Raw genomic sequence first — 113,022 nt, 5'->3', positions numbered from 1 at the left:
CGCGGTATGGTTCTGACCAAGAAAGCGGCTGCGCTGGCAAACGGCGAACTGGGTACCATCCGTCCTGAAATTGCTGACAAGATCGTAGAAGCCTGCGACCTGATGCTGAACACCGGCAAATGCTTCGACCAGTTCCCGGTCGACGTTTACCAGGGTGGTGCCGGCACCTCCGTCAACATGAACACCAACGAAGTACTGGCCAACATCGCCCTGGAAATCATGGGTCTGGAGAAAGGCCGTTACGACGTCATCAACCCGAACGACCACGTCAACAAGTGCCAGTCCACCAACGATGCCTACCCGACCGGTTTCCGCGTAGCGGTAGTCAACAGCACCGACGTGACCCTGCACGCGCTGGAGCACCTGATCGCGGCATTCGATGCCAAGGCTGAAGAGTTCAAAAACATCCTGAAGATGGGCCGTACCCAGCTGCAAGATGCGGTTCCGATGACCCTGGGTCAGGAGTTCCACGCGTTCGCCGTCACCCTGCGTGAAGAGATCAAGTCCATCAAGCGTTGCCAGGAGCTGCTGCTGGAAGTGAACCTGGGAGCTACCGCTATCGGTACCGGTCTGAACACTCCGCCCGAGTACTCCGAGCTGGCCATCAAGCGTCTGGCCGAGATCACCGGTCGTGCCTATGTGCCGGCAGAAGACCTGATCGAAGCGACCTCCGACTGTGGCGCCTACGTCATGCTGCACGGCGCCATCAAGCGTCTGGCCATGAAAATGTCCAAGATCTGTAATGACCTGCGTCTGCTCTCCTCCGGCCCGCGCACTGCACTGAAAGAGATCAACCTGCCGGAAATGCAGGCGGGTTCCTCCATCATGCCAGCCAAGGTCAACCCGGTTATCCCGGAAGTGGTCAACCAGTCCTGCTTCAAGGTATTCGGTAACGACATCACCATCACCTTCGCCGCCGAAGCCGGTCAGCTGCAGCTGAACGTCATGGAGCCGGTGATTGGTCAGGCGATGTTCGAATCCCTGAGCCTGATGGAAAAAGCCTGTATCTCCCTGCGCGAGAAGTGCGTGGAAGGTATCACTGCCAACCCGGAAATCTGCATGAACCACGTGCTGAACTCCATCGGTATCGTGACCTACCTGAACCCCTTCATCGGCCACCACGAAGGTGACATCGTCGGCAAGATCTGTGCCCAGACCGGCAAGAACGTCCGCGAAGTCGTTCTGGAGCGCGGCCTGCTGAGCGCCGAGCAACTGGACGAAATTCTCTCCATCGAGAACCTGATGAACCCGCAATACAAAGCCAAGCGTTTCACCCGCGAAGCTGCCGTATAAGCGTGTGTGGGCCGGGATCTTCCCGGCCCATAAAGTCAGTTCCCGATTGGTCTTTATCCCCAGCCCGATCGGGAATTGGCTTTTTGCCAAATAAAAACCAAAAAACTAAAAAATGGAGTTATCGCTATGATTGGAATCGAGTTACTTGTCGTGCTCGCCGCTATCTATCTGGGGGCCCGGATAGGCAGCATCGGCATCGGCTTTGCCGGTGGTCTGGGGGTACTGGTACTGACGTGGGGTCTGGGCATGCCCATCCCGAGCGACCAACTGGTCACTTACATCCCCTGGGATGTAATCATGATCATCGCGTCCGTCATCTGCGCCATCGCCTGTATGCAACTGGCTGGCGGGATGGACTACCTGGTCTCACTGGCAGAGAAAGCGCTGCGCAAGAACCCCAAATACATCACCTTCGCCGCCCCGGTCGTCACCTATCTGATGACCATGCTGGCCGGTACCGGTCATACCGCCTTCTCCACCCTGCCGGTGATCGCTGAAGTGGCCAAAGAGCAAGGGATCCGCCCATCCCGTCCGCTCTCCATCGCGGTGGTCGCCTCCCAGATCGCCATCACAGCCTCCCCGATCTCTGCCGCTGTGGTTGCCTTCTCCGGCATGCTCGAGCCGTTCGGTGTTGACTACCTGACCCTGCTGGCCATCTGCATCCCCTCTACCTTCCTGGCCTGTATCCTGGGCGCCTTCATTGCCAACATGATGGGCAAACCGCTGGATCAGGACGAAGTCTATCTGGAGCGTAAAGCTAAGGGGCTGATCAAATTGCGTGGTACTACCAAGCTCGAGCTCAAACCGTACGCCAAGCTGTCGGTCTGGATCTTCATCGCAGCCATCGTGGCTGTCATGGCTTATGCCACTGCCATCTCCGGTAAAGTAGGCCTGATCACCAACCCGCCAATCCCCCGTGACGGCGCCATCATGGGCATCATGCTGGCCGCTGCCACCATCATGACTCTGGTGTGCAAGCTGGATGCAACTCAAGTCACCAACATGCCGACCTTCAAGTCAGGTATGTCCGCCTGTATCTGCGTGCTGGGTGTCGCCTGGCTGGGTAACGTCTTCGTAAAAGGCAACATGGACACCATCCAGCTGATCGCTGGCGACCTGCTGAACCAGTACTCCTGGCTGCTGGCCGTGGTGCTGTTCTTCGCTGCCATGCTGCTCTATTCACAAGGCGCCACCACCAAAGCCCTGATGCCTGCCGCACTGGCACTGGGTGTCAGCCCGCTGACTGCGATTGCCTCCTTCGCAGCCGTAAGCGCCCTGTTCGTACTGCCGACCTACCCGACCCTGCTGGCCGCGGTCGAGATGGACGACACCGGCTCCACCCGTATCGGTAAAGCGGTGTTCAACCACCCCTTCTTCGTACCGGGCACCGCCACCATCGCCATCGCCGTGGCGCTGGGCTTCTTCTTCGGCGGCATCCTGCTGTAATCGCATCGCCTGCCGATAGCCAAACAAAAATCCCCGCCAGTTGGCGGGGATTTTTTTATCTCTTTTTTTATCTCTTTACTGTGTGCTTTGCTGTCTGCCAGCAACAGACCCGACACCTTATCCGGATGGCTCAACCACGGTAGCAGCAGCCAGCGCAACAGCGTGCCAGCGGCGCTATAACCGCCGCTGCCGAATTGCAGGAGCAGTAGGCCACCCTGATACTCACCACCACGCCAGAAAGCGGGATCCTGCGGATCAGACCGGATCCAGGGTATCCAGCGGCCAGCGCGGCACGGCCTTGACCGCCAGCGGCTCGAACACGCCCGCTTTCAGGCGCTGCATACCGGCATAAGCGATCATGGCGCCGTTATCGGTGCAATATTCGGTGCGCGGATAGAACACCTCACCCTTGAGGCTCTCCATCAGCTCGGCCAGCTGGGCACGCAGATGACGGTTGGCACTGACGCCACCGGCGACCACCAGACGCGTGAGACTAGTCTCTTTCAGCGCACGGCGGCACTTGATGGCCAGGGTATCGACCACCGCATCTTCAAACGCCCGGGCGATATCGGCACGGGTCTGCTCATCATCACCGTTGGCGGCAATGGTGTTGGCGGCAAAGGTCTTGAGGCCGGAAAAGCTCATGTCAAGCCCCGGTCGGTCGGTCATCGGACGGGGGAAGTGGAAACGTCCGGTGGTGCCCTTCTCGGCCAGACGGGAGAGCAGCGGGCCGCCCGGGTAGTCCAGCCCCATCAGCTTGGCGGTCTTGTCGAACGCCTCGCCAGCGGCATCGTCGATGGATTCCCCCAGCAACTGATAACTGCCGATGCCGTCAACCCGCACCAGCATGGAGTGACCACCGGAGACCAGCAGCGCCACGAAGGGGAACTCGGGGGCCTTCTCCTCCAGCATGGGGGCCAGCAAGTGGCCTTCCATATGATGGACGGCGATGGCCGGCTTGTTCCACGCCATCGCCAGCGAGCGGCCAATGGTCGCCCCCACCAGAATGGCGCCAACCAGACCCGGGCCCGCGGTATACGCGATGCCGTCGATGTCATCTTTGCCCAGTCCCGCCTCTTGCAATGCGGCCTGGATCAACGGGATCGTCTTGCGAACATGATCCCGGCTGGCGAGCTCGGGGACGACGCCACCGTAGTCCGCATGCAGCTTGACCTGGCTGTATAACTGATGGGAAAGGATCCCTTTTTGATCGTCGAAGATCGCGATCCCGGTTTCGTCACAGGATGTCTCTATGCCCAATACACGCATTGCTAAAAAATTTCACTGCTAAAATGAGACGGCTATGGTAACCTTCGCGGGTTTTTTAAACCAGAGCGATCTCTGCGGGTTTACTTTCATTCCCTGTCCAGAGTATAATTTCGCACCATTTTAAGACATGCTGATCGATTGAAGGTCAGCTAACAATTTATCACTGAGGTGAAAGGCACATGCCAGTAATCAAAGTCCGTGAAAATGAGCCGTTTGACGTTGCTCTGCGTCGTTTCAAGCGTTCTTGCGAAAAAGCCGGTATCCTGTCCGAAGTTCGTAGCCGTGAGTTCTACGAGAAGCCGACTACCATTCGTAAGCGCGCCAAAGCGTCTGCTGTTAAGCGTCACGCCAAGAAGCTGTCTCGCGAAAACGCACGTCGTATCCGCCTGTACTAATCGGGAGATATTGCCGTGTCTCTGAAGGATCAACTCAAGGATCAACAAAAACTCGCCATGCTTGCCAAAGATAAGGCACGTCTGGGAGCGATCCGCCTGTTGATGGCAGAAATCAAGCAACGTGAAGTCGATACCCGTATCGAGCTGAATGATGAGGATATCCTCGCTGTCGTGACCAAAATGGTCAAACAGCGCCGCGATTCCATCAGCCAATTTGAAGCTGCCGGTCGCCAGGATCTCGCCGACAAAGAGTCCGCCGAGATCGTTGTGTTGCAGGAATTCCTGCCGCAACAGCTGACCGCAGATGAAATTGCCGCTCTGATCGAGCAAGCCATCACTGAAAGTGGTGCTGCCGTCATGGCTGATATGGGCAAGGTCATGGCTGTCTTGAAGCCGAAAATTCAGGGGCGTGCCGATGTCGGCACCGTCAGTGCTCAGGTGAAAACCCGCTTGGCGTAACAGGCAACTCTCTTGTTTGGTCGAAGAAGCCGTGCTTCCCTTGGAATGCGCGGCTTTTTTATTTTCTCCGCAATGAAACAGGACGGTTATGGCAGGCAGGATCCCCCAATCCTTTATCGACGATCTGCTCGTACGCACAGACATAGTCGAGCTGATCGACTCGCGAGTGCGGCTGAAAAAAGCCGGTAAGAACTACCAGGCTTGCTGCCCTTTTCATAACGAAAAAAGCCCCTCTTTTACCGTCAGCCAGGAGAAACAGTTCTACCACTGTTTCGGTTGTGGCGCCCACGGCAACGCCATCGGCTTTGTCATGGAGTACGACGGTCTCGAATTTCCCGATGCCATCGAGGAGCTCGCCAGCATGCAGGGCATGCAGGTGCCTCGCGAACAGAGCATTGGCGGCTCGGCCAATAGCCAGCCCGCCGTCAGCAGGGATCTGTTCGAGCTGATGAACCAGATTGCCCGCTTCTACGAGAGCAATCTCAAGAATGCTCCCCATGCGGTGGAGTACCTCAAAGGGCGCGGTCTGACCGGTGAAGTGGTCAAACGATTCAACATTGGTTATGCCCCCAGCGATTGGGATCAGGTGCGCCGCCGCTTTGGTGCCAGCCGGGATCACGAGCAGCTGCTTATCTCGGGCGGCATGCTGATCACCCGTGACAATGGCCCGGGCAGCTATGATCGTTTCCGTGATCGCATCATGTTCCCGATCCGCGACAAGCGTGGCCGGGTCATCGGTTTCGGTGGCCGGGTGCTCGGTGATGGTACCCCCAAGTATCTGAACTCGCCGGAGACCCCCATCTTCCATAAAGGGCGAGAGCTGTTCGGTCTCTACGAAGTGAAGCAGGCACACAAGGATCCGCGCCGGATCCTTGTGGTGGAAGGCTACATGGATGTGGTGGCACTCGGTCAGTACGACATCGACTACGCGGTGGCGGCGCTGGGTACTGCAACAACCAGCGACCATATCCACACCCTGTTTCGCACCACCGCCGAGGTGGTCTGCTGCTACGACGGTGACAACGCTGGTCGTGAAGCCGCCTGGCGGGCGCTGGATAATGCCCTCTCCCATCTGCAGGATGGCCGCGAGCTGAAGTTCGTGTTCCTGCCAGATGGCGAGGATCCCGACTCGCTGGTACGCCAGATCGGCAAGGAGGGCTTCGAAGCCCTGCTCGATGAAGCCCAACCGTTCGCCGACTTCATGTTCGAGCGTCTCGGTCGCGATGCGGCACTCTCCGGTGAGGCAGGCAAGTTCGAAGTGGCCAACAAGGCGGCCGAGCTTATTCGCCGCGTACCGGAAGGGTTTACCCGCGAAGGATTGATCACCCGTCTCTCCAGCATGATGCGCTGGGGCGAGAACAAGCAGCGCATCGCCGAACTGTTTGCCCGCAACAGTCAGCCTAAGGCTGAGGTCAACAAACCCAAGGCAGCCAAGCTGACGCCACTACGGCGTGCGCTGGCACTGATGGTGCAATATCCGGCGGTAACGGCCGAACTTCCCCCTATGCCGGAATTGGCCGGACTGCGCGTACAGGGCATCAAGTTCCTGCTGCAGCTGCACCAGCAGATCCTGGCCCAGCCCGGTATCACCACCGGTATCCTGCTGGAACACTGGCGTGGAACCAAGGAGGGAGAGATCCTCGCTCAGCTGGCGATGCACGACCTCTTTGAAGAGGTCAGGCTCGACCAGGAACCGGATATTCTGGGAGAATTGCAGGACACCTTCGTCGGCTTCATCAACCAATTTCTGAAACAGCGGATCGAAGAATTACAGGCAAAAGTGGCTCAGGAAGGACTAAGCTCCGAAGAAACCCAAGAGCTGATGATGCTGATAAGAGAGGTGCAAATTGAGAAAAGAAATGAGAGTGGGGCTTGATATTTGAGTGATTAGTCCCAATATGGATAGCGTTGCCCGAATCGACGGGATGAAAAGCAAAATTTTTATAACCGCCTGGCCCCGACAATACTGCGGGCAGGGGTTTCTCATGACCGACGCCGCAACCAGACATAGCATGTCTGGCGGTTTTCTATTAGAATTGGCTATTTGCGCAGCAGCGCACTGTACGCGCAACCTAGCAACACCAACCGGATGAGTTCTATGGAGCAAACCCCGCAGTCTCAGCTTAAACTCCTCGTTGCCAAAGGTAAAGAACAGGGCTACCTGACCTATGCCGAGGTGAACGATCACCTCCCGCAAGACATTGTCGATTCAGACCAGATCGAAGACATCATTCAGATGATCAACGATATGGGCATTCAAGTGGTTGAAAACGCTCCGGATGCCGATGACCTTATCATGGCTGAAGGTGGTACCGCCGATGAGGACGCTGCCGAAGCAGCGGCCCAGGCTCTGGCATCTGTTGAATCTGAGATTGGTCGCACGACCGATCCCGTCCGCATGTACATGCGGGAAATGGGTACCGTCGAACTGCTGACCCGTGAAGGCGAAATCGACATCGCCAAGCGGATCGAAGACGGTATCAACCAGGTACAAAGCTCCGTAGCCGAGTACCCTGAAGCAATTACTTACCTGCTCGAACAGTACGACAAGTACGAAGCCGAGCAGCTGCGTCTCTCTGACATCATCTCTGGCTTTATTGACCCGAACGAAACCGAAGACATGGCACCGACTGCCACGCACATCGGTTCCGAACTCGGCGAAGACGATCTGGCCGACGAAGATGAAGAAGACGAAGAAGACGAAGATGAAGATGGCGACAGCTCTGACGACGACGGTGACGGTGGTCCGGATCCGGAAGTCGCTCGCGAGAAGTTTGGTGAGCTGCGTGCCCAGTATGAAGTGACCCGCCTCTCCATTCAGAAGAATGGTCGCGCGCACGAAGATACCCAGGCCGCCATCGCCCAGCTGGCCGATGTATTCCGTCAATTCCGCCTGATGCCCAAGCAGTTCGATCGCCTGGTCAACAACATGCGCGAGATGATGGAACGCGTCCGCGTGCAGGAACGCATCATCATGAAGCTCTGCGTTGAGCAGGCCAAGATGCCGAAGAAAACCTTCGTCGCGGCCTTCACCAACAACGAGTGTGAAACTGCCTGGTTTGAATACCAGAAGCAGGCTGGCAAAGCCTGGTCTCCCCGTCTGGTTGAAATGGACGAGGATATTCAGCGCGCTATCGGCAAGCTGCAGCAGATTGAAGAAGAGACCGGTCTGTCGATTGCCCAGATCAAGGATATCAACCGTCGCATGAGCATCGGTGAGGCCAAGGCCCGCCGTGCAAAGAAAGAGATGGTCGAGGCCAACTTGCGTCTGGTTATCTCTATCGCCAAGAAGTACACCAACCGTGGTCTGCAGTTCCTGGATCTGATCCAGGAGGGCAACATCGGTCTGATGAAGGCGGTAGACAAGTTTGAATACCGTCGTGGCTACAAGTTCTCGACCTATGCTACCTGGTGGATCCGTCAGGCTATTACCCGCTCCATCGCGGATCAGGCCCGTACCATCCGTATCCCGGTACACATGATCGAGACTATCAACAAGCTCAACCGTATCTCCCGTCAAATGCTGCAGGAGATGGGTCGTGAACCGAACCCGGAAGAGCTGGCCATGCGCATGGGCATGCCGGAAGACAAGATCCGCAAGGTACTGAAAATCGCCAAAGAGCCTATCTCCATGGAAACGCCCATCGGTGATGATGAAGATTCCCACTTGGGCGACTTCATCGAAGATACCACCCTGGCTCTGCCAGCGGATGCGGCGACCAGCGAAAGCCTGCGCAACGCTACCCGCGAAGTGCTGGCTGGCCTGACCGCCCGCGAGGCCAAGGTGCTGCGGATGCGTTTCGGTATCGACATGAACACTGACCACACCCTCGAGGAAGTGGGCAAGCAGTTCGACGTTACCCGTGAGCGTATTCGTCAGATCGAAGCCAAGGCACTGCGCAAACTGCGCCACCCGAGCCGCTCGGAAGTGCTGCGCAGCTTCCTGGACGAATAGTCCTGACCCTGTGTCAAACTGCTCTGCCAAAGCCCCGCCATGCGGGGCTTTGTTTTGTCTGGCATTTACCCTTGCGACCCGCTTTGCGCCCTCTATCAAGCTGGACAATTAGTCGCCAAGTGGTTGATATGCCTATAGACTGCCCTTTCCTCTTCCCCTATAATCCACGCCGCTAAACGCACAATTTGGCCCCTTAGCTCAGTTGGTCAGAGCAGTCGACTCATAATCGATTGGTCGTGGGTTCAAGTCCCCCAGGGGCCACCAAATTGAAAAAGGCCGCTCATCATGAGCGGCCTTTTTGCATCTGCCGAACGGGCAATATCCAGTGATGAGCTCGATGAGGTCATAGAAAAGACCCGCCATGGGCGGGTCTGGGCAGGGTCCGGATCAGGTGCCTCACTCAGAGACAAGGAGCCTAATGCTGAGCCTCAGGTTTGCTCGTTGCTGCCGTTCTGGATAGATGAACGACGCCCGATGGCAGGCAGCATCCGGGTGACCAGATTGCTGCGCTGACGCCAGGAGGTGAAGACAATGGCCAGCAGATGCAGACCAACCAACCCCTGCAACGCCACCACGCACCACTCATGCCACTCGTCGGCGCCCAGTTCAAAACCCATCTCGGTATTTTGAAACCAGCCGCTGCCAGCGGTGGCCAGCACGACCAGCCAGAGTGCCCACACGGCCAGCTTGCCGCTGCCATGATGACCCGGTGCCGGAGGCTGCCGCTCACGCATCTCGCGCGCCTGCTGGCGAAAATCCTCACCGCTGGGGATGAGGGCGCCAAGGCGGGCGTAGCCACGGGCGAAGGTAAGCCCCCAGAGCAGACGCAAGGAAACCAGCCCAATGGCGCCGTAACCCAGCCACTCGTGCCACTCCTCGCCCGCTTCGTTAACCCAAAGGTTGCCGATACAGACCGCCGCCAAGCCCCAGTGGGTCAGGCGAACCAGCGGATCCCAGCGAAAGGGCTCACCCTTTTTGCTTGGCATATTTGTGGTACTCCTTCTTCAGGTCGTTGACCTTGGCCAGATGCTCGCGCGCCTTGGCCTCATCACCCGCCTTGAGTGCGGCCAGGCTGGCGTCCAACTCGGTCTGTACCTCGTTCATCCCTTCAAGGAATTTCTCTTTCTTGGCGGCCGGCATGTTCTTCTGCTTGGCCACATCCAGCTGGGCCTTCATCTCGTTGATGTGCTGCTCCATGGTGGCTGCATCATCAGCCTTGACGGCCTGCTTGTAGTTGAAGCCAATCTTCTTCATCGGCTGTTCCAGATCACCCGCCACGGCAGGCAGGGTCATCAGGCCAAACATCAGGGGCAGCAGCAGGGGGCGAACGGTTTTCAACATGGGATTTCCTTATATAACGACATGCTCGAATTGTTAGGGGTACTTATGAATCCTAAAAAGAATTCATCAGGGAATGATGCCATGACTCACGGTGAAATGTTTGTGAAAAATGCTGTTTTTTGTGGCAAATAGTGACAGGCATGCCGTGCTTGTTTGCACTTGGTAACTGATTAAGCACTGGTGACGCGCGGCAAGAGGATGGTTGAAAGCGGTAAGCAGGGACAAAAAACCCCGCCGCAGCGGGGTCTGGATCAGCGGGCCAATGGCTTGCGTCAGTTACTCCTGTTCGCGAGCAATGGCGCGCCAACCGATATCCTTGCGGTAGAAGACGCCATCCCACTTGATACGGCCAGCGAGCTGATAGGCACGCTGCTGGGCTTCTGCCACCGTGTGGCCGAGGGCGGTTGCGCACAGCACACGGCCACCCTGGGTCAGGCTGGTATCGCCTTCCAGACGGGTACCAGCATGGAACACCTTCTCGCCCGCCACCTCATCCACCGGCAAGCCGCTGATGGGGTGATTGGTGCTGTAATCGCCGGGATAGCCTCCCGCTGCCAGTACTACGCCGATGGCGGCGCGGGGATCATAGATGGCCTCTTTCTGATCCAGCTTGCCTGCGCAAGCGGCCAAGCAGAGCTCCACCAGATCGGACTGCATCCGCAGCATGATGGGCTGGGTCTCGGGATCGCCAAAGCGGCAGTTGAACTCAATCACCTTGGGATTGCCTGCCCCGTCGATCATCAGACCGGCGTAGAGGAAACCGGTGTAGACGTTGCCTTCGGCCGCCATGCCGCGCACGGTCGGCATGATCACCTGCTCCATCACCTTTTTATGCACGTCGGCAGTCACTACCGGTGCTGGCGAGTAAGCCCCCATGCCACCGGTGTTGAGGCCGGTATCACCGTCGCCCACCCGCTTGTGATCCTGACTGGTGGCCATCGGCAGCACGTGCTCGCCATCGACCATGACGATGAAGCTTGCCTCTTCACCCTCCAGAAACTCCTCAATCACCACCCGGGAGCCCGCTTCGCCAAAGGCATTGCCGGAGAGCATGTCGCGCACCACGTCTTCCGCCTCTTGCAAGGTCATGGCGACAATCACCCCCTTGCCCGCCGCCAGACCATCGGCCTTGATGACGATAGGGGCGCCCTTCTCGCGCAGATAGGCGAGTGCTGGCTCCACTTCGGTGAAGTTCTGGTACTCGGCAGTCGGGATGGCGTGACGGGCCAGGAAATCCTTGGTGAAGGCCTTGGAGCCTTCCAGCTGGGCAGCGGCAGCTGTCGGGCCGAAAATCGGCTGACCGGCGGCGCGGAAAGCATCCACCACCCCTTTCACCAGCGGCGCTTCCGGCCCGACGATGGTGAGGCCGACCTGCTTCTCTTTGGCAAAGGCCAGCAGCCCTTCGATATCGGTCGCCTCGATGGCGACGTTCTCGACACCCGGCTCAAGCTGGGTGCCCGCATTACCCGGCGCCACAAAAACGTGACGCACCAGTGGAGAGTGCTTGGCCTTCCAGGCCAGAGCGTGTTCGCGGCCACCGTTGCCAATGATCAGTACTTTCATCGTATCGCTCGCTTCTATTTGTGGTCACTGGGCGGCCATCAGGGCCGTCAGCCAGTGGAAATAGTCAGTTGAAAAGAGACAACAAAAGGGCCGCCATCGGCAGCCCCTGACCCATCAATGACGGAAATGGCGCATGTTGGTGAACACCATGCACATGCCGTGCTCGTCGGCGGCATCGATCACCTCCTGATCGCGCATCGAGCCACCCGGCTGGATCACGCAGGAGATACCGGCCTGCGCGGCAGCATCGATACCATCGCGGAACGGGAAGAAGGCATCGGAGGCCATGACGGAGCCCGCCACGGTCAGTCCTTCATCCGCCGCCTTGATACCGGCGATTTTGGCGGAGTAGACGCGGCTCATCTGGCCGGCACCGACGCCGATGGTCTGGCCATCTTTGGCGTAGACGATGGCGTTGGATTTGACGAACTTGGCCACTTTCCAGCAGAACAGCAGATCTTGCAGTTCGGCCTCGGTCGGCTGGCGCTTGCTGACCACGGTCAGGTCACCCAGCGTCACCATGCCGAGATCCCGCTCCTGTACCAGCAGGCCGCCGTTGACGCGCTTGAGGTCAAAGCCTTGCGCCGGAGCAGTCCACTGACCGCATTCGAGCAGACGCACGTTCTGCTTGGCAGCGACCGCGTCGCGGGCCTCCTGGCTGACGGTCGGGGCGATGATCACTTCGACAAACTGGCGGGCCACGATGGCTGCCGCAGTGGCACCATCCAGCTCGCGGTTGAAGGCGATGATGCCGCCGAAGGCCGAGGTGGGGTCGGTCTGGTAGGCACGATCGTAGGCACTCAGCAGGTCGCTACCGATGGCCACGCCGCAGGGGTTGGCATGCTTGACGATGACGCAGGCCGGTTCGCTGAACTCCTTCACACACTCCAGCGCGGCGTCAGTGTCGGCGATGTTGTTGTAGGAGAGCGCCTTGCCCTGCAGCTGGGTCGCACTGGAAACGGAACCCGGCGCGGCATGCTCTTCGGCGTAGAAGGCGGCAGCCTGATGGCTGTTTTCGCCGTAGCGCATGTCCTGCTTCTTGATGAACTGGCTGTTGAAGGTGCGCGGGAAGCGGGACTCCTCGTCACCCTCCTTGTTGTCGCCATAAGAGGGCACCATGGTACCGAAGTAGTTGGCGATCATGCCGTCGTAGGCAGCGGTGTGTTCGAAGGCGGCGATGGCCAGATCGAAACGGGTTGCCAGTTTCAGGCTGTTGCCGTTGGCATCCATTTCACGAATAACCCGATCATAGTCGGCAGTTTTGACGACAATTGCGACATCTTTGTGGTTTTTTGCGGCAGAGCGCACCATGGTCGGGCCGCCGATGTCGATGTTCTCGACCGCATCGGCCAGGGTGCAACCCGCTTTGGCTACGGTGGCAGCAAAGGGATAGAGGTTGACGACAACCATGTCGATGGGGGAGATAGCGTGCTGGGCCATGATGGCGTCATCCTGATCCCGACGGCCGAGGATGCCACCATGAACCTTGGGATGCAGGGTCTTGACCCGGCCATCCATCATTTCAGGGAAACCCGTGTAGTCGGAGACCTCGGTCACCGGCAGACCCGCCTCGCCAAGCAGCTTGGCGGTACCGCCCGTGGAGAGCAGAGCAACACCACGCTCGTTGAGTGCCTTGGCAAATTCCAGAATGCCAGTTTTGTCAGACACACTCAGCAGTGCACGGCGAATGGGTCGAGCTTGTTCCATCACACTATCGTCCTCAACATAACGGGGACCGTTCCATGGGAGGCGAGGCTCAACACAGAGAGTCCCCAAATAAATGGAAGTGGGGGATTTCACAAACTACTCTCGCCCCGAAAACCGGCAAAAGCGTTTTAGGAAATGCCCGCTTGACGCAGCGCTCTGTTATGGGCGCGTATTCTACACAAAAAATGTGACCTGTGGTGGATTTTTTGAAACAGCAAAGCCTTATTTGGCGCGGCGTTAAACGTTTTCCACTTGATTTTCTCGAAACGTTTTCACTTTCAGTGTTTTATGGAAAAAAGGGCCGCAAGGAGATGTTTATCTGCCCCTTTTATGCCCTTGGCTGGCAATCCATGGGCAAAGGGGCGATAGTGGATTCCGGTTTTTGTTGCGGCATACATTCAAGGGGAGAGAGAGCATGTACCGGATCGGTGAACTGGCCAAGGCGTGCGGGGTCAAGGCAGATACCCTGCGTTTTTACGAGAAGAACGGGCTTATCTCACCGGGGATCCGCAACGAATCCGGCTACCGCCTCTACAGCGAACAGGACAAGCGGCGGCTGGAGTTCATTATCCGCGCCAAGTCGGTGGGATTCTCGCTGGCCGACATCGGCGAGCTGCTCGACCTCGATACCAACAAGGCCAAAGTCACCTGTCAGGAGGTGAAAGCGGTAGCCGACACCAAGCTGGCCCAGGTTGAGCAGAAGATCATCGAACTGACCCGCTTTCGTGACAACCTGCGCGAGCTATCCAACATCTGCTGCGGCGGGCCGCGCTCGGCGGAGCACTGCGCCATCCTCGAGACGCTGGAATCTGGCGCCCCGGCCCATCACGAGCATCATAGCCACGACGAGCATGACCCGGTTCATGGCTGACATGATGTGGTTGGCTTAGCGTGACTGACTCGGCGCGCCCGACGCATTGCTCCGGCGGCGATTTGGTGACAAAATCGCCGCGTTTTTAACCGGTGCCAGTGCATCCGGTTGCCGGGCACTCACCTGAACAAGCGCCCGTCGCGAAAACCGCCATCCAGAAACAAGCGTTAACACAGCAAGAGCAACAAGAAGAGGAGCCATTATGGCCAAGATTCGGGTCGACCAACCCGCCCTCCCCCGTGAGAAAAATGCGCAAGGGGGCAACTATGCCCATCAGCGCGGCGAGATAAAGGATAACCATCTGCACGCCCTGCTCTCCGATCCCCTGTTTCGCAGCCGGGTCGAGCGCAACAAGAAGGGCAAGGGGAGTTACCAGCGCAAGGCCAAATTTGGCAAGCGGTGGGAGCCCGGCCAACAGCAGATGATCCGCGTCTGCTGCTGAGCGGGTTTCTACCGACCAAAAACAATCAGGGCGCCAATGGCGCCCTGATTGTTATCTCGAAACACTGTTCGCCAAAACAGGCTCACGACCTGTCGCGAGAAGCTGTCAGCAAGGTGAAGAGCCGCGCAGGAACCGGAGCGTATAGACATACGTGAGGATTCCGAGCAGTGCATGAACCTTGATCACGGCTTCGCAGCCAGATCGTGAACCCGTTTTCACTCATCCATAAACAGTTCGAGCAGCACGTTGAGATAGCGATGGCCGAGGGAGGTAAGCTGCCAGCTATCCCCCAAATCCTCGATCAGCTCCTTGCTTTGGGCAATGGTCAGTACCGTCTCAACCCGCTCCAACGGCAAGCCGGTATAGGCCTCGAACTCTGCCTTGGGAGCCGGTTCAAACAGCCGGAAGCGGTTCATAAAGTATTCGAGCGGCAGATCGTCTGCCGTCACCTGCCACTGCTCGTCCAGATAGGGGCGACTTGGATCCAGATACCCTTTCGGATGCTTCACCTTGGCGGTGCGCAGGATCTGGCCAGAGGCGAGATCAGTCATCTTGCCGTGGGCGCCGCAGCCAATCCCCAGATAGTCGCCGAAGCGCCAGTAGTTGAGATTGTGATGGCACTGGTAGCCCTCTTTGGCATAAGCCGAGATCTCGTACTGGCGATAACCGCTGGCGGTGAGCATGGCGTGGCCCTGCTCATAGATATCCCACAGGGTGTCATCTTCCGGCAATTTGGGCGGCTTGGAGGCAAACGCCGTATTCGGCTCTATGGTGAGCTGATACCAGGAGAGGTGCGGCGGGGCGCAGTCGATAGCCTGCTGCAGGTCATACAGCGCATCGTCCAGACTCTGATCCGGCAGACCGTGCATCAGATCCAGATTGAAGGTGGGCAACTTGATGTCGTGGGCCAGTGCAGCGGCTTTGCGGGCCTCTTCCGGGCCGTGGATACGCCCAAGCCGGGTCAGCTTCTCCTGCTGGAAGCTCTGCACGCCGATGGAGATGCGGTTGATGCCAGCGCGCTGGAAACCGGCGAACTTGTCCGCTTCCACCGTGCCCGGATTGGCCTCCATGGTGATCTCGCAATCCGCGGTGAGCGGAATACGGGCCCGCACCCCGTCCAGCAAGGCTTGCATCGCCTCCACCGTCAACAGGCTGGGGGTGCCGCCGCCGATAAAGATCGAGGAGAGCGGCCGCCCTTGCGCCCATTTCAGATCCTGATCCAGATCCTCCAGCAGGGCGGCCACATATTCGAGGTGAGGCAACTCCCCCTTCTGGGCATGGGAGTTGAAGTCACAGTAAGGGCACTTCTGGACGCACCAGGGCACATGAATATAGAGAGAGAGCGGCGGCAGTTGCAGCATGGGGCTTCCAATAAAACGGGGGCTCAAGGCCCCCATTGTAGATGACTATGTGTAATTGACCGTGTGTAACCGACAAGGTGGCGAAGTGACTCAGTGCGCCGCAGCCAGCGCCGCTTTGAGCTTGGCCAGCGCCTGGCCGCGATGGCTCAGCTGGTTTTTCAGCTCGGCTGGCATCTGGGCGGCGGTGCAGTCGTGATCCGGCACGAAGAAGACGGGGTCATAGCCGAACCCGTGCTGACCGCGAGGCTCGTCGATGATCATCCCTTCCCAGCTCGCCTGACAGATGATGGGGGTGGGATCGTCGGCGTGGCGCATATAGACCAGCACACACCAGAAGCGGGCGCTCTTCAGGTACTCGGGGGCACCTTGCAGCTCACCGAGCAGTTTCTCGATGTTGGCCTTGTCACCGGCACCCACACCGGCAAAACGGGCGGAGTAGACACCGGGGCGCCCTTGCAGCAGGTCGACTTCCAGACCGGAGTCATCAGCAACGGCGGGCAAACCGGTAATGCGGGCGGCGTGGCGGGCCTTGATGATGGCATTCTCGACGAAGGTGGTGCCGGTCTCATCGGCATCGGAGACCGCAAACTCGCTCTGTGGGATCACCTGGATCTTCATATCGGCCAGCATGGCGGCCAATTCCTTCACCTTTTTCTGGTTACCTGTTGCCAGGACAAGCTTGTTCATCGAGCACCTCCGCAAAAATAATCTGCGCATTCTATGCGGCGCAAGCGTTTAGTAAAAGCGCCAATTACGCCCGCAGCCGTGCGGTTACGGGGGAATCCATTGCAGGGAATAACCGGCTTTTTAATACATGTTTCCATAATGGAATAACCAAAGTGATTAAATACCATTTCTATTCATTACTGTGAGTCAGTAGACTCGCGCCCCAATTCATTAACCTGGCTGACTAAAGAGGTGACAGATGCCATTGATACTTTTGCTCGTACTACTGGTGCTGTTCAGTCCGCTGGCTATCGACATCTACCTGCCCGCCATCCCGCAGATGGCCGAGCAGCTGGGCGCCGAAGTGACACTGATGCAGGGCACCATCACCTGGTTCCTGTTCAGCATGGGGCTGGGGCAACTGCTTGTTGGCCCGCTGGCCGATCGCTACGGTCGCAAGCCCATCGCTCTGGGCGGCGTGCTGCTCTATGGCCTGAGCGCGCTGGGGGCCGGTTTTGCCGCCAGCCTCGGCGAATTGATGCTGGCCAGGGTGCTGCAGGGCTTCGGCGCCTGCGCCACTTCGGTCGCCGCCTTCTCGGTGGTGCGTGACAGCTATGGCCCGAAAAAGAGCGGCCAGATGATCTCCTATCTCAATGGCGCCATCTGCTTTATTCCTGCGCTGGCCCCCCTGCTCGGTGGCTGGCTCACCGCCAAGGCGGGCTGGTCTGCCAACTTCTGGTTTATGGCCGGTTATGCGCTCATCGTCGGCAGCTGGCTGATGTGGCGGATGCCGGAGACCCGCCCGGAGGAGACCCGCAGTGAAGGGGCCCTCATCAGCTGGTCCCGCTACAGCCCTGTGCTGCGCTCACCCAGCTTCCTGTTCAACGCGGCGCTGTGCATGCTGGCGATGGCGGTGATCCTCGCTTATGTCACTGCTGCACCGGTGCAGCTGATGGTGAAATTGGGGCTGGATATGAGTGGCTTTAGCTACTGGTTCACCGCCAACGCCGCGCTCAACATTCTGGCCTGCTTTATGGCGCCACGCTTTATCGCCAAGGTGGGGCCAAGACGCACCCTGCGCATCGGCCTGCTGGTGTTGATGCTCTCTGCCATCGCCCTGACCCTGGCGATGCACATCGAACATCCGCTGGCGATGATGGGGCCGGTATTCCTCTCCAGCATCGGCTTTGCCATGATCCTGGGCGCTGCCGCCGGGATGGCGCTGGCACCGTTCGGCCACTGTGCCGGTACCGCCGCCGCCCTGCTCGGCCTGTTCCAGATGAGTGGATCCGGCGCCCTGGTTGGCCTGACCGGCGCCCTGATGCATGACCCGCTGAGCCAACTGGCGCTGCATATGTGGCTGCTGCTGCCGCCCCTGGTGATGCTGATGACCCGGCGCGGACGCCGCTTGTGTTTGCAATAAATCCTGTGTTCTGATGAGCACACTCAGGGGGCCATCGGCCCCCTTCTCGTTTGTATCGACTTTACAGCGTATGGCCATCCGGCAGCCCGGCTGCGATGGCAACCCCACTCACTCGATGTCAGCGGAGAACTCCCGATGAGCCACACTCTCAACGCAGCCCTGGTGGGCTATGGCTTTGCAGGCAAGACCTTCCACGCCCCCTTCCTCTCCACCACCCCGGACTTGTCCCTGAGCTGGGTGGTGAGCCGTGATGCCGCCAAGGTGCAGGCCGACCTGCCCGGCTGCCGGGTCGGTTCGCTGGAACAGGTGCTGAGCGATGAGACCGTCGATCTGGTGGTGATCGCCACCCCCAACGACACCCATGCCCCCCTCGCCCGCCAGGCGCTGCTGGCAGGCAAGCATGTGGTGATCGACAAGCCGTTTGCACTGGATCTGGCCGAGGCGCAAGCACTGGTCGAGCTGGCCGAAAAACAGCAGCGGCTGCTCAGCATCTTCCACAACCGCCGTTGGGACGGGGATTTTCTCACCGTGCGCCGTTTGATTACCGAGGGGACTCTGGGGCAGATCGCCCAGTTCGAATCGCACTTCGATCGCTATCGCCCCGAGGTGCGCCAGCGCTGGCGCGAAGCGGGTGGCCCGGGTTCCGGCCTCTGGTTCGATCTCGGCCCCCATGTGCTGGATCAGGCGCTGCAGCTGTTCGGCCAGCCGGACTGGCTGCAGGCCGATCTGGCCGAGCAGCGCCCCGGCGCACTGGCGGACGACTACTTCCATGTGGTGCTGGGCTATGGTGAACGGTCTGGCGAGATGCGAGTGATCCTGCATGGCAGCTGTCTGGTCTCGGCCACCATGCCGCGCTTTGTCATTCACGGCAGCCAGGGCTCGTTCGTCAAATTCGGTATGGATGTGCAGGAAGATCAGCTCAAGCTGGGCAAACGGCCACCGGCAGCGGATTGGGGCGTGGATAGTGAACCCGGTCAGCTCAGCCGCATTGTCGATGGTCAGTTACAGCAGCAGAGCCTGGTGGGTGAAGCGGGAGATTATGGTGCCTACTATCGCGGTGTCTGCGCCGCCATCAAGGGCGAAGGAAGCAACCCGGTGCCCGCATGCGAGGCGCTGGCGGTAATGGCACTGCTGGATCTGGCCCGTCAGAGCCACCTTGAGGGGAAACGGCTGCCCTGTCAGAAGCTGTCTGACTAAGGCGCTGGCCATCGGCCTCTTTTACCCAGAGTAAATCTTGTTAAACTGCCAAAAAACAACACAAACCAGGTCACTTATTGTTCATATTTCGTCATTTTAGCGCATCTTGCATTGATAGTAGTCGTTTAAGTAGTGTTTTTCATCCACGGCACGAAAAAATGTTATTGTGATATCCGTTTTCATCGGTAGCTAATGGGGCTATATTGCGCCCGCCTGCTGCCTCCCGGCCTCTTGTTTCAATACCGGGCAACGGTGGGCGCTGTGATGGTTGCACAGACCATCTCTCCATCTTTTTTTGAGGGTATGCACATGAACAAAGTACTGGTAGCCGGTATCCTGGGTCTGATGTTGACCGCTTGCGGTCAGAAAGAAGAAAAAGCTGCCGCGCCTGCTGCTGCTCCGGCCGCCGAAGTTGCTGCAACTGTAGAAAAAGCCGCTAGCGAAGCCACCTCTACCGTAGAGAAGGCCACCTCCGAAGCGACTGCAACCGTTGAGAAAGCTGCTGACGAAGTGGCTACCAAGGTTGAAGCTGCAGTGAGCGATGCCAAGGCCAACTAAGCCTGCACCTCATTCGAAGACGGGTCCGAAGGCAACTTCGGGCCCGTTTTTTTTATCTGTCGCTCAGGGGGCTGAATTAATCAGCGAGGTGAGGATGTGATCCTCCCAGCGGCCATTGATCATCAGATACTCCCGTGCGAATCCCTCACGCTCGAAACCGAGCCGCTCCAGCAAGGCGCCACTGCGCTGATTGGCAGGCATGTAGCAAGCCATGATGCGATGCAGGTCGTGCTCCCGAAACAGGTAGTCGATGGCGGCTGACAACGCCTCTCGCATCACCCCCTGCCCCTGATGCTGCTGGTCGATGGCATAGCCCAGATGACACGCCTTGAAGACCCCCATCAGGATATTGCTGAAGTTGCAGGTGGCGATCACCCGCTCGCCAGCCGGATCCAGCGCCACCAGATTGACGCTGGTGCCGTTGAAGAACTGGCTGTAACTGTCCTGCAACCGGGCATGCCAGTAAGAAAGGGTGTAAAAGTGCTCGTCACGCAACGGCTCCCAGGGGGCGAGATGGGCGCGGTTGCGCCGGTAGAAGTCGAGCATCATGGGGGCCTGATCCGGCGACAATATGGTCAGATGGGTTCGGGCCGTCTTGATATGTGGCAGTGCCATCAGGACTCCCTCTGTCTTAGCCACTCGTCGCGCAGCAGGCTGTAGTGGGCATGGTCCACAATCCGGTTGCCCAGCCGCTCTGCGCGCCGGGTCACCCCCTCCTGCTGCATCCCGAGCCGTTCACAGACGGCTCTGCTGGGTTCGTTATCGGTGGCGGCGCTTATCTCCACCTTCTCCATCCCCATCTCCTCGAAGGCGTGATGGATCAGGGCCTGACAGGCCCGGGTGATAATGCCGTTGCCCTGCCAGCGCTCCGCCAGCCAGTAACCGATAACCACCTTGCCAAGGTCGTGATCGATGCTGTTGTAACCGATAATCCCCACCACCTCCCCCTGATACTCGATGGCGGTGGTGAGCCCCTCGCCGCGGGCGAACTTCTCGATGGCACTGCGAATGAAGAGGGCGCTGTCGACGGGGCGCTGGATCAGCGGCGGCCAGGGTAGCCACTGGGAGAGATACTCCCGGTTGTCATTGCAGAGGGCAAACAGTTCGCTCGCCATATCGGGCTGCAAGAAGAGCAGCGCAAGCTCGTCGTCCAACTGCCATGAAAACATGGAATTCTCCTTTCAAATCAGTGATCAAATAGCGAACCAGCCACCCAATGTAGCCAATCGCCACTGGCCGCGCCAACCCTTTTACACTGCAGCCCCCCTCTTCCCATTCACCCCTCATTCCGCCACCGTTTCGCCAGTGTGCGGGCGGTGGCCAACACGGTTTCCCGGGCCGGGTTGGGCCGCTTGCCACCGCGCCACGCCATCATCACATCCCAATGCTCTTGCGGCAGATTGCGCACATCAAGCCTGACCAGCCGCCCCACCTCCAGATCCCGCTTGATGGCCAGCTCCGGCATCAGGGTGATAAACCCGTGTTCCAGCGCCAGATCCCGCGCCGCACTGGCGGGCTGCACCGCATGCAGGGGGCTGGCGGCCCGCCGCAGCCGCCGCAACTGCTGGATAAAGACGTCACACCCCGGCCCCCACACCTGAGGCGCCAGCCGCTGGTCGGCGATATCCTGCAGGGTCAGGCCATGGCATCCCGCCAACGGATGCAGTGGCGAGGCGATGGCGATGATGGGGGAGCAGCAGAGCAGCTCCATCTGCAGGCCTGCCACCGGCGGACACTTGAGCACAAAGCCGATATCGGTCACCCCGGTCAGCAACTCCTGCATGATCACCCCGGAGTGATCCGTGGTGCAGCGGATCTCGAAGGGCTCGTCCACCAGCTCCATCAACAAGGAACCGAATACCACAGCTGTCAGAGAGGGCAGGCTAGCAAGACGGATGCAAGGCAGCGCTGGCGCCCCCTGCAGTGCCAGTCGTCCCTCACTCAGGGTGGCCAGTGCCGAACGGGCTGATGGCAGAAACTGCTCGCAGGCACGGGTCGGCGTCACCCCGCGCCGATGGCGCTGAAACAGCGGCGCACCGAGACTGAGTTCGAGCTGAGCTATGCGCTGGCTCACCAGCGGCTGCGACCAGCCACGAATGGCCGCCGCCTGACTGAAACTGCCCAGCTCGGCGACATCCAGCAGCAGTTGCAGATCGTCCAGATCCATAGACATAAATAATCCTGATATGAAATATAGGTAGTTGTCGTCTACCACTATATCTAAACCCTCTCCAGAATGAAGTTATCTGTGAATGAGAGGGTGTTATGGTCGATAGGGCGAGGTTTTGGGGACGCTGGTTTCTGGCGCTGGATACCACACTGGTGATCCTGGGTTTCTTTGTGGTGATGCCGATGATCAGCCTGCGCTTCGTCGATCAACTCGGCTGGGCGGCGGGTCTGGTGGGGCTGGCCCTCGGCCTGCGCCAGCTGACCCAGCAGGGGCTGGGGATCTTCGGCGGCTCGCTGGCCGACCGCTTTGGCGCCCGCCCGCTCATCGTCACCGGCATGTTGCTGCGGGCGGTGGGCTTCGCCACCCTGGCCTGGGCCGACAGCGGCGCCATGCTGATCTTCTCCTGCTTCTTGTCCGGTCTGGGCGGCTGCCTGTTTGACCCGCCACGGGCGGCGCTGGTGATCAAATTTACCCGTCCCCATGAGCGGGGCCGTTTTATCTCCCTGCTGATGATGCTGGAGAGTGCGGGGGCCGTCACCGGCGCCCTGCTCGGCAGCTGGCTGCTGCGTTTCGACTTCACCTACGTCTGCCTGCTGGGCGCCGGGCTCTTCACCCTGGCGGCGCTCTGCAACTGGACCCTGCTGCCCGCCTACCGCCTCTCGGTCAAACCGACGCCGATGCGGGAAGGGTTGGGGCAGGTGCTGGCGGATCGCGCCTTCTGTCGGCTGGTGCTGATCCTGAGCGGTTACTACATGCTGTGGGTGCAGGTGATGCTGATCTTCCCGATCCTGGTCAAGCAACTGGCTGGCACCACCACGGCAGTGGGCTGGATGTACAGTCTGGAAACGGCGCTGTCGCTGGCGCTGCTCTACCCTATCGCCCGTTTCAGCGAGCGGCGCTATCGGCTGGAGAGCCGACTGATGGCAGGTATCCTGCTGATGACGGTGGGGATTGGGCTGGTTGCGTTTGTCAGCACCCTCTCCGGCATCTTCGTGCTGCTGGCCTGCTTCTATCTGGGGATCATCATCTGCGAACCGGCCCGGGAGACCCTGATGACCAAGCTCGCCAACCCCAATGCCCGCGGCAGCTACATGGGCTTCAGCCGCCTCGGGCTGGCGCTGGGAGGCATGACCGGCTACGTGGGCGGCGGTTCTCTCTATGACTTCTCGCTGCAACAGGGGCAACCGGCCCTCCCCTGGCTGGTGCTGGGCACCATAGGCGTGGCCACCATGCTGCTGCTCGCCCGCTGCTTCTCCCGCCGCCCGGAACTGGCCATCAGAGCCGCCGCCTGACACCCCTCCTTGCCTGCGGCAGCCCCATCAACGGGGCTGCCGTTCGTCCTTTCCCGCCATAATCGCGGCCAGCACTGACAGATAGCGCCGCCTCGCCATGGAATACTCTTCCCGACACCTTGCCAAGGGGAGAGCACGCCATGTCACACCACCATGCTTATCACTGGATCGCACGCCTCTCCGGTACGCAGGCCACCGCTGCCCCGGATGGGAAAAACCGGATGTTTCTATTGCTCGACCAGCAGGACAGGGAGTGGTGGCTGGAGGTCGATCCCGATGAGAGCGTGCTGCTCATCACCACCCCGATGACAGGCCAGCTGGATGCCAATAGCCTGACCCCCGCCAACCTGCAGCACTGGCTGAGCCTCAATAGCGAGGTCAACCGGATGGGCGGTGCCTGGCTCGGACTGGAGGGGGATCTACCCACCCTCACCCTCTACGCCCAGATTTTTCTCGCCCACTGCGATGAACCCTTGCTCGACAACCTGATGGGTCAGCTTGCCGAACTGGCCCACGACCTCACGCCCCGACTCTACGCAGAGCAGTAGCAAGCAAGGAGCCCACCAGGAAAATCGAACCCACCGCCCCACTCGCGACTGTCGCAACGCCCTCCCGCCCCCGGAGCAATCCCGGCAGTCGCTTTGTGAACCCGTGTCGCAACCTGACCGTACCTACCACCGATCGCCCCGAACTGGCGCTGCCGACCCCGCCAGCGCTGGCCCCCGATAGCCAGCAGCAGTTGAATCGCGAACTGCGCAAGGGGCTCTCGGGCTATGTGCAACAACACCCCGAACAGCAAACCGCACTCGATGACTTGCTGAGTGCCGGACAGATGCGCAATGAACTCGGCAAGCCGACGCTGGCGGCCGCAGATCCCCTGACCCATCTGGTCACCCTGCTCAACCGGCTGAAAAAACTGCCAGATGGCAAGGCGCTCAGCAACGCGCTGGTCAAGGATCCTGCCGGTGAGATCGGACGCTATGTCGCCCTCAAGGGATCCTTTGGCAGCAAATCCTGCCAATTACGCAGTCAGCCCCTTGCGCCGAGAGCCTTGGGCGAACCCGAACTGCGGCAACTGGCGCTGGAGCTGAAACAGGTGTTGCAGCACTATCTGGATGCCAACCCGGCCAAGCGTGAGTGCCATACTGCGTATCTGCGAGACTACCTGCAACAACCCGAGATCGGCCGCTATCTTGGCTTGCTCGACACGCCCGACGGCGCACAGGTCAAGATCATCGCCCTTCCCTCCCGCAAGGAGGAGATGGCAAACGTGATGAACCGCCTGCTGGCCGGTCATGGCCGTGGCGCGCTCTATCACGCCTTCGCCCAAGAGAGCGGACGGGCAGGCATGCTGGGCCGCCACTTCAAACTCGAAGGCATGCTGGCGTTCAGCTTCACGGTGCGAGCCGAACCCCTGCCGCCAGCAACTATTGCCACCCCATCCACAGCCCAGCGCACTGACCCCCAAGCAAGAACGGCAGATCCGGCGCTGGCACAACAGCAGGCGGAACAACTACGCCGCCTCGAGGCGGAAGAACATCTCAATCTGGAAAAGGAGATCACCCGCCAGCTGGGCAACCGGCCTGCCTGCCAAATCCTGGCGAAGCTGACCAGATCGGCCGCCAATCTGCAGGCAGAACTGGATGGAAAGCACCTGCCACCAGCCGAATCCATTCCGGTAACCCATATCGATATGGCGACCCTGGCTGCACTCACCCTGCCGCAGATACGCGAGTTGGCTGCCCAGCTGACAGAGGAGAACAACCACTACCTGCGACGGGTCGAGGAGCATACCCTGCATCTGCCGACCCACGCCGATGCGGATCGGTTTTCCCCTCATACCCTCGACATGTTGGGCATAACGTTCACCCAGCCCTACCTCAAGGTGCTGGACGATGGCATCCAGGCACTGCGGCAACCGGCCACCAGCCGCACCGGCCGCTTGCTGGGCTGGTTACTGCCCGCTCAGGCCAGGGGGCGCCAGCTCAAACAGGAGCAGAGCATCGGCAAATTGCACGAGCTGCGGCAGGTCATCACCCTGTTGCAGTTACAGGGTGGCAGCTGGCAGGAGATTGACCGCGCTGGCTGGGCCAAACAGCTGCTGGCCCGCACGCTGGAGCAAGCCATGCCAACACCATGGCAACTCGGACCATTTCGAATCAATGAAGGGCGCCCCCAGTGGCAGGCCAGATTGAGCGAGTGGGGGATTTTGAACGAATGGGGCATTCCGGTAGCCAAAGGCTGATATCGGGTAATCACGGCAGCCAACCCTCAGCCGACTCCATGGCAAAGGGTTGGCCTGACCCGCCTCCCCCGGACCAACATGACGGAGAAAAAATGTTGCGAATTACAACTTTTACGCTATTTTAGTTGTCATGCACAACTAAAATAGGAAGCCACGATATGGACCCCCGTCCCCTGCGCGCCCTGTCGCGCGATCTGGTCCGCGAACTCGGCATGCTCTCCCAGCAGTGCGGCAATCTGGCCCTCACCCCCATCGAGGCTCACCTGCTGATCGAGCTGGAAAACGCCCCCGCCACCAACCAGCAACTGGCGGAAAAACTGCACATCGACAAATCCAACGCCAGCCGCCCGCTGGCTCGCCTCGCCGAACGGGAGCTGATCAGCTGGCACCCGCACCCCTCCGACGGGCGCAGCAAGGAGGCCCGTCTCACTGCCGAGGGTCAAACGATGTTGCTGGAGCTGCACCGGGAGATGGACGGGGCAATGGAGGAGATGCTGGCACAGTTGAGCCAGCCCGAGCGTGAGCAGTTGTGGAGCGGCCTGCTGCTCTACCGCAGCGCCCTCTCCCGCGCCCGCCGCCAGCAGGGTTACCGCATTCGCCCCATCACGGCGGCAGATGATCCCCGGATCGCCACGGTGATCCGCGCCGTATCGGCCGAATATGGCCTCACCGCCGACAAGGGTTATGGGGTCTCCGATCCCAATCTCGATACCCTATCCCGAAGCTATCAGGGGGAGAAGAGCCGCTACTGGGTGATCGAAGGGCCGGACGGTGCCATCCTCGGCGGTGGCGGTATAGCGCCGCTGGCGGGGGAAGAGGGGGTCTGCGAGCTGCAGAAGATGTACTTTATGCCCGCCCTGCGCGGGCTTGGCCTTGGCAAGCGGCTGGTGTTGCAAGCGCTGGATACCGCTCGAGACTTGGGCTATCAACGCTGCTATCTGGAGACGACCGAAGTGCTGCGCGAGGCCACCAGCCTCTATGAATCCCTCGGCTTTGAACACCTGCCCGGCCCCCTCGGCTGCACCGGTCACGGGGATTGCGAGATCTGCATGGTGCTGTCGCTGGAGTAAAGCCCCTCATCCCCACCCCTTCTCCCGCAAGGGGAGAAGTGAGCAAAAACACTTCCGCTATCTTTCGGACAGATATCGGATGGTTCCCTCCGGGAGATGACCAGAGCAAAGGTCGCTGGCGACCGGCCAGGAGCCATGCAATTGCCACCGGCATCTCTCCTTATCAGGCAAAGCGATACAAAAAAGAGACCCCGCCGAAGCGGGGTCTCTTTGATCATCTGCCAACAGGCAAACCAGCGGTGATCAGTGCTCGCGAGTCTGGCGGAAGTGAACGTCGGGGTGACGCTCCTGGGCCAGGCGCAGGTTGACCATGGTCGGCGCGATGTAGGTGAGGTTGTCACCGCCATCGAGGGCCAGGTTGACCTCGTTCTTGCGCTTGAACTCTTCGAACTTCTTGACGTCGGTCCCCTCCACCCAGCGGGCGGTGGAGACGTTGACCGCTTCGTACAGGGCTTCAACGTTGTATTCGCTCTTCAGGCGCGAAACCACCACGTCAAACTGCAGCACACCGACCGCACCAACGATGAGATCATTGCTGATCAGCGGACGGAACACCTGCACCGCGCCCTCTTCGGAGAGCTGCACCAGCCCCTTGAGCAGCTGCTTCTGCTTGAGCGGATCGCGCAGGCGGATGCGGCGGAACAGTTCCGGCGCGAAGTTCGGGATACCGGTGAACTTGAGATCCTCACCCTGGGTGAAGGTGTCACCGATCTGGATGGTGCCGTGGTTGTGCAAACCGATGATGTCACCGGCGAAGGCATCTTCCGCCTGCTCCCGGTCACCGGCCATGAAGGTAACGGCGTCGGAGATGTTCACATCCTTGCCGATGCGCACGTGGCGCATCTTCATGCCCTTGCTGTAGGTGCCTGACACGATACGCATAAAGGCGATACGGTCGCGGTGTTTCGGATCCATGTTCGCCTGGATCTTGAACACGAAGCCGGAGAACTTCTCCTCGGTCGCTTCGACTTCGCGGCTCTCGGCCTTACGCGGCATCGGAGACGGCGCCCAGTCGGTCAGACCGTCCAGCATGTGGTCGACACCGAAGTTACCGAGTGCAGTACCGAAGAACACCGGCGTCATCTCGCCCGCGATAAAGGCCTCGTGGTCGAACTCGGGAGAGGCACCCTGTACCAGCTCCAGCTCGCCGCGCAGTTGGGCAGCCAGATCCTCGCCGATGGCGGCATCGAGATCCGGGTTGTTCAGACCCTTGACCACCCGCTTCTCCTGGATGGTGTGGCCCTGACCGGTCTGATACAGATAGGTCTCATCCTTGTAGAGGTGGTAGACCCCCTTGAAGGATTTGCCACAGCCGATCGGCCAGGTGATGGGGGCGCACATGATCTTCAGCTCGCGCTCCACCTCGTCCATCACTTCCATCGGGTCGCGCACTTCGCGGTCCAGCTTGTTCATGAAGGTGAGGATGGAGGTATCACGCAGACGGGTGACTTCCATCAGCTTGCGGGTCCGGTCTTCAACACCCTTGGCGGCATCGATGACCATCAGGCAGCAGTCGACCGCGGTCAGGGTACGGTAGGTATCTTCAGAGAAGTCCTCGTGACCCGGGGTGTCGAGCAGGTTGACCAGACAGTCGGCATAGGGGAACTGCATCACCGAGGTAGTGATGGAGATACCACGCTGCTTCTCCATCTCCATCCAGTCGGATTTGGCGTGCTGGCCCGAGCCACGGCCCTTGACGGTACCGGCGCGCTGAATGGCCTGTCCGAACAGCAGGACTTTTTCAGTGATGGTGGTTTTACCCGCATCCGGGTGCGAAATGATCGCAAAAGTGCGTCTCTTGGAGACTTCACTCAGAAATTCAGCTGACATAATTCAACGTTCTTCTATTGAGCGGTGGCATCAGCCACCGTGGGAATAAATCCGGAATGCCGCTCACGGCACATGTATACGCAACGAAAGCCACGCCAGCTGGCGTGTTGCCAACCTGGTGGAGAGAGGGAGGAGGGTTGCGTTACATGGGTCTTCTCGCCTGAGTCAAAGCAAAATTGCGCGACATTATACCCGCGCGAGTGAAAAATACCCAGCCCGTCAGTCGTCTGTTTCCACCCGGTTGCGCCCAGCCTCCTTGGCGCGGTAGAGGGCCTCGTCTGCGCGCCGGGTCAGGGCAGCCAGATCCGGATCATCAGCCTGCTGGCAAGCGACGCCTATGCTGATAGTCACCGGATGGGAGAGACCGGGCAGCGTCAGGTTGGCTACCCTCTCGCGGATCCGCTCAGCCATCCGGCACGCCTCCTCGATACCGGTATCCGGCAGCAAGACCAGGAACTCCTCCCCCCCGATACGTCCCAACACATCATGCTGGCGTAACTGACTCGACACCGCTTGCGAGACCCATTGCAGCACCCGGTCTCCCTGATGATGGCCCAGGGTGTCGTTGATCCGCTTGAAGTGATCGATATCGAACACCAGCAGACAAAAGGGTGTGCCCTGCCTGCGAGCCAGCGCAAACATATTGCTGCCGTGCTGCAACACCCGGCGCCGGTTATTGATGCCGGTCAGCTCATCGGTAAAGGCCAGCCGATGCATCCGACGATTGCGCTCAAGCAGCCACCCCATGGTCAGCAAAGCCAGCCCCCCACAGAGCACCATCACCACCAACAGCCAGAAACGACGCTCCTTGACCCGCGCCAACTCCTGCTGCTGTAACTGTTGTTCAGCCCGCAACCGTCGGTTTTCAGCCTCCTGGCGGGCCAGTTCAAACTCGCCACGCACCCAGGCGGTGCTCTGCTCCCGTTGCAGTTGATCGAGACGCTGCTCCTGCACCAGATGATCCCGCAACGCCGCCAGCGCCGCCGGATAGTCCCCTTGCAACTCGAATGCTTCGCTACGCACGCCGTAGAGATCCATCAGGTAACGAATGTGCCCCTCTGCCTTCAGGATCTGTTCAATTGTCGCAAGCGCGCGCAGGGCCGCAACCGGCTCCCGCTTTTTTACCTGCAGCTTGGCCATCACCAACTCGAGATGGGCATGGAGAATGAGATCCACTTGCGGAGAGAGCACCTGTGCAGCCTGCCCCAACAAGCGCCCAGCCTCCTCCGTGCGCCCCTGACCGAGCAGAGCCTCCGACAGCATCACCTGACGATCGGCATGTTCAATCCGGTATTCCGGCTGGTGGAAAAAAGCGAGGCTCCGCTCAAGCTCCTGTTGCGCCTCCTGATAGCGCCCAGTATCCAGATAGACCAGTGCCAACTGCTCGCTCATCCTGGCCGCCCCGAAGCCGTTGTGGTTCTTGACAAAGTGTTTATCCAGCCGGTGCAGAGTGGTTAGCGCCTCGGTATAGAGCCCCATCCGGCGAAATGCTGCCGCGATCTCGAGCTGCGCCTGGTGATACCAGGTGACCAGCCCCAGTTCTTCATAGATGTCGTGCGCCTTGGTAAGATCCACCAGCCCCTGCCCGGACGCCCCCTGAAACGACAGCATGGCCCCCCGTCGGGACAGCGCCAGCGCCTCCAGCTTTGGCAAGGCCGCCACCCTCGCAAGGCGCAATCCCTCATCGAAGTCATGACGAGCCTGTGCCACCTCGCCAAGCAACTGATTGAACCAGCCACGGCAAATAGTCAGATCGGCCATGGCGGCGCCATCTTCCCGCTTTTTAGCGAGCGCCAGCTGGCTGTCGGCATATGCAATGGCACGACGGGACTCCTGCATGTCATCGGCCGATTGCGCCCAGCAAGCCAACCGCCGGATCCGCATCTGCTGTGGCTGCGAATAAGCATCGCCATCCTGCAACAGCCGGTCGATCCGTTCATGTAACAGTTCTATCGGCTGATAGACCCGTTCCATATCATCCAGTTCGCTCTCCAACTGGGCGGGTGACAAGGGTTGGGCCGCCAGCCCGAACACCGCCAGCAACAGCAGTAAAGCAAGGTGACGCATAAAGACTCCGGGTGAATGGGAGAGGTCATCGGGCAGTGGATGCCGGAAAATCACTATCTTTTCCCCTGCAACAAGGGTTGTAAAGAGCTGAGTCCCACGCTGCCGCCCGAATGGCTATCTGGTCACATTTTACAGCGACATCATTGAGTTGAACGCTCGCGGGACAATCACGGCGGCAAGAGGGCGCAACGTAACGCTGGGCCCTCCCGGTTACTAGTGATGCTGCCAGCGCCGCAGCAGCCGACCACGCAAGCCGCAATCGAGCAGCCAGCTGTTGTCGAAGACCCGCAGCAAGGCCGGTTTGGCGTGGCGGGACATGGCCACCGCATGGAAGCGGGTCTGGCGCTGGCGATAGCTGTTCATCTGATCGAGCAGGGCGTGGGGCAGGCTCTGGGCGATAAAGTCGGAGATGACCAGCACATCGGCCTTGGCAAAGGCAGGATCATCGAGCTTGGCCAGCGCCTTCTCAAGGCAGGGCACCAGATCGGTACCACCGTGAAAGCTCATGGAGAGGAAGCGCTCCGCCTTCTCCAGACCGGTATCTGCGGTGATCTCGAGGGTCGCCACCTCGGTGGAGAAGAGCATCAGGTAGCAGCCGCGCTTCTCATCCATCGCCACCTTGAGCAACGCCAGAAACAGCGCCTTGGCACACTCCTCGGGATAACCGCCCATGGAGCCGGAGGTATCGACACAGACGATAAAGGGGCCGCGCTGCTGCAGTTGCTTGCCGCCCTGCTCGGGGGTGCGCAGCATGATGCGCTGGCGCGGCAGGGTGCCGCGTGACTGGTAGCTGAGCAGGCGCCGCTCCAGATAGCGGCGATAGAACTCCAGCTCCAGCTCCGGCAGCCCCAGCATCACCGCCTCGCTTGGCAATAGCCGCATCAGATCGCTGGCCTGATGGATTCCCACCAGATCGTCCGGCACATCATCGCTGGGGGCGGGCTCCAGCTCCAGCACCTCGACCGGCGGCACCGGTTGCTCCTGCGCTCGCCGATCCCGCTCGCTGCGGCCGAGCAGACCGGCGATCTCCGCCAGCAAGGGCTCGCGCTGCAACATGCGGGCATATTGCTTGATCAGCACCAGACTGCGCTTGTGCCAGTGTCCCTGCGCCAGATCCCAAAGGCCGCCCGCAGAAATCTGGTTGGGATCGAGGGCATCAGCCAAGGTGCGGCTCGCCAGCAGCTGATCTTCAATCTCCTGACGCTGCTTCTCCCGCTCCGCCTCGGCGATCTGCTGCTGCAACTGCAACAGGCCCCCCACCAGACTGGCTCGCCACTTGTCGATAAAGAGCTGGCGCAGCCCCTCGGTGGGGTGAGCCATCAGCTGGCGTACCAAGGAGCGGGCCTCACCGGCGAAGGGGCTGTACTGATCCAGCGACTCCAGCAGGCCGGGCAGGCGACCAATCAACTCGGTCATCGGCAGTTGCCGGTGTGCCTGATAGAGCAGGTACTCCTGCTCCAGCGCCACCGGCACCGGCTTGTGGCGGATCTCCTCACCGAGCTGTTCGCCCCAGCTCTGCAGGCGCTTTTTCAGCAGCTTGCCTTGCAGCGGGGAGCGTTTGATAAATTCGGATATCTTGGGCGAGGCTGCCAGCAGGAGCGCCACCTCACCCGCCAGCTCCCCTTCGCCCATCAGGAGCCCCAGATCCAGCATGCCAATCTCAAGCATGTGCGCCCCTTACTCGTCCAGCCTTGGCAACCGCTCGCGCCACTGGGTCAGCTCGCTGCGCAGCAGTTCGAGATCCCGGTTCAGCACGAAGAAGCTGTCCTCCACCTGCTGTAGCCAGCGTGAGGCGATAAAGAGGTGTTGTTGATGACGCTCGAACAGGCTGCACTGCTGCTTGAGCTCCTGCATCACCTTGCCAACCTGGACCAGTTGCTCATCGAGCGCCTGCAACCAGGGCTCCAGCACCACTTCGGGAATGGCGTTGCGCTCCATCAGCACCAGCGGGATCTGCTGGCGCTGGATATCGAGCACCTGAAGCCGCAGCTCATCATCGAGCACCAGCTCGTAGTGCCCCTCTTTCGGGTTGCCGAACTGATAGCCGACCAGCGCCTCGCCGGTAGGGCGCCAGTGGGAGAGCAGGGTACGATCGAACACCAGCGTGCGGGTGAGGCGCTCGGGATCGCTGCCATCCAGCGGCGCCGGAGTGAGCAGATGAAAGTGTACCTGCTTGCCAAAGGGCCTGGCATTGGCGAGCGGGATCTCGATGCCCCGGGCACGGCGGCCAAACCACTGCTTGCGCTGGCGCGCTTTGGTGCAGAGCCGCTGGGCCACGCTCTGTTTCAGCTGTTTGAACTGATCGCGCAGCGCCAGCAGCTGGCGGGTCATCGCCAGTTGCTGATAACCATAGAGACGGGAGAACTCGGTAATCATCTCCATCAGGGTTGTGCGGGACTCCTCGTCATGCCAGAGGCAATCCTTGAACAGCAGCAGGTCGAGGGGGGCCACCTCGTCGCGGCCATTGAAGAAGGCACTCGCCTTGATGAGCCGTACCGCCTTCTTCCAGCGGCGATCCGACACATAACAGCGATGGGCAAGCTGGCTGTCGAGCTGTTGGCGCAGTTGATAGATCAGCTCGAAACAGGCATCCGGCAGGCGCACCTGCTCAATCTGGCTCTGCCACTGCTCGTACTCATCGCCCCGGATCTGCAAGGATTCCGGCAAGTTCTGGTGGGCATGGCCATCACTGGCCAGCATCGCCTGAAAGTTCGACTTCTCCTGCACCCGGTCCATCCAGATCCGCACCAGCATCCGGTCGTAGAGCGCTTCCAGCCCGCTATCCGGCGCCGGCAGCTCGTTGGAGGCGGTCACCAGCAAGCGCATCGGGATGGGGTGCTGACTGTCGCCATTACGGAACTGCCGCTCGTTGATGGCGGTGAGCAGGGTATTGAGGATGGCGGGGCCCGCCTTCCAAATCTCGTCGAGGAACACCACCTCGGCCTCCGGCAGATAACCGGCGGTGAGGCGCAGGTATTTGCCATCCTCCTTCAGCGCCTGAATGGAGAGGGGGCCAAACACCTCCTCCGGCGTACTGAAACGGGTCATCAGGTATTCGAAGTGGCGGGCATCGTGAAATGCCAGCTTGAGGCGGCGGGCAATCAGGCTCTTGGCGATGCCGGGCGGGCCCAGCAAGAAGAGGCTCTCGCCACTGAGGGCGGCCAGCAGACCGAGGCGCAGGGCATCCTGCCGTTCGTAGAGCCCCTCGCCAAGGGCCGCCAGCAGCCGGGGCAGCCGCTCCTGGATGGGAATAAGACGCGCGGGGTTCTGGGCTTGAGCTAAAGACGACATAGAGACTGTTCCGAAGCTGGGATGATGATAGCCCCAAGGTGCGATATCCATTTGTTCGACCTTGGATTTTGTCTTGTTATGATGTTTATTCTGGTATCTCTTGCCGCAGAATACTCGACTCTGGCAGGAAAAAACGCCAGGGCGGTGCGATACCGTTGCAGCGCCCATGCGTGGCCAGAGTGGTTATCAGCATCATGGCCAGCGTGTCATGCCCGCATACGCCAGATGATACGTTGCAAAGGGTGCAGCAAAACCGGTTCGAGTGTACCCTGCGCAACACGATTTTCCCCAATGCAGATCAAGAGTGAGTCGCCCCAGATGCAAGATCCCGTTCGTCAGAGCATGTTGGCCCGCATGGGCATTCAAAGCTGGCAGCTGCGTCGTCCGGCATTGCTGGGCGCAGAACCTGCTCCCGAACTTGAGCAACATGCCGCTCAGCCTGGCCAGACGCCCCCGGCCACCAGCGCCCCGTTGCCCAGCGGCAAACTCTGGCTGCTGGCACCTAGGCTGCCTGCCACCACGCTGCTGGCGGATATCTGCCAGCTGCTCGGCATGACGCCCGATGAGGTCTCCCTGCTCAGCGAGCTGCCGCCCGCCGACCTGCAAAGGGCGGACGCCTCCCCCCTGCTCTGGCTGACGGAGGCCAACCCCGAGCGGCCGGATGCGCTGATCTGCCCGCTCGCTCCCAGCGCCGCGCAAAAGCGCGCCCTGTGGCAACAACTGCGCCAACACCTTGCGGCCAGCGCGGCGTGATCCTGCATCATGCCGCCAAGCCCCACTGTGATGTCGCTCTTTTTACCTGATTTTACACACGCTGCCCCTGCTGCCGCCTCTGCCAACCCTGGTGCCCACAATGCTGCCATCCGGAGCCCCCATGCCTGAGTTTCGTCCCCTGCTCGAGAGCGATTTCGACCTTGTCTACCCCATCGAGCAAGCCGCTCACAAGGAGCCGTGGAGTCAGGCCAACCTGCTCTCCTGCTTCGGCCCTCGCTATCTCAACGGCTTGATGCTGGTAGATGGCCGCCCGGCGGGCTTCTATATCTCGGATCTGGTGGCCGGTGACAGCTCGCTGATGAACATCTGCGTGCATCCGGCGTTTCAGGGCAAGGGGTTGGGACGAGCGCTGTTGCAGGCCTATCTGGCGCGCAGCAAACAAGCTGGCGCAGAGGCCTGGTTTCTCGAGGTGCGGGCCGGTAACCAGACCGCCATCAACCTCTACGAGAGCGCCGGTTTTGCCGAATATTGCCGCCGCGCCGATTACTACGGCACCGGCAACGATCGGGAAGATGCGGTATTGATGTCGCGGCTATTCGATTTCGGCTGATCCAGCCAATTCGCCGTGCTCAGGCGTCTTGGCCCCCTCAATCGAGGGGGGCGTTATCCAGCGCGGGGTCCTGCAAGGAGAGGGTTGTGTGCACCACCGCCTCGAATCCGGCGGCAGAGAGCGGCATATAGAAGCCCCGCTGCCAGGTTTTTCCCGGCATCCAGATCTGGTCGATATCCACCACGACCTTGATGGGGCGGAGGGGCTGACCCGGCTGCTGGATATAGATACCGGGCGGTGTGGCGACCTTGGGAAAGCGGCGCAGGATCTGCTCGCTGCCATCCCCCTTGCCCGGGTTGAGCCGCACCTTCACCAACCGGGCGAGCGGGCCCGCCATCTCCTTGCTCTGCCAGAATTTCTTCTCCAGATCGCCGCAGCGGCGGCACTTGGGGGTCTCCAGCACATAGAGCAGCGGATAACCCAACGCCAGCGCCTGTTGCTGGGCCTGATGATACCCCTCGGCTCCCTGATACCAGGGATTGGCGGGCCCCTGTGCCCCCTTGCCAAAAAAGAACCAGGCTGCACCGCCACCCACAACCATGAGCCCGACTGCGGCCAACGCTCCTTTCACCCACAGATTCATATCGTTAACCCTCTTTGCACTCCCTTGCAGTATCGGCCAGCCTGCCCGAAGGCGTAGCTATTTGCACTCTTTGTGATCCAAGACAAACGGCGAACACTTGTAAGCTGTAATGTTGGAGTTTAAACTCTAGCCCGATTTTTAGTGCCCTCGCGGGCGTACAACTGTAATTAAAGGATGTTTGACTGATGCCGAAGCTTCATCTGGTTCGACTGATGCGTGAACGTATTGCCCAGCTTGGCAACAAGGCTGCCCTGCGGGTTCAGCAAGATGGCCAGTGGCGCGCCATCGGCTGGCGTACTCTGGGCCAGGCCATGGACTACTGCGCACAGGCGCTGATCCGTGCCGGCCACCAGCCAACCGAAATGGTCGGCATCTACGCCCGCAACATGCCGGAGTGGACCCAGGCCGATCTCGGCATCCTTGCCGCCCGCGGTGTCAGTGTCCCTATCTACCCCACTAGCACACTCGAACAGCTGCGCTATATCGTGCGCGATGCCAACATCGGCCTGCTGTTCGTCGGGGAACAGCCCCAGTTCGATCAGGCGCTCAACTTGTTAAAGGATGGCGAAATCCGCCAGATCGTCGCCCTCGATGGCAACGTCAATCTGCGCGGCTGCCCGCAAGCGAGCCACTTTCAGGAGTTTCTGGTCTCCGGCAACCATCAGCCCAGCGAACAGGTGCTGCACGAGCGCGAAAGCCAGTACCGGATGGACGACCTGCTGACCCTGATCTACACCTCCGGCACTACCGGCGAACCCAAGGGGGTGATGCTCGATTTTGCCAACGTTGCCGCCTGTTTCGAGATGCACAACAGCCGCCTCGACCTCAATCCGCAGGATGTGTCGCTCTGCATGCTGCCGCTCAGCCATGTGTTCGAGCGGGTCTGGAGTTTCTACGTGCTCTACTGCGGTGGCGAGAACGTCTATATCCGCGACCCGCAGAAAGTGATGGATGTGATTGGCGAAGTGCAGCCGACCGTGATGTGCGCCGTGCCGCGCCTCTACGAGAAGGCCTACGCCATGATCCAGGCCAAGGTGGCTCAGGCGCCGGCCCTGCGTCGCGCCCTGTTTGGCTGGGCGACCCGAGTCGGCAAGCAGATGGTTGCTACCCGTCAGGCGGGCAAAACCGCCTCACCGCAACTCTATGCCCAGCTCTGGCTGGCGGAGCGACTGGTGTTTCGCAAGCTGCGTGCCCGCTTTGGTGGCCGCACCCGCTTCCTGCCGGTAGCAGGCGCCCGTCTGGCTGACGATGTGAACCTCTTCTTCCAGGCGATGGGGCTCAATCTCAAGTACGGCTACGGCATGACCGAAACCACCGCCACCGTCTGCTGCTATGAAGACAGCCAGTTCAAACTCGGCTCCATCGGCACAGCACTGAACGGCATCGAAGTGAAGCTGGGTGAGAACAACGAGTTGTTGGTGCGCTCCCCCACCGTGATGCGCGGCTACTACAACAAGCCGGACGCCACCGCCGAGGTGATGACCGAAGATGGCTTCCTGCGTACCGGCGATGCCGGTGAGCTCGATAGCCAGGGCAATATCTACTTCACCGAGCGCCTCAAGGAGCTGATGAAGACCTCCAACGGCAAATATGTGGCCCCGCAACTGGTGGAAGGGACCATCGGCAAGGATCGCTTTATCGAGCAGATCGCCATCGTTGCCGATGCCCGCCACTTCGTCTCGGCACTGATCGTCCCCTGCTTCGAGTCGCTGGAAGAGTACGCCCGCTCCATCAACCTGCAGTACCAGTGCAAGAGCGAGCTGCTGCGCAACTCCCGGGTGAAGGAGTTCTTCGAAGCACGCATCGCCGACTTGCAAAAAGAGCTGGCCAAGTTCGAGCAGGTGAAGAAGTTCACCCTGCTGCCGAGCGCCTTCTCCATGGAGCTGGGTGAACTGACCCCCACCATGAAGCTGCGCCGCAAGATCATCGAGGCCAAGTACCAGAGCGAAATCGAGGCCATGTATAACCACGTCTGATATCGCTCAGGTTCCAAGCAATAAAAAAGCCGCTCAACTTAATTGAGCGGCTTTTTACTGCGACTTTATGTCAAGATATCACCATACACTCAGAAAAATTATAGATATACCAGAGTCGCGTTGTTAGTAACATAATGTGAATTGTCATCAACCAAATACACAGTACCTTTATATTCAGCTCTAGACACTTCTGTACCTTTTTCAAGATAATAGATTTCTGCAGCCTCGACTATACTTTTACACTTACTCTCTAACATAATTTCAAATATTCTTGATGATGCTTCTTCATCAAAACTCCAAACACCGCCATGGAAAACAAAGACTGGCGATGATACTCTTCGCACTTTACTGAACTCATCCGACACTGAGTTAGTACATTGTATTTCAAAGCAATCACCAATAGCTTTCCTCAAATAATAATCATCAAGAAAAGCACTTCTTGCAACTTTATTTACAGTTCCACGTATCAATTTGTAGTATTCTGTCTCATTAAAACCAAGTTCTTTAAAGAAGAGATAAGACAAAAGAATAAGAATTCTATTTTTTATAGTAAAGTTAACAATGTGATCTTTTGTATTATTTATCTCATCCACATCAGAATGCGCAACAGAATCCCTAACTTTTTTAATTTTTGAAAATTGCTGTTCGTTCAAACCGCACCATTTAATGAATCCACCTGATAGCTCGTCAACCATCTTCATATACCTAACTTTAAATGATGGTTGATTCATTACGATCCTTATATTACCTTGCTCCTTATCAAATTCCTTCTGTAATTCGGATGGCAATACATTTTTTAAATTATAAAGCGCAGCATTAAGCTTGCCTATCAACTTGGACTTTTTATTTCTAACTCCATATTTCTCTTCTAAATAAGAGTCTAACAGTGATACTACTCCTAAGATGTTATACTCCCAATAACCTTCGTACATAAGCATGCCACGGAAGCGTGACCATATAGAACTATTAAAATTCATCTTAAATAAATTCTTGAAGGCTAGTTCCCATTGCTCATTACTTAAAGATTTTAAGTCTAATAAGCAAGTCTCATTTTTAAATAATTTATTGTGCACAGAGAAGGGGATGTAAATTTCCGCATAAGAGTCTTTACCAACTAAATTTGCCTTTAGCCTACTGATATTTAAAGGATGCATTAACAATATGGAAAAGAAACCTAGCAACTGCATCAGATAATTCTTGGCATCTTCAATTGATATGGGGGTATTGTCAAAGGATAGTCTTATAAAATGGCTATCAACCGCCAAGTAGGCACGAGTAGACTCAGAGTTTCTTTTTAAGCTTGAAATCCAATCATCAGAAACCGTGATGTGTTCTAGTGAAACTAGAAAATTTGAACTCGGCCTAGTGATAACAAATTGCTTTTCATCTATTTCATTTTCCCGCAATGAATTATCCATAGCAACAGATAAACCATCTATATAGATATCTAATATAGATATCTCACTGGATGAGCTTATTTCTTTAGTTGATAAAAACTCAGCAAAAATCGAACCAAAATCAACTTCACATTGACATAAGAAAACAGAGTCACCATTGAGTTCACACTCAAGTACATCTACCTTTTCGCCTTGTTTTAAAAAATCACGAAGAGTCCACCAATCATCTTGCATATTAAATATAATTTGTTTTCCACCGCCATAACTAAGCGTTCCATGATACTTTTTCTCTTTAATTATTATTACCGCACTAGCAGTCACTTCATCCGCACAATAAATCAACATAATCTAATATCCAACCCACAAAAAAGGCCGCTTCATGCGGCCTTGGTTTTAATTTAATGTACCATTACTAGAGCCAAAATAATCGGCCAGGAAGTCATCGAACGACAGGCTGTCGCTGCGCTCGCGTTCGCGCTGCTTGGCCAGCGAATCTTTCGCCTCACCGGCAAAGTAGGCCTCATCCCAGTACTGCAGCTCCCCTGCCAGCAACTCCTCGCGATAGCGGGTCGCCAGCTTGTCGCCGTAGCAGCCGTTGTCCTTGCCACTCTCCAGCAGCTCCTTGAGCATGCGGGCGGAGTAGGTGAGCTCGGGGTTGAGCAGCTTCTCGCGATGCATCGCCAGCGTCTCGCGGTAGCGGTTGCGGCCACAGCAGCGATCCAGCAGCTCGGCCACCTGAGCCAGCTCGTCGAACAGCTTGAGGCCGTACTCTTTGAGGCCGATGGCATTGCCCTGCTCATCTTCAAGCGTCAGGCCGGGACGACGCCCTTCCAGCACCACCTTGTTCTGGTTGCGACGGTTGCGGGCAATCTCCTCGTCACTCAGCACCGCGGACGGGCGCAACAGGCACCAGACCAGGAACAGGTCGAAGAAGCGGATCTGGTCGGCATCGATACCGAGCGGCGTGAAGGGGTTGACGTCCACGGTGCGCAGCTCGATGTATTCGATGCCACGCTGATCCAGCGCATCCGAGGGCTTCTCGCCGCTGCGCGGGGTCCGCTTGGGGCGGATCGGGGCGTAGAGCTCGTTCTCCAGCTGCAGCACGTTGTCGTTGAGCTGACGGTACTCGCCATTCACCTTGACTCCGATCTTGGCGAACTCGGGGTCATGGGTATTGATGGCACGGCGCAGGCTACTGACATAGGCTGGCAGGCTGTCGTGGCTGATCTTGAGTCCCGCCTGGGAACTGTTGGTATAGCCGAGATCGGAGAGACGCAGCGCGGTGGCGTAAGGCAGGTAGAGGGTGCCCTTGCCGGTCTTCTCGAACGGCAGGTTGCTCTTGCGCCCTTTGAGGAAGGATTCGCAGATGGCCGGGGAGGCACCAAACAGATAGGGCACCAGCCAGCCGAAGCGGTAGACGTTGCGAATAAGCCCCATGTACTTGTCGGAGATAAAGCGCTGGCTGCAGCAACCGACGCACTCCAGATCCTGCCACTCGCACCAGAAGCTGTCCGGCATGGAGAAGTTGAAGTGCACCCCGGCGATCACCTGCATCAGGCTGCCGTAGCGGTTCTTCAAGCCCTGACGGTAGAGGGTCTTCATCTTGCCGATGTTGGAGCTGCCGTACTGGGCCAGCCGGATGCTCTCTTCCCCGCCGACGAAGCAGGGCATGGAGAGCGGCCAAATCCGCTCGTCACCCAGATGCTGAATCACATGGTGATGGATGTCGCCGAGCTGCTCCATCAGGCTGTCGATGGAGTCGGTAGCCGGGGTGATAAACTCCAGCAGGCTCTCCGAGTAGTCGGTGGTGATATTGGGATGGGTCAGGGCCGAGCCCAGCGCCCGGGGATGGTCACTCTGGGCGAGTCGGCCATCCGGCGTGATGCGCAGGCATTCACGTTCGATCCCGCGCCGGATCCCCTTGAGCGCGGTGCGGCGCTCCGGTGATCCCAACGCATTCAGCAACTCGGTGAGCGACAAGCTTGTTGTAGTCATATTCACGGCTCATGTGAGGCCGCCCCATCCGGGGCGGCTCTTGATTTTTATAAAGCGTCAGTTACGGCAACTGCAGCGGATAGATGGGAAGATGAAGCTCCTGCAGGGGTTTTTCAAGCTTTTGCTTGTCTCCCACCACCACGATCACCATGTCGGCCGGATTGAGCCAGCGGGCGGCACTGGCCTTCAGCGCCTCTGGCGACACTGTCTTGATCAGGTTGCTCTGGGCCTGCACATAGTCCGGTTTCAGGTCATACATCACCATCTGCAACAGGAAGCCCGCCTTCTGGCCGAGGGTCTCGTAGGAGAGGGCATCCTGCTGGGAGACCGCGCTGCGCATATAGGCCAGCTCCACCGGGGTCGGGCCGCTCTTGCGGTAGTTATCCATCTCCTTGAGGAACTGGCGAATGGCATCGACGGTCGCATCGGCCCGCACATTGGCGCCGGTGGCGAAGGTGCCCACCTCCCGGTTGGCGGAGAAACCGGAGCTGGCACCGTAGGTGTAGCCCTTCTCTTCCCGCAGGTTGAGGTTGATGCGGCTGTTGAAATTGCCACCCAGGTTGAAGTTCATCAGCCCGGCGGTGAAGTAATCCCCCGTGGTATCGAACGGCATGGCGCGACGGCCGATGCGGATCACCGACTGGGGCGCCCCCGGCTTGTCGACCAGATAGATGCCCGGCTTGGCCTGCTCACCCTTGAGCTTGAGATCCCCCAGGGTCGGCGTGGCCCCCTTCCACTCGGTCAGGAAGCCCAGTTGCTCCTCGATCTGCTTCTGGCCCACATCACCGACCACTACCACTTTGGCATTGGTGGGGTTGTAGTAGGCCTGATAGAAGTGCTTCACATCCGCCAGCGTCAGCTTGGCCACATCGGCTGGCACCCCGTCGGAGGGTTGACCGAGGCGGTTCTGCTTGCCGTAGACCAGCTCGCGGAACGCCTGCCCGGCCAGCCACTCGGGCTGTTGCTGGGCCTGTTGCATCCCTTGCAGCAACTGCGCCTTGACCCGCTCGAAGTCCGCCTCTCGCATACCCGGGCGCTCCAGCACCTCGCGCACCAGCGCCAGGGTCTGGGGCAACTTGTCCGCCAGCGAGCTGACGGTGATGAGGTTGTTGTACTGGGCACTGGAGACATCGATGGAAGATCCCAGCTTTTGCAGCTCGTCGCTCAGCTGAGCCTCGGTCAGGCGCACCGTGCCCTGCCCCATCATGGCGGCGGTCAGATTGGCCAGCCCCAGTTGCCCCTTATCTTCGGCACGAATGCCGCCCGGCAGGGCGATCATGATGGAGACGGCGGGGATCTCGTCACTCTTGGTGCCGATAATCTCGATGTTCTTGTCGAGCTTGCCGTGCCAGATGGCGGGCACCTTGACGCTCACCGCCTCGCTTGCCTTGGGCTGCACGCTGCGATCGAAATTGTCTTTCACCGGTCGTTCGGCCAGCGCCTCGTCATGCTTGCTGTAATCCGGCAGCTCACGCTTGGCGGGGGTAAAGTTCGGGGTAGCGACCTGCCACTCTGTCTTGCCCTTGGGCACCACGCTCAGCACTACCGCAGGCTTGCCGGCGATGAACTGGTCGTAGGCAGCCTTCACCTGCTCCGGTGTCACCTTGCCGATGGCATCGAGAGTCTTGAACACATAGTTGGGATCCTGGGCAAACACCTGCCCCATGGCGAGCTGGCTCACCTTGCCGGAGACGCTATCAAGACCCCAGATGGCGGAGGCACGGTACTTGGCGATCGCCTTCTCCAGATCTTCCGGCTTGAGGCCGCGCTGGGCGAACTCGCCGATCACCTTGTCCACCTCCCCCTTGAGGGTCTTGAGGCTGCCATCCTGCGACGGATTGGGATAGGCGTAGACGGTCAGGGTACAGGCCAGCTCTTCGCAGTAGTGGGACGCCCCCACATCGATCGCCTTGCCGGTTTTCACCAGCGACTGGTAGAGCATGGAGCTGGCAGAACCGCCCAGCACGTCGGCAAACATGTCGAGCGCAGGCTCCTGCGGATCGCCAAGGGAGACGGTCGGATAACTGATATAGAGCAGCGGCAGGTGCACCTTGTCCTGCAGGGTCACGTAACGGGTCTCGGGCAGGGTAACCGGCTTTGGCGTCGGCTCGGCCACGTCCGGGCCGCGCGGGATGGCACCGAAGTACTGCTCGATCCACGCGAGGGCCTGCTTGCTGTCAAAGTCGCCGCCCAGAGTCAGGGTGGCGTTGTTGGGGCCATACCAGCGCAGGAAGAACTGCTTGAGGTCGTTCACATCGACCCGGTCGAGATCTTCCACGTAACCGATAGGCTGCCAGGAGTAGGGGTGAGTGCGCGGATAGAGCGCCTCCCCCACCTTCTCGCTCACCAGCCCGTATGGCTGGTTATCGACCCGTTGGGCCCGCTCGTTCTTGACGGTGGCGCGCTGGATCTCGAACTTCTTCTGGCTTACCGCATCAAGCAGGAAACCCATCCGGTCCGCCTCCAGCCAGAGCACCTTCTCCAGCTGGTTGGCCGGCACGGTTTCGTAGTAGTTGGTGCGGTCCTTGTTGGTGGTGCCGTTCATGTCACCACCGGCCTCGTTGATGATCCGCATATGCTCCTGATCACCGACGTGTTTCGAGCCCTGGAACATCATGTGCTCGAAGAAGTGGGCGAAGCCGGACTTGCCGACCGTCTCGCGGGATGAACCGACGTGATAGGTCACATCGAGATGCACCAGCGGATCGGAGCGATCGGGGGCCAGGATCACGGTCAGGCCGTTGTCCAGCTTGTACATCTGGTAGGGGATGGCGAGCTTGCCCTCCTCCTTGCCCTGTTCGGCGATCAGGGTCGGTGCCGCCAGCACCGGCAGGGTGAAGCCCAGCAGAATCGTTAAAGGTATGACTTTGTTCACGGTAACCTCGTGAGTGACAAAAACAGGCTAGAAAATGTGACTGGCCAGCAGAAAAACCAGGGCATAACGGAACAATTTGCCGAGCCCGATCAGGATGAGAGAGCGCCAGAAGGAGAGGCGCAGCCAACCGGCCAACAGACAGAGACCATCACCGACCACCGGCGTCCAGGCAAGCAGCAGACACCAGTGACCATGTTGTTTGAGCCAGCCTAAGGCTTTTTGTTCCCCACGGCCTTGAAAATCTTCCGGTTTTTTCTTGAAGGTGGCGAGCCAGCCGAGCCACCAGGTAGTCATGGAGCCGAGGGTATTGCCCAGCGTCGCCCACAGCAACAGGCTCGTCATGCTCCACTCCCCCTTGGCCGCCATGGCCCCCAGCAGCACTTCGGAGCTGCCGGGCAGCAGGGTGGCGGAGGTGAATGCGCTTAAAAAGAGCCACCCCAGCCCCATCTCGGTAATGCCATTCATCCGGGCAGGCCGTCGGCCGCTGGCATCCGCAGCAGCAGCTTGCCGCGCACATGGCCCCCTTCGATGGCCTGGTGGGCCAGCGCCCCCTCAGCCAGAGCGAACTCACCGGCGAGGGTGACCTTCACCTCCCCCTGACGCAGCAGCATCAACATCTGACCCAGCTGCTTCTGATCAGGGTGAACCAGCATACCGACCACCTCAATACCCGCCGCAGCACCCGCATCCTTGATCAGCTGGGCGGTAATAGTGGGCACCGTCACCACACGGCCACCCGGCTTGACGCAGGCGAGCGCCGCCTTGCCGCTCTCGCCGCCCACCAGATCCAGCACCAGATCGACCTGACCGGCCTCTGCCACCACAGCTGCTGGCCAGTTCGCATCGTGGTAATCCACCATCCAGCGCGCCCCCAGAGCGTGCAGGAAGCCATGGTTGTCGGGGCTTGCGGTGGCCACCACCTCGGCGCCATAGGCGCTGGCAAACTGCACAGCCAGATGGCCGACGCCACCGGCACCGGCAAGGATCAACACCCGCTGGCCGCTCTGGAGGGCGCCGTGCTCAAACAGCCCTTGCCAGGCGGTGAGACCGGCCAGTGGCAGTGCCGCCCCCTGCTGGAGACTCACCCCGTCGAGCTTGACCAGCTCGCTCTCGCTTGCCACCACAGACTCCCCGTAGCCACCGGCAGCGAGGGGAAAACCGATCATGCCGCACACCAAATCCCCCTCGACCAGCGAGGTCACCCCGAGGCCCACCTTCTCCACCACGCCTGAGACGTCATAACCCGGCGTCCAGGGCAGCTTGTCCTTGTTCTGGGCCGCCGCCCAGCCAAGACCAGCGCGGGTTTTGGCATCGATGGGGTTGACCCCCGCAAAGCAGATGCGCACCCGCACTTCGCCATCGGCAGGCACCTTGTCGAGGGAAGGGTTGAGCTTGAGTACCGAGGGGTCACCGAATGCGGTAATCTGTAGTTGCGTCATTGCACAATCCATCCTGTTGATTGATCAAGGGTCAACAGAATAACAGCGAGGACACCATGGCTCGAATGTTTCTTATTCCTCTGTTGCTGGCACTGGGGTGGTGGGCGTTTCTGCTCTACTTCCGCATCCCGCTCAAACAGGGGGCCAAGGGGTTTTACTGGATCATCGGCATCGGTGGCGGACTAGCCGCCTTCCTCAGCCTGATGATGGTGCTGACTCACTGAGTGTCACAGCCACTCGATAACGACAAAGGCCACCGAGTTCCGGTGGCCTTCTCATTATCCGGGTTGCTACTCCAGCGCCGGATTGAGGTAGTAGTGGCGATTGCTCCCCTGCCCCAGTACCCCTTGCGACAGCAGATGGTGGAACACCCGATCCACCTCCTCCAGCGAGAGTGACAGCGCCTGCGCCACCGAGCGCTTGCTGCACTTGAGCTCCCCGCTCATCAGCGCACCGCGCACCTGCGCCAGCACTTCGGGGGCGGGCTCGGGGGGCATCATCGGCTCGTGCTGGGCCGCCATCGCCAGCGCTTCTTGTGCCTGAAGGCGGGCTTGCTCCTGCTGCCAGAGCCACATCCGGCGAAAGCGGTTCTCCTCGCCGATCAGGCTGACGAAGAAGGCGCCAAACACGTCGAGCAGCACCGAGAGGAAGCAGACCAGCAGGAACTGCACCTGACTGATGCTCATCCCCACCCCGTCCGCCAGACTGCTCATCAGCCCCAGCATGGAGGATTGTTCGTTGACCGGCTTGGCATCGCGCTGCTGGCGCAGCTCATCCTGCTGCAAGCGCAGCTTGGTGTTGGCGTGCTGCAGGGAGGATACGCCGCTGGAGATGCGCTCCAGCTCGATATATTTGCGGGCCGCCTCTTCGTTGAGCTGGATCTGCCGCTCGATGCTGGCGATCTGCTCGTCGAAGCGGGCAAGCTCCCGTTCGTGACGCGCCTGCTGGCTCAGTACCGTGTTGGTGGCGCTGTTGATGCCGCCGATACTGCCGCCGATGGAGATGGCCGCCAGCACGCTGTAGAACAGCAGAGACCAGAAAGCGCCGCCCAGATCCCGCCGCGCCTTGCGCTCACCGTACTCGTACCAGACGTAAAACTTGCCCAGTTCGAAGATGATGGCCAGCCCGCCAAACAGCCACTTCATCAGCGGGTTGTCATCGATGGAGAGGAACAGCAGCAGGGAGAAGATAATGGAGGCCAGAATGGCCAACCCGGTGAAACTGTATACCGTCGTCAGAGCAAACCACCCCTTGGGGTAGCGCAGCGCGGAGGAGTCCTGTGTGGTCATGATGAAGGGGTGTGCTGTGCAGGAAAAGTTGGCTGCCGATTATAGTCGTCGAGCCCGCGTAGAGAAGGGCAAATGACTGAATTCCTTCAGATTGACAACCAGCTGCCCAGAGTGCGACCAAAACGGACAAATCGGCAGCAGAAACGCGATACAATCCCCTCCTGACTTAATCGAATGGTGAGATGCACTACGGTTCCGCTCGGGTTCAGCCCCGATCAGTAGACTCATCCACCGTTGCAATTATCCGAGGCCATCATGAACAGTAAGACCACTTTGCTACTCTCCCTTCTTCTGATTAGCGGCAGCGCCGCGGCGACACAGCAATATCAAGAGAGCAGTGGCTCCGAATTCTCCGTCGATGAGCTTAAATTCAATCTGGACTGGGATGACAAGCAGTTCGGCTGGACCCAGAACGACTGCCTCGATCTGGGGATCGGCGAAACCGCTCCAGCCGACTGCAAGGCGGTCAAATTCAATCTGGAAGATGAAGAGAACCGCAATCAGCCGCCCAGCACCAACCAGCTCTCCGCCCCTCAGGGTAATAACCAGTAATGGTCAGGGGCCAACCGTGGCCCCGACTCCACGACTATTACCAGTAGTTCTCCGCACTGATATTACCCGGCGCCCGCCGCAGATTCTTGGCCAACCCCAGCGCCAGCAAGGTCTGCTGGGTCTCTTTCACCATCTCCGGGTTGCCACAGATCAGCACCTGACTCCGTTCGGCTGAAAAGTCCAGTCCCACCCGCGCCTGCAACTGGCCGCAGGCAATCGCCGCCGGGATCCGTCCTGCCATTGCATCCGGCCACGGCTCTCGGCTGACAAAGGGAACATAACGAAAGCGTTCGCCATATTGCCCGGCAAATCTGGCGATAAGTGGCTGATAACTTAGCTCTTCTCCTTTGCGCACCCCGTGCACCAGCACCAGATTCTCGAAACGGTTAAACACCTCGCCATCGGCCAGCATGGAGAGGAACGGACCGATGGCCGTACCGGTCGAGAGCAGCCAGAGATCGCGCCCGGCGGGCACCTCATCGAGCGTCAGGAAGCCGGTCGCCTGGGATTGCACCAGCAGGGTATCACCGGCTTGTAGCGAGCCGAGCGAGGGGGTCAGTTCACCACTGGGGATCTCGACCAGATAGAACTCGTGGTATGGCGCAGAGGGAGGATTGACGAAGGAGTAGGCGCGCTGAATGCGGCGATCGCCCTGCTCGAGGGCCAACTTGGTGAATTGACCTGCCTTGTAGGGGGCCAGATCGGCCGCTACGCGCAGGGAGAACAGGGTAGGTGTCCACTCGATGCGTTCAATGACGCGACCCTCGACCCAGGCTGCCATAAAGATCTCCTCCAACAGAACAGACCTTCACTCTACCCCCGGGCCCCAAAATAAAAAACCCGCGCAAGAGCGCGGGTTTTTTCTGCAAAAGCGAATCGCTATTACAGGGCAACAACCTGGATCTGTACGGTTGCTTTAACGTCAGCGTGCAGCTGAACGGCAACTTCGTACTCACCGGTGTTACGCAGAACGTTGCCCATACGGACTTCGCTCTTGGCAACAGCAACACCAGCAGCAGTGATGGCTTCAGCCACGTCACGGGTACCGATGGAACCGAACAGCTTGCCTTCGTCGCCAGATTTGGAGGCGATAACAACGGCAGCCAGTTCGGCCAGCTTGGCAGCGCGCTCTTCAGCGGCAGCTTTACCGGCAGCCAGTTTGGCTTCCAGTTCAGCACGGCGAGCATCGAAAGATTCGATGTTAGCCTTGGTAGCCATAACAGCTTTGCCTTGCGGGATCAGATAGTTACGGGCGTAGCCAGCTTTAACAGCGACTTGATCACCCAGACCGCCCAGTTTGGCGATTTTGTCGAGCAGGATAACTTGCATTACCTTTCCTCTAGAGAAGTTGAGTTAGGCTTAAGTGCCGGACCGATTCTTACTTGTTGTGCAGATCGGTGTACGGCAGCAGAGCCAGGTAACGAGCACGCTTGATGGCGCGTGCCAGCTGACGCTGATACTTGGCGCGGGTACCGGTGATACGGCTCGGTACGATCTTGCCAGATTCAGTGACGTAGTTTTTCAGAGTAACGATATCTTTGTAGTCGATCTCGGTAACGTTCTCGGCGGTGAAGCGGCAGAACTTACGACGACGGAAATAACGTGCCATGGCCTTTATCCTCTATTCAGTGATCCAGAATTACTCTTCGGAAGCAGCTTCAGTAGCTTCTTCACGGCGCTCGTCGTCACGACGGACAAAACGCTCTTCCTTGGCCTTGGCCATCGGAGAAACTTCAGTCACAGCGTGCTTGGTGCGCATGATCATGTTGCGGATAACGGCATCGTTGAAGCGGAAGTTGGTTTCCAGCTCATCGATAACGGCTTGCTCTGCTTCTACGTTCATCAGAACGTAGTGGGCTTTGTGCAGTTTGTCGATCGGGTAAGCCAGCTGACGACGGCCCCAATCTTCCAGGCGATGAATGGTGCCACCGGAGGTGGTGATAGCGCCGGTGTAACGCTCGATCATGCCGGGTACTTGCTCGCTCTGGTCCGGATGAACCATGAAGACGATTTCGTAATGACGCATTTTAGCTCCTTACGGATTAATTCAGCCTCCGCCCAGGTGCAGCCAGACCTCGGAGGCAAGGAACATAAAGGTGTTTAGTCGCTGCTTTTCTAGGGCGGCGTATTGTACAAAATCACATCCTTCACTGCAACTGACTGCCTCAAATGTTTTTCCCGATGGAAATGATACAAAAGAGCAATTGATAATAGTTATCATTTAGATCTATTCTCTCTCCATATCCTTATGGAGGGTGATGCCATGCAACCCGCACTGACAACAACGATCCCGGCCCGCAAATTCAAACTGACCCTGCTCGGGCCTGCCTTTATCGCCGCCATCGGTTACATCGATCCGGGCAACTTCGCCACCAATATCCAGGCGGGCTCTACCTTCGGCTACCAGCTGCTGTGGGTGGTGGTGTGGGCGAACCTGATGGCCATGGTGGTGCAGACCCTCTCGGCCAAGCTCGGCATCGTCACCGGCAAGAATCTGGCGGAGCACATTCGCGACCGACTGCCGAAACCGGCGGTGTGGGCCTACTGGGTACAGGCAGAGATCATCGCCATGGCCACCGATCTTGCCGAATTCATTGGCGCAGCGGTCGGCTTCAAGCTGCTGCTTGGCGTCACCCTGCTGGAGGGGGCCTGCATCACCGCCGTGGTGACCTGGGGGATCCTGATGTTGCAATCTCGCGGCCAGAAACCGCTGGAGTTCGTAGTCGGTGGCCTGCTGCTGTTCGTTGCGGCAGCCTACATCGTTGAGCTGATCTTCTCCCGCCCCCATCTGCCCAGCCTGCTGGAGGGCGCCCTCTTCCCCGGTCTGCCCAACAGCGATGCCGTCTATCTGGCCGCCGGTGTGCTCGGTGCCACCGTGATGCCCCACGTTATCTACCTGCACTCGGCGCTGACCCAGCACACGCAGGATCAGGGCTCGGTCAGCCAGCGGCTGCACACCACCCGGGTCGATGTGGCGATTGCCATGACCATCGCCGGCTTCGTCAATCTGGCGATGATGGCGATGGCGGCGGCCGCGTTCCACAGTTCGGGCCACCAGCAGGTGGCGGAGCTGGAGTCCGCCTACCAGACTCTCACCCCGCTGCTGGGTCAGGCTGCGGCGACGCTGTTTGGCCTCTCGCTAGTCGCCTCCGGCATCAGCTCCACCGTGGTGGGCACTCTGGCCGGGCAAGTGGTGATGCAAGGCTTCGTGCGCTTTACCATCCCGCTCTGGCTGCGTCGCGCCATCACCATGGCTCCCGCCTTCGTGGTGATCGCCATGGGGCTCAATACCACCGAAATTCTGGTGCTGAGTCAGGTGATCCTGAGTTTTGGCATCGCGCTGGCCCTGATCCCGCTGTTGATGCTGACCGGCGATCGGGCGCTGATGGGGGAACATCGCAACCACCCCGTCACCCAAGCGGTAGGCCGCCTTATCGTCGCACTGGTGATCGGGCTCAACGCCTACCTGCTGGTTGCCATGATCTAGCGAACCGTCAAGCAACAGAGGGGCTCATTAACGCTGGTTAATGAGCCCCTTCGCACTTTGGCGTATGCTGCCGCTTTCTCTTCTCATTTATCGTTGCGGGAGCCTTGCCATGGAACATACCCGAGCCAGCTTCGTGCTGGGCCATCATCAGGAGCAGGCCAGCGTGGTCTGCTGCCAACGCGGTGACACCACGCTGCTGGTCACCGACCTCACCCCCTTTCATCCCCAGAGCCATCTCTGGCCCGATCAGCCGGGGGATGTGGGCCATGTTCGCTGGGAAGGGGGCGAAGCCGCCATTGGCCCCTGCCGGATGGGAGCTATCAGCCCGGATGGCGAGCTGTTTGTCGATACTGCGATTCCGGTCAAGCGGAGCGCAGAGGGGTGGAGTTTCGTGGTGGTCCATCCGCTGACCGGTGACCATGAGCTGGCCGTTGGCAGCCAGGTCGAATTACAAGTAGATAGCGCTGCCCGCCACGCCCTGAGTCTGGGCCATAGCGGCTGCCATCTGGCCGCGATGGCCCTCAACCGGGTACTCATCCCCTACTGGCGCAAGGAGGTAAGCGAGCGCGATGCACTGGGCCAGCCCGACTTCGATCGTCTTGCTATTCAAAGCTCGCGGGTCGAGCCTTGCGGTTCGCGGGAGCAGTACCGAATCGGCAAGAGCCTGCGCAAGAAAGGGGTCAACAGCGAGGCGCTGCTGGCAGATCTGGCGCTGATTGAAGAGAAGGTCAACCAGCAACTGGCCGACTGGATCGCAGCCGGAGGCGAGATCCGCCGCAGCCGCGCTGGCGAGGCCATCATAGACTCGCGCTACTGGCACTGCACGCTGGAAGGTCAGGAGGTGACCATCCCCTGTGGCGGCACCCATGTCGCATCGCTCGCCGAGTTGGGAGAGGTCAAGGTACAGCTCACTCAGGTGGAAGAGGGCTTTGCCATGCTGACCCGGGTCACACCAACCGGCGCCTGAGTCGCAGACTTCACCACCCAGGGTGCACGACCAGAGTTGGCAATTAGAGTTAGCAATTAAAGAGGAGTGCCGCAAAGAAGGGCATCATCATGCCCCCTCAACACCAACCATGACAGGCCGGGGTGCTTCTCTTTTAACCACGCCCTGATTAGAATGCGCCTCCCACAGGAGGCACATCACATGAGTAGTACCCAACTGCGCACCACCCCGGATCGACTTCGCTATCTGGTTCTCTACGAAGGCATCGGGCTGGCGCTGGTCGCACCGCTGATCAGCCAGCTGTTCGGTCAGGGCGTCGCAGAGGTCGGTTCGCTGGCAATCTTCTTCTCCATCGTCGCCACCGCCTGGACCTACGGCTGGAACCTGTTGTTCGACAAGGGGTTGCTCAAACTTTGCGGGCGCACCAACAAGCGACCACTGGACCGCTTCCTGCACGCGTTTGGCTATGAGGCGAGCTTTATGCTGCTCTCCCTCCCCTGTGTCATGTTCTGGCTCGATCTGGGGCTGTGGGACGCCCTGATGCTGGATCTCGGCTTTGTCGCCTTCTACCTCGTCTACATCATGCTCTTTACCTGGGCCTATGAGCGGATCTGGCCGCTGCCATCCACCCTGCAGACGGCATGAATCCTCAGCCACAACAAGGCTGACAGAAGGAACTGGCACAGCAGGAAAAGTCAGGAAGAACTAATAGGAAGGATGGGAGAACCCCATAAAAACAATGCCAGTCAGCAAGCTGACTGGCATTGGACAAAACAGACTTTCGGACTTACTTGACGGCGTCTTTCAGAGCCTTGCCAGCCACGAATGAAGGCACGTTGGCAGCAGCAATCTGGATCTCGTTACCAGTTTGCGGGTTACGACCGGTGCGGCCTGCGCGGTGGGTGACCTTGAAGGTGCCAAAACCGACCAGTTGCACAGCATCGCCTTCTTTCAAGCTCTGGGTAATACCATTGATGATCTCTTCCAGAGCCACTTTGGCCTGAGCTTTGCTCAGATCTGCTTTGGCGGCAATCGCATCGACAAGTTGAGCTTTGTTCATAACATTTCCTTTATGATCGGGCATTTAGCGCTGGGTCACTCTATGCAAAAAAAAACGCACAGGCAAAGCCTTTATCGAGCCGAACGCGTCAAACGCTGGGGTTTTCATCAAGATCTGCGGAAATAGTCACATTCCACACCAGAAAAACCGCGGACCGGCCTGAAAGCTGCAGGCATGGGGAAACGATAGAGAGCCTATTTCTTCGTCACTTAACAATATCCCGGCATGGCTATTGACGCTTGGTCAGATTTTCCCTAGTTATAGGTAATGTCACTGCTCAAACGGCTCGGAAGCCCATCAAACGCCCAGCCTTTGCCCCACGGAGGGATTATGTTGACGAAACTGGAACAGACCAAACAGGCGCTGGCTGGCAAGCATAAGGCTATCGATGACTGGCTGGATGCAAGGCAAGCCTTATTGGTCGAGTATATGCGGCTGGCAGGCCTCACCCCGGCCCGAACCAAGCAGCGCAACCTGCCAAAAACGGAAGAGCTGCAGCACTTTTGCGAAAAGCTGGTCGACTATGTCAGCGCCGGTCATTTCGAGATCTACCACCATGTGGTCACCGCCTTCGAGCAAGCCAGCGGCGAAACGCTGGAGCTGGCCAAGCGCATCTATCCCCACATTCGTACCAGCACCGAATTCGCTCTCGAGTTCAACGACAAATACAGCGATGCCGACGAGGCCCAACTGCTGCTGCTGGATGACGATCTCAACGAGCTGGGTCCGGTACTGGAGGAGCGCTTCAAACAGGAAGATCGTCTGGTCAAGGCGCTCCATGTGGTGGAATCCTTGACTACCCAGCAAGCCTGAACGCCATTTTCGGAGCAAGTTCAAGATACTGGCAACCAAGGTGGATTACACTCAGAGCAATGACCCTAGCGTCCACACTTATTGCATACAGGAGATGAGCATGTCTGAGCGCCGCCGTTTTGCACGGATCCTCTACTTGACCATGGCAGAACTAACTCAGGGGGAACAGAAGTGGCAGACTCAGCTGGTCGATGTCTCCTTGCAGGGAGCCCTGTTGATCCGCCCCGACGACTGGGAGAGTCGTGACAACAAGGAGTACCAGCTCAGCTTTGTGCTAAGCGGTAGCGATATCGAGATCAAGATGCAGGTCGAGCTGACCCACGAGGCCAGCAAGAAGCTGGGCTTCTACTGCCACCACATCGATATCGACAGCGCCACCCACCTCAAGCGGATGATCGAGCTCAACGTCGGCGACGAAGAACTGCTCCACCGCGAGCTGGAGCAACTGCTGAGCGAGCATCTGGAACATAGCCAGCCCTGATGGCAGGTTCCAGCCTATAAAAAAGAGCGCCGAGGCGCTCTTTTTTGTTGTTCGGTTGTATCGATTGCAATGCGGGACGATTACAGCGCCTCGAGTGCCTCGGACAGCTTCTTGACCGGCACCACTTCCATCCCTTCGATGGGGTGCTTGGGGGCATTGGCGTGCGGCACGATGGCGCGACGGAAACCGTGCTTTGCCGCTTCCTGCAACCGCTCCTGACCGGACGGCACCGGGCGAATTTCACCGGAAAGGCCCACTTCGCCAAATACCACCAGATCCTTGGGCAGTGCCTGATCCCGGAAACTGGAGACCATCGCCAGCAGCAGCGCCAGATCCGCACTGGTCTCCTCGACCTTGACCCCGCCGACCACGTTGATGAAGACATCCTGATCCGCCATCTGCAGGCCGCCGTGACGGTGCAGCACCGCCAGCAGCATGGCAAGCCGGTTGTGATCCATCCCCACCGCCACCCGGCGCGGGTTGGAGAGCTGGGAGTAGTCCACCAGCGCCTGCAACTCCACCAGCAGCGGTCGGGTACCCTCCCAGATCACCATGACGATGGAGCCGGGCGCCTGCTCCTGCCCCCGACTGAGGAAGATGGCGGAGGGGTTGCTCACCTCGCGCATCCCCTGCTCGGTCATGGCAAAGACCCCCAGCTCGTTGACCGCGCCGAAGCGGTTCTTGTGGGAGCGCAGGGTGCGAAAACGGGAGTCATGGCCGCCATCAAGCAGCACCGAACAGTCGATGCAGTGCTCCAGTACCTTGGGGCCTGCCAGACTGCCATCCTTGGTCACGTGACCCACCATGAAGATAGCCACATGGTTCTGCTTGGCGTAGCGGGTCAGCAGCGCCGCCGCCTCACGCACCTGTGAGACCGAACCGGGGGACGATTGCACATCCGCCACATGCATCACCTGAATGGAGTCGATCACCATGATCTGCGGCTGCTCCTGCTGAGCAATCAGGCAAATCTGCTCGACGCTGGTCTCGGAGAGCATCCGCAGCTTGTCGGTGAGCAGCCCGAGGCGGTTGGCCCGCATCGCCACCTGCTGCAGCGACTCCTCACCGGTGACATAGAGGGTTTTCATCCGCTCGGCCAGACCACACATGGTCTGCAGCAGCAAGGTCGACTTGCCCGCCCCCGGGTTGCCGCCGATCAGAATGGCCGAACCGGGCACCACGCCGCCGCCAAGCACCCGATCCAGCTCCTTGAAACCGGAGGTAAAACGGGGGATTTCAGTGGTGGCGATCTCTGCCAGTGTTTGCACCTGACTGCCGACCGCGCCGGCATAACCGGTGTATCGGGCACTCTTGCCAGCAGGGCTTACCGACCCGAGACGCACCTCGGTGATGGTATTCCACTCCTTGCACTCGCTGCATTGACCTTGCCAGCGTGTGAAGTCGGCACCACATTCGGAACAAACATAAGCAGTTTTATTTTTGGCCATTGATAACTCGGGGACAGGATGAATTCCTGCTTGATATACTTGTTTGCGACCGACAGATCAAACCCAGAATCGGAAAAGTGACTTTCCGTGGCAGGAACACATGGATTCAGAACACCAGCAACATCTGATTGAACAACTCGTCCCCTTGCTGCGGGAGAAAGATTTCGACGAGATCTTCAACCGCATGACCCAGGAGGAAAACAGCAACAGCCGTTTTCTGATCAAGATGGAGCTCAAGCGCAAGTGCTCACCCTGCCGCAGGGTCATCGACATGCGCGATGAGCTGGGGGATGAGTGCCTGGTGCATGAATTCGACGGCATCACCCACTTCATGCCCGCCGAGGCGATCGGCCTGTTTCAGTCCCAATGCTATCTCTACCGCGATATCTATACTCTCGGCGTCTACGAGGCGCTGCAACAGTGGCAAAAACAGCACCACAACGCTCGTGTGGATGGCCAGCTCTCTCCCCCTGCCAGCCCCTTCCGGCAATATGACGTCAATACCATCGCTTTTGCCAGCTACTACGGCCGCCGTCAGGAGCGGATGCACTTCAGCTCGCCGGTACTGATCAAGTTTCAGGACGGTGAGAAGCTGTTCGCCAAGAGTTCTGACCTATCACTTGGAGGCATGCGGGTCTCAGTCCCCTATCTGCCCAACTACCACACCGGCGCCCAGGTGGAGGTCTTCTTTACCGGGCTGGAGCGGGACACCCCCAATCCGGTGCTGCACCAACCGGTCGGCTACCAGATACTCGGTGAAGAGAGCAAAGAGGGGAAATATTGGCTGAGACTGGTGCGCTCCGGCGAGCAGCCCGCCTTCGATGCCTTCCTCAGCGACTTTATCGAGGCCAACAAGATCCGCTATCGGGTCAGCGTTGACTACCTGCTCTCCGCCGCCATCATCAAGGGCTATGAGCAATTCTACCTGCCGCGGATGACCGGCATGCCGCTCTTCTTCGGCACCGGCGACAGCCCCAACCTCGAGATCGCCCTGCGTACCGAGAACAACCAGCACCTGCTGGAGTATTGGCGCGACGAAAAGAACCGCGATGCCCTCGCGGGCCTCTTCAACGCCGAACGGATGAAACGGCTCTGCCCGGCCCCCGGCACCACCACCGAGGCCATCATCTACTGCTTTACCCACACGGTGCGCAGCCATATCTACTTCTTCTCCGCGACCGCCGAGGAGCTGCGCCAGAGTGGCCTCACCGCCCTCTTCTTCCAGGTAGGCTCGCGCCGCCCCAGCTGGCGCGTCTACAAATTTTCGCTGGAGGCGTGCGATTTGGTCGAGGCAGATGTGGGCCAACTGCAGGGGCAGGACAACCCGCAGTTGCAAGATATCCTGCTGCTCGAGCGGCTCAAGCAGATCGGCTACTGCGGCCTGCTGCAGGAGATCGGCCAGGAGTCCCAGCGGGAAGAGTTCCATCAGGAAGGAGTCAGCAACAACGCCAACGAGCTGCAGCGCTTTGGCCACGAGCAGGGCGTCGCCCCGTTCGAGATCGAGACCCTGCACTATGTTCAGTTGCGCAAAGAGTCGCGCTACATCCACAAGACGGCGGTCGCCATCCACCACAATGGCAAATCCTGGATCGGCTGGACCCGCGACATCTCGACTCACGGCCTGCAAATCGAGCTGGAAGAGGCCTTCGTCGGCGAGAAGAATGATGTGGTGACCATCGCCCTGCCCCGCTTGCAGGAGCTCTCCAAGAGCATGGATCTGCAGCACCTCTCCTACCGGCTGGTCAGCCTCAACATGACCCGTACCGTGCTGCACCTCTGCATCGAAGGGGATTCGGATCGCCACACCGGCCGCCAGTTCTTCAGCCTGCTGATCGAGAGCAACCAGAACAAACTCAAGGCGGCCCAGGAGCAGCGCCGCTATCGTGGGCTGGCGCGGGCACTGCGCAACATCTACACCCATCACCTGTTCAACTCGCCGGTCTACGTCAACAAGCTGAAAGGGGCGCCCAAACCGGCTTCCATCGGCAAGTCGCTGCAACCGCGCAGTCTGCAGCGGCTGCTGCAAGCCTGTGCCGAGCTGCCGGAACAGGAGAACCTCTACCCGCTGTTTCAGGGGGAACTGCTCAAGGAGCTGCTGATGAACCCGCTGCGCGCCATCGAGCGGGAGGACAAACCGAGAGAAGACGAGGTCTACATCGCCAGCATCCAGACCAAGGCGGGCCTGCCCATCTTCAACAGCCGACTGGCCAGCAGCTTTGTCAGCAGTCAGGAGAAGCGCCAGTTCATCGAACTGGCACAACAACAGGGAGAGTTTTACTCGGTACTGGTCGGCATCTCCCGCACCGGGCGGCCCGACACCAACTTCATAGCCAACGAGCTGGACTACATCGCCAAGTTCGCGATCCACAAGGCCAAAAAGCTGGAAGAGGAGCTGTGGAGCGTGGTGGGGGTCGGCGAGCTGACCGATACCACCCGGGCCACCCTGTTCCGCTTTGGCATCACGCCGCCGCTGAACTGAACATCCCGAAACATCCCCAAATGACACAGGGCGCTCGATGCGCCCTGTTTCTTGTCATGCCGTCTGCGGATTGAGCAGCCAGTCAAGGATCTGGGGGAAGTGATCCTCCTGCGCCTGCGGGGCGGTCAGCATGTTGATGTGGTCATAATCGAGGCGGTTGCCATTATCCCGCCCCAGACGGGTGTGGCGGGTGGCCGAGCCCATCTCGGCGCTGAAACGGCGCACATCGGTCGGGTGACCCAGCACCTTGTCCGCTTTGGCCGAGATCATCCAGAGCGGCGGCCAGTTGACCCGCGCCGCCGCCTCGTCATAGGCAAAACCGTCGTGGGGATCCTGCCAGGGGCCGCACTTGACCCAGGGGATGGTCTCCTGCAGATAGCGCAGCGGCTCGTCGTCAGCACCAATCTTCAGATTGCGAGCCGCCAGAAAACCGTGGCGGCGGGCCAGCCAGGGGGCCAACCGGTTCCAGATCAGATCCACCTTCAGCCAGCGCTCGGGATTGTGCACCGACACTCCGCGCTTGGTGCCAAAGAACAGCAGGCTGGCCACCTGATCCGCCAACTCGGGGAAACGCACCAGAGTCGAGGCCATGATGACGCCACCCCAGGAGTGGGCCACCCAGTGTACCTTGAAACCGTGATGGCGCGCGGCAATCCAGCGGTGCAGGGTGGGCAGATCCTCGGTGATCAGTTCGTGCTGACCGTGCTCCGCCTGCTCGGCGATGGCCGGAGTGCTGAGCCCCCGCCCCCGCAAATCAGCCACATAGACCTGATAGCCGTGGCGGGCCAGAAAGCAGGCCAGCCCCTTGCCCGATTCGGTGTAGAAGATCCGGCCGTTCTCTATGGCGCCGTGCACCATCAGGATCGGCTCGCCATGCACGGCGACCCGGGGTTTGATGTGGCGAACATGCAGTTGATGGGCGCCACAGGGGATAAACAGAGACTGCTGCAACAATTCCATTTTTATGGGTTTCCTCCTTGAAACACGATCAGCGCTGGTCCCAACGCCGCTCGCTGCAGGCCCGTGCCGCCAACAGGCAGATCACCCCTTCCAGATCGTGATGATTGAGGGTGGCCGCCGCCTGCGCCCGCACCAGCGGTTTGGCGTGAATGGCAATGCCAAGCCCGGCTACCCCCATCATCTTGAGATCGTTGGCGCCATCGCCGATGGCCACAGTCTGGGCGGCAGCAATACCGTACTCCTGCGCCAACTGCTGCAACACTTCGGCCTTGACGGAGGCATCGACAATCCGCCCGCTCACCTCGCCGCTCAGTTGCTCCTCTTCCACCGCCAGCTCGTTGGCAAAGATGGCGTCGAGCCCCAGCGCCTGCTGCAGCTCACCGGCAAAACGGGTAAAACCACCAGAGGCGATGGCCACCTTCCAACCCGCCCCTTTGAGGGTATCGACCATCAACTGCAAGCCGGGCATCCACGGCATGTTGGCGGCCACCTCGTCGAGAATGGTGACTGGCGCCCCTGCCAGCAGGGCCACCCGGTTGCGCAGGCTGTCGGAGAACTCCAGCTTGCCCTGCATGGCCGCGGCCGTTACCGCCGCCACCTGATCCCCCACCCCGGCAAGGCGGGCAATCTCGTCGATACACTCGATGCGGATCGCGGTGGAGTCCATGTCCATCACCAGCAGGCCGGGTTTGCTCAGGGTCGGCAGGGCGGGCAAATGACAGAGATCGATCTCCCACTCACCGCTATTGAGCTCGGCCACCAGCGCGGGTGAGAAGCGATCGCAGCCAAGCAGCAGCAGCGGCACACCCGCCACCTCGCTGGGAGGATAGAGGGTGGCTGCCAGCCCCTGGGCGGCCAACAGTGGCGACAGACGCGCCAGATGGGATGCACCCAGCCCCTTGCCAAATAGCACCAGCCAGCCCCCCGCCTGCGGGGTCTCTGTCGGCTGCAACGCATCAACGTTGAGCTGCCAGCAGGGTGCGCCGGACAACAACGCGGGCCAATCGGATAACAGAGGGGGGAGCCGGGACAACAACATAAGGGATACGCCTTCCTTGGTGATCAGGGGGTTAACAATGCTGGTCCAGAGTAGCGTATTGCTTTTTGTACAGGCAAGCGCCAAGATCCCGCCACTCCTTGTCACCATGAGGCCTCACGCTTGCAGCGTCATCTTCCAATCAAACGTGTTCTCAGCCTGGCCGCCGGCATTTTGCTCGGCTGCTGGGTACTCGGCGTGCTCATCCATATGCAGGGTGAAAGCCAGGCGTCACTGCACAGCGAAGCGCGCAACCGGGCGCAGGCGCTGGTCGCCTATGCCGCCCGCGACATGAAGCGCTGGATCAAGGAAGACAAAAGCAGCGAGCTGGAGCGGCTGGCACGGGATCTGGCGGCCGAGCCGGAGATCCTCGATGTCACCCTCTATGACGGACGCGGCATTCCCCTCGCCCAGTCGGAGCAGGCGGTGCCGCTGGAGAGCCTGCTGCCCATCGGCAGCGACAACAAGTCGCTGCCGGATCAGGGCAAGGGGCGGATCCAGTTCGTGCAGGAGATCCTCGATGGCCCTCAGACCATCGGCTACCTGCGCATCACTCTGGAAGAGCAAAAGCTGCTGGCAGACAAGGATACCCGGCTCAAAGTAGTGCAGGAGAAGCAGCGACTGATGCTGCTGGTTGCCCTGCTGGCCGGGCTACTCATCTCCTACGGCGTGCGCCGCAACTACATGCGGGTGCGCAAACACAAGAAAAAGAGCAAACCTGCCGATCAGCCGTAGACCGGCGCCGATCCCCCTGCCACCTTGTATATATATCCTTGATGGCACAACCAGCAGGAGAGCTGCATGATTGCCCCCACTTTACCCGTGGATGAAGAGAGTCGGCTGGCACGACTGCGGATCCTCGGGCTGCTCGACCGCGAGCCCATCGCCCAGCTGGATCGCCTGACCCGCCTCATCAGCCGCCATTTTGATCTGCCCGTGGCACTGGTCTCCCTGACCGATGTGGATCGCCAGTGGTTTCTCTCCCGCACCGGCATCCCGCTGTGCGAAATCAGCCGGGAGCACTCCTTCTGTGGCCACGCCATTTTGCAACCCGGCATCATGCAGGTGCCGGATGCCCGTATCGACCCCCGCTTTGCCGACAATCCGCTGGTGCTCGGCCCACCCCATGTGGTGTTCTACGCCGGTCGCCCCCTGCGGGCGCTGGACGGGGTGGTGCTCGGCACCCTCTGTCTGGTAGACAGCAAGCCGCGTACCCTCGATGAGGCGCAGCGCCAGGATCTCGATGATTTCGGCCTGCTGGTCGAGAGCACCCTGCACGATCTCGAGCGGCGCCATCAGGTACGCAGCCTCAGCAACGTGCTGGAAGATCAGGAGCATCTCTTCACCCAAACTTTCAACCAGTCGGCGGTCGGCATGGCGCTCTCCTCTATGGAGGGGGTGTGGCTCAAAGCCAATCCGGGGCTGCAACAGCTGCTCGGTTATCGCGAACAGGAGATGCTGAATCAAACCTGGCAAGCCATGACCCATCCCGACGATCTGCCACGAGAGTTGCCGCTCTTCCAGGCGCTGATCGATGGCAAGCGTCAGCACTACCGGCTGGAGAAGCGGATGTTGCGTGCAGATGGCCGCCACTGTTGGGTACAACTGAGCGTAACCCTATGCAAGAGCCGCACCGTGGCCCCCCACCTGATCGCCGTGTTTGCCGATCTCACCGAGCGCAAGCTGGCCGAAGAGAAGCTGCTGCAGTTGCAGCTGGGGCTGGCGATGCAGGTGCGAGAACGCACCCGCGAGCAGTCGGCAACCGTCGAGCAACTGCACACCGCGATGGCCGAGGTGGAGCGCAACCGTGCCCGACTGCGCGCCATCACCGACGGCCTGCCGGTTACCATCAGCATGCTCTCGCCAGAGGGGCGCTACCTGTTTGCCAATCAGGCTTACTGCCGCTATTTCGGGCTCGATCCCGAACGCATGCTGGATATGAGCGCGCGGGAAGTGATCGGTGAAGCCGCCTATGCCAATGCCATGACCTATCTAGCCCGGGCACAGGCGGGGGAGCAGGTGAGCTTCGAATACCGCTTCGAGCTGCCCATCGGCCCGCGCGATCTCAAGATCACCATGATCCCGAGCCGGGGCGACGAGGCCGGGATCTATATCCTGGGTGCCGATATCACCCAGTTCAAGGCGCTGCAGAGCCAGCTTGAACATGATGCCAGCCACGACCCGCTCACCACCCTGCCCAACCGGCGCGCGTTCACCCTGCGCCTGACCCGCGAGCTGGAGCGGGTACACCATGACGGGGAGGCGCTCGGCCTGCTGTTTCTCGATCTGGATGGCTTCAAGGAGATCAACGACCGGCTGGGACACCATGTGGGGGATGCCCTGCTGCATCGCTTCGCCAGCGTGCTCTGTGCCGAAGTGCGTCCCGGCGACATGGTGGCCCGCCTCGCAGGCGACGAGTTCACCATCATACTGCCCGACTTGCGCCACCCGGAGCAGGAGCTGCCAGCCCTCTGCCAACGGCTGCTGACCTCCATGGCCGAACCCTGGGATGTGGCTGGCCACCGGCTACCGCTGGCGGGCAGCATTGGCGGTGCGATCTGTCGTCATGGTCAGCACTGCCACATCGACGAGCTGCTGCACCGGGCGGATGCCGCCATGTATCGGGCCAAGCTGGCAGGCAAGGGGCGCTTCGCCCTCGACCTATGACGCCAGCCTCAGAAATGCAAAACGGCGGCCCGAAGGCCGCCGTTTTCATTCCACTTGTCATGCCACTACGACAGATTACTTGTCGCCCAGCAGGACGGAGTCCAGCGCAATCTCGATCATGTCGTTGAAGGTCAGCTGACGCTCTTCGGCAGTGGTCTGCTCGCCGGTACGGATATGATCGGAGACGGTGCAGATGGTCAGTGCCTTGGCACCGTACTCTGCAGCCACGCCGTAGATACCGGCCGCTTCCATCTCGACACCCAGGATGCCGTATTTTTCCATGACGTCGAACATGGAGGGATCCGGGGTGTAGAACAGGTCGGCGGAGAAGATGTTACCAACGCGCACCGGAGTGCCCTTGTTCTTGGCAGCCTGAACAGCATTGGCAACCAGGTCAAAGTCAGCGATGGCAGCGAAGTCGTGATCCTTGAAACGCAGACGGTTTACTTTGGAATCGGTGCAGGCACCCATACCGATCACCACGTCACGCAGTTTCACATCTTCACGCACGGCACCGCAGGAGCCCACGCGGATCAGGGTCTTCACACCGTAATCGGTGATCAGCTCTTTTGCGTAGATGGAGCAGGACGGGATACCCATGCCGTGACCCATGACGGAGATACGACGGCCCTTGTAGGTACCGGTAAAGCCGAACATGTTGCGCACGTCGCAGATCTGCTCGACGTTCTCCAGGAAAGTTTCAGCGATGTACTTGGCGCGCAGGGGGTCGCCCGGCATCAGCACGGTATCAGCAAAGGCGCCATCTTTCGCATTGATATGAGGAGTTGCCATTCTCTTGATTCCTTCACACAGGTTGAGTTTTATTGTTTTATAAATTGCCCGCCGCCGAAGTGGCGGGCGGGTAAATTACAGGAAGCTGGTACCGTATGCCAGTTTCGGCAGACAGTGGTAAGCCGCGATGCTCTGGCCGATATCGGCAAAGGTCTCGCGACGACCGACGGAGCCAGCCTTGACCGGCTTGCCGAAGAACAGCACCGGAATGTATTCACGGGTGTGGTCGGTGCCACCCCAGGTCGGGTCGCAACCGTGGTCAGCGGTCAGCACCACCACGTCGCCATCCTGCATCTGCTCGAACAGCTCCGGCAGGCGGGAGTCGAAGTACTCCAGCGCATCGGCGTAACCCTTCACGTCACGACGGTGGCCGTAAGAGGAGTCGAAGTCCACAAAGTTGGTGAAGACGATGGTGTTGTCACCGGCTGCTTTCACCTCTTCCAGAGTACGATCCCATAGCTCAACCAGACCTGTACCTTTCACCTTCTTGGTGATGCCCTGCTCGGCATAGATGTCGGCGATCTTGCCGATGGAAACCACCTGGCCACCCGCATCTTTCATGTAGTCCAGCACGGTCGGCGCCGGCGGCAGCACGGAGTAGTCGTGACGGTTGCCGGTACGCTTGAAGTTGCCCTTGCCAGTGCCCACGAACGGACGCGCAATCACGCGGCCGATGTTGTAGGGCTCCAGCAGCTCGCGCACGATGTGGCACAGCTCATAGAGCTTCTCGAGGCCGTAGGTCTCTTCGTGGCAGGCAATCTGGAACACGGAGTCGGCAGAGGTGTAGAGGATCGGCTTGCCGGTCTTCATGTGCTCTTCGCCCAGATCATCCAGCACCTGGGTACCGGAGGCGTGGCAGTTGCCGAGATAACCCGGCAGGCCAGCCTTCTCGACGATGGCGTCCAGCAGCTCCTGCGGGAAACTGTTGTGGTGATCCTTGAAGTAGCCCCACTCGAACAGCACGGGCACACCGGCGATCTCCCAGTGACCTGACGGGGTATCCTTGCCGGAGGAGAGTTCCTGAGCAAAGCCGTAGGCACCGACCACCTCGATATCTTTCTTCAGCCCTTCCGGGAAGTAGCCGGAGGCCTGCTCGCAAGCGTGGCCCAGACCCAGCTTGTTGAGGTTGGGCAGATTGAGGGCACCGCGGCCTTCAATTTCACCTGCCGCACACGCCTTGGCGATATGGCCAAGGGTGTTGGCGCCCACATCTCCGAACTTCTCGGCGTCGGCAGCAGCGCCAATACCGAAAGAGTCCATCATCAGAATAAAGGTACGTTTCATGGGTCTTCCCCTTGTTACAAATCAGCCAGGGTGATACGGCGGTACACTTCAGGCAGAGCCTGTGGCCGCTCGCCACCAATCCGGACAGCCGCCTGCACCATGCTGGCAGCCTGAGCATATTGCTCTTCAGTCTGAGCGTGGATCATCGCGATCGGCTTGTCAGCATCGACGCTTTGACCCAGGCGGATAAAGTCGGTCAGACCGACCGCATAATCAAGTTTGTCACCGGCAGCGCGGCGACCACCGCCCATCGCCACCACGGCCAGACCCAGCTCGCGGGTATCCATGGCGGTCACGAAACCGCTGTTGGCCGCAAACACCGGACGCACGATGGCCGCTTTCGGCAGGTAAGCATCGTAACGCTCCATGAAATCGGCCGGACCACCCAAGCCAGTAACCATGCGACCGAAGATCTCGGCAGCCTTGCCGTTATCCAGCACCGCCTGCAGTTTGCGGCGGGCATCGCTGTCGTCGCTGGCCAGACCGGCGGAGATCAGCATCTCGGCGCACAGCGCCATGGTCACTTCGTGGATGCGCGGGTTGCGGTATTCACCGGTCAGGTAGCGCACCGCTTCGCGCACTTCCACCGCGTTACCGGCGCTGGAGGCCAGCACCTGGTTCATGTCGGTGAGCAGCGCAGAGGTGCGGCAACCGGCACCGTTGGCCACGGCCACGATGCTCTTGGCCAGCTCTTCGGACGCTTCGAAGGTCGGCATAAAGGCGCCGGAACCCACTTTCACATCCATTACCAGTGCTTCGAGCCCGGAGGCAAGCTTCTTGGAGAGGATGGAGCCGGTGATCATGGCGATGGATTCGACGGTGGCGGTGATGTCCCGTACTGCATAGATACGCTTGTCAGCCGGAGCGAGATCGCCGGTCTGGCCGATGATGGCGACACCCGCCTCTTTCACCACTTTCAGGAAACGATCATTGTCGACCGAGGTCTGGTAGCCGGGAATGGCATCCAGCTTGTCCAGTGTACCGCCGGTGTGGCCCAGGCCACGGCCGGAGATCATCGGCACGAAACCGCCGCAGGCAGCGACCATCGGGCCAAGCATCAGAGAGACCACATCACCCACACCGCCGGTGGAGTGTTTGTCGACAATCGGGCCACCCAGGTTCAGGTGATCCCAGGTCAGTACCATGCCGGAGTCACGCATGGCGCAAGTCAGGGCAACCCGCTCATCCATGGTCATGTCTTTGAAGTAGACCGCCATCGCCAGCGCAGCAATCTGCCCCTCGCCGATGGTGTTGTTGGTAATGCCCTGAATGAAGAATTGAATCTCTTGGGTACTGAGCGCTTCACCGTTGCGCTTCTTGCGAATAATTTCTTGAGGCAAAAACATCTTTCATTCCCTCCGCCATTGCTGGCGTCAAACAAGCCTGGATCCTTGCCCGCACACCGAGTGGTGGGGGCCTGACAGGGCGGGAGTCCCCCGCCCTCTCATCAACTTATTAGTAACCGCTGGTGTTGGCCGGCTTGTCGCCGTGCCCCAGGGTGGCCAGCAAGCTGGCCAGCAGGCTGGATGCGCCGAAGCGGAAGGTGCGGGCAGATACCCAGTCCTTGCCGAGGATCTCTTCAGCCATGGCCAGGTACTGACCGGCAACGGCTGCATCTTTCACGCCACCAGCAGGCTTGAAGCCGACTTTCGGATTCTTGGCCTTGATCACTTCCATCATGATGCGCGCCGCTTCCGGAGTCGCATTGACCGGCACCTTGCCGGTGGAGGTCTTGATGAAGTCTGCACCGGCATCGATACAGATCTCGGAAGCGCGACGGATCAGCGCCTCTTCTTTCAGCTCGCCAGTTTCGATGATCACTTTCAGCAGCACGTTGGCGCCACAGGCTTCTTTACAAGCTTTGACCAGATCAAAACCGATCTGTTCATTGCCGGCCATGAAGGCACGGTACGGGAATACCACGTCCACTTCGTCGGCACCGTAGGCGACAGCGGCACGGGTTTCGGCCACGGCGATCTCGATGTCGTCGTTGCCGTGAGGGAAGTTGGTCACGGTCGCAATGCGCACGTCGGCAGCGCCGATCTCACGCAGGGTCTTGCGAGCGATAGGGATAAAACGGGGATAGATGCAGACGGCGGCAGTCAGGCCAGCCGGTGACTTGGCCTTGCGGCACAGGTCGATCACCTTCTGATCGGTGTCGTCATCGTTCAGGGTGGTCAGGTCCATCAGGTTCAGGGCGCGCTGGGCGGCCACTTTCAGATCAGTCATTCTGTTCTCCAAAGTCTCGATTTAATCCAGATAACCGGGCACCACCAGACCATCCAGCGATGGATGCACAGGCAGTAATCCCCAGCTATACGGGAATGGAATTACAGTGCGAAGGCACCGCCACTATCCGGATGCCATTCAAAGCACCCTGCAGGCACTGCGACTGTAAATAAGGCAAGAGCCCTGTCACTTTCTTACAAAAGTGCGGACTTGGTTCCATGAAGACTTGAGAAAGGCCGACAACATCTGACCCGACTTCCCAATCAATTCCATTTGACCGCCAACACCCGATTTCATCGAGTATTAGTCATTGCCAGCACCCTGCTGGCAACGCCTATTTCAGCCGAGATACCCCCTGTTTGCAAGCCGGATTTGCCAATTTCAGAGGTACCTCACATCTGGCAAATCCAGGTCTAAAAAAGCCTTACGAAAAGAAGCGAGTCAGGATCCAGGAGTAGGCCAATCCCCCCAGATAGACCCCGACGATCCCCATTACCCCGGACAAAACGGGTGGTGCCGGGATCGGCAATTTGAGGAAAGAAAACAACAAACCGACTATAAAGCCAGCCACCATCGCCAGTAGCACTTCATTCATATAACCTCCGATTTGACTCATTTTATTATTAGTTTAGATAGGAAAACGGTTGTCACCGATCCATACGCGAACGCCACGGCAGATGCCGTGGCGTTCGTGTTTATACCCTGTCAATCAGGCCGCTATTACATGGCGGAGAGAGCCAGGAAGAAGCCTGCGATAGTGGCAGACATCAGGTTGGACAGAGAGCCAGCCAGTACGGCTTTCAGACCAAAGCGTGCAATGGTGCCGCGGCGGTTCGGTGCCATCGACCCCAGACCACCCAGCAGGATGGCAACGGAGGAGAGGTTGGCAAAACCACACAGGGCAAAGGAGATGATCGCCTTGGTGTGGGCAGACATGGCCACGCCGTTGATCAGCACTTCATCTTTCAGGTACGGAGCGAAGTTCAGGTAGGCAACAAACTCGTTCACCACCAGCTTCTGACCGATGAAGGAACCCGCCACGATGGCTTCATTCCAGGGCACACCGATCAGGAAGGCCAGCGGGGAGAAGATCCAGCCCAGCAGCAGTTCCAGGGAGAGCTGCGGATAACCAAACCAGCCACCCACACCGGAGAAGATGCCGTTGATCATAGCGATCAGACCGATGAAGGCCAGCAGCATGGCGCCGACGTTCAGGGCCAGTTGCATACCGGCAGAGGCGCCAGCAGCGGCAGCGTCAATGACGTTGGCAGGCTTGTCGTCCAGCTCGGCATCAGCAGAGCTTTCGTCGTAGTTCGGGGTCTCGGTCTCGGGAACCAGCAGCTTGGCAAACAGCAGACCACCCGGAGCAGCCATGAAGGAGGCAGCAATCAGGTACTCCATCTTGACGCCCATGGAGGCGTAACCGGCCAGTACTGAACCGGCAACGGAAGCCAGACCACCACACATGACGGCGAACAGCTCGGAGTCAGTCATCTTGGAGATGTAGGGACGAACCACCAGCGGCGCTTCAGTCTGGCCTACGAAGATGTTGGCAGTGGCTGACAGGGATTCGGTGCGGGAAGTGCCCAGCACTTTCTGCAGGCCACCGCCCAGCAACTTGATGACAACCTGCATGATGCCCAGGTAGTAGAGCACGGCAATCAGGGAAGAGAAGAAGATGATGACCGGCAGAACACGGAAGGCAAAGATAAAGCCGCCGCCACCGAACACTTCAAACATCTTGTTGCTGACCAGACCGCCGAACAGGAATTCGATCCCGTTCTGGCCGTAGCTGATCACGCTGGATACCGCGTCGGACACACCGACCAGGATATCGCGACCAACCGGCACATAGAGTACGAACGCACCCAGACCGGCTTGAATTACGAACGCACCGACAACGGTACGCACGTTGATTGCCTTGCGATTGCTGGAGAACAGCACCGCGATAAGGACGAGCGTCGCCATCCCTACCAGACCCATGAACAAATTCATTATTATCTTCCTCTAGTAGCACCTGGCTTGTTAGCGAGTTGTTATTAAACCCAACTAATCAAGGGGAGCGCATTATACTAATTAAAGTCCGATAAAATAGAATGCTGGTCACATTTTATCGTTATCAAAATGTCCAAGTGTCACAAAATTAGACAGCAAACGATTTTTACGCTCGTTTTTTTTCCTGATAACTTAATCATGTGTTGCGGGTTTGTTTCATGGCAATTGATCGTGATGGAAAATGTGTCGGGCAGTTTCAAATAACACCTTTGCAACATCCACCGATGATTCCCCCCGCAACGTCATCAATATTTCCGCTATTTTCGGCAGCGCTTCCGGGGTATTTCGGGTGCCTTGTTCACCTTGCAGCGGCATATCGGGCGAGTCGGTTTCCAGCACCAGGGCCTCAAGCGGCATGACCCGAAATACCTCTCGCGTCTTGTTCGCGCGCTCAAAACTGATCACTCCGCCCACTCCGAGTCGAAAGCCCAGTTGCCAGAATGCCTCCGCCTGCTGCAACGAACCGCTGAAGGCGTGGATCACCCCGCCACATGGCGGCTTGAAGCGGCGCAAGACCTTGACCACAGTGTCATTGGCGCGCACCGAGTGGATCATCAGGGGTAGCCCGGTATCGGCTGCCAGCCGGATCTGAGCCTCAAACAGCGCAAATTGCCCTTCCTGCGGCACCTGAGAGCGCAGATCCAGCCCACACTCGCCAATGGCCACCAGCCCGGCAGGTTGGCTCATCACCAGCGTTCGCAGCCGCTCCATCACACCCTCCCGCTGCTCACCGGCATACCAGGGATGTATGCCCAGGCCATAAAAGAGGCCGTCGTGCTGATCTGCCAGTGCCATCACACGAGTCCAGTTATCCTCTGCGATGGCAGGAATGATATACTCCGTCACCCCCAATGCCCGGCAACGGGCCAGCAGCGCCTCCCTGTCCTGGTCAAACACCGAAAAGTCGAGATGGCAATGGGTATCTATTAGCTGCATATCACTCACACCTGTTTGCGGTCTTTAATGGGTCATTGAACATGATGAACAACAGAAACAACGGCTTTACCCTGATTGAACTGGTGCTGGTGATCATAGTGCTGGGGATCCTGGCCATCACCGCCCTGCCCCGCTTTATCAATATCAAGGATGATGCCCTGAAAAGCACGGTCTCGGCGACCGCTGGCAGCTTTGCCAGTGCGGTACAGCTGGCCCATGCTGGCTGGGCGGTGAAAGTGCAGGGACAAGCGATCGCGCTCTACAACTTGAGCAGCTTTGGTAAAGGCGAAGTGGATATCAATCGATATGGTTGGCCGACGGGGACAAAAGAGGATTACTACAAACCGGTAGACACACCCTATCAGACCGGCTCCGGCAACCATATCTCGGTCAATAATCCTGAGGATTGCGAGTTGCTATTTACTAACCTGCTAGATGGCAGTCAGAACGTTGCTTCCACAGATCGGCCTGACGCTGTTCAAAAGCAGGCTGATTACCTCACCACCATGATTGGCCCGAGCCATCCGGATGAAGATGAAGGTAACGAGGCACACAATAACTGCAGCTATATTCTGCGCGATTCTGTCGGCCGCTTTCCAGATTACCCAAATGGCCTCGGCTTCGAGTACAACAGCGTTACCGGTGCCGTGACCCGCAATTTTGATTGAGCTCAGCCTCTTCTGCGCAAGCTCGCTCTTTGCTTGAATCATCATCATAACGAACCGGCGTGCAGCAGCGCCGGTTCTCCTGAGTGAGCCCCCACTCCTCGCACCACGCGTCATAACGGGCCAGCCAACGTAGCAATACCCCTTTCATCGTCACACCTCCGCCAACAGGTTCAGGTCAAAAACCATCCTAATCAGAGTCAGCAAGGGGAGCAAGTCGTCCCTGTTATTGCGATCGCGCGAGATAAAAAGAGCCGGTCAGCGTGGCTGACCGGCTCTTTTAACAGTCCCCGAAGAGATTATCCAATGAGCGACAGCTCATCAGCCTCACAGACTCTTCAGCTTCTCTTCCGGCAGGGCCAGCTCGTCGTTGTGGTTGACGCCGATACCGCGCTCCAGCACATGACGGGCGATGGCGTGCGCCTCTTCCAGCGAGTGCATGCTGTAAGTGCCGCACTGATACTCGTTCAGCTCGGGGATCTTGGCCTGATCCTGCACGGTCAGCACGTCGCTCATGGCGGCCTGCCAGGCGGCGCCAACACGGGCTTCGTCCGGCGCACCGATCAGGCTCATGTAGAAGCCGGTACGGCAACCCATGGGGGAGATATCGATGATCTCCACGCCGTTGCCGTTCAGATGATCACGCATGAAACCGGCGAACAGGTGCTCCAGCGTATGGATACCGCGCTCGGAGAGGATCTCCTGATTCGGTACGCAGAAACGCAGGTCGAACACGGTAATGGTGTCCTTGTTCGGGGTCTGCATGGTCTTGGCCACACGCACCGCTGGCGCTTCCATACGGGTGTGGTCAACGGTAAAACTGTCCAATAACGGCATTTCTGACTCCTGCTTTAGTTACCAGAACCAGCCCCCGCGGGAGAGCTGATCCTTGCATTGACGGTACTGGGCGCCGTAGCGCTGGGCGCGAGCTTCCACCTTGCGAGAGGTCTTCATCAACCACCCCTTGCTGCGATAGCTGCCACGCCGGTAGCCACCCCACCCTTCGTGATAGTTGAGGTACTGGCCATAGGCATCCCACTTGGAGGTGCCATTGAGCCGCTGGGCTTTGTTAGTGTACCAACCCATAAAATCGATGGCGTCGGCAAAGTCATCGCGGTCACTCCAGCTGTTGCCGGTTTCCCGCTGGTAATCCGCCCAGGTTTCATCTTTGACCTGAGCATAACCATAAGCCGAACTGGCCCGCCCGGTCGGGATGAAGAGGAAATACTGCATCGGCGGCTGGGCATCATGTACGTAAGAGGACTCCTGATACATCATGGCCATCACCACATGGATCGGCGTCCCCCACTTCTCGTTCATCTTGAGCGCGGCCTTGTGCCACTCCGGCTTCTCCCGAAAGATCTGGCACAGATTCTCCGGCTGAGCCGGTGGACGGGTACTGCAAGCAGTCAGGCCCGCCAACAGGCTGGCCACCACCACGAAGCGCATCCCCCCCATCAAATGAGGTCGCGCTTCGCGCCTCTGGTCAGGTAAAGAGATCGCCAAGGTCAAATCGCGTCTTCGTTCTCTTCGCCAGTACGGATACGAATGACACGCTCCACCTCGCAGACGAAGATCTTGCCATCACCAATCTTGCCGGTACGGGCGGTGTTCTGGATCGCTTCCAGACAGGCATCGAGATCCTCGTCCTGCACCACCAGCTCCACCTTCACTTTCGGCAGGAAGTCGACCATATACTCTGCACCGCGATAGAGCTCGGTATGGCCCTTCTGGCGGCCGAAGCCTTTGACTTCGGATACGGTCATGCCGTTGATGCCGATCTCGGCCAGGGCCTCGCGCACATCGTCCAGCTTGAACGGTTTGATGATGGCTTCAATCTTCTTCATGGTGACTCCTTACCAGTTCTGTTTACCGAACCCGGATGTAATGGGGTAACGGCGATCCTTACCAAAGTTGCGAGCCGTGATGCGGGGCCCGACCGCCGCCTGACGGCGCTTGTATTCGTTGAGATCCACCAGCCGGATCACCTTGCGCACCACCGCTTCCTCGAAGCCTTCTGCCACCATATCGGCGACCGAAGCATCCTCTTCCACATAACGCTTGAGGATCGCATCGAGGATGTCGTAGGGGGGCAGACTGTCCTGATCCACCTGATCCGGCGCCAGTTCCGCTGAAGGGGGGCGGTCGATAACCCGCTGCGGGATCACATAGTCGACCGAGTTGCGATATTCGCACAACTTGAAGACCAGCGTCTTGGGCACATCTTTCAGCACGTCGAAGCCACCGGCCATGTCACCGTACAGCGTGGCATAGCCAACAGCCATTTCACTCTTGTTGCCAGTGGTCAGCACGATACGACGACGCTTGTTGGAGAGCGCCATCAGCAGCACGCCGCGGCAGCGGGCCTGCAGGTTCTCTTCGGTCGTATCGCGAGCGGTACCTTCAAACAACGGCGCCAGCTGGGTCATAAATCCTTCGAACATCGGCTCGATGGAGATGATGTTGAACTCAACACCCATCCGCTCGGCCTGCTCCTTGGCATCTTCCACACTCATCTGGGCTGTGTAGCGGAACGGCATCATCACCGCCTGCACTTTGTCGGCGCCGATGGCATCGGCCGCGATGGCCAGGGTCAGTGCCGAGTCAATGCCGCCGGAGAGGCCCAGCACGGCGCCGTGGAAGCCGTTCTTGGTGACATAGTCGCGCACCGCCAGCACCAGCGCCTGATAGGTCTCGGCCAGCGGCTCCAGCGGCGCAGCAGGTTCACACTCTTTCACCGGCTGACCATCGACAAAACGCACCAGCGCCAGCTCTTCGGCAAACGGGGCCAGCTTGTGGGTCAGCTCGCCCTGGCTGTTGAACACCTTGGAGCAGCCGTCGAAAATCAGCTCATCCTGACCACATACCTGATTGAGGTAGACCAGCGGCAGATCGGTCTGATCGCAGCGCTCGGTCATCAGTTCGCGGCGGATCCAAGGTTTCTCTTGATCGTAGGGCGAGGCGTTGATGGTGAGCAGCAGCTCGGCCCCAGCCGCCTTGGCGGCCAGCGCCGGGCCAGGCTGCCACAGGTCTTCGCAGATGAGCAGCCCCAGTTGGTGACCTCGGAACGGTACCACGCAGGTCTCGGTCGCCGCGGTGAAGTAGCGCTTCTCGTCAAATACCCCGTAGTTGGGCAAGTCCTGCTTGAAGTAACGGGCAATCAGCTTGCCCTGCTCATACAGTGAAGCCGCGTTGTAGAGCGCCTCCCCTTCACGCCAGGGATGCCCGACCAAAATGGCACAGTTGCCCTGCCATTCGGCAACACGAGCCAACGCGGCTTCGACCCTGCTCATAAGGTCGGCACGCAGCAACAGATCTTCCGGTGGATAGCCGGTCAGAGCCAGCTCGGAGCAGACCAGCAGATCTGCGCCTTGCTGCTCGGCCTGAGCCGCCGCAGCGAGCACTTTGTCAGTGTTATCTTCGATAGCGCCTACCATCAGATTCAACTGGGCAAGCATCAGAGAGAGGGCTTTTGCCATGGCGATGCATCTTAAAATCAAAAATGATGGGGAATGATAAAGAAAAGGGGGGCAATCTGCCAGTTCAAGACGGGCGTAACCATGTGACAGCAATCAGCGGGAGAGATAAGCTGTATGTAGTCACGGAACGACAGGCCTTCGCAGATATGAAAAACGCCGGATTTACCCTTATGGAATTGATGATAGCCATTGCGCTGGGCGTCATTCTGCTGGGGATTGGTATTCCGTCCCTCTCTAACCTGCTTGGCAGCAATAATTTGGCGACCCAAGAAAAGAGCCTTCTCAACCACTTAAACTACGCCAGACAACAAGCCATCTCCAACCAGCAGACCGTCACTCTTTGCCTGACCACTCTCAACAATGCTACTGAGGAGTGCATACCAGCAGCTCAACATGGTGCGAATCGGCTACTCGCCTTTATCGATACTAATGGCGACCTGAAGCTTAATGGTAACGAAGCAACTATTGCTGCCAGTCCCGAATTTCCTGCAGAACTGACCATTTCCGCCGATGCACAGGCGCTGCGCTTCAACCCGGTCGGCACCATAACGGAAGTCCCGCCTGATGAAGCCAATATTGAAGTTATATTTTCGCTTTGTATTAGCGGTGAAAATAGTGTGACGATTGATGTAATGCATGCTGGACGTGCCCATAGCCAGGCAAGTGGTGCTGTATGTCCATGACCAGCGTTAACTACAGCGAAACACACACGATCACAAAAGGATCCATTTCAATCCAATAACTATGCTTAGAGTCTCTTTTGAACAAGGACTCATACGCTATGGCACGAAATGGATTTACCCTGCTTGAGTTTTTGATATCTGCAAGCCTGACAACCATCCTGCTGACCTTGGGACTGCCGTCATTGGCAAATCTGCTGACATCTACCGACAGCGACATCTACACAAGAAACCTGCAGGACCACCTGATCTTCGGCCAACGACAAGCCATCACACTGCAGCAACCAGTCACAGCATGTCTTGCCATGCCTGTCAGGAACTCCACAAAAGAAAGCTGCGTACTCGCAAATCATGCTGGCGCCCAGCGAATGCTTGTCTTTATCGACACCAATCAGGATCGCCAATTCGATATTGCAAATGGCGATGTCTTGTTATCAGCAACAGAACCCTTTCTTGAAAAACATACCGTCACTGCCAATCGACAATTTGTACGTTTTAGCCCGGATGGCACAGCGATTGGCACCAACATGACGCTCCGGTTTTGTAGCGACCAGGCACCCCGAATCGATATCATCATCTCGCCATCCGGTAGAAACAGAAGCGAAAAAAAGGGGCTGAGTTGTTCTTAGCCCCTATACCCTACTCTCCCAGCAGCATTATCTGGGTTGGATTTCATCTTGCTTTTTTGCATCAGCCAGCGAAAAGGTGGCGGCCAAAGGAACACACTCGATTACCTCTGTGACAAGATGCACCACTCCATCAATCTCATAACCTTTCTGTTTAAACACCCTGACCAGATTTGCCTTGCTGGTATCAGCGACCGGTTGCTGCAACACCATCTGCACGCCACCTTCCAGAGTGACATAACATTTTATGTCTTCAGTTTGAGCCTGAACCAACAAGGGCAAGCCCACACACCAGAGCAGCATGCGTTTCATCCCTGTTCTCCTTCATAGAGATAGATTTTCTTGGGAGACATATCCATTTTTGCCTCCTCCGCACCTTGAGAGCACTCACCTTCACCGGTACAACGTTCAGGCTCTCCCTGCCCCTCATCTTTAAGGATGACCTCCTTGCCCGGAGCACCACCTATAATTCTAATCCGGCCATCATCCCCACCATGAATAACCAGATCATCAGCAACTTTATTTTGCACCTCTACGTAACGCTGAATAACTTCCTGATTGTTGCTATCCAGCACATATTTGAACGAAGTACCGTAGTGCATATCAATCATATACTGGCGCATGGCACCGATTGATTGAATCGTACATTGCTGGAAATCCTGAACCTGAGGCAGGAAAGAGGTGAAATAGAGCTTGCCTTGCAACACCAAACCAGCCCCCATTGATTTTTCACCGCTTTCATTGAGCCAGAATTTCCATCCCAACTTGCTGGTCAAAACCTTGGTTGTATTTACGATCTGATCTTCATTCAAACCAATAAATGGATCGCTGGTCACATCATAAAGATCATCTAACGTAATGACAGAAGGATTTTCATTAGTATCTGGGTCTATGCCAAACAGGGTCGGATTGACATTGTAGTCACGTAGCATCACATACACATTTTGGGTTGTCGCTTCCGAGGAAGGACGATTTCTATCACCACTGCCTATCAATACAGCATCAAACGGGCGCTCACTGTAGAGATAATTGGTGCCATCATATTTCCAGCCCTTGTTGATGGTGCGCACCAATACGGGCTGAGTAAAGAAGCGACGGTCGTCTGCCAGCTTCTTATCATTCCCACTTAAATGGGCATTACCCAAACTGGCAAACTTGATGGCCGTCCATTTTGATTTATCTTCTCCTTTCATATCGATACGCCAGATCTGGCCGCCGGTATCACCCGCATAGATCCGATCTGTAATACCATCCCCATCACTGTCCAGCACGGAGACCGAGCCTGGCATGCTGTAAACCATGCCCGCGACTTGCTTATTCTTTGCACTGGTTTCATCCGGGGTAAAGCTGAATAACAGACCCCCTGTTTCAGCATCAACGATATAGACCCCCAGTCCCTCACTATCCTCATCCCCCTGCCCCAAATAGCTTTTGGCCTGATCGTACCCCCCCGAGAAAATCAAGACAGGCTTATAGGACTTTTTACCATTGACTACTATGGAATAGCCTGGAATAAATGCGACCTCGGGGATAGACCAGGTTTCACCTAGCTTGCCAAAGCCAGCGTTATTTTTATCCAGCCGCCACATTAGCGAGGGGGAATCCGGATTGGATATATTCAAAGCATAATATGCCTTGCCACCGCCCCGCAGCCCGGTAAATAACCATACTTTATCACCTTGTGACGACTTGATATGACCATCTTTGACTTGCTCATTGACCAGCACAGTGGGTGATGAATCTACACCATATAGATGTACCGATGATTCACGATTTTCCTGCAAGGCTTTCTGATTGGCGATAAATTGATATGGCATGATTGCCCAGCTCTCATCAACTGAGGTTATGCTGTCTTTGAACATATGCAAGAAACCCGTATTGGTCCCCATCACGATTCGCAGGTCAGGGTTACACGACGTTTGTCCGGTCAATACCGTGCAACCATAATTTATCACCAGCGGCCTTGAATGAAGAGGATCCCCAAGAATATCCTCACGAATTGTCGTTGTGCTATCACTATCCTCATTAAATGCATCCAGACCTTTCGCCCAACCAATAATGCTATCGATATTATCATTACTGCCCAGCCCCATCACTGTGCGAAGTTGCTCAACCCCACCAGCCATATTTTCAAGCGCTGACTTGCTAAATACACTTAATGTATTGGAGGAAGGGGGAATCACAGAAATATTGCGATTGGTTTTAGCTGCCAGCATCTCCTGTACTCCACCCTCGGCAACCTTGTTACCATCACGGGTTGAAGACCAATATGTTTTAGCTGCCTCAAGGATAGTTCCGTTACCAGAGATAGCAGGTAAGCCACGCTGATCCACCACATATCCATTTTTAGGGTCGAGCACCAATTTTTTAAGATTACCCTTCCATCGCGGGCCTGCCCCCGGTTCAAACATGGCGTAGTAAATATTATTAAGACTGCGAGTGCGATCAAAGTTATTGGTGGCAATGGCGGGTGAGACCAGCGAGGTATTCATCTTCAAGATAGCCAGCAATGATGATTTTAATGCTTCGTTAAGTTGGGTTGCATCAGTGGCAGGATAATATTTTCCACCGCCACGACGAGCGGTTTCTGCCAACAAAGCTCCCGCACCATTAATTGCTTCATCCCCAAAACCAACAGTAAATGTTGTGACTGTTTGAATACCATCTGCAGATGTATTGACATCACTTTTCTTCATATAAGCAGCCAACGCCGCCAGATAGCTTTTTTCCCCTGACGAACCATAACCAACTGCAGTTTTATCAGCAGCGGGCAAGCTATTAATCATATTTGAAATCAGGGTATCGGCAGCAGTGTCATAGGTTGGTTCACCATCTGTCATATAGATGATATAGCCATTGTTGGAGCATTTATCATACGGGGATTTATAGGTCCCGGCTGGTGACTCAGCATTGGAATCACGCTTGGGGTTACGGTTGGTATCATCATCGCCAAAATTGACACTCAAACCACCGAAATAACGATAGGCTTCATATAATGTCTCACACAAAGGTGTCCAGGTATCCGAACTCAGAGCATTCACTTTATCGATTAGATCTTGCGCACCTGTTTTTCCTGAGGACAATATTGCATCATTACCAATAATATCTCTAATTATCCTGCCGCCATTTTTACTATTTGATGCATTACCATCATTGTAATTAAATACCGCCAGACCGAAATCAACAGCAGGCGTTGCCAGTACCAGCTCTTTTACCGCATCCTGGGCAACTTTTAAACGGGTCTGCATAGATACCCCTGTAGCGCCATAGTACCAACGTACATAGTTTGCAGTAAAAATTGAAATCTGTGTGGTACTACCATTTAAGGGCTTGTTATCGGAATTGTCATAGCTTTTGGTGTAATACCAACTTCCTTTTGTCGATCTAGTTTTATTTACTGGTAATCCTTCTATAAAACCCTGCGTATTAATCAGAACCCCTTCATCAATATCCTGTTGGCAGTCAACAACTGATAGTTTGCCATCAGTGACATCATTCAGTGAAAGCCAACTACCTTTCCCATCACCAGGTGGGCTTCCTGATGTTACCTCGTACCCCCACACCCTTGACTGAAACCGACCAATGCTATTTAGAGTATTCTTAGATGTCGCACAAGCATTTAATGCCTCGCGGAATCTCTTGATACTGTTGATAGCAGGCACTTTTCCATCAGTAGAAAAATAAATGAAGCGACGACTGTTATTAACATCAGGATCATTAGGTAAGGATGGATAATTAAAAGATGGGTTATAAGGTTCTTTGGCTACTTCAGTCGTATTCTTCATACTCCCTGAGTTATCAAATATAAATAGAACCTTCGGTCTAAAATCACCCGCTTTAGCAAAGTCATAAATAAACAACTCGGTATCATCGGAATAACCAGTCCCTACCGCCATGGATGTGCTGGAGATACTGCTACATAACACCAGCAAGCTTGTTAGCAAACAGATCCTTATGTTCATAACTTGCTCCCTAATTGGCACTGAGCAGGGGTTGTTCTACCCCGGCGGTAAAGGCCATTTGGCTATTAACTTTGCCATAAGCACTGGATGTAGTGGCTTCAGCATAACGACAGGCTGGTGTTACATTCTGGCTACTGGCTTCAAATTTGCGTTTGCATACACTTTCGGTATTGATAGTCAGGGTGGTCGCAGGAGTGGTCGTACCGATTGCAGCTGAAGTGCCAATAGCCTGCGTTGCAATTTGTGTTGAGAGAGAAGTGTCACCCAATGCAGACTCCAGGGTGCCTTCAACTTCGTGTTCTGCTCGTTGCAAACTGGCGCTAGAACTGGCCATTTTCAGACTCATACCGCTGGACTGCATGACGACTACGGCAATCAGAGTCAAAGGAACCAGAATGACCAGTGCGACTATCAACGCAACTCCCTGATGTTTTTTAACCGATCTCATGTTCCACCTCGGGTAGCTATTTGTTGATTACGTAGTGCAATACTACTTTCCAATAACAGACGGCGATAACCATCACCTCCACCATTGACCGTAATATTACCGAGTTGATAGCTATTGTTATTCTTATAGCGGCTCGATTCCCGATCGGATCTAATTAGCAAGAAAAGTCGTGCGCCTAATACTCGCCCTTCATTCCACCGCTGCGTTGTCATCTGATCCGTTGACATATATCGGTCGATACGTCCGTCAGGGATCAAGGAATCATCAACACCATACATCAGCACCATATGTTCAACCCCTTCAGCCATGGCGCCACCAATCAAAGAAGAACCACCATTGACGGTCAAATAGCGCTTGCGTAAAACAGGAATGCCATTTTCTTGCGATAGATAATAAATATAGTGCTGGTATTCCCAGGCTTGGCTCTCATTATTAGCGCCAAATAGTGGTCGGGTTTCGCTCCCCTTGATGACTCTCGCCTCCTGACTATTGGCTGCCATATAAAAGCGGTTTGCATCCAATCCCTCTGATGCTGGTATAGGACGCCCCACCAATCGCTTGATGCTAATTACATCGCTATTTGCCACCCGATCAGCCGCGAGAATACAAGCGAACCCGGCCAGCCCTTTGCTGGCTGATACCCGACTGACCCATAGCCCCCTGATGGGACCAGCATTTGATGGCAAACTCCCCACAGAACGCTCATCCAGACAATCGCTACTGGCAGGAATAATGCTGCCAGCACTGAGGGTCAGAGAGGATCCAACTTGTGTCGACTGACCGGTATAAGCCCCAAAAAAGCCCGCCCATTTTATATCCTGGCTAATCAGCCGAATGGCTAATCGACCATTTTCCTGTAATTCGCTTTGATCAAATGCATCTTCAGAGCTTGAGCGAGACATAACAAAAACAGTGAATACCCCAGCCAAGAGGAATAAACCGAGCACCATGGCGACCAGCCACTCGACCAGAGTGAAACCGCGGGATTTCATAAGGTGGTCGTCAGAATAAACTGACGCCTCGAAAGATTATTTGCTGTCGAGAGTCGACACTCATTGATCAGCGTTACCGCGGCGGCAGCAGCCCCCCCATCAGATATCTCTTGTTTACCAGCCCAGAATATCCCGACCGCCAATACATTATTGGCCCGCCGCACCACGCAGCCTATAGGTGAATTTAAGGAAGATGCCGCCCCCGAAACACTGGCCCCAAGTAAGGCTTGTTGCCAGTAGTGAAGGTCGGCGTTACGTAGATCTGCAGCACTGCATGCGCTGATTGTGCCATCTGCTGATGCACATGTCGGGCGTGGCAAGTTGGCGGAAAGATTGACTGTCACGGCACCGGATGCGATCCAGCTATCGCGATTTATCCGCACCCGTTCAACCATATCGTTAGCCAACCAGCTGGCGATAGTACGCTGGCGAGCTTCATAACTGGCAAATTTGGAATGGGTTTGCAAAGCAACCAGAGCAAGCAGCCCCAGCGACAGGATCACAGCAGTAATCATCACTTCTAATAGGCTAAATCCGGCAGATGAAATAATCGATGATTTCATATTCACTCCCAACACCCAACAACTTGATTACCGGCCTTATCTTCGGCATCTTTTTCTTTTTTCTGATTTCCTTGATTAATCATTAATTTAAAACAGCGACTATCAGCCTCCTGAGCTCCCGAGGCTGTTGCTGTCAAAGTAAAGTTAGGGCTAGGGACTCCTGCGGAAATACTAATCTCTAAGCTATAACCGGCATCGGGCTCAAGCACGATGCCTAGGTCTGTAATCGACGAAGCATACTGATTGAAATCCATAAAATAGGTTTCTTGCCGATTAGCCGCATTCAAAAGCATGCTCTTGGCTTCGACACGATGGCTGGTCAGCACATATTGCTGATAAGAGGGGTAGGCGATGGTGCCGAGGATCGCCACGATGGCGACGACAATCATCAGCTCAATAAGAGAAAAGCCACGAGAGTATCCAATCATATCCCATCCTTGGTGACTGACTGCTTTATAAGTTTAACGCCGAGCCTGTCACTAGAACAAACCCGGCGTCATTATTAACACACTTTATTCTTAAGCCTTCCTGGCTGCACTCAAATTATTCTAAGTTCGGGAGGAACCTCAAAGACTACGTTCTCTTCACGGCCGGGATGCTCGGCAACCACCTTGCCACCCAGCTCGCGCAGGCGAGTGATGACGGATTGCACCAGCACCTCGGGTGCAGAAGCGCCGGCAGTCACGCCGATCGCCTTCACGCCTTCCAGCCAGCTTGCCTCAATCATCGAGGCATCGTCGATAAGATAGGCGCTGGCGCCCACCTTCTCGGCCAGCTCGCGCAGACGATTGGAGTTGGAGGAGTTGCGAGACCCCACCACCAGCATGGCATCCACCAGCCCCGCCATCTCCCGCACCGCATCCTGGCGGTTCTGGGTGGCGTAGCAGATGTCGTCCTTGCGTGGCCCCTGGATCTTGGGAAAGTGCTTGCGCAGGGCGTCGATCACATCCGAGGTCTCATCGACACTCAGGGTAGTCTGGGTGACGAAGCAGAGATCATCCGGATTCTTCACCTTGAGCCTGGCCACATCGTCCGGCGTTTCTACCAGATACATACCACCTTCACTGTTTTCGTATTGGCCCATGGTGCCGATCACCTCGGGGTGACCCGCGTGACCAATGAGCACGGCTTCGGAGCCCTTGCGACTGGCGCGATGCACTTCCATGTGCACCTTGGTCACCAGCGGACAGGTGGCATCGAATACCTTGAGGGCGCGGGACTTGGCCATCTCGCGCACCGTCTTGGCCACGCCGTGGGCAGAGAAGATGACGATGCTGTCATCCGGCACCTCATCCAGCTCCTCGACGAAGACCGCACCCGCCTCTTTCAGCTTGTTCACCACATAGCGGTTATGTACCACTTCGTGACGGACATAGATGGGGGCGCCAAACTTCTCCAGCGCACTCTCGACAATGCTGATGGCGCGATCGACACCGGCGCAAAAGCCACGGGGATTAGCCAGCAGTATATCCATCAGTACACCTCACTCATGCCTATGGCGCGATCGACATCAACACGACAGAAACCGCGAGGGTTAGCGAGCAGAATATCCATTAGTGCACCTTCTCCTCATCATCAACGCCCAGGATCTCCACCTCAAAGGTGACGGTATGACCGGCCAGCGGGTGATTGAAATCGACCGTGACCGACATCCCGGCTACCGCCCGGATGATGCCCGGCAACTCGCTGCCATTGGGCTGATCGAACAGGATGATGGTGCCGACTTTTGGCTCCACATCGGCACCAAACTTGGCACGGTCGAGATGGTAGATATTGTCGGGATTGGAGAGGCCAAACGCCTGCTCAGGCGCCAGCGTGAAGCTCTTGCTCTCCCCTTCGCACAGGCCCAGCAGGCACTGCTCGAAGGTGGGGGTCAGGCTGCCATCGCCCATCCGCAGCCGAGCCGGTTTGCCATGCAGCGCCGTGCTGTCGGCAACCGAACCATCTTCCAGCTTGATGGAGAAGTGGAACAGCACGCTGCTGTTAGTGGTGATCTGCTGGCTCATGCCTGCTCCTTTTTCTCACCACGGAATCCGTCCAACACAATCATGGCGGCCCCGATAAAGATAAAGCTGTCGGCCAGGTTGAATGCCGGCCAGTGGGCACGCTGCCAGTAGAAGTCGAGGAAATCGACCACATGGCCCAGCACCAGCCGGTCAAAGACGTTGCCAAGGGCGCCGCCGATGATGAGTGAATAGGCGATACCGCTCCAACGCTGGGTCACCGACTGCTTGCGCAGCCAGTGGATCAGCAATCCACAGATGGCAAACGCCAGCACCGCGAAGAACCAGCGCTGCCAACCGCCTTGATCAGCCAGAAAGCTAAATGCGGCGCCCTTGTTGTAGACGTGAACCAGATTGAAGAAGGGGGTGATCTCCACCCCCGGGTAACCAAATGGCAGCAACTTGACCACGGCGAGCTTGCTCGCCTGGTCCAGTACAAAGGCCAGCAGAGCCAGCCACAGCCAACGCAGGCCGCTTTTATGTTGAGTCATGTTCATCAGGCAAATTGACGCGTTTCGCCGTCACCCTCGACGTTGGTCACACAGCGACCACAGATCTCTTCGTGACCCGCGATGGTGCCCACGTCTTCCACATGGTGCCAGCAGCGGTCGCACTTGGCGGCGGCAGACTGGGCCACGCTCAGCCACAGGTCATCGCGCTCGGTCGCCACAGAGCCTTCCGGTGCAGTGTCAGCCACCACCACCTTGGCCTTGGAGGTGAGCAGCACGAAGCGCAGCTCATCGGCCAGGGCGTTCAGGCGCGCAGCCAGCTCCGGCTTGGCGAACAGGGTCAGTTCGGCCTGTAGGGAGCCGCCGATGCGCTTCTCGCCACGGGCCACTTCCAGCGCCTTGTTCACTTCACCACGCACGGTGAGGATCTCGGCCCAGAAGTCGTCGTTGAGGGTTTCACCCGCTTCCAGCCCGAACAGGCCATCGTACCACTCTTCAGTGAAGACGAACTCACCGCGCTCACCCGGCAGCAGTGCCCAGATTTCATCAGCGGTGAAGCTCATGATCGGCGCCATCCAGCGCACCATTGCCTCGGCGATGTGATAAAGGGCGGTCTGGCAAGAGCGACGGGCCAGGCTGTCGGCCTTGGCGGTGTACTGGCGGTCCTTGATGACATCCAGATAGAAGGAGCCCATCTCGATGGAGCAGAACTGCATCAGCTTCTGAGTCACGCCATGGAAGTTGTACTCATCGAACGCTGCCATGATCTCGGCCTGTACCGCTTTGGCACGACCGACAGCCCAGCGATCCACCACCACCATGTCGGCAGGCGCAACCATGTCGGTCGCCGGATTGAAGCCGTTCAGGTTGGCCAGCAGGAAGCGGGCGGTGTTGCGGATGCGACGATAAGCATCGGCGGAGCGCTTGAGGATCTCGTCGGAGACAGTCATCTCGCCGGTGTAGTCAGTGCTCGCTACCCACAGACGCAGGATGTCGGCACCCAGCTTGTTCATTACGTCCTGCGGGCTGACCACGTTACCGATGGACTTGGACATCTTGCGACCCTGACCATCCACGGTGAAGCCGTGAGTCAGCACCTGGTTGTACGGGGCCTTGTCTTTCATCGCCACGCCGATCATCAGAGAGGACATGAACCAGCCGCGGTGCTGGTCAGAGCCTTCCAGATACATGTCGGCCGGGTTGCCATTGAACTCGGGACGGGCATCAACCACGGAGGAGTGGGTTGAACCGGAGTCGAACCAGACGTCCAGGGTGTCAGGCACCTTGTCGTACATGTCGGCATCGCTGCCCAGCAGCTCGGCCTTGTCCAGATCCCACCATGCCTGGATGCCGGACTGCTCGACCCGCTTGGCCACTTCGTGCATCAGGCGCACGGATTCCGGGTGCAGCGCCTGAGTCTCTTTGTGGACGAACAGGGAGATAGGCACGCCCCAGGTGCGCTGACGGGAGATACACCAGTCAGGACGGTTCTCGACCATCGCCTGAATACGGTTTTTACCCCAGGCCGGTACCCAGCCGCTCTGGCCGTGCTGTTTGATACCATCCTTCTCGATACGCTCGATCTCTTCCAGCGCACGCTGGCGCAGACCCTTCTGTTCCATGCTGATGAACCACTGCGGGGTGGCACGGAAGATGATCGGGGTCTTGTGACGCCAGCAGTGCGGGTAGGAGTGGTTGAACACCTTGTGATGCAGCAGGGCGCCGCGCTCGGTCAGCACTTCGACCACAGAGGCGTTGGCCTTGAACACGTGCTGGCCGGCAAACAGTTCGGTATCCGGCAGATACACGCCGTTGCTGCCAACCGGGTTGGCCACTTCCAAACCGTACTTCTGACCGACCACAAAGTCTTCCTGACCGTGGCCAGGGGCGGTGTGGACGGCGCCGGTACCGGCATCCAGGGTGACGTGGTCACCCAGCACCACCGGCACGTCGAAGCTGTAGAAGGGGTGGTTGAAGCGCAGCAGCTCGAGTGCCGCGCCCTTGGCGTAACCCAGATTGTGGAACTGCTCGATACCGGCACGATCCATCACGTCCTTGACCAGCTCGGCAGCCATGATCAGGCGCTCGGGGTGCTCACCTTCAACCTGCACCAGCGCATAGTCGAGGTCGGCGTGCATGGCGATGCCACGGTTGGCTGGCAGAGTCCACGGGGTCGTGGTCCAGATCACCGCAGAGATCGGGCCCTTGCCGATGTGGCTTTCGGCGCAATCAAATTTGGCGGCAACGGTCGCCTCATCAACGGCCTTGAAACGCACATCGATGGAGGGGGAGTTCTTGTCGTAGTACTCCACTTCGGCTTCAGCCAGCGCGGAGCCACAATCGGTACACCAGTGCACCGGCTTGGAACCTTTGTGCAGGTGGCCGTTTTCAACGATCTTGGCCATGGAGCGGATGATGTTGGCTTCGGTGCCAAAATCCATGGTCAGATAGGGATGTTCCCAGTCACCCAGCACACCCAGACGGATGAAGTCGGTCTTCTGCGCTTCGATCTGGGTCTTGGCGTATTTGCGGCACTCGGCGCGGAATTCGGCAGCGGAAACCTTCTCGCCCGGCTTGCCAACCATGCCTTCCACTTTCAGCTCGATAGGCAGACCGTGGCAATCCCAACCCGGCACATAGGGGGAATCGAAACCGGAGAGGCCCTTGGACTTGATGATGATGTCTTTGAGGATCTTGTTGACCGAGTGACCGATGTGAATGTTGCCGTTCGCATAGGGGGGGCCATCATGCAGAATGAAAGAAGGCTTGCCCGCTTTGGCGCGGCGAATAGCGCCGTAGAGATCCTGATCGTACCAACGTTTCAGCATGTTGGGTTCGCGCTTGGCCAGATCGCCACGCATCGGAAACTCGGTTTCCGGAAGATTCAGGGTGTGTTTATAGTCGCTCATCAGTCCTGGGTTCCCTTCTTTTCTAAAAGAGTGCTGGGTAAATTGAATTGTGGCAGCCCGAACCAGGCTCGGGCCACCAGGGCATCTCGTTCGATCTGCTCTTTCAAGGCAATGAAAGAGGCAAACTTCTGCTCTTCGCGCAGCTTGTGGCGAAGCAGCACCTTGACCTGCTGACCATATAGATCACCAGAAAAATCAAATAGATGTACTTCCAATCTGGCTTGTGTACCGCTCAAGGTCGGCCGTACACCCACATTGGCTACACCGGGGAAGGTCTTGCCGGAACATATCACTTCCACCGCAAACACGCCACCGACCGGGATCACCTGGCGCTTGAGGGCCAGATTGGCGGTGGGAAAACCTATGGTGCGCCCCAGCTTGTCGCCGTGGGCCACCCGGCCGCTGATGGTATAGGGACGGCCAAGCATCAGCTCCACTTCCGCCATCCGGCCCGCCTTGAGGGCTTCACGCACCAGGGTGCTGCTGACCCTCTGCCGTTCGAGCTGGAAGCTCTGGGTACTGATCACCTCGAACCCGAAGCGATGACCCGCCTCTTCCAGCAAGTGGAAGTCCCCTTCCCGCCCCTTGCCGAAGCGAAAATCGTCGCCAACCACCAGATAGCGCACCCCGAGCTTCTCCACCAGCAACTGCTCGATGAAGGTCGAAGCCGCTTGCTCGGCAAAGCGATGGCTGAAGCGCACGCAGAGCATGCGGTCGATCTGCAGCCCCCGCAGTGCTTCATACTTTTCCCGCAACCGGCTCAGCCGGGCAGGCGCCGCCGTACCGGCAAACAGCTCCAGCGGCTGCGGTTCGAACAGCATGACGCAGGCGGGCAATCCCAGCTGGGCCGCTTTCTCCTTGAGACGTGCCAATACCGCATGGTGACCCTGATGAACCCCATCAAAGTTGCCAATGGTTAATACACATCCCCGGTGACGGGGCTTGAGATTGTGAATGCCGCGAATAAGCTCCATCAGTGCCTTGTGCGTTGCTGCCATGGAAATCGGCGGATTATATATCAGGCAGCAGGCAGGGTCAGCCCTCATAGCCTGATTTCAACTATCCGGGCCCAATCCCGCCCCCCGTGGCGCCATGAGGCACTCTCCCCATGGCGCCGCAGGATCACGGCTACTGTTGCCCCGATTTAAGATGACGCGGGCGAATACCCAGCAGCAGCAACACCACGGCGTAGACCGCAGCCCCCAGCGACAACAGCATGGTCAGCTGCAAACTGGCCTTGCCCATGCTCCATGCGCCCCACTGGGCCAGATCCGGCGACAGGTAGGCGAGCACGCCCCCCATAAGTACGCTGGCGACCAGCAGCTTGAGGCAGAACACCCCGGTATGGCGGGAGGGACGATAGACGCTCTGCTGGTACAACCCCTTGAACAGCAAGGCCGCATTCAGGGTGCCCGAGCAGGCGGTCGAGAGCGCCAGACCCACGTAACCGAGTGGATAGATGAAGAGGAGGTTGCAGACCATATTGGCCGCCATCGACATCATCCCGATCCGCACCGGCGTCTTGGTATCCTGACGGGCGTAATAACCGGGTGCCAGCACCTTGATCAGCATCAGAGAGAGCAGACCGGTGGTGGATGCCAGCAAGCTGGCGCTCGACATGGCCACTTCATGCAGGCCGAACTCGCCGCGCATAAACAACACCCGCAGAATCGGCTCGCGCATCACCGCAATGCCTATCATGGCCGGCAGGCCGAGCAGCATCACCATCCGCACCCCCCAATCCATGGTGCGGGAGAAGTCGGCCGGATCGGCATCCACATGCTTTTTCGCCAGCGCAGGCAGGATCACGGTACTGATGGCCACCGCAAACAGGCCGAGGGGGAACTCCAGCAGGCGATCCGAGTAGTAGAGGTAGCTGATGGCACCGGTCGCCAGGAAGGAGGCGAGCATGGTGTTGACCAGCAGGTTGATCTGGCTGACCGAGACCCCGAACAGGGCCGGGATCATCAGGGTGCGGATCTTCACCACTCCCGGGTGATGCCATCCCCACTTGGGCCACACCAGCATGTTGATTTGGCGCAAAAAGGGGTACTGGAACAAAAACTGCACCAAACCGCCCAAAAAGACACCAATCGCCAGCGAGATCTCCGGTTTGTCCATCAGCGGCGCAATCCACCAGGCCGCCGCAATCATGGTGATGTTGAGAAACACCGGCGTAAACGACGAGACTGCAAAGCGGCCGAAGGTGTTGAGGATGGCCCCCGCCATAGCGGTAAAGGTGATAAACCAGAGGTAGGGGAAGGTGATCTTGAGCATCAGACTGGCGAGCTCGAACTTCTCGGCCGCAGGCCCGCCGTGCAACCAGTCCCAGAACCAGCCCCAGCCAAACAGCGCGGTCAGCACTCCCGACCCCAGCACCCCGAGCAGGGTAACTACCGTCACTATGCCCCCCAGCGTACCCGCCACCGCGGCCAGCAATTCACGCACTTCCCCCTCGTCGCCATTTTTCTTGTACTCCGTCATTACGGGAACAAAGGCCTGGTTGAAGGCACCTTCGGCGAACAGACGACGCAGAAAGTTGGGAATGCGATTGGCAAAGAAGAAGACGTCTGCGGCCACCCCGGCACCGAGCAGATTGGCGATGACCACATCGCGAACCAAGCCCATTACGCGGGATGCCAGCGTCATTCCGGACACTATCATGCCGGATTTGATCAATTTCTTACTCAAGACGAGGCCTCTGGAACTGTCAGAATGAAAAGAATGCTGCTAGAATCGGCCGACAGTTTAACCGTCTCCCTACTGACACACCACCGGGAGGCGGTGTTTATTTGCACAAATCATTTGACATTATGTGGTTGGAAGGGCATATTTCCGGGCCTTTTCAATACACTCGCTAAGACAGTTTTAGGAGTTTTACCTTGGCTAACATCAAATCTGCTAAGAAGCGCGCTCTTCAGTCAGAAAAACGCCGTCAGCACAACGCCAGCCGTCGTTCCATGACCCGTACCTACCTGAAGAAAGTCATCGCTGCTATCGCCTCTGGCGACAAAGCTGCCGCGACTGCCGCTTTCGCTGTTGCTCAGCCGATCATGGATCGTATGGCGACCAAAGGCCTGATCCACAAGAACAAAGCTGCTCGTCACAAGAGCCGCCTGTCTGCCCAGATCAAAGCTATGGCTTAATCAGCTTCTGCTGATCAAAGCTAAAAAAACCGGCCTTAGTGCCGGTTTTTTATTTATCTGCGCTGCAATAAAGTCGATGCAGCAAACTGATCATTTCACGCACCTCATGGCTGCGCAGCGAATAGTAGACCGTCTGGGCCTCTTTGCGCGTCGTCACCAGCTCATCCCGCCGCAACAGCGCCAGATGCTGTGACAAGGCCGACTGACTCAATCCCAATCGCTCGTTGAGCTCCCCCACCGACAGCTCCCGCTCCAGCAACTGGCACAGAATAAACAGCCGCCGTTCGTTGGCCAGCGCCTTGAGCAAGGCCACCGCTTTACTCGCATTGGCTTCCATCTCTTCAAGTTGCATCACATCTCTCCTCTGCCACTCATCGCCGATGATACGTGGTGACGGGCCGTTTTAAAACGACAGGGTGGCCGGCTGGATGGCGGAGAAGTTCTCCTGCCCGGAAAAGAGAAAGGTAAAATCGCTCTCGCAGACCCGCTTCACCGCCGGATGCTGGATCATCCGCTCGGCGAAGATGACGTAATACTCCTCCATCAGATCCTGAGTTTCCCCGATCAGCATCACCCCCTCCCCCTCGAGGATCTCCTCCCGATAGATGGTGGGTGCCATGAAGATGCCCTGATTGAAGAAGCCAAACGCCTTCATCAAGGCGGCATCATCGAACTCGCCAAGAATGCTGGGAGAAACCCCCTGTTGCTCAAACCACTGGGTCAGCTGGCGCCCCATGGCGGTACGGCGACCGGGGATCAGCAGCTTGCGCTCCTCCAGACAGGCGGGAAAGGGCTTTTCGGGCAACGGCGCCTTGCAGAAGAAGCTGACGCCACAGCCGCCCAGCCGTTTGGAGAGCAGCCCCGCATGCTGGCTGGAGTCCACCGGACAGTCGGAGAGGATCATGTCGAGCTTGTGCTCGCTCAGCTGCTCCAGCAGCAGTTCGTGGGTCGATTCGAAACAACGCAGATGGATGGAACCATCATTGGGGATGACAGAGAGCAGCACGCGGCTGGCAAGGCGCTTGGAGAGGGCATCGGCGATGCCGACGTCGAACAGGATCTGGCTCTCCTTGCGGTAGTTGACGATATCGAGCATCTCGTAGGAGAGGCTGAACATCTTGTCGGCATAGCGAAACACCAGCTGGCCTAGCTCGGTCGCCTCGAGCGAGCGCCCTTTGCGTTTGAGCAGCTTGCCGCCGAGGCGCTGCTCCAGCAGCTTGATCTGGCCGGTGACCGTTTGCGGGGTCAAAAAAAGGGCTTCCGCTGCCTGGGTAACGGAGCCCTTCTTCTGAGTCATCCAAAAATAGTAAAGGTGGTTGTAGTTAAGGTGTGACATCCGATGGGGTTCCCGCGGTGCGCGGACTCCGGTAGCAGCTGAGTTCAACCGCCAGAATGTCATACATGTCGCTGACCGAGTCAACCTTGTTCGCGCCAAACTGCTCCATCAGGCTGGCCTTGAGGCGTGCCTTGTCGGGCATCCGATCAGCGCAATAACGCTTGTTGGAGTGTTTGACCCGCTCGCCAGCCCGGCTGCTCAGCGCCCGCTCGGAGAAGGTCTCGCCAAAGCGCGCCTTGGCCTGCTTGTCCCCCAGCAGCAGGGCGCTATCGACCACTCCGTTCAGATAGGCAGAGCAGTTCGCCGAGGCGGCGTCCTGCTTGCAATCCTCCAGCCCGCCGGCCCATGCCATTGGGCTCAGCAACAGCATCAACAACCCTGTATGTAGCTTCATAGTCCCTCCGTACTCTGTTCCCCTTCACCCTTGGGAAGGGCCATGCGCAAGGCCAGATAGCCGACCACCGCCGCCATGGTGGAACCCACCAGGATCCCGAGGCGAGAGTAGCTGCCGTAATCCAGCCCACCGTGCTCGAAGGCGAGCGACGCGATAAACATCGACATGGTAAAACCGATGCCACAGAGGATGCTGACCGCAAAGATCTGCTTGAAGTTGACCCCGGGCGGCAACTGGGCGATGCCCAGCTTGACCGACAGCCAGCTGATGGTGAACACCCCGAGCGGCTTGCCGATAAACAGCCCCAGCATGATCCCCATCGGTACCGGACTCAGCAGGGAGGAGAGACCAATCCCCTCCAGCGACACCCCGGCGTTGGCAAAGGCAAACAGCGGCAGGATCAGATAGGCACTCCAGGGGTGCAACTTGTGCTCCAGATACTTGAGCGGCGAGGCGTAACGCTTGCCATTCAGCGGAACCATAAAGCCCACCACCACACCCGCCAGGGTCGCATGGACGCCAGACTTGAGTACCGCCACCCAGAGCACCAGACCGACCAGCATGTAGAGGCTGATCCTGTCCTCACCACGACGATTCATCCAAAACAGGGTGAGGGTTGCCAGAATACCGATGGCCAGAGCCTCCAGCGACAGCTGCTGGGTATAGAAGAGCGCAATGATGATGATGACGCCGAGGTCATCCATGATGGCCAGCGCTAGCAGGAATACCTTGAGGCTCACCGGCACCCGCTTGCCGAGCAGCGCCATCACCCCGAGGGCAAAGGCGATATCGGTCGCAGCCGGAATCGCCCAGCCAGCGCGCGCCACGTCGTCCGAATAGTTGAAAAAGGCGTAGATCAAGGCCGGCGCCAGCATGCCACCCACCGCCGCAATCGCCGGGAAGGTCGCCTGAACCCGGGTCGAGAGCGCCCCTTCCAGCATTTCACGCTTCACTTCCAGACCAACCAGCAGGAAGAAGATCGCCATGAAGCCATCGTTGATCCAGAGCAGCAGCGGCTTGTTGATGTCGAGGGCCGCGATGCGCACCTGCACCGGCGTGTCGAGAAATGCCTGATACCCGCCAGCCAGCGCGGTATTGGCTAAAATCATTGCCAGCATGGCAGCCATGATCAGAATAATTCCGGAGGCGGCCTCCAGCTTCAGGAACTTTTTGATTACGTCACTCATGGTTAAATTTTCCACCGTATTGCTTTGATTTGAGTCTATATCCTGCAACAACCAATGGAAAATCGTTTCTTGCTGCTCAACACAACGAAAAAACCGAAGGCAAAATAGAACATACCTGCTATAAGCAGGTTTTGCCTCGTCTCAGGCTACCGTCTTATTAATCAATAAAATGAATTTTCAATTATTTAGCTGCATAAAAAAGGCGCCCTGAGGCGCCTTGCTATCAGATGGCGACGGGCGCCTTGATACCGGGATGGGGGTCATAACCCTCGATCTCGAAATCCTCGAACTTGTAGTCGAAGATGGAATCCGGCTTGCGCTTGATCACCAGAGTCGGCAAAGAACGTGGCTCACGGGAAAGCTGCAGCGCAGTCTGCTCCATGTGGTTGGAGTAGAGGTGCACATCACCACCGGTCCAGACGAAGTCACCCACTTCCAGATCGCACTGCTGGGCCATCATATGGGTCAGCAGGGCATAGCTGGCAATGTTGAACGGCAAGCCGAGGAACACGTCACAGCTGCGCTGGTAGAGCTGGCAGGAGAGCTTGCCGTCCGCCACATAGAACTGGAAGAAGGCGTGGCAAGGGGCCAGCGCCATCTTGTCCAGCTCACCCACGTTCCAGGCGGAGACAATGATGCGGCGCGAATCCGGGTTGTGCTTGATGTCATCCACCGCTTTCTGGATCTGGTCGATGACAGACCCGTCGGCCGCAGGCCAGGAACGCCACTGAGCACCGTATACTGGCCCCAGATCGCCATTCTCGTCTGCCCACTCATCCCAGATGCTGACGCCGTTTTCCTTCAGATAGGCGGTATTGGTATCGCCATTGAGGAACCAGAGCAGCTCGTGAATGATCGAGCGCAGGTGGCACTTCTTGGTGGTCACCAGCGGGAAACCTTCCGCCAGATTGAAGCGCATCTGATGGCCGAACAGGGAGACGGTACCGGTGCCGGTACGGTCAGACTTGACGGTGCCCTCATCGAGGATCTTCTGCATCAGGTCGAGATAAGCTCGCATTATTTCGCCTCCTTCACGGCATTACCGAACAACTGCGGGCGCTTGTAGGCGACCCAAATCATCAGGGCACCGGCGATAATCATCGGGGTGGAGAGGATCTGGCCCATGCTGATCTCCTGGAAGTAGAGACCAAGCTGGCTGTCCGGCTGGCGCACAAACTCCACCAGGAAGCGGAACAGGCCGTAGAACAGCAGGAACATGCCGGAGATGGCGCCGCGTGGCGGGTTCTTGCGCCAGAACAGGTTGAGAATGATGAACAGCACCACCCCTTCCAGTGCGAACTGGTAGAGCTGGGAGGGATGACGCGGCTCGGGGCCCGCTTCCGGGAAGATGATCGCCCAAGGCACATCGGTGATCCGCCCCCACAACTCGCCGTTGAGGAAGTTGCCGATCCGGCCAACGCCGAGGCCAAACGGAATGAGCGGCGCCACAAAGTCGGCCACGGTGAAGAAGTGGCGCTTGGTCTTGTGAGCAAACCAGATCATTGCGGTGATAACCCCGATCAGACCACCGTGGAACGACATGCCGCCGGTCCAGATCTTGAACAGATAGGTGGGATCCGCCAGGAAGAGATCGAAGTTGTAGAACAGCACGTAACCGACACGGCCACCGAGGATCACCCCGAGGAAACCGTAGAACAGCAGATCCGACACCTCGTTGCGGGTCCAGCCGCTGTTCGGTGCATCGGCGCGACGGCCGGCAAGCCACATGGCAAAAGCGAAACCAAACAGGTACATGAGACCATACCAGCGTACCGATAGTGGTCCCAAACTGAATGCTACGGGATCAATCTGCGAGAAAACCCAATATCCATCGTGCTGCATAAGCGGCCCCAGTCAAAATAAAAGCCGCATTTTCCGATCATTCGTCAGCAGGGACAAGGCATGATTATCAATCACTCTGTTTCGATTTATGACCGGCTCGCAGCAAACCGCCCAAACCATGCTCCTCCAGATAGCGGGCAAACAGGCCGCGCAGTATGTGGGGATTGTCATGCTTGAGACCATCGGCCATCAGTTCGGTCAACTCGCTCAGGGTGGATTGACGCAGTACGTACTTGATCCGGGCGATGTTGTGGGTGTTCATACTGAAGCGGCGATAGCCCATGGCAAGCAGCAGCAGTACACCGACCGGATCACCAGCCAGCTCGCCACAGACCGACACCGGCTTCTGGTAACGGTGGGAGGCATCAACCAGCTGTTGCAGCGCGCGGATCACTGCAGGATGGAAGGCATCGTAGATGTTGGCCACCCGGGAGTTGTTGCGGTCCACCGCCAGCAAGTACTGGGTCAAGTCATTGCTGCCCACCGACCAGAAGTCGATGAGTGGTGCCATCTCCGGCAAGATAAAGAGGGCTGAAGGCACCTCAATCATCACCCCGAGGCTGGGGTAGCGGATCACCGCATCGCGGCTCGCCGCCTCTTCCGACACCTCTCGCCACGCCTGATCCAGCAGACGACGGGAGGCTTTGATTTCGCTGACGCTGCTGATCATCGGCAGCATGATGGCCAGATTGTCCAGCCCTTCGCTGGCCCGCAGCATCGCCTTGAGCTGCACCAGAAACAGCTCCGGGTGATCCAGGGTGATCCGGATCCCCCGCCAGCCAAGGAAGGGGTTTTCCTCGACAATGGGGAAATAGGGTAACGGCTTGTCGCCGCCCACATCCAGCGTCCGCATGCAGACCGGCCGGTTGCGGTAGGTCTCGAGAATGCCGCGATAGCGGGCAGTCTGCTCCCACTCGGAGGGGAAGCTCTCCTGCAGCATAAAGGGGATCTCGGTGCGATAGAGCCCGACCCCGTCCGCCAGCTGGTTGAGCGAGATCTCGGTATCGGCACTGAGCCCCGCATTGAGCAGCAGGGAGACCTTGGTGCCATCGGCGGTCTCGGATGGCAGGTTGTCGACGCTGCGCACCAGGGTATCGAGTGCCCGCTCCTCATTGAGCAACTGACGATACTCGGTCAGGATCACCTGATTGGGTTCGATGAAGAGATCGCCGCTGTAGCCATCGACCACCAGCATGCGACCGCCGATGTCGCCAAGGGGCAGATCCACCCCCATGATGGCGGCCACGCCCATGGCGCGGGCCAGAATGGCCGCGTGGGAGTTGGTACCCCCCTTGAGCGAGACCACCCCGGTCAGATACTCGCGGGGCACTTCTGCCAGAATGGTGGCGGTCACCTCGTCGGCAACCAGCACCACCGGCTCGCCGATGGAGATATGTTCCGGTTCATTCTGCACCAGTCGGCTGATCAGCCGCTGGGCAATATCCTTCACGTCGGTGGAGCGCTCCTGCAGGTAGGGATCCTTCATCCCCTTGAACTGCTCGATCAAGCGATCGCTGATCAGCTTGACCGCCGAGACGGCCGTCCAATGCTCCTTGCTCACCTTATTGCGAATGGGCTTGATGTAGCCGGGATCGTTCAGCAGATGGAGATAGATGTCGAAGATCGCCACCGAATCCTGGCTGTAGCTCTCGCGAAAGCGCAGCGCCAGACTCTCCAGATCGTGGCGCACCTCCTCCACGGCCAGCTCCAGCCGCTCCAGCTGGCTGACATGGTCTTCATCCTTGCGCGGGGTGATGGACGAGAGCGCCTTGTGAGGCCGCCATACCCAGGCCTTGGCCATGGCGATGCCGCTGGCACCAGCAATACCGCGCAGCGGCTTGCTCCAGTCGGTCTTCTGCAACCACCCCTTGGCCTGCGCCTGGGCGATCCGCGCCGCCAGCTGGGCCGCCAAGGTGACCATAAAGGACTCCTCCCCTTCATCGAAGCGGCGGCTCTCCTTCTGCTGCACCACCAGAATGCCGACCACCTGACGCTGGTGCATGATGGGAGCGCCCAGGAAGGAGCGGAACGCCTCTTCGGCGACATCGGGCAGGAATTTGAAACTGGGGTGCGCGGGGGCATCAGCCAGGTTGATCAGCTCTTCCCGCTGACCCACCAGACCGACGATGCCCTGCTCGTAGGGCAGGGTCACCTTGCCAACCGCGGACGGGGCCAAGCCGTCGGTGGCAGCCAGGCGATAGCGGCGCACCTCGGGTTCCGAGACATAGACGGAGCAGCAGTCCACTGCCATGGCGTGCCGGGTCTGGCTCACCAATGCCTGCAAGGCCTGCTCGAGGGTATTGGCCTCGGCCATGCTCTCGACGATACGTCTCAGTTCCGTTAACAACTAATCTGTGCTCCTTAACGGGGGCGATTGCGCCGCCCATCCTTCTTGTTGACCTGCACTGCCGGCACCGGCATCGCCAGCGGGGCAAACTCTTTCATGACCCGGCGGTAAACCTCCCGCTTGAACGAGACGACCTGACGCACCGGGTACCAGAAGCTGACCCAACGCCAGTCGTCAAATTCGGGATGGCCATGACAGCCGAACTGGATCCGCGATTCCCTGCCCGGACCAAGTTGTAACAGGAACCATTTTTGCTTTTGGCCAATACAGACCGGTGAACTGTCCCAGCGGACAAGACGTTTGGGTAAACGGTACTTTAGCCAGTTACGACTGGTGGCCATGATGGTCACATCTTCGGGCTTGAGGCCAATCTCCTCATACAGCTCTCGATACATGGCCTGCTCTGGCGTTTCACCATCATCAACCCCCCCCTGCGGAAACTGCCAGGAGTGCTGCCCATAGCGTTTAGCCCACAACACTTGTCCTTCACGGTTACAGATCACGATACCGACATTGGGACGAAATCCGTCGCCATCAATCACGTGATCACCTTATAAAGGCTGAATCTATAAGGAGATTGTTCCACATTCACTCCGTGGCAGCAAACAAGGAGTGAATCCCCTATTTCATGAATAACTTTCAATTTCAAACATACTTATAAACAAATCCAAGGATCCGCGCCCCCAAGTTGCCCACCCAGGCTGTGCATAAAGCTGTTAGCAAACGGGTATATACAGTACTTTTTAACTGTACGCAAAAAGCGACCTTTCGCGCAACCTCGCAGATAAAAAGACAAAAAAACATTATTATACATATGGTTGAATCAAAACAACTGGATCTAGATCCATGTCAATCAAAGAGCCAGATCCATGATCCGGATTGTGAACAAGTTCAACTGCTCAAAGATCCACCGCGGCGAAATTATCCACAGGAGTGGCACAATATCTACCCCGTTTACCCGGTAAAAATGGGGTGGCATTCACAATTTTTTGTAACATATCAGCGACTCCACCCACTTTCATCCACTTATCCAAGATTTCTGTGGATAACTGTGTGTAACATCATGCACAAACCCTTGGACAACTATTTCGAGGTCAAACCAGGCCAGGATCACTGCTCGATAAAACAGACAAAACCCTTTAAAATCATCACGATGAGCTGATAGCCCCCAAATTCTCTGCATTTGATCTTATCCACTCAGGATCGGTTATAAAAACAGCGATCCTTCTCGGGATCCTCCCCTGTTAGAATATGGCGAGCAAGATGGAGCCAACTATGCCAAGCAATCCCCAATCCGAGCAGGAGTTATTGAGCCGCGCCTATGCCATGGCTGGCTTCACCCTGGCGCAGCTGGCCGCCGAGGCTGGCGTCGCGGTGCCCAACGATCTGCGCCGTGACAAGGGGTGGGTCGGTCAGTTGATCGAGCTGCAACTGGGAGCCAGCGCGGGCAGCAAGCCGGAACAGGACTTCCCGGAGCTGGGGATCGAACTCAAGACGATCCCCGTGGATCCTCAGGGCAAACCGCTGGAAACCACCTTCGTCTGCGTCGCCCCGCTGATCGGCGTCAGCGGCCAGCGATGGGAGGAGTCAAACGTGCGTAACAAGCTCTCCCGGGTGCTCTGGATCCCGGTGGAAGGCAGTCGCGAGATCCCGGTTGGCGAGCGGCGGGTCGGTATGCCGCTGATGTGGAGCCCGAATGAAGAGGAAGATCGGCTACTGCGTCAGGACTGGGAGGAGCTGATGGACATGATAGTGCTGGGGGAAGTGGAGCAGATCAGCGCGCGCCACGGCCAGGTGATGCAACTGCGGCCCAAGGCCGCCAACAACAAGGCACTGACAAGAGCCATCGGTCGCGATGGTCAACCCATCATGACCCTGCCGCGCGGCTTCTATCTCAAGATCGACTTCACCCACAGCCTGCTGCAACGCTATTTTGCCTTGCCGACTTGATCTGCCTTATCAACATCTTTGTCATATGATGGTATAAAAATAGACAGGAGCCATTTTTAACTCACAGACAAGGAGGCGTCATGCCACTGATCAAACAGTTTTTAAAGTCCAAGCCCGAGGTCAAGGTGACCTTTGCAGTAGAAAAAGAGGCCGCCGCAGGTGCGGAGCAGGTGATGCTGATCGGCGAGTTCACCCAGTGGCAACCGGTCGAGCTGAAACGCATGAAGAGCGGCGAGTTCAAAGCCACCCTCAATCTGCCGACCGACGGCCCGGGTTACTTCGAATATTGCTACCAGCTCATCACCCCGGAAGGGGAGACCCTCTACGAGAATGACTGGGCAGCGGATGACTATGTACCAGGCCCCTTCGGGCGCGATAACTCGGTAGTACGGGTCATCCAGTAACGTCCCCCAGATAGCCCATAGACGGATACAAAAAAGGCTCGCCATTGGCGAGCCTTTTCACTACCTGTCGAGCTATTTGCCGACATACCGACACCAATTCGAATCGAATTAGTTGAGCTTCTCTTTGATACGAGCAGCTTTGCCGGACAGGTTGCGCAGGTAGTACAGTTTGGCGCGGCGAACATCACCACGACGCTTCAGTTCTACACTGTGGATCAGCGGAGAGTGAGTCTGGAATACACGCTCAACACCTTCGCCGTTGGAGATCTTGCGAACGGTGAAAGCAGAGTGCAGACCGCGGTTACGCTTGGCAATAACGATGCCTTCGAAAGCCTGCAGACGCTCTTTACCACCTTCTTTAACACGAACTTGAACACGTACAGTGTCGCCCTGGGCAAAAGCCGGGATGTCGGTACGCAGTTGCTCTTGTTCAAGCTGCTGAATAATCTTGCTCATTGTCTTTCCTTACCTAGGATAAACTGAAAACTCTACTTAACGCTGTCACGCACTTCGCGGACATACTCGGCAAGAAGTGATTCTTGCTCGTCAGTCAGAGCTAGGTTGTTAATAAGTTCCGGCCTTCTTTGCCAGGTTCGTCCGAGCGACTGTTTGAGACGCCAGCGTCGAATCACTTCGTGATTGCCGCTTGTCAGCGCCTCGGGCACCGCCAATCCATCCAACACCTCCGGCCGAGTGTAGTGGGGATGATCCAGCAAGCCATCCGTGAAGGAGTCTTGCTCGGCACTGGCCTGATCACCCAAAACCCCCGGGACCAGACGCGAAACCGCATCGATCAGGGTCATGGCAGGCAACTCGCCACCACTTAACACGTAATCCCCGATAGACCACTCTTCGTCGACTTCGGTTTGTATCACGCGTTCATCGATACCTTCGTATCGACCGGCTACCAGAATCAGTTTCTGATTCGTCGCCAACTCGGTTACGCCCGCTTGAGTCAGCTTGCGTCCCTGAGGAGAGAGATAGATGACTTTCGCCCCGTCTCCCGCCGCTTGCTTGGCTGCATGAATCGCGTCACGCAACGGCTGAACCATCATTAACATGCCGGGCCCACCACCATAAGGACGATCATCGACCGTACGGTGTTTATCGTGGGTAAACTCCCGGGGGTTCCAGCACTCAATCTGCAGCAGGCCACTCTTGACGGCCCGACCCGTTACCCCGTGCTCGGTAATGGCTCGGAACATTTCAGGGAAGAGGCTAATGACCCCAATCCACATAAGAAACCTCCGGCACCCGTGTTAGCGCGGGAAACTAGAAACCAGGATCCCAATCAACTTCGATTGTTCGAGCAGTCAGATCAATATTCTTGATCACCTGCTCTTCCAGGAACGGAATCAACCGCTCCTTTGCACCAAAGGCATCTTTTACATTGGCCTCAACCACCAACACATCGTTGGAGCCGGTTTCCATCAATTCGGTCACCTTGCCCAGGTCGTATCCCTTGGTGGTCACCACGGAGCAACCAATCAGGTCACGCCAGTAGAACTCACCTTCAGGCAACGCAGGCAACAGATCGGCTGGTACGCCAATCTCGACATTGGTCAATGCCAGGGCATCTTCGCGCACATCGATACCATCGAGTTTGCAGATCAGACCCTTGTTGTGACGCTTCCAGGATGAAACCCGAATTTCACGCCACGCCCCGTTCTGATTAATCAGCCAAGGGTTGTAATCGAAAATCGCTTCGGCAACATCGGTGAAGGAGTTCACTTTAAGCCAGCCCTTGATGCCATAAACGGTACCCAGGGTGCCCAGAACTATAGGTTTTTCCACCTTAACTCCTTACCGTTTAGCTGATTAAGCAGCTTTTTTAGCGTCTTTGATCAGCTTGGCAACGCGGTCAGAAACAGCGGCACCAGTAGCAACCCAATGCTCGATACGAGCCAGGTCCAGGTTCAGCTTTTCAGCAGAACCAGCAGCAACCGGGTTGAAGAAACCAACGCGCTCGATGAAGCGACCGTCACGGGCGCAACGGCTGTCAGAAACTACTACCTGGTAAAACGGACGCTTTTTCGCGCCACCACGTTGTAAACGAATGGTTACCATATCGTCCTCATTAACATCTAATGAACAAGGCCCGCAAACACGCGGACCCTAGCTTAAAATAAGCCGCGTAATTCTACTTGGATTCGTAATAATTGCAACCAAGCCAGCCATTTTTTGCGCAGAACCGCAATGAAAAGGGGCCTGCCGCTGCAGACCCCCATCAACACGCTGACCGGATCAGAACGGGCCGCGGCCGCCACCGAAACCGGGGGGCATCATGTTCTTCATCTGGCTCATCATCTTGCGCATGCCGCCCTTGCCGGACATTTTTTTCATCATGCGCTGCATCTCGGTGAACTGCTTGAGCAGCTTGTTCACGTCCTGCACCTGCATGCCGGAGCCTGCGGCGATACGTCGTTTGCGGGAACCCTTGATGAGATCGGGATGAGCGCGCTCTTTCGGCGTCATGGAGCTGATGATGGCTTCCATCCGCACGGTGAGCTTGTCATCCATCTGATCTTTCACGTTATCCGGCAAGCCGGACATGCCAGGCAACTTGTCGAGCATCCCCATCATGCCGCCCATGTTGCGCATCTGGGCCAGCTGCTCGCGGAAATCTTCCAGATCAAAGCCTTTGCCGCTCTTGACCTTGCTGGCCAGCTTGGCAGCTTTCTCTTTATCGACGTTGCGCTCGACTTCCTCGATCAGCGACAGCACATCGCCCATACCGAGGATGCGGGAAGCGAGACGATCCGGGTGGAATGGCTCCAGCGCATCGGTCTTTTCACCCATACCGATAAACTTGACCGGTTTGCCAGTGATGTGACGCACCGACAGCGCGGCACCACCACGGGCGTCACCATCCGCCTTGGTGAGGATCACACCGGTGAGCGGCAACGCTTCGTTGAACGCCTTGGCGGTGTTGGCGGCATCCTGACCGGTCATGGCATCCACCACAAACAGGGTTTCAACCGGCTTGATGGTGGCGTGCAGATCCTGGATCTCGGCCATCATGTCACTATCGACGTGCAGACGACCGGCGGTATCGACGATCACCACGTCATAGAACTTCTTGCGCGCCTGATCGATGGCGGCAGTGGCGATGTCGACCGGCTTCTGGCTGGCATCGCTCGGGAAGAAGTCGACGCCGATGTCGCTGGCCAGGGTCTCCAGCTGCTTGATCGCCGCAGGGCGGTAAACGTCGGCACTGACCACCAGCACCTTCTTCTTGCTGCGCTCTTTGAGCAGCTTGGCCAGTTTGCCGACCGTGGTGGTTTTACCGGCACCCTGCAGACCGGCCATCAGGATGATCGCGGGCGGCTGGGCAGCCAGATTGAGCTGTTCGTTGGCCTCCCCCATCACGGTGACCAGTTCACCGTGCACAATCTTGATAAATGCCTGGCCCGGGCTCAGGGATTTGGCCACTTCCTGCCCGACCGCGCGCTCTTTGACGCGCGCCACGAAATCACGCACTACCGGCAGGGCGACATCCGCCTCGAGCAGCGCCATGCGGACTTCGCGCAGGGTTTCCTTGATGTTCTCTTCGGTCAGGCGACCACGGCCACTGACATTGCGCAAGGTGCGCGAGAGTCGTTCAGTCAAATTCTCAAACATGACGGATTCCGGTTCTTGGCGTAATAAATTGGGGGCATTATAACCCAGAGCGGGCGCGAGGACGATTATTCACCGCACCCTGGCAGCAGGGACCTTCTCCCTATATATGGGCAGATCGACCGTTGCACAACTGGCGAGCACTTCTCGTGCAAGGTATACTGCCCCTCTTACCCTCAAAAGCTTGTGCAACAACGACCTGGTTATGATCGTAATCTCTGTTCTGGCCCTGGCGTTTTATCTGCTGGCCATCATCGCCTCCCTGCATCTGTTACTGAGCGCCAAGCCGGTGGGACAGCGCTCCCTGTTTGCCTGTATCGGATTGGCCCTGATCGCCCATGCCAGCGCCCTCGGTTCAGAGGTATTGCAGAGTTCCGGCCAGAACCTGAGCATGCTCAACGTCGCCTCGCTGGTCAGCCTCATCATCAGTTGCTTCATGACCTGCGTCACCCGCCGCTTCAACGGCTGGATCCTGCTGCCGGTGGTCTACAGCTTCTCGGCCCTGCTGCTGGCGGCAAGCGCCCTGATCCCGGGTCGCTACATCACCCATCTGGAGGCCCATCCCCAGCTGCTGCTGCACATCGGCCTCGCGCTGATGGCCTACTCGGTATTGATGATCGCCTGTCTGTTTGCGCTGCAGCTCGCCTGTCTGGACAAGCAGCTTAAATCGAGAAAAATCAGCAACCTGCCAACCATGCCACCACTGATGACGGTGGAGAAACGGCTGTTCCAGCTCATCTCTGCGGGGGTGCTGCTGCTGACCCTCTCCATCGCCTCCGGCCTCTTCTTCCTCGAAGACATGTTCGCCCAGGGCAAATCCCACAAGGCGGTGCTCTCCATTCTTGCCTGGTGTGTCTACGTGCTGCTGCTGTGGGGTCATCACACCTATGGCTGGCGCGGCCGCAAAGTCATCACGCTTAGTCTGATTGGCAGCGTCATCCTGACTCTTGCCTACTTTGGCAGCCGCTTCGTCAAAGAAGTGTTGTTGAGCTGACCCCCACTCTTTTCGTCACACCATCCAACAGGAGCCCTTTTTGGACAGCATCTCAACGAGCACATTACTGATTGTCCTCGTTATCTTGATCCTTCTATCCGCTTTTTTCTCCAGTTCCGAAACCGGCCTGATGTCCATCAACCGCTACAAGCTGCGGCATCTGGCACAGACCAAACACAAAGCCGCACGCCGCGTCGAGCAACTGCTCGCCCGCCCCGATCGCCTGCTGGGGCTGATCCTGATCGGCAACAATCTGGTCAATATCCTCGCCTCCGCCATCGCCACTATCGTCTGCATCCGGCTGTTTGGTGATCTCGGGGTCGCCATCGCCACCTTCGGCCTGACCCTGGTGGTGCTGGTGTTTGGTGAAGTGACCCCCAAGACCCTGGCCGCCATGTTCCCGGAGAAGATCGCCTATCCCGCCTCCTGGATCCTGAAAGGATTGATGGTGCCGCTCTCGCCGCTGGTCTGGCTGATCAACGGCATCACCAGCGGCCTGCTCAAGATGCTGAAGATCAATCCCAACAAGGATGACTCCCTCAACACCGAGGAGCTGCGCACCATCGTCAACGAGGCAGGCAACCTGATCCCCAAGCGTCATCAGGAGATGCTGCTCAGCATCCTGGATCTCGACAAGATGCTGGTCGAGGACATCATGGTGCCGCGCAGCGATATCTACGCCATCGACATCAACGATGACTGGAAGAGCATCCAGCGTCAGCTGGCTCACTGCGCCCACACCAAAATCCTGCTCTATCGTGACAATATCGACGACGTTGTCGGCTTTTTACACGCCCGCGATGCCCTGAGACTGGTAGCTCGGGATCTGTTCAACAAATCGAGTCTGTTGCGGGAAGTGGACGAAATCTACTTCATTCCGGAAGGGACCCCGCTTAACGTGCAGCTGGCCAAGTTCCAGCGCAACAAGGAGCGGATCGGCCTGATTGTCGATGAGTATGGCGATATTCAGGGGCTGATCACCCTGGACGACATTCTGGAAGAGATCGTGGGCGACTTCACCACCTCCATGACGCCAGCGCCGAGCGACGAGATCCACCCCCAGCCGGACGGCACGTTTCTGGTGGAAGGTTCGGCCAGTGTGCGCGAGCTGAACAAGGAGATGAACTGGCACCTGCCCATCGACGGCCCGCGCACCCTCAACGGTCTGATCCTCGAATATCTGGAGGAGATCCCCCAGCCCAACATCGGGATCCGACTGGCCGGTTATCCTATCGAAATCCTCGATGTGGAGAACAACATGGTGAAGATGGCGCGGATCATGCCGGCATCTTACCGAGCTGATACGGATTCACAACATTGAAAAAGGGCTGCCGGTGGCAGCCCTTTTCTATTGCTCATTTTCATTGTTCGTCTTCGTCATCCGGCTCCAGCACCAGGGTCGGGATCAACTCGCCGAAGACCCGTTGCAACTCGTCACGGTTGGCCAGCAGGTCTTGCAGCGTATAGCTGTCCATCACCGCCAAAAATGCATCCATCGCCTCTCGCAGCGCGCTCTTGAGCAGGCAGACCGAGACGATATGGCAAACGGGCGAGCCGCAGTCGATCCCGTCCAGATTGCCTTCCAGCGCCCGGATAACCTGCCCGATATTGATGGTGGCCGGATCGCAAGCCATGCGAATACCGCCATTCTTGCCCCGCTGGGATTGCAGATAGCCCAGCTTCACCAGCTGATTAACCACCTTCACCATGTGGTTGCGGGAAACGCCATACAGGGCCGATACCTTGGCAACGCTCGACAACTCACCTTCCGGCAGGGTGGCAAGATAGAGCAGGGCTCTCAATCCGAAATCTGTATAACTGGTTAGTCTCATAAAACCTGATTAGCGCAATGCGAAAAGTGGAGTATTGATTCAAATCAAATAAACATCTAGGATGCCACTTATTAAATGACATTTTATATGTTCAATTAGAACGAGGCTATATGCTAGATCAAACCACCGTTGCCGTCATCAAAAGCACCATCCCGCTGCTCGAATCAGCAGGTCCGGCCCTTACCCAGCACTTCTATCAACGGATGTTCAGCCATAACCCGGAGCTGAAAGATATCTTCAACCTGGCCCATCAACGCAGTGGCGGCCAGCCGCTGGCCCTGTTCAATGCGGTCGCGGCTTACGCCAGGAATATCGACAATCTGGGGGCGCTCGCCGGTGCGGTCGAGCGGATTGCGCACAAACATACCGGATTCCTGATCCAGCCGGAACAATATCACATTGTAGGTAGTCATCTCTTGGCCACGCTCAAAGAATTGGGAGGAAGTACGGTCACCGACGAGGTGCTGGAGGCATGGGGCAAAGCGTATGGCGTGCTGGCCGACATCTTTATCGGCCGCGAGCGGGAGATCTATCAGGAGAAGGCCAATCAGGATGGCGGCTGGCAAGGTACCCGCAGCTTCATCATCAAGGAGAAGCGGGCCGAGAGCGCGCTCATCACCTCCTTCCTGCTGGCGCCGGAAGATGGCAAGCCGGTACTGGCCTTCAAACCGGGCCAATACCTCAGCGTCAAGCTGGTTCACCCCGAGCTGGAATATCAGGAGATCCGCCAATATTCTCTCTCCGATGCGCCCAATGGCCAGCATTACCGCATCAGCGTCAAGCGCGAACCGCAGGGTCAGGTCTCCAATCTGCTGCACGATCACCTGCAGGCGGGTGACAAGATCGAAGTCATGCCCCCCACTGGCGATTTCTATCTGAAAGCCGACAGCCAGACCCCAGTGGTACTGCTCTCCGCCGGTGTCGGCGTGACGCCGATGATGAGCATGCTCAACCAGTTACTGGCGAGCAGCCATCAGGCCGATATCACCTGGCTGCACGCCTGCGAACAGGGCGCTGTACACGCCTTTCGGGAGGATATTCAGCAAAAATCCCGCCAGCATCCCAACTTGCTGAGCCGGGTCTGGTATCGGGAGCCGGAGGCCAGTGATGTAAAGGGCGAAGATTACGACCTTTCCGGCACCATGGATCTGACTGCAGTAAAGGAGCGCATAACACCACAGGCCCACTACTACTTCTGTGGTCCCCTCGGCTTCATGCAGGCGATCAAGCGGCAGCTGCTGGCGGCGGGGGTGCCGGCCGGGCAGCTTCATTACGAAGTTTTTGGCCCCCATCAAGATCTCTAAGGCGCGGGCGGCCATATAACGGAGGGAGGCTCCGGCCTGTCATGGCACGGCGGCTGGAACCGGACCCACAGATGCAGATCTGTGGGTCATTTTGTTGGATCAGTGCATCGCCTTGGCGCGGGCCACCACGTTGGCCGGCATCCGGTTGCCAAGACGGTTGAGCAGACTCGCCGCCTTCTGGTGCAGCGCCTTGTCACCGATGACAGCGCCATGGAGCCAACGGTAGGCATCCTCATAATCGAGCGGACTGCCCATCCCCTGCAGCAGCATCTCGACCCACTCGATGCGGGCCCGCAGAAAACCGAGGCTGGCCGCCTCGCGCATCAGGGTCTCGGCTCGCACCAGATCCTTCTGCACCAGGGTTCCCTTCCAGTAGTAGCGGCCCAGTTGCTCCAGCGCGGGCGCCAACCCCTGATTGGCCGCCTCCCACATATATTGCACTCCGAGTTCTGCATTGGGCTTGGTACAGACGCCCCACGCCAGCATATCCCCCCAGAGGTACTGATAGGCCGGGATCTTCATCACCGAGGCGCGCGCTTCGATATCCTGAGTCAGCTGACAGCGATCCTGCTTCACCTGAGTGAGATGGCGCCCCTGCTCAATCCAGTTGAGCAGCTCGTCCTGACGATAGAGCGGCACCGCCTGCAACTCGCCAGCAGCCAGTGGCGCGGGAGGTGCAACCGCAGCAGCGGGTTCCACCGGTTGTGGCAGCGGTGCGGCACCCTCGCCACTGCTGGCGACCGGTGTGACCGGCTCGGCCGGGAGCAAGACGGGGGCAGCCTCAGAGGGAGCGGGAGTGGGAGTGGCCGTAGCGGCAGAGACAGGCGCCGTTGCCACCGCAGCACTGCTTGCGGTCGGCATCGAGGCACTGACCGCTGGCGCATCGCTCGATACGGCAGCCGATACCGCCTCGGCACCATAGAGGGGCGCGCTAAATGCACCGACAAGAACGAGAAGGGTAAGGGGTTTCATCATAAGGATCTCCTGCTGCACTCTGTTATCGGCACCAACCCCCATCCCCTTAGCCTGCCGGGCGGATCTCATCAAGACAAAAGGGAGCCGAAGCTCCCTTGTTGGCACGGTTGACCCGCTTACTTGACGAAATCGACACCCAGCTGGATATCGGCTTTCAGGGTAGCCAGCATGCCTTCCATCGCTTCTTGCTCGAACGCGCTCAGCTTGCCGTAATCCAGTACGGTTTCGACGCCGTTCTTGCCCAGCAGTACCGGCTGCGCGAAGAAGGTGGCGTGCTCGCCGTTGCCTTCCACGTAGGCGCACTCAACAACGTTGGCTTCACCCTGCAGACCCTTGATGAGGGAGAGACCGAAACGGCAAGCCGCCTGACCCATGGAGAGGGTCGCAGAACCGCCACCGGCTTTGGCTTCCACCACTTCGGTACCGGCATTCTGGATGCGCTTGGTCATGGCAGCCACTTCTTCAGCAGTGAAGGAGGCGCCTTCAATCTGGGAGAGCAGCGGCAGAATGGTGACGCCACTGTGACCACCGATCACGTTGACGCGTACCTTGTCGATGTTCAGCCCTTTGGCGGCGGCCACGAAGGTCTCGGCGCGGATCACGTCCAGGGTGGTAACGCCGAACAGGCGACGCTTGTCATAGACACCGGCTTTCTTCAGCACTTCGGCGGCGATGGCCACAGTGGTGTTGACCGGGTTGGTGATGATGCCGATCAGTGCTTTCGGGCAAGTGGCCGCGCACTTCTCGACCAGATTCTTGACGATACCGGCGTTGATGTTGAACAGGTCGGAGCGATCCATCCCCGGCTTGCGTGCCACACCGGCGGAGATCAGCACCACATCGGCCCCAACCAGCGCAGGAGTCGGATCTTCACCGCAGAAGCCCTTGATGGCGACGTCGGTAGGAATATGACTGAGGTCAACGGCCACACCCGGGGTGACCGGGGCGATGTCATACAGGCTCAGCTCGGAGCCAGCCGGCAGACGGTTTTTCAACAGCAGAGCGAGGGCTTGACCGATGCCACCAGCGGCACCCAGAACGGCAACTTTCATGATCAACTCCATGTTTAAGCGTAGGTTTAAGGTTGTTTCTTGTTGTGCGCCCAACCTTAATGGATCCCCCCATAAAAAACAATCTGATAACAGTTGCAGTCACGGGTTCTGTGAGCCAAGAAACACGCGGGAGTAAAAATTGGAGGGAAATACAAAAAGTTGGAGGAGAAGCACAGTTTTTCTGCACTTCTCCTTACCATAAAGAGGTAGTTATGAAGGTTTCAGGATTGAAATGCCAACGCCCGTTTTTCACACCAGCGAAAACCAATTGTTAACAATCCGTTCATCGCCAGATAAAGCCCGCCAGCCACCCCGAACACCGCCAGGGTATCGTAGGTCTGGGCATTCAACCCCTGCGCCAGCCCCATGATGTCCATGATGGTGATGGTACTGGCGAGAGAACTCCCCTTGAGCACCAGGATCACCTCGTTGGAGTAGGCTGGCACCAGATGGCGGGCCGCGTGGCGCACCTTCATCCAGAGAGTCTGGCCGGAGGAGAAACCGAGCGCCCGGCACGCTTCCACCTCACCGGCCGGGATGGCATCGAGCGCCCCCTTGAACAACCGGGTGGAGTAGGCTGCCGTGTTGAGACCCAACGCCAGCACGGCGCAGAACCAGGGCTGCTTGAGCAGCGGCCAGAGCGGGCTGGCTTTCAGCCACTCGAACTGCCCCGGCCCGTAGTAAATCAGAAAAATCTGAATAAGCAGCGGCGTACCGGTAAAGAGCAGCACCCACAGTTGCACCAGCTGGGTCGCCACCGTCAGGCGCAGCTCCAGCACCCAGGTCATCAGGGCCGCCAGAGCTATCCCCAACAGCAGACTGAACAGGGTCAGTTCCAGCGTGGTGACCAGACCGCCCAGCAACGTAACGAGATACTCTTGCATCGGTTAGCCTCCGTAGCGGCGGGTGTAGCGAGCAGCGAGCCCGAGGCCGTATTCACTCACCAGACCGATAGCCAGATAGATAAGAGCGGCGGCAGCATACCAGGTGAACGGCTCATAGGTACTGGCCGAGGCCATCTGCGCCTGACGCATCATCTCATTGACCCCGATCAGCGACACCAGCGCGGTGTCTTTCAGCAGCACCAGCCACTGGTTGCCGAGGCCCGGCAGGGCGTGACGCCACGCCTGCGGCAGCACGATGCGAAAGAAGATGTGGCCCTTGCCAAGACCGAGCGCCATCGCCGCCAACCGTTGCCCGGCAGGCACCGCATTGAGCGCCGCCCGCAGGGTCTGGGTGGCATAGCTGGCAAACAGCAGGGAGAGCGCCAGCACGCCGCAGGCGAACGGGCTGAACTCCACATACTCGCCGGTGATGAGGAACAGCACCTGGGTCGAGCCGAAGTAGATGAACAGCACCACCAGCAACTCGGGCAGGCCACGGATCAGCGTGGTCAGGGTGGCCACCGGCCACACCAGCGCACGCTGCTTGCTGAGCTCGGCGGCACTGAACGCCAGTGCCAATATCATGCCCCCGACCAGTGATGCCAAGGCCAGCCCGAGGGTCATCCAGGCTGCATCCAACAACAGGCTCAACATGGCTTACTGCGCGAAGTATTTGTCGAAGATTTTCTGATAGGTGCCGTTGGCCTTGATCTCGGCCAGCCCCTTGTTCAGCTGAGTCAGCAGCTCCTGATTGCCCTTGGCAACCGCGATGCCAAAACCGGTACCGAAGTACTTGGCATCGGTCACCGGCGTACCCACCACCGCATACTCCTTGTGTTGCTTGAGCCAGTCGGCAGCAACGGCGGTATCGGCAAACACACCGTCGGTACGGCCATTCATCATGTCGAGGAAGGCGCTCTGGTAGCTGGCATAAGGCACGGTCAGCAGACCCTTGCTCACCCAGTTATCCACCAGATAGGACTGGTGAGAGGTGCCGTTCTGCACACCGACAGTCTTGTCGACCATCTCTTCCGGCCCCTTGAAGGCATCTTTCTTGGCGACGAATACCGCCGAATTTTCGTAGTAGATGTCGGAGAAATCGACCTGCGCGGAGCGCTCTGGGGTCACATCCATGGCGGCGATGGCGGCATCGTAGCGACGGAATTTCAGGCTGGGGATCAGGCTGTCAAAGGCCTGGTTGTGGAAGCTGCACTCCAGCTTGGCTTGCTCGCAGATGGCGCGGGCCAGATCGATGTCAAAACCCTGAAACTCGTTCTTGTCATCCAGGTATTCGAACGGCGCGTAGGTGGCCTCGGTGGCGAACTTGATCTCTTTGGCCATGACGGAGGTACTCAACAGACCCATGGCAGCAACCAACAACAGACTCTTTTTCATGACAGCTTCCTTATCGATTCAATATCAATGCATCAAGAATTCGGCAAACCGGATGGTTTGCGGGGATTGGAAAATGGCGGCGGTGCCGGATTCGATGATCCGCCCCTTCTCCAGATAAATCACCTGACTGGCCACCTTGCGGGCAAAGTCGACCTCGTGGGTCACTACCACCTGGGTAATGCCGGTCTGGCTCAGATTGCGGATGATCTCGGCCACCTCTTTGGTGATCTCGGGATCCAACGCGGCGGTCGGCTCGTCAAACAGCAGCACTTCCGGGTCCATCATCAGGGTACGGGCAATGGCCACCCGCTGCTGTTGGCCGCCAGAGAGACGGGCAGGCCAGGCATCGCGCTTGTCGGCCAGTTGCAGCTGGGCCAGCAGATAAGCCCCCTTCTCGATGGCGGCCTCCTTGCTCATGCCGAGCACCTTGACCGGCGCTTCAATCAGATTTTCCATCACAGTGAGATGTGGCCAGAGATTGTACTGCTGGAACACCATGCCCACCTTGCGACGCAGCAGTTGGGACTGGCGGTTGAATTCGGCAGCAGAGAGGGCGCTCGGGAAATAAAATTCACTTTCGCCAATCCGCAGAACACCCGCATCCGGGGTATCCAGCAGGTTCATCATCCGTAGCAGGGAACTCTTGCCAGCACCGCTCGGGCCCAGCAATACCAAGGTCTCACCGGGGGATGTCCGAAAGCTGACCTGTTGCAGAACCGGCACCTTGTGCCAGGATTTCTCGATACCTATTAATTCAATACCCATACAGCCCAATTGAATAAGTTTTCAAAATTTCATCCCGATTCTATCCCTAATAGAGGTTGATGCAAGCCATTTTTGAATCAATATGCAGAACAAGCGCCGCTTCCTTGCAAAAAACGGCATATGAATGCAAAATGGCCTCGCTGTTCGTATCTGCCGCCTGTGTCACACAGGCCGCCACACCTCCTCATTCGTGAGACCAAGATGAAACACAACGACAAGCAAGAAAAACTGGCCAAGGCCTTTAAAGCCTTGCTGAAAGAAGAGCGCTTTGGCTCCCAGGCAGAAATCGTCACCGCCCTGCAAGAGCTGGGCTTCGAGAACATCAACCAGTCCAAGGTATCGCGCATGCTGAGCCGCTTCGGCGCCGTTCGCACTCGCAATGCCAAGATGGAGATGGTCTACTGCCTGCCGGTGGAACTGGGCGTCCCCACCACCTCCAGCCCGCTCAAGAATCTGGTACTGGACGTCGACCACAACGGCGCACTGGTGGTGATCCACACCAGCCCGGGCGCAGCCCAGCTGATCGCCCGCCTGCTCGACTCTCTCGGTAAGGCAGAGGGGATCCTCGGCACCATCGCCGGTGATGACACCATCTTCATCACCCCGACCAGCGACACCGATATCGAAGAGCTCTACCTCTCCGCCCTCGAGCTGTTCGAACAGACCCCGTAATGGCCGCCACCGCCTCATAGCGGTCACACCAGAACGAAAAATCCCGGCCAAGGCCGGGATTTTTGTTTTCTGAGTCTTCGTCAGGCGGGCTTATTTACCCTGCGCCATCAGAAACCCCTCCGATGGGGCGAAGAA

Annotated in this window: 112 protein-coding genes and 1 tRNA gene (2 of these 113 running past the window's edge); 39 read left to right on the top strand and 74 right to left on the bottom strand. The window is 58.1% G+C overall.

Annotated elements, in window-relative coordinates; all coding sequences use genetic code 11:
- Positions 1-1,293: the 3' portion of an aspartate ammonia-lyase gene (gene aspA, locus BSP75_RS16955; RefSeq protein ID WP_042063058.1), read on the top strand. Its footprint begins 150 nt before the window's first position; 1,293 of the gene's 1,443 nt are visible here — the last part of the coding sequence; the start codon falls outside the window, past its left edge; it ends in the stop codon at positions 1,291-1,293.
- A 126-nt stretch (positions 1,294-1,419) separates the two neighbouring features.
- Positions 1,420-2,739, top strand: a complete 1,320-nt coding sequence (locus tag BSP75_RS16950) for an anaerobic C4-dicarboxylate transporter (RefSeq protein ID WP_075113973.1) — start codon at positions 1,420-1,422, stop codon at positions 2,737-2,739.
- Positions 2,740-2,994: 255 nt separating this feature from the next.
- Here BSP75_RS16950 and tsaD read toward each other — a convergent pair whose 3' ends face one another.
- Positions 2,995-4,008, bottom strand: coding sequence for a tRNA (adenosine(37)-N6)-threonylcarbamoyltransferase complex transferase subunit TsaD (tsaD, locus tag BSP75_RS16945; protein WP_075113972.1), 1,014 nt, complete (start codon positions 4,006-4,008; stop codon positions 2,995-2,997).
- Between the two features lie 179 nt (positions 4,009-4,187).
- Here tsaD and rpsU point away from each other — a divergent pair, with 179 nt between their 5' ends.
- From rpsU to BSP75_RS16920, 5 genes are all read left to right on the top strand, one after another.
- The gene (gene rpsU / locus BSP75_RS16940; protein WP_005309452.1) at positions 4,188-4,403 is read left to right on the top strand and encodes a 30S ribosomal protein S21; all 216 of its coding nucleotides are present in this window, start codon (positions 4,188-4,190) and stop codon (positions 4,401-4,403) included.
- 15 nt (positions 4,404-4,418) lie between these two features.
- Positions 4,419-4,862 (top strand): GatB/YqeY domain-containing protein, encoded by a 444-nt coding sequence (locus tag BSP75_RS16935; protein ID WP_075113971.1) that lies wholly within the window; start codon positions 4,419-4,421, stop codon positions 4,860-4,862.
- A gap of 88 nt (positions 4,863-4,950) precedes the next feature.
- Positions 4,951-6,738, top strand: a complete 1,788-nt coding sequence (gene dnaG / locus BSP75_RS16930) for a DNA primase (protein WP_075113970.1) — start codon at positions 4,951-4,953, stop codon at positions 6,736-6,738.
- Between the two features lie 183 nt (positions 6,739-6,921).
- Positions 6,922-8,817 (top strand): RNA polymerase sigma factor RpoD, encoded by a 1,896-nt coding sequence (gene rpoD, locus BSP75_RS16925; protein ID WP_263718854.1) that lies wholly within the window; start codon positions 6,922-6,924, stop codon positions 8,815-8,817.
- Between the two features lie 187 nt (positions 8,818-9,004).
- Positions 9,005-9,081: transfer RNA gene (locus BSP75_RS16920), tRNA-Ile, on the top strand.
- A gap of 164 nt (positions 9,082-9,245) precedes the next feature.
- Here BSP75_RS16920 and BSP75_RS16915 read toward each other — a convergent pair.
- From BSP75_RS16915 to purH, 4 genes are all read right to left on the bottom strand, one after another.
- Positions 9,246-9,803, bottom strand: a complete 558-nt coding sequence (locus tag BSP75_RS16915; RefSeq protein WP_075113968.1) for a cytochrome b/b6 domain-containing protein — start codon at positions 9,801-9,803, stop codon at positions 9,246-9,248.
- Positions 9,784-10,158, bottom strand: coding sequence for a cytochrome b562 (locus BSP75_RS16910; RefSeq protein ID WP_042656319.1), 375 nt, complete (start codon positions 10,156-10,158; stop codon positions 9,784-9,786). The genes BSP75_RS16915 and BSP75_RS16910 overlap by 20 nt, the downstream gene beginning before the upstream one ends.
- Positions 10,159-10,434: 276 nt before the next feature.
- Positions 10,435-11,721 (bottom strand): phosphoribosylamine--glycine ligase, encoded by a 1,287-nt coding sequence (gene purD / locus BSP75_RS16905; protein ID WP_075113967.1) that lies wholly within the window; start codon positions 11,719-11,721, stop codon positions 10,435-10,437.
- A 114-nt stretch (positions 11,722-11,835) separates the two neighbouring features.
- Positions 11,836-13,428 (bottom strand): bifunctional phosphoribosylaminoimidazolecarboxamide formyltransferase/IMP cyclohydrolase, encoded by a 1,593-nt coding sequence (gene purH, locus BSP75_RS16900; protein WP_075113966.1) that lies wholly within the window; start codon positions 13,426-13,428, stop codon positions 11,836-11,838.
- 415 nt (positions 13,429-13,843) lie between these two features.
- On the opposite strand from purH, the gene zntR reads away from it, so the two are divergent.
- Together zntR and BSP75_RS16890 are read left to right on the top strand one after the other, a co-directional pair.
- Positions 13,844-14,299: a Zn(2+)-responsive transcriptional regulator gene (gene zntR / locus BSP75_RS16895; protein ID WP_042063048.1), complete on the top strand. Its 456-nt coding sequence runs from the start codon at positions 13,844-13,846 to the stop codon at positions 14,297-14,299.
- A gap of 202 nt (positions 14,300-14,501) precedes the next feature.
- Positions 14,502-14,741, top strand: coding sequence for a ribosome alternative rescue factor ArfA (locus BSP75_RS16890; protein ID WP_075113965.1), 240 nt, complete (start codon positions 14,502-14,504; stop codon positions 14,739-14,741).
- 215 nt (positions 14,742-14,956) lie between these two features.
- Here BSP75_RS16890 and hemW read toward each other — a convergent pair whose 3' ends face one another.
- Both hemW and rdgB read right to left on the bottom strand, forming a co-directional pair.
- The gene (gene hemW / locus BSP75_RS16885; protein WP_075113964.1) at positions 14,957-16,102 is read right to left on the bottom strand and encodes a radical SAM family heme chaperone HemW; all 1,146 of its coding nucleotides are present in this window, start codon (positions 16,100-16,102) and stop codon (positions 14,957-14,959) included.
- Between the two features lie 90 nt (positions 16,103-16,192).
- A complete protein-coding gene (gene rdgB, locus BSP75_RS16880) occupies positions 16,193-16,789 on the bottom strand; it encodes an RdgB/HAM1 family non-canonical purine NTP pyrophosphatase (protein WP_005340539.1) in 597 nt (198 codons plus the stop codon).
- Positions 16,790-17,027: 238 nt separating this feature from the next.
- Between rdgB and BSP75_RS16875 the strand changes: the two genes are divergently transcribed.
- The 3 genes from BSP75_RS16875 (at position 17,028) to BSP75_RS16865 (ending at position 19,946) form a co-directional block, all read left to right on the top strand.
- Complete coding sequence (locus BSP75_RS16875) at positions 17,028-18,191, top strand: multidrug effflux MFS transporter (protein WP_058053980.1); 1,164 nt, start codon at positions 17,028-17,030, stop codon at positions 18,189-18,191.
- Positions 18,192-18,326: 135 nt separating this feature from the next.
- Positions 18,327-19,388, top strand: a complete 1,062-nt coding sequence (locus tag BSP75_RS16870; RefSeq protein WP_075113963.1) for an oxidoreductase — start codon at positions 18,327-18,329, stop codon at positions 19,386-19,388.
- A 309-nt stretch (positions 19,389-19,697) separates the two neighbouring features.
- Positions 19,698-19,946 (top strand): hypothetical protein, encoded by a 249-nt coding sequence (locus BSP75_RS16865; RefSeq protein ID WP_042063080.1) that lies wholly within the window; start codon positions 19,698-19,700, stop codon positions 19,944-19,946.
- Between the two features lie 63 nt (positions 19,947-20,009).
- On the opposite strand, the gene rimJ is transcribed toward BSP75_RS16865, so the two are convergent.
- The 3 genes from rimJ to BSP75_RS16850 form a co-directional block, all read right to left on the bottom strand.
- Positions 20,010-20,561 carry a ribosomal protein S5-alanine N-acetyltransferase gene (gene rimJ, locus BSP75_RS16860; protein WP_075113962.1) on the bottom strand — a complete coding sequence of 184 codons (552 nt, stop codon included), beginning with the start codon at positions 20,559-20,561 and terminating at the stop codon, positions 20,010-20,012.
- Positions 20,561-21,115 (bottom strand): GNAT family protein, encoded by a 555-nt coding sequence (locus tag BSP75_RS16855; RefSeq protein ID WP_075113961.1) that lies wholly within the window; start codon positions 21,113-21,115, stop codon positions 20,561-20,563. Before BSP75_RS16855 ends, rimJ begins: the two co-directional genes overlap by 1 nt.
- Positions 21,116-21,222: 107 nt before the next feature.
- Positions 21,223-22,119, bottom strand: coding sequence for a LysR family transcriptional regulator (locus BSP75_RS16850; protein WP_075113960.1), 897 nt, complete (start codon positions 22,117-22,119; stop codon positions 21,223-21,225).
- Between the two features lie 92 nt (positions 22,120-22,211).
- On the opposite strand from BSP75_RS16850, the gene mdtH reads away from it, so the two are divergent.
- From mdtH to BSP75_RS16830, 4 genes are all read left to right on the top strand, one after another.
- A complete protein-coding gene (gene mdtH, locus BSP75_RS16845) occupies positions 22,212-23,408 on the top strand; it encodes a multidrug efflux MFS transporter MdtH (protein ID WP_042063034.1) in 1,197 nt (398 codons plus the stop codon).
- Between the two features lie 140 nt (positions 23,409-23,548).
- A complete protein-coding gene (locus BSP75_RS16840; protein ID WP_075113959.1) occupies positions 23,549-23,956 on the top strand; it encodes a type III secretion system chaperone in 408 nt (135 codons plus the stop codon).
- Positions 23,957-24,051: 95 nt separating this feature from the next.
- Complete coding sequence (locus BSP75_RS16835; protein WP_075113958.1) at positions 24,052-25,653, top strand: hypothetical protein; 1,602 nt, start codon at positions 24,052-24,054, stop codon at positions 25,651-25,653.
- 158 nt (positions 25,654-25,811) lie between these two features.
- Entirely contained in the window at positions 25,812-26,723 is a 912-nt protein-coding gene (locus BSP75_RS16830) for a GNAT family N-acetyltransferase (RefSeq protein ID WP_075113957.1), read from the top strand.
- Positions 26,724-26,966: 243 nt separating this feature from the next.
- Here BSP75_RS16830 and prfC read toward each other — a convergent pair whose 3' ends face one another.
- The 4 genes from prfC to BSP75_RS16810 form a co-directional block, all read right to left on the bottom strand.
- Positions 26,967-28,556, bottom strand: coding sequence for a peptide chain release factor 3 (gene prfC, locus BSP75_RS16825; protein ID WP_148140748.1), 1,590 nt, complete (start codon positions 28,554-28,556; stop codon positions 26,967-26,969).
- A gap of 216 nt (positions 28,557-28,772) precedes the next feature.
- Positions 28,773-30,620 carry a diguanylate cyclase gene (locus BSP75_RS16820; protein WP_075113955.1) on the bottom strand — a complete coding sequence of 616 codons (1,848 nt, stop codon included), beginning with the start codon at positions 30,618-30,620 and terminating at the stop codon, positions 28,773-28,775.
- Between the two features lie 213 nt (positions 30,621-30,833).
- A complete protein-coding gene (gene viaA, locus BSP75_RS16815; RefSeq protein WP_075113954.1) occupies positions 30,834-32,288 on the bottom strand; it encodes an ATPase RavA stimulator ViaA in 1,455 nt (484 codons plus the stop codon).
- A gap of 9 nt (positions 32,289-32,297) precedes the next feature.
- Complete coding sequence (locus BSP75_RS16810) at positions 32,298-33,911, bottom strand: ATPase RavA domain-containing protein (protein ID WP_075113953.1); 1,614 nt, start codon at positions 33,909-33,911, stop codon at positions 32,298-32,300.
- Positions 33,912-34,229: 318 nt separating this feature from the next.
- Between BSP75_RS16810 and BSP75_RS16805 the strand changes: the two genes are divergently transcribed.
- Both BSP75_RS16805 and rimI read left to right on the top strand, forming a co-directional pair.
- Positions 34,230-34,664, top strand: coding sequence for a DNA polymerase III subunit psi (locus BSP75_RS16805; RefSeq protein ID WP_075113984.1), 435 nt, complete (start codon positions 34,230-34,232; stop codon positions 34,662-34,664).
- Between the two features lie 121 nt (positions 34,665-34,785).
- Entirely contained in the window at positions 34,786-35,235 is a 450-nt protein-coding gene (rimI, locus tag BSP75_RS16800) for a ribosomal protein S18-alanine N-acetyltransferase (protein WP_042656300.1), read from the top strand.
- 37 nt (positions 35,236-35,272) lie between these two features.
- Here rimI and BSP75_RS16795 read toward each other — a convergent pair whose 3' ends face one another.
- Positions 35,273-35,818 carry a hypothetical protein gene (locus BSP75_RS16795; protein WP_075113952.1) on the bottom strand — a complete coding sequence of 182 codons (546 nt, stop codon included), beginning with the start codon at positions 35,816-35,818 and terminating at the stop codon, positions 35,273-35,275.
- 185 nt (positions 35,819-36,003) lie between these two features.
- Here BSP75_RS16795 and BSP75_RS16790 point away from each other — a divergent pair, with 185 nt between their 5' ends.
- Positions 36,004-37,794: a long-chain fatty acid--CoA ligase gene (locus BSP75_RS16790; protein WP_075113951.1), complete on the top strand. Its 1,791-nt coding sequence runs from the start codon at positions 36,004-36,006 to the stop codon at positions 37,792-37,794.
- A 98-nt stretch (positions 37,795-37,892) separates the two neighbouring features.
- Here BSP75_RS16790 and BSP75_RS16785 read toward each other — a convergent pair whose 3' ends face one another.
- The 5 genes from BSP75_RS16785 to BSP75_RS16765 form a co-directional block, all read right to left on the bottom strand.
- Positions 37,893-39,536 carry a HEPN domain-containing protein gene (locus BSP75_RS16785; protein ID WP_148140746.1) on the bottom strand — a complete coding sequence of 548 codons (1,644 nt, stop codon included), beginning with the start codon at positions 39,534-39,536 and terminating at the stop codon, positions 37,893-37,895.
- A 48-nt stretch (positions 39,537-39,584) separates the two neighbouring features.
- Positions 39,585-41,186: a glutamate--cysteine ligase gene (gene gshA, locus BSP75_RS16780; protein ID WP_075113949.1), complete on the bottom strand. Its 1,602-nt coding sequence runs from the start codon at positions 41,184-41,186 to the stop codon at positions 39,585-39,587.
- A 61-nt stretch (positions 41,187-41,247) separates the two neighbouring features.
- Positions 41,248-44,061 carry a pitrilysin family protein gene (locus BSP75_RS16775; RefSeq protein WP_075113948.1) on the bottom strand — a complete coding sequence of 938 codons (2,814 nt, stop codon included), beginning with the start codon at positions 44,059-44,061 and terminating at the stop codon, positions 41,248-41,250.
- A 27-nt stretch (positions 44,062-44,088) separates the two neighbouring features.
- On the bottom strand, positions 44,089-44,526 hold the full coding sequence (locus tag BSP75_RS16770; RefSeq protein WP_040067497.1) for a YqaA family protein: 438 nt from the start codon (positions 44,524-44,526) through the stop codon (positions 44,089-44,091).
- Complete coding sequence (locus tag BSP75_RS16765) at positions 44,523-45,500, bottom strand: NADP-dependent oxidoreductase (RefSeq protein WP_253186648.1); 978 nt, start codon at positions 45,498-45,500, stop codon at positions 44,523-44,525. Before BSP75_RS16765 ends, BSP75_RS16770 begins: the two co-directional genes overlap by 4 nt.
- Positions 45,501-45,556: 56 nt before the next feature.
- Between BSP75_RS16765 and BSP75_RS21615 the strand changes: the two genes are divergently transcribed.
- Positions 45,557-45,724: a hypothetical protein gene (locus BSP75_RS21615; protein WP_005308905.1), complete on the top strand. Its 168-nt coding sequence runs from the start codon at positions 45,557-45,559 to the stop codon at positions 45,722-45,724.
- Between the two features lie 66 nt (positions 45,725-45,790).
- On the opposite strand, the gene BSP75_RS16760 is transcribed toward BSP75_RS21615, so the two are convergent.
- Positions 45,791-46,789 carry a Preprotein translocase subunit SecY gene (locus tag BSP75_RS16760; protein WP_075113946.1) on the bottom strand — a complete coding sequence of 333 codons (999 nt, stop codon included), beginning with the start codon at positions 46,787-46,789 and terminating at the stop codon, positions 45,791-45,793.
- Between the two features lie 255 nt (positions 46,790-47,044).
- Here BSP75_RS16760 and BSP75_RS16755 point away from each other — a divergent pair, with 255 nt between their 5' ends.
- The gene (locus BSP75_RS16755; protein ID WP_042656291.1) at positions 47,045-47,341 is read left to right on the top strand and encodes a hypothetical protein; all 297 of its coding nucleotides are present in this window, start codon (positions 47,045-47,047) and stop codon (positions 47,339-47,341) included.
- A gap of 37 nt (positions 47,342-47,378) precedes the next feature.
- Here the strand turns inward: BSP75_RS16755 and BSP75_RS16750 are convergent, their stop codons facing one another.
- From BSP75_RS16750 to rpsF, 4 genes are all read right to left on the bottom strand, one after another.
- Positions 47,379-48,122, bottom strand: coding sequence for a ferredoxin--NADP reductase (locus BSP75_RS16750; protein ID WP_075113945.1), 744 nt, complete (start codon positions 48,120-48,122; stop codon positions 47,379-47,381).
- A gap of 101 nt (positions 48,123-48,223) precedes the next feature.
- On the bottom strand, positions 48,224-48,670 hold the full coding sequence (gene rplI, locus BSP75_RS16745) for a 50S ribosomal protein L9 (protein WP_042063007.1): 447 nt from the start codon (positions 48,668-48,670) through the stop codon (positions 48,224-48,226).
- A gap of 49 nt (positions 48,671-48,719) precedes the next feature.
- On the bottom strand, positions 48,720-48,950 hold the full coding sequence (gene rpsR / locus BSP75_RS16740; RefSeq protein WP_005313392.1) for a 30S ribosomal protein S18: 231 nt from the start codon (positions 48,948-48,950) through the stop codon (positions 48,720-48,722).
- Between the two features lie 30 nt (positions 48,951-48,980).
- Entirely contained in the window at positions 48,981-49,367 is a 387-nt protein-coding gene (gene rpsF, locus BSP75_RS16735) for a 30S ribosomal protein S6 (protein WP_033135470.1), read from the bottom strand.
- Between the two features lie 237 nt (positions 49,368-49,604).
- Here rpsF and BSP75_RS16730 point away from each other — a divergent pair, with 237 nt between their 5' ends.
- The 3 genes from BSP75_RS16730 (at position 49,605) to BSP75_RS16720 (ending at position 52,419) form a co-directional block, all read left to right on the top strand.
- The gene (locus tag BSP75_RS16730; protein ID WP_075113944.1) at positions 49,605-50,828 is read left to right on the top strand and encodes an Nramp family divalent metal transporter; all 1,224 of its coding nucleotides are present in this window, start codon (positions 49,605-49,607) and stop codon (positions 50,826-50,828) included.
- Between the two features lie 109 nt (positions 50,829-50,937).
- Positions 50,938-51,795 (top strand): hypothetical protein, encoded by an 858-nt coding sequence (locus BSP75_RS16725; RefSeq protein WP_075113943.1) that lies wholly within the window; start codon positions 50,938-50,940, stop codon positions 51,793-51,795.
- A 180-nt stretch (positions 51,796-51,975) separates the two neighbouring features.
- A complete protein-coding gene (locus BSP75_RS16720; protein ID WP_083617225.1) occupies positions 51,976-52,419 on the top strand; it encodes a PACE efflux transporter in 444 nt (147 codons plus the stop codon).
- 142 nt (positions 52,420-52,561) lie between these two features.
- Here BSP75_RS16720 and BSP75_RS16715 read toward each other — a convergent pair whose 3' ends face one another.
- On the bottom strand, positions 52,562-52,834 hold the full coding sequence (locus BSP75_RS16715) for an HU family DNA-binding protein (protein ID WP_033135475.1): 273 nt from the start codon (positions 52,832-52,834) through the stop codon (positions 52,562-52,564).
- Between the two features lie 330 nt (positions 52,835-53,164).
- Between BSP75_RS16715 and BSP75_RS16710 the strand changes: the two genes are divergently transcribed.
- The gene (locus BSP75_RS16710; RefSeq protein WP_042063003.1) at positions 53,165-53,647 is read left to right on the top strand and encodes an Rsd/AlgQ family anti-sigma factor; all 483 of its coding nucleotides are present in this window, start codon (positions 53,165-53,167) and stop codon (positions 53,645-53,647) included.
- 100 nt (positions 53,648-53,747) lie between these two features.
- A complete protein-coding gene (locus BSP75_RS16705; RefSeq protein WP_042063002.1) occupies positions 53,748-54,128 on the top strand; it encodes a PilZ domain-containing protein in 381 nt (126 codons plus the stop codon).
- Between the two features lie 80 nt (positions 54,129-54,208).
- On the opposite strand, the gene radA is transcribed toward BSP75_RS16705, so the two are convergent.
- Positions 54,209-55,576: a DNA repair protein RadA gene (gene radA, locus BSP75_RS16700; protein WP_075113942.1), complete on the bottom strand. Its 1,368-nt coding sequence runs from the start codon at positions 55,574-55,576 to the stop codon at positions 54,209-54,211.
- Positions 55,577-55,676: 100 nt separating this feature from the next.
- On the opposite strand from radA, the gene BSP75_RS16695 reads away from it, so the two are divergent.
- Positions 55,677-58,055, top strand: coding sequence for a PilZ domain-containing protein (locus BSP75_RS16695; protein WP_075113941.1), 2,379 nt, complete (start codon positions 55,677-55,679; stop codon positions 58,053-58,055).
- Positions 58,056-58,109: 54 nt separating this feature from the next.
- Here BSP75_RS16695 and BSP75_RS16690 read toward each other — a convergent pair whose 3' ends face one another.
- Both BSP75_RS16690 and serB read right to left on the bottom strand, forming a co-directional pair.
- Positions 58,110-59,015 carry an alpha/beta fold hydrolase gene (locus BSP75_RS16690; protein WP_075113940.1) on the bottom strand — a complete coding sequence of 302 codons (906 nt, stop codon included), beginning with the start codon at positions 59,013-59,015 and terminating at the stop codon, positions 58,110-58,112.
- A gap of 28 nt (positions 59,016-59,043) precedes the next feature.
- Positions 59,044-60,054 (bottom strand): phosphoserine phosphatase SerB, encoded by a 1,011-nt coding sequence (gene serB / locus BSP75_RS16685; protein ID WP_075113939.1) that lies wholly within the window; start codon positions 60,052-60,054, stop codon positions 59,044-59,046.
- 120 nt (positions 60,055-60,174) lie between these two features.
- Between serB and BSP75_RS16680 the strand changes: the two genes are divergently transcribed.
- Together BSP75_RS16680 and BSP75_RS16675 are read left to right on the top strand one after the other, a co-directional pair.
- Complete coding sequence (locus tag BSP75_RS16680) at positions 60,175-60,786, top strand: AhpA/YtjB family protein (protein WP_075113938.1); 612 nt, start codon at positions 60,175-60,177, stop codon at positions 60,784-60,786.
- 66 nt (positions 60,787-60,852) lie between these two features.
- Positions 60,853-62,718, top strand: coding sequence for a diguanylate cyclase (locus BSP75_RS16675; RefSeq protein ID WP_075113937.1), 1,866 nt, complete (start codon positions 60,853-60,855; stop codon positions 62,716-62,718).
- A gap of 75 nt (positions 62,719-62,793) precedes the next feature.
- Here BSP75_RS16675 and deoD read toward each other — a convergent pair whose 3' ends face one another.
- The 7 genes from deoD to BSP75_RS16640 all read right to left on the bottom strand — a co-directional run bounded on the left by deoD (position 62,794) and on the right by BSP75_RS16640 (position 70,014).
- Entirely contained in the window at positions 62,794-63,510 is a 717-nt protein-coding gene (deoD, locus tag BSP75_RS16670; protein WP_033135484.1) for a purine-nucleoside phosphorylase, read from the bottom strand.
- Positions 63,511-63,585: 75 nt separating this feature from the next.
- The gene (locus BSP75_RS16665) at positions 63,586-64,794 is read right to left on the bottom strand and encodes a phosphopentomutase (RefSeq protein WP_075113936.1); all 1,209 of its coding nucleotides are present in this window, start codon (positions 64,792-64,794) and stop codon (positions 63,586-63,588) included.
- A gap of 14 nt (positions 64,795-64,808) precedes the next feature.
- Positions 64,809-66,140, bottom strand: coding sequence for a thymidine phosphorylase (deoA, locus tag BSP75_RS16660; protein WP_042656279.1), 1,332 nt, complete (start codon positions 66,138-66,140; stop codon positions 64,809-64,811).
- Positions 66,141-66,249: 109 nt separating this feature from the next.
- A complete protein-coding gene (deoC, locus tag BSP75_RS16655; RefSeq protein WP_075113935.1) occupies positions 66,250-67,023 on the bottom strand; it encodes a deoxyribose-phosphate aldolase in 774 nt (257 codons plus the stop codon).
- Positions 67,024-67,447: 424 nt separating this feature from the next.
- The gene (locus BSP75_RS16650) at positions 67,448-67,618 is read right to left on the bottom strand and encodes a XapX domain-containing protein (protein ID WP_005340467.1); all 171 of its coding nucleotides are present in this window, start codon (positions 67,616-67,618) and stop codon (positions 67,448-67,450) included.
- A gap of 125 nt (positions 67,619-67,743) precedes the next feature.
- Positions 67,744-69,018, bottom strand: a complete 1,275-nt coding sequence (locus tag BSP75_RS16645) for a NupC/NupG family nucleoside CNT transporter (RefSeq protein ID WP_058053950.1) — start codon at positions 69,016-69,018, stop codon at positions 67,744-67,746.
- 216 nt (positions 69,019-69,234) lie between these two features.
- Positions 69,235-70,014 (bottom strand): TatD family hydrolase, encoded by a 780-nt coding sequence (locus tag BSP75_RS16640; protein WP_075113934.1) that lies wholly within the window; start codon positions 70,012-70,014, stop codon positions 69,235-69,237.
- A 41-nt stretch (positions 70,015-70,055) separates the two neighbouring features.
- Between BSP75_RS16640 and BSP75_RS16635 the strand changes: the two genes are divergently transcribed.
- Positions 70,056-70,682 carry a type II secretion system protein gene (locus tag BSP75_RS16635; protein ID WP_075113933.1) on the top strand — a complete coding sequence of 209 codons (627 nt, stop codon included), beginning with the start codon at positions 70,056-70,058 and terminating at the stop codon, positions 70,680-70,682.
- Here the strand turns inward: BSP75_RS16635 and BSP75_RS22170 are convergent.
- The 5 genes from BSP75_RS22170 to BSP75_RS16610 form a co-directional block, all read right to left on the bottom strand.
- Positions 70,651-70,830: a DUF5363 family protein gene (locus tag BSP75_RS22170; RefSeq protein WP_075113932.1), complete on the bottom strand. Its 180-nt coding sequence runs from the start codon at positions 70,828-70,830 to the stop codon at positions 70,651-70,653. The genes BSP75_RS16635 and BSP75_RS22170 overlap by 32 nt on opposite strands.
- Positions 70,831-71,006: 176 nt before the next feature.
- The gene (gene luxS / locus BSP75_RS16625; protein WP_005340462.1) at positions 71,007-71,516 is read right to left on the bottom strand and encodes an S-ribosylhomocysteine lyase; all 510 of its coding nucleotides are present in this window, start codon (positions 71,514-71,516) and stop codon (positions 71,007-71,009) included.
- Between the two features lie 18 nt (positions 71,517-71,534).
- On the bottom strand, positions 71,535-72,137 hold the full coding sequence (locus tag BSP75_RS16620; RefSeq protein WP_075113931.1) for a hypothetical protein: 603 nt from the start codon (positions 72,135-72,137) through the stop codon (positions 71,535-71,537).
- Positions 72,138-72,187: 50 nt separating this feature from the next.
- The gene (glnB, locus tag BSP75_RS16615; RefSeq protein WP_005308848.1) at positions 72,188-72,526 is read right to left on the bottom strand and encodes a nitrogen regulatory protein P-II; all 339 of its coding nucleotides are present in this window, start codon (positions 72,524-72,526) and stop codon (positions 72,188-72,190) included.
- Positions 72,527-72,535: 9 nt separating this feature from the next.
- Complete coding sequence (locus BSP75_RS16610) at positions 72,536-74,158, bottom strand: NAD+ synthase (RefSeq protein WP_075113930.1); 1,623 nt, start codon at positions 74,156-74,158, stop codon at positions 72,536-72,538.
- A 23-nt stretch (positions 74,159-74,181) separates the two neighbouring features.
- Between BSP75_RS16610 and BSP75_RS16605 the strand changes: the two genes are divergently transcribed.
- The gene (locus BSP75_RS16605) at positions 74,182-74,841 is read left to right on the top strand and encodes a GspH/FimT family pseudopilin (protein WP_232254377.1); all 660 of its coding nucleotides are present in this window, start codon (positions 74,182-74,184) and stop codon (positions 74,839-74,841) included.
- A gap of 98 nt (positions 74,842-74,939) precedes the next feature.
- Positions 74,940-75,467: a GspH/FimT family protein gene (locus BSP75_RS16600; RefSeq protein ID WP_075113929.1), complete on the top strand. Its 528-nt coding sequence runs from the start codon at positions 74,940-74,942 to the stop codon at positions 75,465-75,467.
- Between the two features lie 27 nt (positions 75,468-75,494).
- Here the strand turns inward: BSP75_RS16600 and tapY2 are convergent, their stop codons facing one another.
- The 12 genes from tapY2 to murJ form a co-directional block, all read right to left on the bottom strand.
- On the bottom strand, positions 75,495-75,776 hold the full coding sequence (gene tapY2, locus BSP75_RS16595) for a type IVa secretion system protein TapY2 (RefSeq protein ID WP_058053944.1): 282 nt from the start codon (positions 75,774-75,776) through the stop codon (positions 75,495-75,497).
- Complete coding sequence (locus BSP75_RS16590; RefSeq protein ID WP_075113928.1) at positions 75,773-79,426, bottom strand: PilC/PilY family type IV pilus protein; 3,654 nt, start codon at positions 79,424-79,426, stop codon at positions 75,773-75,775. The genes tapY2 and BSP75_RS16590 overlap by 4 nt, the downstream gene beginning before the upstream one ends.
- Before the next feature lie 10 nt (positions 79,427-79,436).
- Positions 79,437-79,874, bottom strand: coding sequence for a type IVa pilus pseudopilin TppD (gene tppD, locus BSP75_RS16585; protein ID WP_075113927.1), 438 nt, complete (start codon positions 79,872-79,874; stop codon positions 79,437-79,439).
- On the bottom strand, positions 79,871-80,866 hold the full coding sequence (locus tag BSP75_RS16580; RefSeq protein WP_075113926.1) for a PilW family protein: 996 nt from the start codon (positions 80,864-80,866) through the stop codon (positions 79,871-79,873). The genes tppD and BSP75_RS16580 overlap by 4 nt, the downstream gene beginning before the upstream one ends.
- A complete protein-coding gene (gene pilV, locus BSP75_RS16575; protein ID WP_075113925.1) occupies positions 80,863-81,429 on the bottom strand; it encodes a type IV pilus modification protein PilV in 567 nt (188 codons plus the stop codon). Before pilV ends, BSP75_RS16580 begins: the two co-directional genes overlap by 4 nt.
- Positions 81,430-81,431: 2 nt before the next feature.
- Positions 81,432-81,857, bottom strand: coding sequence for a type IV pilin protein (locus BSP75_RS16570; protein WP_075113924.1), 426 nt, complete (start codon positions 81,855-81,857; stop codon positions 81,432-81,434).
- A 110-nt stretch (positions 81,858-81,967) separates the two neighbouring features.
- Positions 81,968-82,903, bottom strand: coding sequence for a 4-hydroxy-3-methylbut-2-enyl diphosphate reductase (gene ispH / locus BSP75_RS16565; RefSeq protein WP_075113923.1), 936 nt, complete (start codon positions 82,901-82,903; stop codon positions 81,968-81,970).
- Between the two features lie 79 nt (positions 82,904-82,982).
- Positions 82,983-83,435: an FKBP-type peptidyl-prolyl cis-trans isomerase gene (fkpB, locus tag BSP75_RS16560; RefSeq protein WP_075113922.1), complete on the bottom strand. Its 453-nt coding sequence runs from the start codon at positions 83,433-83,435 to the stop codon at positions 82,983-82,985.
- Entirely contained in the window at positions 83,432-83,929 is a 498-nt protein-coding gene (gene lspA, locus BSP75_RS16555) for a signal peptidase II (RefSeq protein ID WP_058053940.1), read from the bottom strand. The genes fkpB and lspA overlap by 4 nt, the downstream gene beginning before the upstream one ends.
- Positions 83,929-86,790 (bottom strand): isoleucine--tRNA ligase, encoded by a 2,862-nt coding sequence (gene ileS / locus BSP75_RS16550; RefSeq protein ID WP_075113921.1) that lies wholly within the window; start codon positions 86,788-86,790, stop codon positions 83,929-83,931. Before ileS ends, lspA begins: the two co-directional genes overlap by 1 nt.
- The gene (ribF, locus tag BSP75_RS16545; protein ID WP_075113920.1) at positions 86,790-87,764 is read right to left on the bottom strand and encodes a bifunctional riboflavin kinase/FAD synthetase; all 975 of its coding nucleotides are present in this window, start codon (positions 87,762-87,764) and stop codon (positions 86,790-86,792) included. Before ribF ends, ileS begins: the two co-directional genes overlap by 1 nt.
- A gap of 154 nt (positions 87,765-87,918) precedes the next feature.
- Positions 87,919-89,481, bottom strand: coding sequence for a murein biosynthesis integral membrane protein MurJ (gene murJ, locus BSP75_RS16540; protein ID WP_075113919.1), 1,563 nt, complete (start codon positions 89,479-89,481; stop codon positions 87,919-87,921).
- Between the two features lie 191 nt (positions 89,482-89,672).
- Between murJ and rpsT the strand changes: the two genes are divergently transcribed.
- Positions 89,673-89,936: a 30S ribosomal protein S20 gene (gene rpsT, locus BSP75_RS16535; protein WP_005308808.1), complete on the top strand. Its 264-nt coding sequence runs from the start codon at positions 89,673-89,675 to the stop codon at positions 89,934-89,936.
- 49 nt (positions 89,937-89,985) lie between these two features.
- Here rpsT and BSP75_RS16530 read toward each other — a convergent pair whose 3' ends face one another.
- From BSP75_RS16530 to rppH, 8 genes are all read right to left on the bottom strand, one after another.
- Positions 89,986-90,288 (bottom strand): metalloregulator ArsR/SmtB family transcription factor, encoded by a 303-nt coding sequence (locus BSP75_RS16530; RefSeq protein ID WP_013724128.1) that lies wholly within the window; start codon positions 90,286-90,288, stop codon positions 89,986-89,988.
- A 51-nt stretch (positions 90,289-90,339) separates the two neighbouring features.
- Positions 90,340-91,272: a transcriptional activator NhaR gene (gene nhaR, locus BSP75_RS16525; protein WP_005340434.1), complete on the bottom strand. Its 933-nt coding sequence runs from the start codon at positions 91,270-91,272 to the stop codon at positions 90,340-90,342.
- Positions 91,259-91,666, bottom strand: coding sequence for a hypothetical protein (locus BSP75_RS16520; protein ID WP_075113918.1), 408 nt, complete (start codon positions 91,664-91,666; stop codon positions 91,259-91,261). The genes nhaR and BSP75_RS16520 overlap by 14 nt, the downstream gene beginning before the upstream one ends.
- Positions 91,663-92,853 carry a Na+/H+ antiporter NhaA gene (nhaA, locus tag BSP75_RS16515; RefSeq protein ID WP_075113917.1) on the bottom strand — a complete coding sequence of 397 codons (1,191 nt, stop codon included), beginning with the start codon at positions 92,851-92,853 and terminating at the stop codon, positions 91,663-91,665. Before nhaA ends, BSP75_RS16520 begins: the two co-directional genes overlap by 4 nt.
- A gap of 223 nt (positions 92,854-93,076) precedes the next feature.
- Positions 93,077-93,871 (bottom strand): thymidylate synthase, encoded by a 795-nt coding sequence (gene thyA, locus BSP75_RS16510; RefSeq protein ID WP_042059675.1) that lies wholly within the window; start codon positions 93,869-93,871, stop codon positions 93,077-93,079.
- Positions 93,871-94,695: a prolipoprotein diacylglyceryl transferase gene (gene lgt / locus BSP75_RS16505; protein ID WP_075113916.1), complete on the bottom strand. Its 825-nt coding sequence runs from the start codon at positions 94,693-94,695 to the stop codon at positions 93,871-93,873. Before lgt ends, thyA begins: the two co-directional genes overlap by 1 nt.
- A gap of 67 nt (positions 94,696-94,762) precedes the next feature.
- Entirely contained in the window at positions 94,763-97,042 is a 2,280-nt protein-coding gene (gene ptsP, locus BSP75_RS16500; protein ID WP_075113915.1) for a phosphoenolpyruvate--protein phosphotransferase, read from the bottom strand.
- A gap of 14 nt (positions 97,043-97,056) precedes the next feature.
- Positions 97,057-97,584 (bottom strand): RNA pyrophosphohydrolase, encoded by a 528-nt coding sequence (gene rppH, locus BSP75_RS16495; protein ID WP_075113914.1) that lies wholly within the window; start codon positions 97,582-97,584, stop codon positions 97,057-97,059.
- 733 nt (positions 97,585-98,317) lie between these two features.
- On the opposite strand from rppH, the gene mutH reads away from it, so the two are divergent.
- Both mutH and BSP75_RS16485 read left to right on the top strand, forming a co-directional pair.
- Positions 98,318-98,992, top strand: coding sequence for a DNA mismatch repair endonuclease MutH (gene mutH / locus BSP75_RS16490; protein ID WP_042059668.1), 675 nt, complete (start codon positions 98,318-98,320; stop codon positions 98,990-98,992).
- Between the two features lie 80 nt (positions 98,993-99,072).
- Positions 99,073-99,396: an isoamylase early set domain-containing protein gene (locus BSP75_RS16485; protein WP_019445584.1), complete on the top strand. Its 324-nt coding sequence runs from the start codon at positions 99,073-99,075 to the stop codon at positions 99,394-99,396.
- Positions 99,397-99,504: 108 nt separating this feature from the next.
- Here the strand turns inward: BSP75_RS16485 and rplS are convergent, their stop codons facing one another.
- The 5 genes from rplS to ffh all read right to left on the bottom strand — a co-directional run bounded on the left by rplS (position 99,505) and on the right by ffh (position 103,017).
- Entirely contained in the window at positions 99,505-99,852 is a 348-nt protein-coding gene (gene rplS, locus BSP75_RS16480; RefSeq protein ID WP_005313505.1) for a 50S ribosomal protein L19, read from the bottom strand.
- Positions 99,853-99,884: 32 nt separating this feature from the next.
- A complete protein-coding gene (trmD, locus tag BSP75_RS16475; RefSeq protein WP_005340400.1) occupies positions 99,885-100,634 on the bottom strand; it encodes a tRNA (guanosine(37)-N1)-methyltransferase TrmD in 750 nt (249 codons plus the stop codon).
- A gap of 34 nt (positions 100,635-100,668) precedes the next feature.
- A complete protein-coding gene (rimM, locus tag BSP75_RS16470; RefSeq protein WP_042059665.1) occupies positions 100,669-101,190 on the bottom strand; it encodes a ribosome maturation factor RimM in 522 nt (173 codons plus the stop codon).
- Positions 101,191-101,214: 24 nt separating this feature from the next.
- Positions 101,215-101,463, bottom strand: a complete 249-nt coding sequence (rpsP, locus tag BSP75_RS16465; protein WP_042059663.1) for a 30S ribosomal protein S16 — start codon at positions 101,461-101,463, stop codon at positions 101,215-101,217.
- Positions 101,464-101,640: 177 nt separating this feature from the next.
- Entirely contained in the window at positions 101,641-103,017 is a 1,377-nt protein-coding gene (gene ffh, locus BSP75_RS16460; RefSeq protein WP_075113913.1) for a signal recognition particle protein, read from the bottom strand.
- Between the two features lie 202 nt (positions 103,018-103,219).
- On the opposite strand from ffh, the gene ccsA reads away from it, so the two are divergent.
- Positions 103,220-104,008, top strand: coding sequence for a cytochrome c biogenesis protein CcsA (gene ccsA, locus BSP75_RS16455; RefSeq protein WP_075113981.1), 789 nt, complete (start codon positions 103,220-103,222; stop codon positions 104,006-104,008).
- Positions 104,009-104,048: 40 nt separating this feature from the next.
- Positions 104,049-105,329, top strand: coding sequence for a CNNM domain-containing protein (locus tag BSP75_RS16450; RefSeq protein WP_042059662.1), 1,281 nt, complete (start codon positions 104,049-104,051; stop codon positions 105,327-105,329).
- 40 nt (positions 105,330-105,369) lie between these two features.
- Here the strand turns inward: BSP75_RS16450 and BSP75_RS16445 are convergent, their stop codons facing one another.
- Positions 105,370-105,840, bottom strand: coding sequence for an Rrf2 family transcriptional regulator (locus BSP75_RS16445; protein WP_042059661.1), 471 nt, complete (start codon positions 105,838-105,840; stop codon positions 105,370-105,372).
- Positions 105,841-105,950: 110 nt separating this feature from the next.
- Here BSP75_RS16445 and hmpA point away from each other — a divergent pair, with 110 nt between their 5' ends.
- A complete protein-coding gene (gene hmpA, locus BSP75_RS16440) occupies positions 105,951-107,144 on the top strand; it encodes an NO-inducible flavohemoprotein (RefSeq protein ID WP_075113912.1) in 1,194 nt (397 codons plus the stop codon).
- Positions 107,145-107,243: 99 nt separating this feature from the next.
- Here the strand turns inward: hmpA and BSP75_RS16435 are convergent, their stop codons facing one another.
- From BSP75_RS16435 to BSP75_RS16410, 6 genes are all read right to left on the bottom strand, one after another.
- Positions 107,244-107,855 carry a sel1 repeat family protein gene (locus tag BSP75_RS16435; protein WP_111806246.1) on the bottom strand — a complete coding sequence of 204 codons (612 nt, stop codon included), beginning with the start codon at positions 107,853-107,855 and terminating at the stop codon, positions 107,244-107,246.
- Between the two features lie 380 nt (positions 107,856-108,235).
- Complete coding sequence (gene mdh / locus BSP75_RS16430) at positions 108,236-109,171, bottom strand: malate dehydrogenase (protein ID WP_005340384.1); 936 nt, start codon at positions 109,169-109,171, stop codon at positions 108,236-108,238.
- 221 nt (positions 109,172-109,392) lie between these two features.
- Positions 109,393-110,055 (bottom strand): arginine ABC transporter permease ArtM, encoded by a 663-nt coding sequence (artM, locus tag BSP75_RS16425; RefSeq protein ID WP_075113911.1) that lies wholly within the window; start codon positions 110,053-110,055, stop codon positions 109,393-109,395.
- Positions 110,056-110,058: 3 nt separating this feature from the next.
- Positions 110,059-110,709, bottom strand: a complete 651-nt coding sequence (gene artQ / locus BSP75_RS16420) for an arginine ABC transporter permease ArtQ (RefSeq protein WP_075113910.1) — start codon at positions 110,707-110,709, stop codon at positions 110,059-110,061.
- Positions 110,710-110,712: 3 nt separating this feature from the next.
- A complete protein-coding gene (locus BSP75_RS16415; protein ID WP_042024243.1) occupies positions 110,713-111,450 on the bottom strand; it encodes a transporter substrate-binding domain-containing protein in 738 nt (245 codons plus the stop codon).
- A gap of 24 nt (positions 111,451-111,474) precedes the next feature.
- Positions 111,475-112,215 (bottom strand): ATP-binding cassette domain-containing protein, encoded by a 741-nt coding sequence (locus tag BSP75_RS16410; protein ID WP_075113909.1) that lies wholly within the window; start codon positions 112,213-112,215, stop codon positions 111,475-111,477.
- A 201-nt stretch (positions 112,216-112,416) separates the two neighbouring features.
- Here BSP75_RS16410 and argR point away from each other — a divergent pair, with 201 nt between their 5' ends.
- Entirely contained in the window at positions 112,417-112,887 is a 471-nt protein-coding gene (argR, locus tag BSP75_RS16405) for a transcriptional regulator ArgR (protein ID WP_005340378.1), read from the top strand.
- 90 nt (positions 112,888-112,977) lie between these two features.
- On the opposite strand, the gene BSP75_RS16400 is transcribed toward argR, so the two are convergent.
- Positions 112,978-113,022: the end of a Dyp-type peroxidase gene (locus tag BSP75_RS16400; protein WP_075113908.1), read on the bottom strand. The gene runs 861 nt beyond the window's last position; the window shows 45 of its 906 coding nt (coding positions 862-906); the start codon falls outside the window, past its right edge — the gene reads right to left on this strand; its stop codon occupies positions 112,978-112,980.

Source organism: Aeromonas sp. YN13HZO-058 (genome assembly GCF_001921245.1).
In the GTDB taxonomy this organism is placed as follows: Bacteria; Pseudomonadota; Gammaproteobacteria; order Enterobacterales; family Aeromonadaceae; genus Aeromonas; species Aeromonas allosaccharophila.
The sequence above is the reverse complement of the archived record's forward strand: the minus strand, read 5'-3'. Positions and strand labels throughout refer to the sequence as shown.

Coding starts and splice junctions, on each gene's coding strand:
- BSP75_RS16950 (WP_075113973.1), top strand. CDS start 1,420: ATGATTGGAATCGAGTTACTTGTCGTGCTCGCCGCTATCTATCTGGGG.
- tsaD (WP_075113972.1), bottom strand. CDS start 4,008: ATGCGTGTATTGGGCATAGAGACATCCTGTGACGAAACCGGGATCGCG.
- rpsU (WP_005309452.1), top strand. CDS start 4,188: ATGCCAGTAATCAAAGTCCGTGAAAATGAGCCGTTTGACGTTGCTCTG.
- dnaG (WP_075113970.1), top strand. CDS start 4,951: ATGGCAGGCAGGATCCCCCAATCCTTTATCGACGATCTGCTCGTACGC.
- BSP75_RS16915 (WP_075113968.1), bottom strand. CDS start 9,803: ATGCCAAGCAAAAAGGGTGAGCCCTTTCGCTGGGATCCGCTGGTTCGC.
- BSP75_RS16910 (WP_042656319.1), bottom strand. CDS start 10,158: ATGTTGAAAACCGTTCGCCCCCTGCTGCTGCCCCTGATGTTTGGCCTG.
- purD (WP_075113967.1), bottom strand. CDS start 11,721: ATGAAAGTACTGATCATTGGCAACGGTGGCCGCGAACACGCTCTGGCC.
- purH (WP_075113966.1), bottom strand. CDS start 13,428: ATGGAACAAGCTCGACCCATTCGCCGTGCACTGCTGAGTGTGTCTGAC.
- zntR (WP_042063048.1), top strand. CDS start 13,844: ATGTACCGGATCGGTGAACTGGCCAAGGCGTGCGGGGTCAAGGCAGAT.
- BSP75_RS16890 (WP_075113965.1), top strand. CDS start 14,502: ATGGCCAAGATTCGGGTCGACCAACCCGCCCTCCCCCGTGAGAAAAAT.
- hemW (WP_075113964.1), bottom strand. CDS start 16,102: ATGCTGCAACTGCCGCCGCTCTCTCTCTATATTCATGTGCCCTGGTGC.
- rdgB (WP_005340539.1), bottom strand. CDS start 16,789: ATGAACAAGCTTGTCCTGGCAACAGGTAACCAGAAAAAGGTGAAGGAA.
- BSP75_RS16875 (WP_058053980.1), top strand. CDS start 17,028: ATGCCATTGATACTTTTGCTCGTACTACTGGTGCTGTTCAGTCCGCTG.
- BSP75_RS16870 (WP_075113963.1), top strand. CDS start 18,327: ATGAGCCACACTCTCAACGCAGCCCTGGTGGGCTATGGCTTTGCAGGC.
- BSP75_RS16865 (WP_042063080.1), top strand. CDS start 19,698: ATGAACAAAGTACTGGTAGCCGGTATCCTGGGTCTGATGTTGACCGCT.
- rimJ (WP_075113962.1), bottom strand. CDS start 20,561: ATGGCACTGCCACATATCAAGACGGCCCGAACCCATCTGACCATATTG.
- BSP75_RS16855 (WP_075113961.1), bottom strand. CDS start 21,115: ATGTTTTCATGGCAGTTGGACGACGAGCTTGCGCTGCTCTTCTTGCAG.
- BSP75_RS16850 (WP_075113960.1), bottom strand. CDS start 22,119: ATGTCTATGGATCTGGACGATCTGCAACTGCTGCTGGATGTCGCCGAG.
- mdtH (WP_042063034.1), top strand. CDS start 22,212: ATGGTCGATAGGGCGAGGTTTTGGGGACGCTGGTTTCTGGCGCTGGAT.
- BSP75_RS16840 (WP_075113959.1), top strand. CDS start 23,549: ATGTCACACCACCATGCTTATCACTGGATCGCACGCCTCTCCGGTACG.
- BSP75_RS16830 (WP_075113957.1), top strand. CDS start 25,812: ATGGACCCCCGTCCCCTGCGCGCCCTGTCGCGCGATCTGGTCCGCGAA.
- BSP75_RS16820 (WP_075113955.1), bottom strand. CDS start 30,620: ATGCGTCACCTTGCTTTACTGCTGTTGCTGGCGGTGTTCGGGCTGGCG.
- viaA (WP_075113954.1), bottom strand. CDS start 32,288: ATGCTTGAGATTGGCATGCTGGATCTGGGGCTCCTGATGGGCGAAGGG.
- BSP75_RS16810 (WP_075113953.1), bottom strand. CDS start 33,911: ATGTCGTCTTTAGCTCAAGCCCAGAACCCCGCGCGTCTTATTCCCATC.
- BSP75_RS16805 (WP_075113984.1), top strand. CDS start 34,230: ATGCAAGATCCCGTTCGTCAGAGCATGTTGGCCCGCATGGGCATTCAA.
- rimI (WP_042656300.1), top strand. CDS start 34,786: ATGCCTGAGTTTCGTCCCCTGCTCGAGAGCGATTTCGACCTTGTCTAC.
- BSP75_RS16795 (WP_075113952.1), bottom strand. CDS start 35,818: ATGAATCTGTGGGTGAAAGGAGCGTTGGCCGCAGTCGGGCTCATGGTT.
- BSP75_RS16790 (WP_075113951.1), top strand. CDS start 36,004: ATGCCGAAGCTTCATCTGGTTCGACTGATGCGTGAACGTATTGCCCAG.
- BSP75_RS16785 (WP_148140746.1), bottom strand. CDS start 39,536: ATGTTGATTTATTGTGCGGATGAAGTGACTGCTAGTGCGGTAATAATA.
- gshA (WP_075113949.1), bottom strand. CDS start 41,186: ATGACTACAACAAGCTTGTCGCTCACCGAGTTGCTGAATGCGTTGGGA.
- BSP75_RS16770 (WP_040067497.1), bottom strand. CDS start 44,526: ATGAATGGCATTACCGAGATGGGGCTGGGGTGGCTCTTTTTAAGCGCA.
- BSP75_RS16765 (WP_253186648.1), bottom strand. CDS start 45,500: ATGACGCAACTACAGATTACCGCATTCGGTGACCCCTCGGTACTCAAG.
- BSP75_RS21615 (WP_005308905.1), top strand. CDS start 45,557: ATGGCTCGAATGTTTCTTATTCCTCTGTTGCTGGCACTGGGGTGGTGG.
- BSP75_RS16760 (WP_075113946.1), bottom strand. CDS start 46,789: ATGACCACACAGGACTCCTCCGCGCTGCGCTACCCCAAGGGGTGGTTT.
- BSP75_RS16755 (WP_042656291.1), top strand. CDS start 47,045: ATGAACAGTAAGACCACTTTGCTACTCTCCCTTCTTCTGATTAGCGGC.
- BSP75_RS16750 (WP_075113945.1), bottom strand. CDS start 48,122: ATGGCAGCCTGGGTCGAGGGTCGCGTCATTGAACGCATCGAGTGGACA.
- rplI (WP_042063007.1), bottom strand. CDS start 48,670: ATGCAAGTTATCCTGCTCGACAAAATCGCCAAACTGGGCGGTCTGGGT.
- rpsR (WP_005313392.1), bottom strand. CDS start 48,950: ATGGCACGTTATTTCCGTCGTCGTAAGTTCTGCCGCTTCACCGCCGAG.
- rpsF (WP_033135470.1), bottom strand. CDS start 49,367: ATGCGTCATTACGAAATCGTCTTCATGGTTCATCCGGACCAGAGCGAG.
- BSP75_RS16730 (WP_075113944.1), top strand. CDS start 49,605: ATGCAACCCGCACTGACAACAACGATCCCGGCCCGCAAATTCAAACTG.
- BSP75_RS16725 (WP_075113943.1), top strand. CDS start 50,938: ATGGAACATACCCGAGCCAGCTTCGTGCTGGGCCATCATCAGGAGCAG.
- BSP75_RS16720 (WP_083617225.1), top strand. CDS start 51,976: ATGAGTAGTACCCAACTGCGCACCACCCCGGATCGACTTCGCTATCTG.
- BSP75_RS16715 (WP_033135475.1), bottom strand. CDS start 52,834: ATGAACAAAGCTCAACTTGTCGATGCGATTGCCGCCAAAGCAGATCTG.
- BSP75_RS16710 (WP_042063003.1), top strand. CDS start 53,165: ATGTTGACGAAACTGGAACAGACCAAACAGGCGCTGGCTGGCAAGCAT.
- BSP75_RS16705 (WP_042063002.1), top strand. CDS start 53,748: ATGTCTGAGCGCCGCCGTTTTGCACGGATCCTCTACTTGACCATGGCA.
- radA (WP_075113942.1), bottom strand. CDS start 55,576: ATGGCCAAAAATAAAACTGCTTATGTTTGTTCCGAATGTGGTGCCGAC.
- BSP75_RS16695 (WP_075113941.1), top strand. CDS start 55,677: ATGGATTCAGAACACCAGCAACATCTGATTGAACAACTCGTCCCCTTG.
- BSP75_RS16690 (WP_075113940.1), bottom strand. CDS start 59,015: ATGGAATTGTTGCAGCAGTCTCTGTTTATCCCCTGTGGCGCCCATCAA.
- serB (WP_075113939.1), bottom strand. CDS start 60,054: ATGTTGTTGTCCCGGCTCCCCCCTCTGTTATCCGATTGGCCCGCGTTG.
- BSP75_RS16675 (WP_075113937.1), top strand. CDS start 60,853: ATGATTGCCCCCACTTTACCCGTGGATGAAGAGAGTCGGCTGGCACGA.
- deoD (WP_033135484.1), bottom strand. CDS start 63,510: ATGGCAACTCCTCATATCAATGCGAAAGATGGCGCCTTTGCTGATACC.
- BSP75_RS16665 (WP_075113936.1), bottom strand. CDS start 64,794: ATGAAACGTACCTTTATTCTGATGATGGACTCTTTCGGTATTGGCGCT.
- deoA (WP_042656279.1), bottom strand. CDS start 66,140: ATGTTTTTGCCTCAAGAAATTATTCGCAAGAAGCGCAACGGTGAAGCG.
- deoC (WP_075113935.1), bottom strand. CDS start 67,023: ATGACTGATCTGAAAGTGGCCGCCCAGCGCGCCCTGAACCTGATGGAC.
- BSP75_RS16650 (WP_005340467.1), bottom strand. CDS start 67,618: ATGAATGAAGTGCTACTGGCGATGGTGGCTGGCTTTATAGTCGGTTTG.
- BSP75_RS16645 (WP_058053950.1), bottom strand. CDS start 69,018: ATGAATTTGTTCATGGGTCTGGTAGGGATGGCGACGCTCGTCCTTATC.
- BSP75_RS16640 (WP_075113934.1), bottom strand. CDS start 70,014: ATGCAGCTAATAGATACCCATTGCCATCTCGACTTTTCGGTGTTTGAC.
- BSP75_RS16635 (WP_075113933.1), top strand. CDS start 70,056: ATGATGAACAACAGAAACAACGGCTTTACCCTGATTGAACTGGTGCTG.
- BSP75_RS22170 (WP_075113932.1), bottom strand. CDS start 70,830: ATGAAAGGGGTATTGCTACGTTGGCTGGCCCGTTATGACGCGTGGTGC.
- luxS (WP_005340462.1), bottom strand. CDS start 71,516: ATGCCGTTATTGGACAGTTTTACCGTTGACCACACCCGTATGGAAGCG.
- BSP75_RS16620 (WP_075113931.1), bottom strand. CDS start 72,137: ATGGGGGGGATGCGCTTCGTGGTGGTGGCCAGCCTGTTGGCGGGCCTG.
- glnB (WP_005308848.1), bottom strand. CDS start 72,526: ATGAAGAAGATTGAAGCCATCATCAAACCGTTCAAGCTGGACGATGTG.
- BSP75_RS16610 (WP_075113930.1), bottom strand. CDS start 74,158: ATGGCAAAAGCCCTCTCTCTGATGCTTGCCCAGTTGAATCTGATGGTA.
- BSP75_RS16605 (WP_232254377.1), top strand. CDS start 74,182: ATGATGGGGAATGATAAAGAAAAGGGGGGCAATCTGCCAGTTCAAGAC.
- BSP75_RS16600 (WP_075113929.1), top strand. CDS start 74,940: ATGGCACGAAATGGATTTACCCTGCTTGAGTTTTTGATATCTGCAAGC.
- tapY2 (WP_058053944.1), bottom strand. CDS start 75,776: ATGAAACGCATGCTGCTCTGGTGTGTGGGCTTGCCCTTGTTGGTTCAG.
- BSP75_RS16590 (WP_075113928.1), bottom strand. CDS start 79,426: ATGAACATAAGGATCTGTTTGCTAACAAGCTTGCTGGTGTTATGTAGC.
- tppD (WP_075113927.1), bottom strand. CDS start 79,874: ATGAGATCGGTTAAAAAACATCAGGGAGTTGCGTTGATAGTCGCACTG.
- BSP75_RS16580 (WP_075113926.1), bottom strand. CDS start 80,866: ATGAAATCCCGCGGTTTCACTCTGGTCGAGTGGCTGGTCGCCATGGTG.
- pilV (WP_075113925.1), bottom strand. CDS start 81,429: ATGAAATCATCGATTATTTCATCTGCCGGATTTAGCCTATTAGAAGTG.
- BSP75_RS16570 (WP_075113924.1), bottom strand. CDS start 81,857: ATGATTGGATACTCTCGTGGCTTTTCTCTTATTGAGCTGATGATTGTC.
- ispH (WP_075113923.1), bottom strand. CDS start 82,903: ATGGATATACTGCTGGCTAATCCCCGTGGCTTTTGCGCCGGTGTCGAT.
- fkpB (WP_075113922.1), bottom strand. CDS start 83,435: ATGAGCCAGCAGATCACCACTAACAGCAGCGTGCTGTTCCACTTCTCC.
- lspA (WP_058053940.1), bottom strand. CDS start 83,929: ATGAACATGACTCAACATAAAAGCGGCCTGCGTTGGCTGTGGCTGGCT.
- ileS (WP_075113921.1), bottom strand. CDS start 86,790: ATGAGCGACTATAAACACACCCTGAATCTTCCGGAAACCGAGTTTCCG.
- ribF (WP_075113920.1), bottom strand. CDS start 87,764: ATGGAGCTTATTCGCGGCATTCACAATCTCAAGCCCCGTCACCGGGGA.
- BSP75_RS16530 (WP_013724128.1), bottom strand. CDS start 90,288: ATGCAACTTGAAGAGATGGAAGCCAATGCGAGTAAAGCGGTGGCCTTG.
- nhaR (WP_005340434.1), bottom strand. CDS start 91,272: ATGTCACACCTTAACTACAACCACCTTTACTATTTTTGGATGACTCAG.
- BSP75_RS16520 (WP_075113918.1), bottom strand. CDS start 91,666: ATGAAGCTACATACAGGGTTGTTGATGCTGTTGCTGAGCCCAATGGCA.
- nhaA (WP_075113917.1), bottom strand. CDS start 92,853: ATGAGTGACGTAATCAAAAAGTTCCTGAAGCTGGAGGCCGCCTCCGGA.
- thyA (WP_042059675.1), bottom strand. CDS start 93,871: ATGCGAGCTTATCTCGACCTGATGCAGAAGATCCTCGATGAGGGCACC.
- lgt (WP_075113916.1), bottom strand. CDS start 94,695: ATGCAGCACGATGGATATTGGGTTTTCTCGCAGATTGATCCCGTAGCA.
- mutH (WP_042059668.1), top strand. CDS start 98,318: ATGCCAAGCAATCCCCAATCCGAGCAGGAGTTATTGAGCCGCGCCTAT.
- BSP75_RS16485 (WP_019445584.1), top strand. CDS start 99,073: ATGCCACTGATCAAACAGTTTTTAAAGTCCAAGCCCGAGGTCAAGGTG.
- rplS (WP_005313505.1), bottom strand. CDS start 99,852: ATGAGCAAGATTATTCAGCAGCTTGAACAAGAGCAACTGCGTACCGAC.
- trmD (WP_005340400.1), bottom strand. CDS start 100,634: ATGTGGATTGGGGTCATTAGCCTCTTCCCTGAAATGTTCCGAGCCATT.
- rpsP (WP_042059663.1), bottom strand. CDS start 101,463: ATGGTAACCATTCGTTTACAACGTGGTGGCGCGAAAAAGCGTCCGTTT.
- ffh (WP_075113913.1), bottom strand. CDS start 103,017: ATGTTTGAGAATTTGACTGAACGACTCTCGCGCACCTTGCGCAATGTC.
- ccsA (WP_075113981.1), top strand. CDS start 103,220: ATGATCGTAATCTCTGTTCTGGCCCTGGCGTTTTATCTGCTGGCCATC.
- BSP75_RS16445 (WP_042059661.1), bottom strand. CDS start 105,840: ATGAGACTAACCAGTTATACAGATTTCGGATTGAGAGCCCTGCTCTAT.
- hmpA (WP_075113912.1), top strand. CDS start 105,951: ATGCTAGATCAAACCACCGTTGCCGTCATCAAAAGCACCATCCCGCTG.
- mdh (WP_005340384.1), bottom strand. CDS start 109,171: ATGAAAGTTGCCGTTCTGGGTGCCGCTGGTGGCATCGGTCAAGCCCTC.
- artM (WP_075113911.1), bottom strand. CDS start 110,055: ATGCAAGAGTATCTCGTTACGTTGCTGGGCGGTCTGGTCACCACGCTG.
- artQ (WP_075113910.1), bottom strand. CDS start 110,709: ATGTTGAGCCTGTTGTTGGATGCAGCCTGGATGACCCTCGGGCTGGCC.
- BSP75_RS16415 (WP_042024243.1), bottom strand. CDS start 111,450: ATGAAAAAGAGTCTGTTGTTGGTTGCTGCCATGGGTCTGTTGAGTACC.
- BSP75_RS16410 (WP_075113909.1), bottom strand. CDS start 112,215: ATGGGTATTGAATTAATAGGTATCGAGAAATCCTGGCACAAGGTGCCG.
- argR (WP_005340378.1), top strand. CDS start 112,417: ATGAAACACAACGACAAGCAAGAAAAACTGGCCAAGGCCTTTAAAGCC.